119 protein-coding genes, 2 tRNA genes and 1 pseudogene are annotated in these 114,414 nt (G+C 41.5%); 66 read left to right on the forward strand and 56 right to left on the reverse strand.

Going from position 1 to position 114,414, the window contains the following annotated elements:
- Positions 1 to 114 precede the first annotated feature (114 nt).
- Both FJ354_03480 and FJ354_03485 read left to right on the forward strand, forming a co-directional pair.
- Complete coding sequence (locus FJ354_03480) at positions 115 to 969, forward strand: bifunctional 5,10-methylenetetrahydrofolate dehydrogenase/5,10-methenyltetrahydrofolate cyclohydrolase (protein ID MBM3905731.1); 855 nt, start codon at positions 115 to 117, stop codon at positions 967 to 969.
- Positions 956 to 1,516 carry a 5-formyltetrahydrofolate cyclo-ligase gene (locus FJ354_03485; GenBank protein MBM3905732.1) on the forward strand — a complete coding sequence of 187 codons (561 nt, stop codon included), beginning with the start codon at positions 956 to 958 and terminating at the stop codon, positions 1,514 to 1,516. Before FJ354_03480 ends, FJ354_03485 begins: the two co-directional genes overlap by 14 nt.
- Here the strand turns inward: FJ354_03485 and purD are convergent.
- Entirely contained in the window at positions 1,502 to 2,767 is a 1,266-nt protein-coding gene (purD, locus tag FJ354_03490) for a phosphoribosylamine--glycine ligase (protein MBM3905733.1), read from the reverse strand. The two genes, FJ354_03485 and purD, sit on opposite strands and share 15 nt — an antisense overlap.
- A gap of 89 nt (positions 2,768 to 2,856) precedes the next feature.
- Here purD and FJ354_03495 point away from each other — a divergent pair, with 89 nt between their 5' ends.
- The 5 genes from FJ354_03495 to FJ354_03515 are packed head-to-tail and all read left to right on the forward strand — an operon-like array spanning position 2,857 to position 8,685.
- Entirely contained in the window at positions 2,857 to 6,045 is a 3,189-nt protein-coding gene (locus tag FJ354_03495; protein MBM3905734.1) for an isoleucine--tRNA ligase, read from the forward strand.
- A gap of 57 nt (positions 6,046 to 6,102) precedes the next feature.
- Positions 6,103 to 6,432 (forward strand): hypothetical protein, encoded by a 330-nt coding sequence (locus FJ354_03500; protein MBM3905735.1) that lies wholly within the window; start codon positions 6,103 to 6,105, stop codon positions 6,430 to 6,432.
- A gap of 32 nt (positions 6,433 to 6,464) precedes the next feature.
- Positions 6,465 to 7,577 (forward strand): ATP-grasp domain-containing protein, encoded by a 1,113-nt coding sequence (locus FJ354_03505; protein ID MBM3905736.1) that lies wholly within the window; start codon positions 6,465 to 6,467, stop codon positions 7,575 to 7,577.
- Positions 7,570 to 8,490, forward strand: coding sequence for a succinate--CoA ligase subunit alpha (sucD, locus tag FJ354_03510; GenBank protein MBM3905737.1), 921 nt, complete (start codon positions 7,570 to 7,572; stop codon positions 8,488 to 8,490). The genes FJ354_03505 and sucD overlap by 8 nt, the downstream gene beginning before the upstream one ends.
- Before the next feature lie 27 nt (positions 8,491 to 8,517).
- Entirely contained in the window at positions 8,518 to 8,685 is a 168-nt protein-coding gene (locus FJ354_03515; protein ID MBM3905738.1) for a 50S ribosomal protein L40e, read from the forward strand.
- 84 nt (positions 8,686 to 8,769) lie between these two features.
- On the opposite strand, the gene FJ354_03520 is transcribed toward FJ354_03515, so the two are convergent.
- The 3 genes from FJ354_03520 to FJ354_03530 form a co-directional block, all read right to left on the reverse strand.
- Positions 8,770 to 9,711, reverse strand: a complete 942-nt coding sequence (locus tag FJ354_03520) for a TerC family protein (GenBank protein MBM3905739.1) — start codon at positions 9,709 to 9,711, stop codon at positions 8,770 to 8,772.
- Positions 9,712 to 10,288: 577 nt separating this feature from the next.
- On the reverse strand, positions 10,289 to 11,356 hold the full coding sequence (locus FJ354_03525; protein ID MBM3905740.1) for a zinc-binding dehydrogenase: 1,068 nt from the start codon (positions 11,354 to 11,356) through the stop codon (positions 10,289 to 10,291).
- Positions 11,357 to 11,696: 340 nt separating this feature from the next.
- Positions 11,697 to 11,792 (reverse strand) — tRNA-Val (locus FJ354_03530).
- A 72-nt stretch (positions 11,793 to 11,864) separates the two neighbouring features.
- Between FJ354_03530 and FJ354_03535 the strand changes: the two genes are divergently transcribed.
- Together FJ354_03535 and FJ354_03540 are read left to right on the forward strand one after the other, a co-directional pair.
- On the forward strand, positions 11,865 to 13,628 hold the full coding sequence (locus tag FJ354_03535; GenBank protein ID MBM3905741.1) for a M3 family oligoendopeptidase: 1,764 nt from the start codon (positions 11,865 to 11,867) through the stop codon (positions 13,626 to 13,628).
- Positions 13,629 to 13,804: 176 nt separating this feature from the next.
- Positions 13,805 to 14,950: a hypothetical protein gene (locus FJ354_03540; GenBank protein ID MBM3905742.1), complete on the forward strand. Its 1,146-nt coding sequence runs from the start codon at positions 13,805 to 13,807 to the stop codon at positions 14,948 to 14,950.
- Here the strand turns inward: FJ354_03540 and FJ354_03545 are convergent.
- Positions 14,943 to 15,494: an arginine decarboxylase, pyruvoyl-dependent gene (locus tag FJ354_03545; protein MBM3905743.1), complete on the reverse strand. Its 552-nt coding sequence runs from the start codon at positions 15,492 to 15,494 to the stop codon at positions 14,943 to 14,945. The genes FJ354_03540 and FJ354_03545 overlap by 8 nt on opposite strands.
- 165 nt (positions 15,495 to 15,659) lie before the next feature.
- Here FJ354_03545 and FJ354_03550 point away from each other — a divergent pair, with 165 nt between their 5' ends.
- Positions 15,660 to 16,205, forward strand: coding sequence for a hypothetical protein (locus tag FJ354_03550; protein ID MBM3905744.1), 546 nt, complete (start codon positions 15,660 to 15,662; stop codon positions 16,203 to 16,205).
- Here FJ354_03550 and FJ354_03555 read toward each other — a convergent pair.
- Complete coding sequence (locus tag FJ354_03555; GenBank protein MBM3905745.1) at positions 16,182 to 16,400, reverse strand: hypothetical protein; 219 nt, start codon at positions 16,398 to 16,400, stop codon at positions 16,182 to 16,184. The two genes, FJ354_03550 and FJ354_03555, sit on opposite strands and share 24 nt — an antisense overlap.
- An 84-nt stretch (positions 16,401 to 16,484) precedes the next feature.
- Here FJ354_03555 and FJ354_03560 point away from each other — a divergent pair.
- The 4 genes from FJ354_03560 (at position 16,485) to FJ354_03575 (ending at position 18,820) form a co-directional block, all read left to right on the forward strand.
- Positions 16,485 to 16,558: transfer RNA gene (locus FJ354_03560), tRNA-Thr, on the forward strand.
- Between the two features lie 118 nt (positions 16,559 to 16,676).
- The gene (locus FJ354_03565) at positions 16,677 to 18,242 is read left to right on the forward strand and encodes a DEAD/DEAH box helicase (GenBank protein MBM3905746.1); all 1,566 of its coding nucleotides are present in this window, start codon (positions 16,677 to 16,679) and stop codon (positions 18,240 to 18,242) included.
- 32 nt (positions 18,243 to 18,274) lie between these two features.
- Entirely contained in the window at positions 18,275 to 18,517 is a 243-nt protein-coding gene (locus tag FJ354_03570) for an Lrp/AsnC family transcriptional regulator (GenBank protein ID MBM3905747.1), read from the forward strand.
- Positions 18,518 to 18,532: 15 nt separating this feature from the next.
- Positions 18,533 to 18,820 carry a hypothetical protein gene (locus FJ354_03575; GenBank protein MBM3905748.1) on the forward strand — a complete coding sequence of 96 codons (288 nt, stop codon included), beginning with the start codon at positions 18,533 to 18,535 and terminating at the stop codon, positions 18,818 to 18,820.
- Between the two features lie 302 nt (positions 18,821 to 19,122).
- Here the strand turns inward: FJ354_03575 and FJ354_03580 are convergent, their stop codons facing one another.
- Positions 19,123 to 19,305, reverse strand: a complete 183-nt coding sequence (locus tag FJ354_03580; GenBank protein MBM3905749.1) for a hypothetical protein — start codon at positions 19,303 to 19,305, stop codon at positions 19,123 to 19,125.
- A 168-nt stretch (positions 19,306 to 19,473) separates the two neighbouring features.
- Positions 19,474 to 20,043 carry a hypothetical protein gene (locus tag FJ354_03585; protein ID MBM3905750.1) on the reverse strand — a complete coding sequence of 190 codons (570 nt, stop codon included), beginning with the start codon at positions 20,041 to 20,043 and terminating at the stop codon, positions 19,474 to 19,476.
- Between the two features lie 278 nt (positions 20,044 to 20,321).
- Between FJ354_03585 and FJ354_03590 the strand changes: the two genes are divergently transcribed.
- Entirely contained in the window at positions 20,322 to 20,813 is a 492-nt protein-coding gene (locus FJ354_03590) for a hypothetical protein (protein MBM3905751.1), read from the forward strand.
- On the opposite strand, the gene FJ354_03595 is transcribed toward FJ354_03590, so the two are convergent.
- Positions 20,810 to 21,262: a hypothetical protein gene (locus FJ354_03595; protein MBM3905752.1), complete on the reverse strand. Its 453-nt coding sequence runs from the start codon at positions 21,260 to 21,262 to the stop codon at positions 20,810 to 20,812. The genes FJ354_03590 and FJ354_03595 overlap by 4 nt on opposite strands.
- Positions 21,263 to 21,316: 54 nt before the next feature.
- On the opposite strand from FJ354_03595, the gene FJ354_03600 reads away from it, so the two are divergent.
- Together FJ354_03600 and FJ354_03605 are read left to right on the forward strand one after the other, a co-directional pair.
- Positions 21,317 to 21,592 (forward strand): hypothetical protein, encoded by a 276-nt coding sequence (locus tag FJ354_03600; protein ID MBM3905753.1) that lies wholly within the window; start codon positions 21,317 to 21,319, stop codon positions 21,590 to 21,592.
- 40 nt (positions 21,593 to 21,632) lie between these two features.
- Positions 21,633 to 21,950, forward strand: coding sequence for a hypothetical protein (locus FJ354_03605; GenBank protein ID MBM3905754.1), 318 nt, complete (start codon positions 21,633 to 21,635; stop codon positions 21,948 to 21,950).
- Here FJ354_03605 and FJ354_03610 read toward each other — a convergent pair.
- Together FJ354_03610 and FJ354_03615 are read right to left on the reverse strand one after the other, a co-directional pair.
- Positions 21,939 to 23,969, reverse strand: a complete 2,031-nt coding sequence (locus FJ354_03610) for a thioredoxin domain-containing protein (protein ID MBM3905755.1) — start codon at positions 23,967 to 23,969, stop codon at positions 21,939 to 21,941. The genes FJ354_03605 and FJ354_03610 overlap by 12 nt on opposite strands.
- Positions 23,970 to 24,004: 35 nt before the next feature.
- On the reverse strand, positions 24,005 to 24,217 hold the full coding sequence (locus FJ354_03615) for a hypothetical protein (protein ID MBM3905756.1): 213 nt from the start codon (positions 24,215 to 24,217) through the stop codon (positions 24,005 to 24,007).
- A gap of 86 nt (positions 24,218 to 24,303) precedes the next feature.
- Here FJ354_03615 and FJ354_03620 point away from each other — a divergent pair, with 86 nt between their 5' ends.
- Together FJ354_03620 and FJ354_03625 are read left to right on the forward strand one after the other, a co-directional pair.
- The gene (locus FJ354_03620; GenBank protein ID MBM3905757.1) at positions 24,304 to 25,326 is read left to right on the forward strand and encodes a zinc-binding dehydrogenase; all 1,023 of its coding nucleotides are present in this window, start codon (positions 24,304 to 24,306) and stop codon (positions 25,324 to 25,326) included.
- 204 nt (positions 25,327 to 25,530) lie between these two features.
- Positions 25,531 to 25,767 (forward strand): hypothetical protein, encoded by a 237-nt coding sequence (locus FJ354_03625; GenBank protein MBM3905758.1) that lies wholly within the window; start codon positions 25,531 to 25,533, stop codon positions 25,765 to 25,767.
- 114 nt (positions 25,768 to 25,881) lie between these two features.
- Here the strand turns inward: FJ354_03625 and FJ354_03630 are convergent, their stop codons facing one another.
- Positions 25,882 to 26,217, reverse strand: coding sequence for a hypothetical protein (locus FJ354_03630; protein MBM3905759.1), 336 nt, complete (start codon positions 26,215 to 26,217; stop codon positions 25,882 to 25,884).
- A gap of 229 nt (positions 26,218 to 26,446) precedes the next feature.
- Between FJ354_03630 and FJ354_03635 the strand changes: the two genes are divergently transcribed.
- Entirely contained in the window at positions 26,447 to 26,716 is a 270-nt protein-coding gene (locus FJ354_03635; GenBank protein MBM3905760.1) for a hypothetical protein, read from the forward strand.
- On the opposite strand, the gene FJ354_03640 is transcribed toward FJ354_03635, so the two are convergent.
- Positions 26,717 to 27,406: a hypothetical protein gene (locus FJ354_03640; protein ID MBM3905761.1), complete on the reverse strand. Its 690-nt coding sequence runs from the start codon at positions 27,404 to 27,406 to the stop codon at positions 26,717 to 26,719.
- Positions 27,407 to 27,887: 481 nt separating this feature from the next.
- Between FJ354_03640 and FJ354_03645 the strand changes: the two genes are divergently transcribed.
- Positions 27,888 to 28,100, forward strand: coding sequence for a hypothetical protein (locus FJ354_03645; protein MBM3905762.1), 213 nt, complete (start codon positions 27,888 to 27,890; stop codon positions 28,098 to 28,100).
- A gap of 206 nt (positions 28,101 to 28,306) precedes the next feature.
- Here FJ354_03645 and FJ354_03650 read toward each other — a convergent pair whose 3' ends face one another.
- The 6 genes from FJ354_03650 to FJ354_03675 all read right to left on the reverse strand — a co-directional run bounded on the left by FJ354_03650 (position 28,307) and on the right by FJ354_03675 (position 33,565).
- Positions 28,307 to 28,672, reverse strand: coding sequence for a hypothetical protein (locus FJ354_03650; GenBank protein ID MBM3905763.1), 366 nt, complete (start codon positions 28,670 to 28,672; stop codon positions 28,307 to 28,309).
- A 205-nt stretch (positions 28,673 to 28,877) separates the two neighbouring features.
- Positions 28,878 to 29,144 carry a hypothetical protein gene (locus FJ354_03655; protein ID MBM3905764.1) on the reverse strand — a complete coding sequence of 89 codons (267 nt, stop codon included), beginning with the start codon at positions 29,142 to 29,144 and terminating at the stop codon, positions 28,878 to 28,880.
- Between the two features lie 42 nt (positions 29,145 to 29,186).
- Positions 29,187 to 30,353 (reverse strand): glycosyltransferase family 2 protein, encoded by a 1,167-nt coding sequence (locus tag FJ354_03660; protein ID MBM3905765.1) that lies wholly within the window; start codon positions 30,351 to 30,353, stop codon positions 29,187 to 29,189.
- Positions 30,354 to 30,423: 70 nt separating this feature from the next.
- Positions 30,424 to 31,617, reverse strand: coding sequence for a tRNA pseudouridine(13) synthase TruD (gene truD / locus FJ354_03665; protein MBM3905766.1), 1,194 nt, complete (start codon positions 31,615 to 31,617; stop codon positions 30,424 to 30,426).
- Positions 31,614 to 33,170: a lyase gene (locus FJ354_03670; protein ID MBM3905767.1), complete on the reverse strand. Its 1,557-nt coding sequence runs from the start codon at positions 33,168 to 33,170 to the stop codon at positions 31,614 to 31,616. The genes truD and FJ354_03670 overlap by 4 nt, the downstream gene beginning before the upstream one ends.
- A gap of 41 nt (positions 33,171 to 33,211) precedes the next feature.
- Positions 33,212 to 33,565 (reverse strand): peptidyl-tRNA hydrolase, encoded by a 354-nt coding sequence (locus tag FJ354_03675; protein MBM3905768.1) that lies wholly within the window; start codon positions 33,563 to 33,565, stop codon positions 33,212 to 33,214.
- 81 nt (positions 33,566 to 33,646) lie between these two features.
- Here FJ354_03675 and FJ354_03680 point away from each other — a divergent pair, with 81 nt between their 5' ends.
- The 5 genes from FJ354_03680 to FJ354_03700 are packed head-to-tail and all read left to right on the forward strand — an operon-like array spanning position 33,647 to position 37,780.
- Complete coding sequence (locus FJ354_03680; GenBank protein MBM3905769.1) at positions 33,647 to 34,783, forward strand: NAD(P)/FAD-dependent oxidoreductase; 1,137 nt, start codon at positions 33,647 to 33,649, stop codon at positions 34,781 to 34,783.
- A gap of 50 nt (positions 34,784 to 34,833) precedes the next feature.
- Complete coding sequence (locus FJ354_03685) at positions 34,834 to 35,013, forward strand: DUF1610 domain-containing protein (GenBank protein ID MBM3905770.1); 180 nt, start codon at positions 34,834 to 34,836, stop codon at positions 35,011 to 35,013.
- A 3-nt stretch (positions 35,014 to 35,016) separates the two neighbouring features.
- Positions 35,017 to 35,298, forward strand: a complete 282-nt coding sequence (locus FJ354_03690) for an elongation factor 1-beta (GenBank protein MBM3905771.1) — start codon at positions 35,017 to 35,019, stop codon at positions 35,296 to 35,298.
- A 4-nt stretch (positions 35,299 to 35,302) separates the two neighbouring features.
- Positions 35,303 to 37,474, forward strand: coding sequence for a CDC48 family AAA ATPase (locus tag FJ354_03695; GenBank protein ID MBM3905772.1), 2,172 nt, complete (start codon positions 35,303 to 35,305; stop codon positions 37,472 to 37,474).
- A 3-nt stretch (positions 37,475 to 37,477) separates the two neighbouring features.
- Positions 37,478 to 37,780: a hypothetical protein gene (locus FJ354_03700; protein MBM3905773.1), complete on the forward strand. Its 303-nt coding sequence runs from the start codon at positions 37,478 to 37,480 to the stop codon at positions 37,778 to 37,780.
- On the opposite strand, the gene cyoE is transcribed toward FJ354_03700, so the two are convergent.
- On the reverse strand, positions 37,777 to 38,664 hold the full coding sequence (gene cyoE, locus FJ354_03705) for a protoheme IX farnesyltransferase (protein ID MBM3905774.1): 888 nt from the start codon (positions 38,662 to 38,664) through the stop codon (positions 37,777 to 37,779). The genes FJ354_03700 and cyoE overlap by 4 nt on opposite strands.
- Before the next feature lie 92 nt (positions 38,665 to 38,756).
- On the opposite strand from cyoE, the pseudogene FJ354_03710 reads away from it, so the two are divergent.
- Both FJ354_03710 and FJ354_03715 read left to right on the forward strand, forming a co-directional pair.
- A pseudogene (locus FJ354_03710) lies at positions 38,757 to 39,836 on the forward strand (copper-binding protein).
- A gap of 490 nt (positions 39,837 to 40,326) precedes the next feature.
- Positions 40,327 to 40,737 carry a M67 family metallopeptidase gene (locus tag FJ354_03715; GenBank protein ID MBM3905775.1) on the forward strand — a complete coding sequence of 137 codons (411 nt, stop codon included), beginning with the start codon at positions 40,327 to 40,329 and terminating at the stop codon, positions 40,735 to 40,737.
- Here the strand turns inward: FJ354_03715 and FJ354_03720 are convergent.
- Positions 40,728 to 41,108 carry a hypothetical protein gene (locus FJ354_03720; GenBank protein MBM3905776.1) on the reverse strand — a complete coding sequence of 127 codons (381 nt, stop codon included), beginning with the start codon at positions 41,106 to 41,108 and terminating at the stop codon, positions 40,728 to 40,730. The genes FJ354_03715 and FJ354_03720 overlap by 10 nt on opposite strands.
- 54 nt (positions 41,109 to 41,162) lie before the next feature.
- Between FJ354_03720 and FJ354_03725 the strand changes: the two genes are divergently transcribed.
- A complete protein-coding gene (locus FJ354_03725) occupies positions 41,163 to 41,420 on the forward strand; it encodes a DUF2024 family protein (protein ID MBM3905777.1) in 258 nt (85 codons plus the stop codon).
- A gap of 53 nt (positions 41,421 to 41,473) precedes the next feature.
- The gene (locus FJ354_03730; GenBank protein MBM3905778.1) at positions 41,474 to 41,656 is read left to right on the forward strand and encodes a hypothetical protein; all 183 of its coding nucleotides are present in this window, start codon (positions 41,474 to 41,476) and stop codon (positions 41,654 to 41,656) included.
- Between the two features lie 404 nt (positions 41,657 to 42,060).
- On the opposite strand, the gene FJ354_03735 is transcribed toward FJ354_03730, so the two are convergent.
- From FJ354_03735 to FJ354_03755, 5 genes are all read right to left on the reverse strand, one after another.
- The gene (locus FJ354_03735; protein MBM3905779.1) at positions 42,061 to 44,094 is read right to left on the reverse strand and encodes a sodium-translocating pyrophosphatase; all 2,034 of its coding nucleotides are present in this window, start codon (positions 44,092 to 44,094) and stop codon (positions 42,061 to 42,063) included.
- A 49-nt stretch (positions 44,095 to 44,143) separates the two neighbouring features.
- Positions 44,144 to 44,509, reverse strand: a complete 366-nt coding sequence (locus tag FJ354_03740) for a M48 family metallopeptidase (protein ID MBM3905780.1) — start codon at positions 44,507 to 44,509, stop codon at positions 44,144 to 44,146.
- A gap of 69 nt (positions 44,510 to 44,578) precedes the next feature.
- On the reverse strand, positions 44,579 to 45,118 hold the full coding sequence (locus FJ354_03745; GenBank protein MBM3905781.1) for an inorganic diphosphatase: 540 nt from the start codon (positions 45,116 to 45,118) through the stop codon (positions 44,579 to 44,581).
- Positions 45,119 to 45,218: 100 nt separating this feature from the next.
- Positions 45,219 to 45,704, reverse strand: a complete 486-nt coding sequence (locus FJ354_03750) for a DUF359 domain-containing protein (GenBank protein ID MBM3905782.1) — start codon at positions 45,702 to 45,704, stop codon at positions 45,219 to 45,221.
- Between the two features lie 5 nt (positions 45,705 to 45,709).
- On the reverse strand, positions 45,710 to 46,789 hold the full coding sequence (locus FJ354_03755; protein MBM3905783.1) for an Mrp/NBP35 family ATP-binding protein: 1,080 nt from the start codon (positions 46,787 to 46,789) through the stop codon (positions 45,710 to 45,712).
- A gap of 236 nt (positions 46,790 to 47,025) precedes the next feature.
- On the opposite strand from FJ354_03755, the gene FJ354_03760 reads away from it, so the two are divergent.
- The 3 genes from FJ354_03760 (at position 47,026) to nadC (ending at position 48,862) form a co-directional block, all read left to right on the forward strand.
- Positions 47,026 to 47,631, forward strand: coding sequence for a DNA-directed RNA polymerase (locus FJ354_03760; protein MBM3905784.1), 606 nt, complete (start codon positions 47,026 to 47,028; stop codon positions 47,629 to 47,631).
- Positions 47,631 to 47,819, forward strand: a complete 189-nt coding sequence (locus tag FJ354_03765; GenBank protein ID MBM3905785.1) for a transcription elongation factor Spt4 — start codon at positions 47,631 to 47,633, stop codon at positions 47,817 to 47,819. Before FJ354_03760 ends, FJ354_03765 begins: the two co-directional genes overlap by 1 nt.
- A gap of 227 nt (positions 47,820 to 48,046) precedes the next feature.
- The gene (nadC, locus tag FJ354_03770) at positions 48,047 to 48,862 is read left to right on the forward strand and encodes a carboxylating nicotinate-nucleotide diphosphorylase (GenBank protein ID MBM3905786.1); all 816 of its coding nucleotides are present in this window, start codon (positions 48,047 to 48,049) and stop codon (positions 48,860 to 48,862) included.
- Here nadC and nadA read toward each other — a convergent pair.
- Positions 48,859 to 49,794, reverse strand: coding sequence for a quinolinate synthase NadA (gene nadA / locus FJ354_03775; GenBank protein MBM3905787.1), 936 nt, complete (start codon positions 49,792 to 49,794; stop codon positions 48,859 to 48,861). The two genes, nadC and nadA, sit on opposite strands and share 4 nt — an antisense overlap.
- Before the next feature lie 93 nt (positions 49,795 to 49,887).
- Positions 49,888 to 50,706: an aspartate dehydrogenase gene (locus FJ354_03780; protein ID MBM3905788.1), complete on the reverse strand. Its 819-nt coding sequence runs from the start codon at positions 50,704 to 50,706 to the stop codon at positions 49,888 to 49,890.
- 246 nt (positions 50,707 to 50,952) lie between these two features.
- On the opposite strand from FJ354_03780, the gene FJ354_03785 reads away from it, so the two are divergent.
- Positions 50,953 to 51,792 (forward strand): DNA double-strand break repair nuclease NurA, encoded by an 840-nt coding sequence (locus tag FJ354_03785; protein MBM3905789.1) that lies wholly within the window; start codon positions 50,953 to 50,955, stop codon positions 51,790 to 51,792.
- On the opposite strand, the gene FJ354_03790 is transcribed toward FJ354_03785, so the two are convergent.
- Entirely contained in the window at positions 51,784 to 52,308 is a 525-nt protein-coding gene (locus FJ354_03790; GenBank protein ID MBM3905790.1) for an Lrp/AsnC family transcriptional regulator, read from the reverse strand. The two genes, FJ354_03785 and FJ354_03790, sit on opposite strands and share 9 nt — an antisense overlap.
- A gap of 257 nt (positions 52,309 to 52,565) precedes the next feature.
- Here FJ354_03790 and FJ354_03795 point away from each other — a divergent pair, with 257 nt between their 5' ends.
- On the forward strand, positions 52,566 to 53,603 hold the full coding sequence (locus tag FJ354_03795) for a V-type ATPase subunit (protein MBM3905791.1): 1,038 nt from the start codon (positions 52,566 to 52,568) through the stop codon (positions 53,601 to 53,603).
- On the opposite strand, the gene FJ354_03800 is transcribed toward FJ354_03795, so the two are convergent.
- Entirely contained in the window at positions 53,600 to 54,397 is a 798-nt protein-coding gene (locus FJ354_03800) for a hypothetical protein (protein MBM3905792.1), read from the reverse strand. The genes FJ354_03795 and FJ354_03800 overlap by 4 nt on opposite strands.
- A 233-nt stretch (positions 54,398 to 54,630) precedes the next feature.
- Here FJ354_03800 and FJ354_03805 point away from each other — a divergent pair, with 233 nt between their 5' ends.
- Genes FJ354_03805 through FJ354_03815 form a run of 3 tightly spaced genes read left to right on the forward strand, consistent with a single transcriptional unit; the run spans position 54,631 to position 59,364 of the window.
- Positions 54,631 to 56,157, forward strand: coding sequence for an ATP-binding protein (locus FJ354_03805; GenBank protein ID MBM3905793.1), 1,527 nt, complete (start codon positions 54,631 to 54,633; stop codon positions 56,155 to 56,157).
- Position 56,158: 1 nt separating this feature from the next.
- Positions 56,159 to 57,289, forward strand: coding sequence for an exonuclease SbcCD subunit D (locus tag FJ354_03810; protein MBM3905794.1), 1,131 nt, complete (start codon positions 56,159 to 56,161; stop codon positions 57,287 to 57,289).
- Entirely contained in the window at positions 57,286 to 59,364 is a 2,079-nt protein-coding gene (locus FJ354_03815) for an SMC family ATPase (protein MBM3905795.1), read from the forward strand. Before FJ354_03810 ends, FJ354_03815 begins: the two co-directional genes overlap by 4 nt.
- On the opposite strand, the gene FJ354_03820 is transcribed toward FJ354_03815, so the two are convergent.
- Positions 59,361 to 59,849: a HEAT repeat domain-containing protein gene (locus FJ354_03820; GenBank protein ID MBM3905796.1), complete on the reverse strand. Its 489-nt coding sequence runs from the start codon at positions 59,847 to 59,849 to the stop codon at positions 59,361 to 59,363. The genes FJ354_03815 and FJ354_03820 overlap by 4 nt on opposite strands.
- Before the next feature lie 82 nt (positions 59,850 to 59,931).
- Between FJ354_03820 and FJ354_03825 the strand changes: the two genes are divergently transcribed.
- On the forward strand, positions 59,932 to 60,594 hold the full coding sequence (locus FJ354_03825; GenBank protein ID MBM3905797.1) for a redoxin domain-containing protein: 663 nt from the start codon (positions 59,932 to 59,934) through the stop codon (positions 60,592 to 60,594).
- On the opposite strand, the gene FJ354_03830 is transcribed toward FJ354_03825, so the two are convergent.
- The 3 genes from FJ354_03830 to FJ354_03840 form a co-directional block, all read right to left on the reverse strand.
- Entirely contained in the window at positions 60,591 to 61,115 is a 525-nt protein-coding gene (locus FJ354_03830) for a hypothetical protein (protein MBM3905798.1), read from the reverse strand. The genes FJ354_03825 and FJ354_03830 overlap by 4 nt on opposite strands.
- 1 nt (position 61,116) lies before the next feature.
- Positions 61,117 to 61,569 (reverse strand): 50S ribosomal protein L15, encoded by a 453-nt coding sequence (locus FJ354_03835; protein MBM3905799.1) that lies wholly within the window; start codon positions 61,567 to 61,569, stop codon positions 61,117 to 61,119.
- Between the two features lie 547 nt (positions 61,570 to 62,116).
- Positions 62,117 to 63,643 (reverse strand): cryptochrome/photolyase family protein, encoded by a 1,527-nt coding sequence (locus FJ354_03840; protein ID MBM3905800.1) that lies wholly within the window; start codon positions 63,641 to 63,643, stop codon positions 62,117 to 62,119.
- A 188-nt stretch (positions 63,644 to 63,831) separates the two neighbouring features.
- On the opposite strand from FJ354_03840, the gene FJ354_03845 reads away from it, so the two are divergent.
- Positions 63,832 to 64,428 (forward strand): hypothetical protein, encoded by a 597-nt coding sequence (locus FJ354_03845; GenBank protein MBM3905801.1) that lies wholly within the window; start codon positions 63,832 to 63,834, stop codon positions 64,426 to 64,428.
- Here FJ354_03845 and FJ354_03850 read toward each other — a convergent pair.
- From FJ354_03850 to FJ354_03860, 3 genes are all read right to left on the reverse strand, one after another.
- Positions 64,425 to 65,282 carry a hypothetical protein gene (locus FJ354_03850; GenBank protein ID MBM3905802.1) on the reverse strand — a complete coding sequence of 286 codons (858 nt, stop codon included), beginning with the start codon at positions 65,280 to 65,282 and terminating at the stop codon, positions 64,425 to 64,427. The two genes, FJ354_03845 and FJ354_03850, sit on opposite strands and share 4 nt — an antisense overlap.
- A gap of 319 nt (positions 65,283 to 65,601) precedes the next feature.
- Positions 65,602 to 66,534 carry a 3-phosphoglycerate dehydrogenase gene (locus tag FJ354_03855; GenBank protein ID MBM3905803.1) on the reverse strand — a complete coding sequence of 311 codons (933 nt, stop codon included), beginning with the start codon at positions 66,532 to 66,534 and terminating at the stop codon, positions 65,602 to 65,604.
- Positions 66,535 to 66,602: 68 nt separating this feature from the next.
- Entirely contained in the window at positions 66,603 to 67,943 is a 1,341-nt protein-coding gene (locus FJ354_03860; GenBank protein MBM3905804.1) for a copper oxidase, read from the reverse strand.
- A gap of 156 nt (positions 67,944 to 68,099) precedes the next feature.
- On the opposite strand from FJ354_03860, the gene FJ354_03865 reads away from it, so the two are divergent.
- From FJ354_03865 to FJ354_03875, 3 genes are all read left to right on the forward strand, one after another.
- On the forward strand, positions 68,100 to 69,461 hold the full coding sequence (locus FJ354_03865; GenBank protein ID MBM3905805.1) for an aspartate ammonia-lyase: 1,362 nt from the start codon (positions 68,100 to 68,102) through the stop codon (positions 69,459 to 69,461).
- A gap of 1 nt (position 69,462) precedes the next feature.
- The gene (locus tag FJ354_03870; protein ID MBM3905806.1) at positions 69,463 to 70,731 is read left to right on the forward strand and encodes a tRNA (N(6)-L-threonylcarbamoyladenosine(37)-C(2))-methylthiotransferase; all 1,269 of its coding nucleotides are present in this window, start codon (positions 69,463 to 69,465) and stop codon (positions 70,729 to 70,731) included.
- A gap of 70 nt (positions 70,732 to 70,801) precedes the next feature.
- Complete coding sequence (locus FJ354_03875; protein MBM3905807.1) at positions 70,802 to 71,746, forward strand: cell division protein FtsZ; 945 nt, start codon at positions 70,802 to 70,804, stop codon at positions 71,744 to 71,746.
- A gap of 314 nt (positions 71,747 to 72,060) precedes the next feature.
- Here FJ354_03875 and FJ354_03880 read toward each other — a convergent pair whose 3' ends face one another.
- Genes FJ354_03880 through FJ354_03890 form a run of 3 tightly spaced genes read right to left on the reverse strand, consistent with a single transcriptional unit; the run spans position 72,061 to position 73,272 of the window.
- A complete protein-coding gene (locus FJ354_03880) occupies positions 72,061 to 72,498 on the reverse strand; it encodes a 50S ribosomal protein L31e (protein MBM3905808.1) in 438 nt (145 codons plus the stop codon).
- Position 72,499: 1 nt separating this feature from the next.
- Complete coding sequence (locus FJ354_03885; GenBank protein MBM3905809.1) at positions 72,500 to 72,658, reverse strand: 50S ribosomal protein L39e; 159 nt, start codon at positions 72,656 to 72,658, stop codon at positions 72,500 to 72,502.
- 56 nt (positions 72,659 to 72,714) lie between these two features.
- Positions 72,715 to 73,272: a CoA pyrophosphatase gene (locus FJ354_03890; protein ID MBM3905810.1), complete on the reverse strand. Its 558-nt coding sequence runs from the start codon at positions 73,270 to 73,272 to the stop codon at positions 72,715 to 72,717.
- Between the two features lie 67 nt (positions 73,273 to 73,339).
- Between FJ354_03890 and FJ354_03895 the strand changes: the two genes are divergently transcribed.
- From FJ354_03895 to FJ354_03910, 4 genes are all read left to right on the forward strand, one after another.
- Entirely contained in the window at positions 73,340 to 74,104 is a 765-nt protein-coding gene (locus tag FJ354_03895; protein ID MBM3905811.1) for a 5,10-methenyltetrahydrofolate synthetase, read from the forward strand.
- A 24-nt stretch (positions 74,105 to 74,128) separates the two neighbouring features.
- On the forward strand, positions 74,129 to 75,073 hold the full coding sequence (locus FJ354_03900) for a methionine synthase (GenBank protein ID MBM3905812.1): 945 nt from the start codon (positions 74,129 to 74,131) through the stop codon (positions 75,071 to 75,073).
- Positions 75,074 to 75,376: 303 nt separating this feature from the next.
- Positions 75,377 to 77,866: a methionine synthase gene (locus tag FJ354_03905; protein MBM3905813.1), complete on the forward strand. Its 2,490-nt coding sequence runs from the start codon at positions 75,377 to 75,379 to the stop codon at positions 77,864 to 77,866.
- Positions 77,867 to 78,234: 368 nt separating this feature from the next.
- Positions 78,235 to 79,329, forward strand: coding sequence for an MFS transporter (locus FJ354_03910; GenBank protein MBM3905814.1), 1,095 nt, complete (start codon positions 78,235 to 78,237; stop codon positions 79,327 to 79,329).
- A 293-nt stretch (positions 79,330 to 79,622) separates the two neighbouring features.
- Here FJ354_03910 and FJ354_03915 read toward each other — a convergent pair whose 3' ends face one another.
- The 3 genes from FJ354_03915 to FJ354_03925 are packed head-to-tail and all read right to left on the reverse strand — an operon-like array spanning position 79,623 to position 82,149.
- Positions 79,623 to 80,381: an ABC transporter permease gene (locus tag FJ354_03915; GenBank protein MBM3905815.1), complete on the reverse strand. Its 759-nt coding sequence runs from the start codon at positions 80,379 to 80,381 to the stop codon at positions 79,623 to 79,625.
- Positions 80,378 to 81,148, reverse strand: coding sequence for an ABC transporter ATP-binding protein (locus FJ354_03920; protein MBM3905816.1), 771 nt, complete (start codon positions 81,146 to 81,148; stop codon positions 80,378 to 80,380). The genes FJ354_03915 and FJ354_03920 overlap by 4 nt, the downstream gene beginning before the upstream one ends.
- The gene (locus tag FJ354_03925; GenBank protein MBM3905817.1) at positions 81,136 to 82,149 is read right to left on the reverse strand and encodes an ABC transporter substrate-binding protein; all 1,014 of its coding nucleotides are present in this window, start codon (positions 82,147 to 82,149) and stop codon (positions 81,136 to 81,138) included. Before FJ354_03925 ends, FJ354_03920 begins: the two co-directional genes overlap by 13 nt.
- A 167-nt stretch (positions 82,150 to 82,316) precedes the next feature.
- Between FJ354_03925 and FJ354_03930 the strand changes: the two genes are divergently transcribed.
- The 3 genes from FJ354_03930 to lysX (FJ354_03940) are packed head-to-tail and all read left to right on the forward strand — an operon-like array spanning position 82,317 to position 84,541.
- Positions 82,317 to 83,504, forward strand: a complete 1,188-nt coding sequence (locus FJ354_03930; protein MBM3905818.1) for an argininosuccinate synthase — start codon at positions 82,317 to 82,319, stop codon at positions 83,502 to 83,504.
- An 11-nt stretch (positions 83,505 to 83,515) separates the two neighbouring features.
- Entirely contained in the window at positions 83,516 to 83,683 is a 168-nt protein-coding gene (locus tag FJ354_03935; GenBank protein ID MBM3905819.1) for a lysine biosynthesis protein LysW, read from the forward strand.
- On the forward strand, positions 83,684 to 84,541 hold the full coding sequence (gene lysX, locus FJ354_03940) for a lysine biosynthesis protein LysX (protein MBM3905820.1): 858 nt from the start codon (positions 83,684 to 83,686) through the stop codon (positions 84,539 to 84,541).
- On the opposite strand, the gene FJ354_03945 is transcribed toward lysX (FJ354_03940), so the two are convergent.
- Positions 84,542 to 84,793: a hypothetical protein gene (locus FJ354_03945; protein MBM3905821.1), complete on the reverse strand. Its 252-nt coding sequence runs from the start codon at positions 84,791 to 84,793 to the stop codon at positions 84,542 to 84,544.
- A gap of 84 nt (positions 84,794 to 84,877) precedes the next feature.
- Here FJ354_03945 and FJ354_03950 point away from each other — a divergent pair, with 84 nt between their 5' ends.
- The 10 genes from FJ354_03950 to FJ354_03995 all read left to right on the forward strand — a co-directional run bounded on the left by FJ354_03950 (position 84,878) and on the right by FJ354_03995 (position 93,452).
- Positions 84,878 to 85,930 (forward strand): N-acetyl-gamma-glutamyl-phosphate reductase, encoded by a 1,053-nt coding sequence (locus tag FJ354_03950; GenBank protein MBM3905822.1) that lies wholly within the window; start codon positions 84,878 to 84,880, stop codon positions 85,928 to 85,930.
- Positions 85,931 to 85,933: 3 nt separating this feature from the next.
- Complete coding sequence (locus tag FJ354_03955) at positions 85,934 to 86,734, forward strand: [LysW]-aminoadipate/[LysW]-glutamate kinase (protein MBM3905823.1); 801 nt, start codon at positions 85,934 to 85,936, stop codon at positions 86,732 to 86,734.
- Positions 86,731 to 87,915, forward strand: a complete 1,185-nt coding sequence (locus FJ354_03960) for an aspartate aminotransferase family protein (GenBank protein ID MBM3905824.1) — start codon at positions 86,731 to 86,733, stop codon at positions 87,913 to 87,915. Before FJ354_03955 ends, FJ354_03960 begins: the two co-directional genes overlap by 4 nt.
- The gene (locus FJ354_03965; protein ID MBM3905825.1) at positions 87,902 to 88,321 is read left to right on the forward strand and encodes an Lrp/AsnC family transcriptional regulator; all 420 of its coding nucleotides are present in this window, start codon (positions 87,902 to 87,904) and stop codon (positions 88,319 to 88,321) included. The genes FJ354_03960 and FJ354_03965 overlap by 14 nt, the downstream gene beginning before the upstream one ends.
- Positions 88,322 to 88,437: 116 nt before the next feature.
- Positions 88,438 to 89,619, forward strand: coding sequence for a 2-isopropylmalate synthase (locus FJ354_03970; GenBank protein ID MBM3905826.1), 1,182 nt, complete (start codon positions 88,438 to 88,440; stop codon positions 89,617 to 89,619).
- A gap of 2 nt (positions 89,620 to 89,621) precedes the next feature.
- On the forward strand, positions 89,622 to 89,789 hold the full coding sequence (locus FJ354_03975; GenBank protein MBM3905827.1) for a lysine biosynthesis protein LysW: 168 nt from the start codon (positions 89,622 to 89,624) through the stop codon (positions 89,787 to 89,789).
- Positions 89,786 to 90,631, forward strand: coding sequence for a lysine biosynthesis protein LysX (lysX, locus tag FJ354_03980; GenBank protein ID MBM3905828.1), 846 nt, complete (start codon positions 89,786 to 89,788; stop codon positions 90,629 to 90,631). The genes FJ354_03975 and lysX (FJ354_03980) overlap by 4 nt, the downstream gene beginning before the upstream one ends.
- A gap of 4 nt (positions 90,632 to 90,635) precedes the next feature.
- Entirely contained in the window at positions 90,636 to 91,766 is a 1,131-nt protein-coding gene (locus tag FJ354_03985; GenBank protein ID MBM3905829.1) for a M20/M25/M40 family metallo-hydrolase, read from the forward strand.
- Positions 91,766 to 92,800 carry a diphthine synthase gene (gene dph5, locus FJ354_03990; GenBank protein MBM3905830.1) on the forward strand — a complete coding sequence of 345 codons (1,035 nt, stop codon included), beginning with the start codon at positions 91,766 to 91,768 and terminating at the stop codon, positions 92,798 to 92,800. Before FJ354_03985 ends, dph5 begins: the two co-directional genes overlap by 1 nt.
- A 37-nt stretch (positions 92,801 to 92,837) precedes the next feature.
- Complete coding sequence (locus FJ354_03995) at positions 92,838 to 93,452, forward strand: FAD synthase (GenBank protein ID MBM3905831.1); 615 nt, start codon at positions 92,838 to 92,840, stop codon at positions 93,450 to 93,452.
- Here the strand turns inward: FJ354_03995 and FJ354_04000 are convergent.
- The 8 genes from FJ354_04000 to FJ354_04035 form a co-directional block, all read right to left on the reverse strand.
- On the reverse strand, positions 93,449 to 94,126 hold the full coding sequence (locus tag FJ354_04000) for a CTP-dependent riboflavin kinase (protein MBM3905832.1): 678 nt from the start codon (positions 94,124 to 94,126) through the stop codon (positions 93,449 to 93,451). The two genes, FJ354_03995 and FJ354_04000, sit on opposite strands and share 4 nt — an antisense overlap.
- A 33-nt stretch (positions 94,127 to 94,159) precedes the next feature.
- Positions 94,160 to 95,308 (reverse strand): DNA primase, encoded by a 1,149-nt coding sequence (locus FJ354_04005; GenBank protein ID MBM3905833.1) that lies wholly within the window; start codon positions 95,306 to 95,308, stop codon positions 94,160 to 94,162.
- A 108-nt stretch (positions 95,309 to 95,416) separates the two neighbouring features.
- Complete coding sequence (gene erpA, locus FJ354_04010; GenBank protein ID MBM3905834.1) at positions 95,417 to 95,767, reverse strand: iron-sulfur cluster insertion protein ErpA; 351 nt, start codon at positions 95,765 to 95,767, stop codon at positions 95,417 to 95,419.
- 80 nt (positions 95,768 to 95,847) lie between these two features.
- The gene (locus tag FJ354_04015) at positions 95,848 to 96,609 is read right to left on the reverse strand and encodes an enoyl-CoA hydratase/isomerase family protein (protein ID MBM3905835.1); all 762 of its coding nucleotides are present in this window, start codon (positions 96,607 to 96,609) and stop codon (positions 95,848 to 95,850) included.
- 34 nt (positions 96,610 to 96,643) lie between these two features.
- On the reverse strand, positions 96,644 to 98,758 hold the full coding sequence (locus FJ354_04020) for an acyl-CoA synthetase (protein ID MBM3905836.1): 2,115 nt from the start codon (positions 98,756 to 98,758) through the stop codon (positions 96,644 to 96,646).
- A gap of 42 nt (positions 98,759 to 98,800) precedes the next feature.
- The gene (locus FJ354_04025) at positions 98,801 to 99,484 is read right to left on the reverse strand and encodes a GMP synthase (GenBank protein MBM3905837.1); all 684 of its coding nucleotides are present in this window, start codon (positions 99,482 to 99,484) and stop codon (positions 98,801 to 98,803) included.
- Positions 99,484 to 99,999, reverse strand: coding sequence for a hypothetical protein (locus FJ354_04030; protein ID MBM3905838.1), 516 nt, complete (start codon positions 99,997 to 99,999; stop codon positions 99,484 to 99,486). The genes FJ354_04025 and FJ354_04030 overlap by 1 nt, the downstream gene beginning before the upstream one ends.
- A gap of 55 nt (positions 100,000 to 100,054) precedes the next feature.
- Positions 100,055 to 101,326 carry a Glu/Leu/Phe/Val dehydrogenase gene (locus tag FJ354_04035; GenBank protein ID MBM3905839.1) on the reverse strand — a complete coding sequence of 424 codons (1,272 nt, stop codon included), beginning with the start codon at positions 101,324 to 101,326 and terminating at the stop codon, positions 100,055 to 100,057.
- A 934-nt stretch (positions 101,327 to 102,260) separates the two neighbouring features.
- Here FJ354_04035 and FJ354_04040 point away from each other — a divergent pair.
- The 5 genes from FJ354_04040 (at position 102,261) to FJ354_04060 (ending at position 106,145) form a co-directional block, all read left to right on the forward strand.
- A complete protein-coding gene (locus FJ354_04040; GenBank protein MBM3905840.1) occupies positions 102,261 to 102,989 on the forward strand; it encodes an archaeal proteasome endopeptidase complex subunit alpha in 729 nt (242 codons plus the stop codon).
- A 40-nt stretch (positions 102,990 to 103,029) separates the two neighbouring features.
- Positions 103,030 to 103,719 (forward strand): methyltransferase domain-containing protein, encoded by a 690-nt coding sequence (locus FJ354_04045; GenBank protein MBM3905841.1) that lies wholly within the window; start codon positions 103,030 to 103,032, stop codon positions 103,717 to 103,719.
- On the forward strand, positions 103,716 to 104,864 hold the full coding sequence (locus FJ354_04050; protein MBM3905842.1) for an MFS transporter: 1,149 nt from the start codon (positions 103,716 to 103,718) through the stop codon (positions 104,862 to 104,864). Before FJ354_04045 ends, FJ354_04050 begins: the two co-directional genes overlap by 4 nt.
- 172 nt (positions 104,865 to 105,036) lie before the next feature.
- Complete coding sequence (locus FJ354_04055) at positions 105,037 to 105,372, forward strand: twin-arginine translocase TatA/TatE family subunit (protein MBM3905843.1); 336 nt, start codon at positions 105,037 to 105,039, stop codon at positions 105,370 to 105,372.
- Positions 105,373 to 105,407: 35 nt separating this feature from the next.
- Positions 105,408 to 106,145 (forward strand): site-specific DNA-methyltransferase, encoded by a 738-nt coding sequence (locus tag FJ354_04060; GenBank protein MBM3905844.1) that lies wholly within the window; start codon positions 105,408 to 105,410, stop codon positions 106,143 to 106,145.
- A gap of 39 nt (positions 106,146 to 106,184) precedes the next feature.
- On the opposite strand, the gene FJ354_04065 is transcribed toward FJ354_04060, so the two are convergent.
- Positions 106,185 to 106,391, reverse strand: coding sequence for a hypothetical protein (locus FJ354_04065; protein ID MBM3905845.1), 207 nt, complete (start codon positions 106,389 to 106,391; stop codon positions 106,185 to 106,187).
- 172 nt (positions 106,392 to 106,563) lie between these two features.
- On the opposite strand from FJ354_04065, the gene FJ354_04070 reads away from it, so the two are divergent.
- Positions 106,564 to 109,074 (forward strand): DEAD/DEAH box helicase, encoded by a 2,511-nt coding sequence (locus FJ354_04070; GenBank protein MBM3905846.1) that lies wholly within the window; start codon positions 106,564 to 106,566, stop codon positions 109,072 to 109,074.
- A 302-nt stretch (positions 109,075 to 109,376) separates the two neighbouring features.
- Here the strand turns inward: FJ354_04070 and FJ354_04075 are convergent, their stop codons facing one another.
- The 3 genes from FJ354_04075 to FJ354_04085 all read right to left on the reverse strand — a co-directional run bounded on the left by FJ354_04075 (position 109,377) and on the right by FJ354_04085 (position 114,272).
- The gene (locus FJ354_04075; protein ID MBM3905847.1) at positions 109,377 to 111,104 is read right to left on the reverse strand and encodes a hypothetical protein; all 1,728 of its coding nucleotides are present in this window, start codon (positions 111,102 to 111,104) and stop codon (positions 109,377 to 109,379) included.
- 175 nt (positions 111,105 to 111,279) lie between these two features.
- Positions 111,280 to 113,544 carry a hypothetical protein gene (locus tag FJ354_04080; GenBank protein MBM3905848.1) on the reverse strand — a complete coding sequence of 755 codons (2,265 nt, stop codon included), beginning with the start codon at positions 113,542 to 113,544 and terminating at the stop codon, positions 111,280 to 111,282.
- A 47-nt stretch (positions 113,545 to 113,591) separates the two neighbouring features.
- Positions 113,592 to 114,272, reverse strand: a complete 681-nt coding sequence (locus tag FJ354_04085) for a hypothetical protein (protein ID MBM3905849.1) — start codon at positions 114,270 to 114,272, stop codon at positions 113,592 to 113,594.
- Positions 114,273 to 114,414 lie beyond the last annotated feature (142 nt).

Below are 114,414 nucleotides of genomic sequence, written 5' to 3' on the forward strand. Positions count from 1 at the left end.
ATAGAAATTTTGCGTGAGGAAGACGATATTACCTACCGATAGCCCGTCGCTTCAACATTTGTCTTTCTAGTCAATTTTGATAAGTTAAATTAGAATTATTCTAGATATGTTTTGTTGGTTGGCACAAAAATAGACGGACTGGTAGTTTCTGCTGCCGTCCGCGAACAGGTCAAAAAGGACGCGGAGGGCCTAAAATCAAAGGGAGTTGAGCCGTGTCTTGCCACTGTTCTTGTTGGCGACAATCCAGCATCTGCAACATATGTAAAAAATAAGCAAAAGGCATGTGCCGAAGTGGGAATTAAGACCAAGGACCACAAGCTGTCATCCACCATAACGCAGATGGATTTGAACTTGCTAGTCGATAAACTAAACGAAGACCCCGAGGTCCACGGCATACTGGTTCAGTTACCATTACCACCGCAGTGCAACGAATTTGAGACAACATCGAGGATTTTGCCTGCAAAGGACGTAGATGGGCTAACTCCACAAAACGTAGGGCTCCTTGCAATGAAAAAGGCCGCGCTAAAGGCATGTACACCGTCTGGCATAATGGAGCTATTCCAGTATTATTCAATACAATTAGAAGGAAAAAACACAGTAATCATTAATCGAAGTAATTTAGTTGGCAAACCCCTAATTCACTTGCTACTAGAAAAAAACGCCGTAGTCACAGTTGCACATTCAAAAACAAAAAACTTAGCAGATGTTTGTAAAAATGCAGACATTATCATAACAGGCGTTGGCGACAGGACAAAGTTCACACTAACGCCAGATATGATAAAGGATGGTGCAATAGTAATTGATGTCGCTACAACCAGGCTTGACGGCAAGCTAGTAGGCGATTGTGATTTTGAAAAAATAATCCAAAAAGCATCCTTTGCATCCCCTGTTCCAGGAGGAGTTGGTCCGATGACCATTGCGATGCTATTAAAAAACACGGTAACTGCGGCAAGCCATGGTAGAAACTAAAGAAAATCTCCGCAAGCAGTTCCTAGAAAAAAGGGACTGGCTCTCAGCAGATTTGATGGAAATTGCAAGTAGGCAAATAAGAAAAAATCTAGGTAAAATAGAGCAATACCGAAAGGCGCAAACCATTGCGTGCTATCATTCTACTGGAAGCGAGGTCAAAACGCACGAGATAATGCAGGAAATACTCAGTCACGGCAAGACACTTGCGCTTCCACGCGTAGAAGGAGGAGTTTTGATGTTCTGCGATGTTAAGAAATTTGAAGACTTGGAAAAAGGAGAATTTGGCATAATGGAACCAAAGCAATATTGTGGAATGGTCGACAGTTTTGATCTAATCATAGTCCCGGCAGTAGCAATGACAAAGACAGGTCAAAGGCTAGGATACGGAATGGGATTCTACGATAGATTCCTAGCAGGTAGAGAAACTCCAACCATAGCACTGGCGTACTCTAAATCAATTGCAAAAAACATCCCGCACGAAAATTCAGATGTCAAAATAGACATTATAGTAACAGAAGACGAAATTATTCTCTCAGAGAAATGCTAGTCCTTTTTTGCCAATATCTGTTCTGCAGTACTTGTTTTGCCACTGGATTTTCTGTATAGCCAAATATGCATTAGAAATTGCCGATTCCAGTGTTGTACCTAGTGCTGTTACTCCAAGAACTCGCCCACCATTCGTTAGAACTTGGTTGTCTTCTCGCTTTGTGCCGGCATGAAACACCATGGTATCATTGTTATTAACAGAGTCAAGGCCCAAAATTGGTTCATTTTTTGGATAAGAGTCAGGATACCCCTTTGATGCCAAGACAACGCAGATGGCAGTTTGGCTTTTCCAAGTAATTTGTGGGAGCAAAGCGAGATTACCGTTGTATGACGCGAGTAGGTATTCGTACAAATCAGAGCCCATTCGCATCATAATCGGCTGACATTCTGGGTCGCCCATTCGAGCATTATACTCCAAGACAAATGGCTCACCATCTTTGATCATTATTCCAGCATACAAAAATCCCTTGAATGGGATTCCTTCCTTTTTCATTGCATGGATTGTTTTTTCTATTACATTTTTTTGGATTTTTTTTGCCATCTCTTCTGTGATTACGCCGGTTGGCGAGTACGCGCCCATTCCACCTGTGTTTGGACCCTTATCATTATCAAAAATCCTCTTGTGGTCCTGGCTTGTAGCCATAGGAATTGTAGTCACACCATCAGATAATGCAATGTATGATGCCTCTATTCCGTCAATTCTTTTTTCTATCACTATACTTGCGCCAGCAGAGCCAAAGGTGTTTTTGACCAGCATTTCCTCTATTGCAGTAAATGCATCTTGTTTGGTATCACAGATAATCACCCCCTTGCCTGCGGCAAGGCCATCTGCTTTTATGACTACTGGATAATTCACAGATTCAACGTACTGTTTAGCCTCTTTTGCATCATCAAATATTCCAAATGGGGCAGTCTGGATGTCATTTCTTTGCATGAATTGCTTTGCCCAGATTTTGCTTGATTCAAGTCGTGCTGCTTCTTTTGTTGGGCCAAATATTCCAAGATTGTTTTCTGTGAATCTATCCACTATTCCCTTGGATAGTGGTGCTTCAGGGCCCACTACAGTAAAGCAGTCATTGTTTATTGCAAACTCGATTAGCTTATCAATTTCTTCTGGATTTATTGGAATATTATTTTGTGTTCCACCATTGCCAGGTGTAAAGAAAACCTTGGCTACTTGTTTTGATTGTGCAATCTTCCATCCTAGTGCGTGTTCTCTGCCGCCAGAGCCGACAACCAAAACATTTACCAACAAACTCAAGCTCGCATTCTCGTATATAATCGCAGTTTCTGGGTCAGACCTAGCTTGCTTTATAAAATCAGATCACAGTTTGTACGATGTTGCAACTAGACCGGGAATTAAATTCCAAAAAAATTGAAGAACAGATACGCCAACATTTGTCCAGTCTTGATTTGCAAAAAATGTTAGATGATGCAAAGTCTGGTCAAAATCTAGTATTCATTGAAGGTCCCCCTACAATGAATGGAATTCCTCATGCAGGACACCTTCGTGGAAGAATAATCAAGGATTTGTGGTATCGCTACAACACACTTTTGGGTTACAAAATAACATTCAACGCAGGCTGGGACACACAGGGACTACCAGTTGAATTGCAGGCGGAAAAAGAACTTGGAATCACCGGTGGAAAAACTGAGATCCTGAAATCATTTGGAATTGAAAAGCTTGTAGCAGAGTGCAAAAAGTTAGTCCACAAATATAACGAAAAATGGATTGAGGTGGATAATCTCCTAGGTATGTCGTTTAACCAAGAAAACGCATACTGGACATACAAAGATGAATTCATAGAGAGAGAATGGCAGATTCTAAAAAAGGCACACGAGATAGGCGTCCTAACGGAAGGACATAGAATTGTAGCATATTGTCCTAGCTGCCAAACTGCACTATCAAGCCAAGAGGTAAACCAGGGATATGAGATGGTCCAGGACCCATCACTCTATTACAAAGTCAAGCTGGAATCAGAAGATGCTTTTTTGATTGTCTGGACCACAATGCCATTTACTCTAGTCACTGACGCAATGGTTGGCCTCAACCCAGAGGAAAATTATCACTATGTCAAAGTAGAAGGCGAAACCTGGGTTGTTGGAGAAAAAAGACTAGAAGAATTTGCAAAGGAAGTCAAAATTGAAAATTATCAAATTATTAAGACTGTAAAGGGGGCAAGTTTTGAGGGTAAAAAATACATCCACCCATTATTAACAGAGATTCCAAAACTAGCCGAGCTTGCAAAAAATCCCAACTACCACATTGCAGTTTCTGAAGAGTTTGTCGATCCAATCACAGGAAGTGGGCTTGTGCATTTGGCACCTGCAAACGGAGAGGAGGATTACAATATTGCGCAAAAAAGAAAGATTCCTGTTTTCTCACCAATTGACGATGAGGTCAAGTTCACGTCAGACGCCGGAAAATATGCATCAATGTTTGTGCGTGATGCAGATAGGCAAATAACAGAAGACATCAAGGCAAAAGGCGCCCTAGTGAGAATAGGTAGAATAAAGCACAAGTATCCGCTTTGCTGGAGATCCCATCACCCAATTGTGTGGCTTGCAAGACGCGAGTTTTTCTACATGCTGGACAAGCTAGACAATAAAGCAATAGAGGCGGCAGAAAAGGTAGAATACTTTTTTGATCAGCCAAAGAACCGGTTCTTGGGAATAATAAAAGAAAAACACCCCTGGTGCATTTCTCGTGAGAGATTCTGGGGCTGTCCTCTACCAATATGGAACTGCAAGTGCGGCCATGTAGAGCGATTATTCTCAAGAAAAGAAATTTTGGATGTTGCAACTGATCTACCAGATGGTCCAAACTTTGAGCTTCATAGACCATGGATCGACAGAATTGGAATAAAGTGCAAAAAATGTGGTGCCCAGATGGAGCGAGAGAAATTCGTCCTAGACACCTGGCATAATAGTGGCTCTGCCCCATATTCGTCGCTCTCAGATTCTGAATATTCCAAGGGAATTCCAGCACCGTTTCTAACAGAGGGAATTGATCAGACAAGGGGTTGGGCATACACATTACTAGTTGAGAATGTCATTCTCAACAACAAGCCTACGCCGCCGTATTCTGCATTCTTGTTTCAGGGACACGTTCTAGACAAAAACGGAAACAAGATGAGTAAAAGTCTCGGAAATGTAATGGATGGAAAAGAACTATTAACAAAGTATCCAGTTGATTTGATCCGATTCTATTTCATCTGGAAGTCAAGCCCGATTGAGCCAATTAATTTCAGCACTGATGAGATGATGTCGCGGCCATACCAGATCCTAAACACTCTATACCACATTCATCTGTATTACAAGCAAAATAGCGAATACGACAAGTTCGACTATAACATCCACACAATATCGCAGGCAAGGCAAAGGAACCTACTTGGTTCACCAGACATTTGGATTTTATCAAAGCTTCAAAGACTCGTCAAATTAGTACAACAAAACAACGATTCCTGCAAGTTTCATGAATCTGCTCGGGCATTGGAAGACTTCATCATAAATTCGCTAAGCCAAGTCTATATTCCAATTACTAAAGCAGAATTATGGGATGAAGATAATTCCAAAACAGACAGACGTTTTGCAATTTATGCCATTTTACATAAGATTCTCAAAACACTTGATGTTCTGATTCACCCACTTTGCCCCTATACCAGTGAATACCTGCATCTTGCAGTGTTTGGCAAAGATAGCATTTTGTTGGAGAGCTGGCCTGTCCCAGAAACAGATCTAATCAACGACACAATAGAAGAGTCATTTGATTTGATGAAAGAGTCAGTGTCAGTATCATCAGCAGCTCGAATGAAGGCAAAGCTCAAGCGACGCTGGCCGCTAACTGATGCAGTAGTTTGTGTCACTCCAGGACAAAAGCAAAAACTGGAATCATTATCAGAATTATTATTATCACAGATGAATGTGGAATCATTCAAGGCAGTAGAGCTGCTAAACAGTGCAGGCCTAGAACTGATTAATGAGATGCAGTCCTTGAAGCTTCCAGTCAAACCACTAGTGGAAATGGACCGAAAGAAAATAGGCCCCAAGGCAAAGCAGCACATGGGCGCGTTACTCTCGGCATTTGCAGGAACAAAGCCAGAGGAAATCATATCAAATCTACTCAAATCAAAATCCCACACATTTGATATTGAGGCTGAAAAAATAACACTAGACCTAGAAGACTTCGTGATATCATTTGACGCCCAGGACGGCTATGCGTATTCGCAGCGTGACTCACTGATTGTATTCATATCTACTGCCAGAAACCGCGAAATGATGGCTCGCGGACTAGTAAAGGATCTGGCAAGAAGACTGCAGACATTGCGCAAAGAGCAAGGCTATAATCCAACAGATGTTTTGAGCTGCGCACATATCTTGGATCTGGATTCAGAATCTCTGGAAATGGCTAAAGAAAAATCAAAGGACTTGGCTTTTTTGGTTCGAGTAAAATCAGTGGATTTTGAATCAGCTCCGCAAACAAAAGACGATGACATTGATGGTCAAAAAATCCGAATCTGGATAGAGTAGTAAGCTAGCTTTTGGTAAATGTTTGGTCTTAAATAGCAAAATTACCAATATAGTGTAATGGTAAAGCAGATCAGTCTTGATGCGTGGCAGATACAGCACCTACAGGCACTGCTAAAAAAGGGAGCAACCATCGTCACAAAAACCGGCACGCCGATTATTTTGTACAGACAAACACTAGAAGAAGAGGAAGAGTCCTATGAGGAGATTGTTTGTTCGCTAACAGACAAGCACGTAGTAGAGCAAGTAGTGATTTCTGGTGGAGGAATTCCCCCGACATTTAGACAACAAATGATTTACGATCTGGACGAGTTTCCGCAAAGGCTGATTAGAAAAAGCAAGGACCTATTTTTGCAGACAATAGAACTCTTGGAAGAACAAATGAACTAACCGATTATAAAGAGCCCAAAAAAAATCCATCCATGCGACTCCTCGAATTCCAGGCAAAGGAGCTTTTTGGTCAATATGGAATTAAGACCCCAAAGGGAAGATATTCCAAAAACATTGACGAGGCAAGGGCGCATGCTACCGAGCTGGGTTATCCATTTGTCATAAAGTTCCAAGCCCCAGTAGGTGGTCGTGGAAAGGCAGGTGGAATCCAAGTAGTCAAAAATCAGGACGAGTTTGAGCTGAAATACCCACAAGTGGCAGGCATGACTATCAAAGGAGAGAAGGCACGTGCGATATTATTAGAAAAAATGGCAGAATATCAAAATGAGCTATACCTATCACTGTTTTTGAATCGCTCTAAGAGATGCTATACCATCATTGCGTCAGGCGAAGGTGGAGTTGAAATCGAATCAGTCAAAAACCAGACCATAAGAGAGGTCGGTCTAGGAGATGTCACACCACAGATAGCAGAAGAGGTGGCAAAGTCAATCGGGCTTTCAGGCAATTCCATTGCAGACTTTGTTGACATGCTACAGAGATTATCAAAATTAACAATAGAAAAAGAAGCAGAGCTTGCAGAGATAAATCCAGTTGCTCTGCTCAAGGATGGATCATTACTGGCACTAGACGGTAAGGTAATCACCGATGATAATTCTAATTTCCGCCACCCAGACATGGACAAGTACCAAGAAAAAACCGAACTAGAAGAGCGGGCTGAAAAATCTGGATTCACTCTGGTAGAGCTAGAGGGAAATATTGCAGTGGTTGGAAACGGTGCAGGACTTGTCATGTCAACACTTGACATGCTAATTGACAACGGCGGAAAAGCCGCTTGCTTTTTGGATGTAGGGGGCGGGGCAACAACAGAATCCGTATACGAAGCACTGACGCTCATTTCAAAGATGAAAAAGGTAAAAGCAATCTTAGTGAACCTTTATGGCGGAATTGTAAAGACAACAACTGTCGCGTCCGCATTCATCAAGGCATATGACGATAAGCTAATTGATCTTCCAGTTTATGCAAGACTGATGGGAGCAGAGTCTGAAAAATCTAAAGAAATGCTCAAGAATACTAAAACAAAAATGTTTGATTCAGTAGAAGAGGCAATCTCTGGCGTAGTTTTAGGAGTCTCAAAACATGGCTAACATTTATGAGATTTTGCGCGGAGCCAAGGACTCTTCTGAGAATTATCAGAGAATGCCAGTAATTGTACAAGGAATTACAGGCACGTTTGGCTCGCTGCACGCAAAAATGATGATGGAATATGGCACAAACATTGCGGCTGGCGTCACACCAGGTAAAGGTGGACAAAAATTCGAGGGTAAGGTACCAATTTACAACTCAGTCAAAGAGGCAGCGGATGCAACCGGCTCAAAAATATCAATCGTGTTTGTCCCAGCAAAATTCTTCCTTGGTGCGGCAAAAGAGGCTCTGGATGCTGGAATCAAGTTGCTTGTGGCAATACCAGAACACGTACCAATTAGGGATACAATGCAGGTCTTAGAGATGGCAAAGCAAAAAGATGCTATTGTAATCGGGCCAAACACGCCAGGAATCATGATCCCAGGATTAATCAAAATTGGCATAATGCCTGCAAGTCCGTTTAAGGAAGGAAACATCGCAGTATTATCAAAGAGTGGTACATTATTATACGAAATTTCAAATGCGTTGTCCCGTGCAGGTTATGGACAATCCATTACAATAGGAATTGGTGGAGACCCAGTAAATGGAACAAGACTAATTGACGCATTTGAGATGGTAAAGGACGACCCAGACCTGAACGGAATAGTAGTAGTAGGGGAGATAGGCGGAGATTCCGAAGAAATCCTGGCCCAGCACATCATCGATACTAATTTCAAAAAGCCAATTGTCGCATACATCGCAGGACGAAATGCCCCAAAGGAAAAAAGAATGGGTCACGCAGGGGCCATTGTGATGGGGACGTACGGATCTGCAGAGTCAAAGGTTTCAATGTTTAACAAGGCAAACATTCCAGTAGGGAAAAGGCCGAATGAGGTTGCCATGCTGTTGTCAGGTAAGTTAGGATCCAAAGACTAAAAAGGACACGCAGGGGACTTTTATCAAATGCCAATCACAGACCCAGAGAAGAAAAGAATCGCACAGGCTGCAAGACTACACATGAAAATATGCCTGAATTGTGGCGTCAGAAATTCCATGGCGGCATCCAGATGCAGAAAATGCCGTGGTCAGTTCCTAAGACTAAAGAATAGAACTCTGGGCGCAAAGAAATAGCTATTACTTTACTACTCGCGATATTTTGTCAAGAGTTTTTTGTCAAGTTCACTTGGAAGTGTTATTCTAGTATTACCAAGAAAGTTATTTCGTATGCTTTTTTGCACGAATAAACGAAAATAGTAATGCCAGACCCAGTATTCCCATGACTATACTGAGCGACACAAATGTAGGAATCTTTACAAATTCCGATACCAGCATTTTAATTCCAATGAACATCAAAATAGCAATAAGGCCTGGCTTGAGATAGTAGAATTTCTCCATCACACCTGCCAGCAAAAAGTATAAGCTACGCAGACCTAGTATTGCAAAGATGTTTGATGTGATTACAATGAACGGATCAGTCGTGATTGCAAGTATCGCTGGAATCGAGTCCAGTGCAAAAAGTAGGTCAGTGAATTCTATTATTACAAGTGCGACTAGGAGTGGTGTTGCATACTTTATTCCGTTTTTAATCAAAAAGAACTTGGGTTCTTGCATGTTTAGCTCAACTGGCATCATTTTACGCAGAGCCCGCACCGCGATGTTCTTTTCAATTTCGATTTTCTTTTCCTTTCTTTGAAGAAGCATTCTGATTGCGGTAATTATCAAAAATCCACCAAAGAGGTAGATCATCCAGTGAAATTCCTCCAAAAGATGCGCCCCTACCAAAATGAGTGGAACCCTCATCGCTATTGCACCAAGAATGCCCATTGAGAGAACTCTGTGCTGGAACTTGTGGGGAATGTTAAGAGAGGTAAATATCAACAAGAAAATAAACATGTTATCAACTGAAAGTGATTTTTCAAGCGCATAGCCAGTGATGAACTCGGCAAATTTTTGATCGCCCATATCAAAGTAAATTATGCCAGAAAATATTCCTGCAAGTGAAATCCAGACTATGGTCCAGCGCAGTGCACTTTTGAATGGCGGTACTTCCTTGTGGGTATCTTTTTTGCGGAGCTTGGAAAATACTCCTAGATCAATTGCAAGTGATATGCCAACGAAGATAGTAAATACTGTCCAGAGAATGTAAATATCACTCATGATATAATTCTGCCAATTTCATACTCGTAATATACGTTGGTGAATTTTATCGTGTTGATTTTCCTGATTAGATCGGTCAAAAAGATTGGTTTGTGCAAAACAATGTAATTCTAACTCTGTTTTTTTTCGTATTTTCAGGGATCTCAAACAACGATAATTATTTTTAAGTCGTATTAACAACTATGTGTGAGATTCATCAGAAGAGTTTATGGTTTTTTATTTAAAGCGCCTTCATTGATTTTTGGAAAAGCATAGATGTCTTAAAGTGAGTTTCTAGCTCGTCTTCTTTTTTGTCCATTACCATCTGCTTTCGTCCGCGTCTAAAGGAATCATCTTTGTCTCGCACGCACATGATATCAAAACATCCAATCAGTATAAGAATTTTAGAACCTAGGCGACGTCATTACAAAGGTAGTGGGTTTTTTTGTAAGTATGATTCCGATGTGTCGCCCTATGATGTTTTTGCAGTTGAGCAATAACGTCCTGTTCCACGTTGTTTAATGGTAGAAATGACTCAAAAATAGGACTTGAACCGTTTGCTGGAATGCTTAGTCCGAGTCAAGGATTGCAGTTTCCATCATGGCTTCATTATTATTTTGCCAAAGAGATTTCCCTTTAGCATTTTTGTGTGTGCCTCAGCTGCATTGTCTATTGTGTAAACAGAATCAATTACCGGCTTTATCTTCCCCTTTGATACCCAATATAGCGCATCTTCCAGCTCGGCCTTTGTAGCCAAAGTAGAGCCCAGAATGTTTGTGCCCTTGAAGAAAATATGCCTCAGATCAGTTAACACATCATAGCCGGTAGTGGCACCTGTTGTAACAAGTGTTGCACCATATTTTAGCAGTGTCAGCTCCTTGTTCCAATGCGAGCCACCAATGTGCTCAAAGATCACATCAATTCCAGGAATGCCATCCTTTGTTTTTGCAAATTCCTTGGATATTGTAAATACCTGTTTGTACCAGTCTTCTTTTCTGTGATCTACCGCATAGTCCGCACCCAATTGTAAGCATTTTTCCAACTTGTCACCAGACGCTGTTGCAATTACTGTACATCCATAGAGTTTTGCTATTTGAATTCCAAAGATTCCCATGCCCGAGCCACCTCCCATAACCAAGACTAGTTGTCCTGGTTTGATTTGTGCGCGCCCCACAAGCATGTGCCATGCAGTCATAAGTGTCATTGAGCAGGCAGCCGCGTCTTCATATGATACACCATCTGGTATTTTTACTGCGTTTACTTCGGGCAGGTATGTGACCTCACAGTATCCACCCCATAGCGGCCCTGTCTCAAATCCCCAGACCTTGCGTTTTTTACAGTCAAACTCTCTTCCTGAAGTGCAGTTTTTGCACAGTCGACAAGACATGTTTCCATGTGATACAATTCTGTCGCCAATCTTGATGCCAGTTACGTCATCACCTATTGCAATGACATCGCCTGCCGCATCAGATCCAGAGATGTGCGGTAGTGGAACTTTGAGTGGCGAACCCCTCATTCCCCAGATGTCATCATAGTTCAGAGCAGCTGCTCGCACTCGAAATACAACTTCGTTTGGTTTCGGGGTTGGCTCTGGAATGTCTTTGATCTGCAAAACAGAAGTAAAGTCATCATTTACACAATAATTGTCATAGACTAGTGCTCTCAATGAGATTTTGTTGTCTTGTTGTGTTTTTATGTATTGGTATATTTTCCAACAATTCCTAGATGAGAATTTTTTCTTTTAGCATGTTTACTATATCCTTGTCAATGTGCGGCTTTTCAAAAACATCCTCGACTCAGAGATTAACCAGTCTTTTTCTCACCAGATCAGTCAGAAATGCCTTGATGACTATGACTCGCTTGTCTTCGCTTATCTTTTTGAATTCCTCTAGTGAATAAAATCTGTCATGTTGCGGTGTTATAAGGTCCAAAAACACCACGCTGACGTGAGTTTTTTTATAATTCTAGGTTATCCTTCCTTACATCACGTAATAATACAAAAAGAGTGGACCGGATGGGATTTGAACCCACGACCTTTGCGGGATTGCAACAATCCTTACGCAGTGTGAGTGCGTCATCCTAACCAACTAGACTACCGGTCCAACTAGGGACAAATTTCTGCGCTATTTAGTCGTTAGAATAGTCATATAGAGGAAAAAATGTAGACCAATCTAATGTACAAACAGGGAACGTGGAAATTATCTGAATTAGCGCCAGACCACAAAAGCCCGGAATTTGCTAAACAGGTAACAAGGCTGGAATCCAAAGTCAAAAACTTTGGGAAGATAAAGCCAAAGCTTAGGCCTTCCATTTCATCAAAAGAGTTTTTCGGAATCATACACAATATAGAAGATCTGGCAGAGGACGCAAGCAGGTTGGGTGGCTATGCTTCATTGTTGTATTCATCGGACACCCAGTCAGATGAGGCGACCACACTGCTAACAAGAATGTCCAAGTTGGGTTCAAAAATCGAAAACGAAACACTGTTTTTTGACTTGTGGTGGAAGCGCAAAATTGATGAAAAAAACGCCAACAGGCTAATCAAGGATGCGGGAAACTTATCGCAATTCCTTAGACATAAGCGACTCTTGGCAAAATACGCCCTCTCAGAGCCAGAAGAAAAAATAATCAACACCCTTGATGTTACGGGCTCGACAGCACTTGTAAAATTATACGATAAGATAACAAACGCATTTGAGTATGTCATAACAATTAACGGTAAAAAGAAAAAACTTACCCGGGAGTTGCTAAGTGTTCTTGTACGTAGTAGCAATCCGAATTTGAGAAAAACCGCATACCAGACACTCTTAGGAAAATTTAATTCAAACAAGGGAGTGCTAGGCGAAATCTATCAGAACCTGGTCCTAAACTGGAAAGATGAGGGAATTGAAATTAGAAAATACACCTCCCCGATATCGATTAGAAACACTGGGAATGATGTTGATGACAAAACCGTCCAAGTGTTGCTTGAGGTCTGTAAGAAAAACTCTAGTGTATTTTACAAGTTTTTTGAATTCAAGGCGAAGTCATTAGGCCTCAAAAAGCTTAGAAGATACGATCTGTATGCTCCTAGTGCAAAAAAATTCAAAGAAAAAGACTATACCTACGACAAGGCAACAAGACTTGTCCTAGAGTCTCTGAATAAGTTCAGCCCCACATTATCACAGTATGCAAACAGAGTATTTGATCAAAACCACATTGATTCTCAGATCAGGCCGGGCAAGCGAGACGGTGCATTTTGTAGCACAGTATCGCCAAAGCTCACCCCATATGTTTTGGTAAACTATGCAGGAAAGTCAAAGGACGTATTCACACTGGCACACGAGCTTGGCCATGCAGTGCATAGTCAGGCAGCATCTAAGCAATCCATCCTAGTCTCAGAGGCCCCACTCCCATTGGCAGAAACGGCTTCGACATTTTCTGAGTTGCTCCTATATGATAACATTTCAGACCAAATGGCAGACACCGAAAAAGCCGCCATTTTATCAGAAAAAATAGATGACATTTATGCCACCGTGATGCGCCAGGCGTTCTTTACAATATTTGAGATCGAAGCACATAAGCAAATTGCCAACGGCACCACCATAGAAGAGCTATCCAAGGCATACCTAGGGAACCTGAAGGTTCAGTTTGCAAATTCTATAGAGATATCTGAGGATTTTGCGCTTGAGTGGTCCTGCATTCCGCACTTTTTCCACACACCTTTTTACTGCTATGCATATTCATTTGGAAATCTGCTGTCGCTGTCGCTGTTCCAAATGTATCAAAGGGAGGGAAGATCGTTTGAGAAGACATACCTTGAGATTCTATCTGCCGGAGGCTCAAAAAAGCCAGAAACTCTACTCAACGAATACGGAATCGATATTTCATCTGCCAAGTTCTGGCAGGATGGCTTTGATTACATCAATTCGCAGGTAAAAGAACTGGTTTTATTATAAGTGAAAATGGGGCTGACAGCCTTTACGCACTGGCTGCCAGTCCACGGAATTTTTTGTTCCCCGAACGGTTTGAATCGATGTCAAGATATGTTCTGAGCCATTTGGATTTAAACCTTTGATTCATTCATGTTGATTCTTACGCAAAGTTAATACTAAAAATTGATTCTGCCAACTTTGTGTACAGCATTTTTGCAATACTTAGCCTAGTTCTTATTCTAGGATTTACTACGAGTGTGTTTGCAGAAGAGCCAAGGCTTTCCACGTATCACGAAACTGCAACAATCCTTGTCGATCAGAAAATTTCAAACAACGTCACTGCCTCAGTGTCGCTACAGACTACATCCCTGCATGAATTTCAGATCCCGCCAGCACTAGACGAGAAGATACGAAATAACACAGACATCACCGCAGTGGTAATCACAAATGAGAAACAGTGCGTCCTTGGGGTTCAGGAAGACATTTGTGTAATGATAAACGTCAAGCGCCAAGAGGGTCAGGGAGGCATCCAGGCAGCACAGCAAAAGGCAAGGCAGGCAGGCGACGCAATAATAGGCGATATTAACGAATTTTTCGGCCTAAACACAGAATTCCACTCTGCATTCATTCATTTTGACGATAAAGCGAACCAAGCGCTAGAGACGCAAGGCCAAGTCTCTGGAACTGGAGTAGTATCTGCAGTTTATACAGCATCATTTCAGAACACAGACTTTATGTTCAATCGATTCTCCGGCGCATTGATTCCAAATCAGATTAGAAGTATGGGCGGATTTTATGAAATAGCACAGACACTAACCAAAGATGACTCTTCTAGGATGACATTTTCCATACTGCCAAGGGGGCCTATCTCTATTATGCAGCTCAAAGTCTCAGAGAGCTATCCGGGACTAGCTAAGAGTCTTACAACTGTTGAGCCACTAAAGTTCCTCAAGGTGAACGAAATCAATAAGTCAGACTATTACAAAGTTGGATTCTTTCCGTTAAACTCAATCGTGTATGTTGTAATACTCCCACAAGACGAATCTGCATATGCAGTTGTAGGAAGTATGATTGGTGCCACAGTCAAGAACAATCAGACTATTCCAGCAGATCTAGAGACGAGCGGGTGGTTCTTCAATTCCAATTCAGGCAAAAAAATAGAGGCAATGTACCTTTTTGGCAAGGAGTTTTCTGCAGATAGTACCGATTTGAAAATCACTTTCGGCAAAGAATCATCACCAATAACAGCAAATGTAGGACTACAGGAAATCGTAATCCTAGTTGGAATTGGTGCAGCAGCTGCAGGCGCAGTTGTGTATTATCTAAAAGGAATTAGGCCTAAATAACCAGAACAGCTGCAGAAAACACAGTAGTCCAGCGTCCTTTGGTGTCACCGACTGCAGTCTGCGTTATGTTCATTGATTTGTAAATTTCTCCAGAAATCTTCCACTGTTTTCTTTTCTCGTCCCATGACTTGTCCAATTCAAACTTGATTCCAAGAGACGAAGCAAGCATTTGAGCGGCAATGTCTTCTGCATAGTCTCCTGCCTGCTTTTCGTTTTGTCCATATGCCTCATATTCCGATAGATAGCCGTACCTGTTTGGGTCTTTTGGTTGAGCGATGCCGACGGATGCCGAGATTAATCGGTGTGGCTCGTTTGTTTGGTTTCTTGAATAAATGCAAAATAGAACTTGACCCGGATTGATAAGCTTGAGGCCTTCTGCACGCGAGACCATCTTTGCGCGAGGTGGGAAAATACTGGAAATCAGAACTATGTTTGTACCTGCGATTCCTGCGTCTCTCAGGGCAAATTCGAAGCTTGTCAGTCTATCTTCATGAACACCTCTGCCTTTTGTGAGGAATAATTTTTTTGCAACTAGATCAAGCATTTTGTTTTTGTAACAATACATGGAATTATTATACTTATTTCAGCTTGAGGTATGATTTTGTCTAGAATAATCTGTACAAAATGTGCGCCTTTTGCCAAATGCAGATACGCACATGTTATTATTCAGTTGAGTCCACATTGAATCGTGGATATCTTCGGCTTTTCTTTGGATTCTGTGCTGCAATCAGACGGGTTTGTAATTGGATATTATGTCTTTACAGTTGCAACATCGCTAGTACTAATCAAGGAGACAAAAAAGCGGTTGCGGGACCTAAAGGATGGAATTCGCTCTATTGTTTACGCTCCAATAGCATTTGGCATACTAATCGCATACTTGGTGACGCTATTCCCAATTGTAGAGAATATTCCCATTTTGAACTGGAGCTGGCTGGGTTATAATATCGCGTTTGGTCCTTTTGCCGACCAAGGAGTCTGGGGAATTGTACCGTTTATTCCTCTGCTTTTGTACATGTTCATCCACATAAACTACGTAGAAGAATTTTACTTTAGAAAATCAAAAAAAATGGTTCTGGTTTGGGCAGTAGCGCATGTTGCAATGGGGATCAAGCTTCACATGGCAATATTGCTAATCCCAATTGGGTTTTTGTTCAAGTATATCTATGACAAAAAAGGCCTCAATCACTCTTATGCAATGCACTTTACTACAAACATCCTAGTTGTAGTGGCGCTATTTCTTACGCTTATTCGATGACCTTTCCGGCTTTGGTCCCTGCATGAAATAACGATATCCGATAAATCCACCGATGCAGAGATTGATTACTCCAAACAACACCAAAATTAGAGGGATTGGTTTTATGAGAACCATTCCCGCGATGATTCCCCATGTTCCGGTTCCCAGAAACAAAATTGTCAGAACCTTGAGCTTCTTTAGCGGAATCCATTTCATTTGTTGAGTTTTTGATGTGACTCTATTAAAGAGTGACGGGCTGCACTAACATTTTAAAACGCTAGTTTTTGTTAGAAAATCGTTGCCAATATAGCTCAGCCTGGCAGAGCATCGGTTTTGTAAACCGAGGGTCGAGGGTCCAAATCCCTCTATTGGCTTTTTTCAACTTTATGTTCCAAGGATTTATTAGAGGACCAGAGATTCGGCAAACATTAGGCTATAATGACGGAAAATGAGCAATGAGCTTCTTTGTCTGTCATTGCTTAGGAAAATAAATTGACAAAATTTGAAGAATTAGGGATAAAACAATCCATCTTAGATGGATTAAAGGACATTGGATTTGATGAGGCGTTTCCGATCCAAGAGGCAACTATACCTGTTTTACTATCTGGTAGAGACGTCATAGGCCAAGCGCACACAGGAACTGGCAAGACTGCAGCATTTGGAATATCAATGCTAAGTGGAATTGATGCAAACAAGACAATCCAGGGCTTGGTATTAGCACCAACGAGAGAGCTAGCACTGCAAATAACAGATGAGATTAAAAAATTCGCAAAACACACAGGTATTCGTGTAGTTTCAATATACGGCGGGCAGGGAATGGGAGTACAGCTCCAGGCACTCAAACATGGAGTCGAGGTAATTGTTGCCACACCAGGCAGACTAATTGACCACCTAAAACAAGGCTCTATTGAGCTCAACGACCTCAAGTATGCTGTCCTAGACGAAGCAGACACTATGCTAGATATGGGCTTTATCGACGACATTCGATTTATCTTGGAAATGACCCCAGTCAACAAGGTAATGTCATTATTCTCCGCCACAATGCCTCCAGAGATCCTAAGACTGGCAGACGAATACCTAAACAACCCAAAACAGTTTCTCTTATCAGCAGACGACCTTTCAGGAGAGGGAATAGACCAATCATTTCTAGTTATCAAGGACAGAGAGAAAATGGATTATCTCGTACAATTTATCAAAGAAAACAAGCGCGGCCAATCAGTGGTATTTTGCTCAACTAAAAACAGAACTAGGGATGTTGCTCGCGCATTGCGCCAAGCAGGGTATAACGCAGTAGCAATTGAAGGTGACATGTCACAGCATAGACGTGAAATATCCATGTCACAGTTCAGACGAGGCCAGGCGGACATTTTGGTTGCAACCGACGTAGCCGCAAGAGGAATTGATGTTCCAGAGGTAGCTCTGGTAGTAAACTATGATGTGCCAAACCAAGAAATGGTCTATTTCCACCGAATCGGAAGAACCGCAAGAGCAGGTGCAAAAGGCAGAGCAATCACACTTGTATCGTATTCTTCAGTTGGCGATTTTAATCTAATAAAGCAACAAGTCAAGGCGCCAATGACTGATCTTAACGAAAAGATGGGAATAATTGTAGACATTCCAGACCCACTAAAAAGACAAGTCGGCCCGCGCAGAACATTTGGACGCGGAGGAGGAGGATTTGGTAGAGGTGGAGGAAGAAGATTTGGTGGAGGAAGAAGCTTTGGTGGAGGAAGAAGCTTTGGCCGAGGTGGAGGTTCTAGAGGAGGATTTGGTGGACGACGCGACCAAGATAGACGCGATTCTGGTAGAGAAGAGCGAAGAGATTCTGGTAGAGAAGAGCGAAGAGATTCCGGCTATAGAAGAGATGATGATAGACGCGATTCTGGATTTAGGGGTGGATTTAACAGGGGAAGACGAGATTATGATAGACGCGATTCTGGTAGAGAAGAGCGAAGAGATTCCGGCTATAGAAGAGAGGAAAAACGCGAATCTAGAATAGAGGGTGGTTTTAGAGGGCAACATGCTTCAAAGAGACCGGCTCATAGAAGACGCTGGTAATCTTTTTTAAACTCGAGTTATAGTGATATGCGATGGAAGTAGGTTTTGTTTTACTCAATTGCGACCTTGGTGCAGAAGAATACCTGCTAGACGAAATAAAGCAGATTCCAGAAGTAACGCAAGCATACCTGACATTTGGTGCATATGACATCATTATTGAGATCCATGCTAAATCACCAGAAGATTTTGACAAGACAGTATCCAACAAAATCCGAAGACTGTCGCGAGTCATGAGCACAATGACATTGAAGGTTCTTGCAAGTCAGACCAAATAATTCAGGTAATACAAATTGGAAAAAATTCAATATTCTGGAACAGTGTGGGCAATAAACCACAACAACCCAGAACCTTTAGTCACCCATTGCCTAAAAAAACTTCAGGAATATGGCATTAAAAAAGAAGACATCAGACTCACAGATGCCCCTGAAAACGTCCAAGTTGGCGAAATAGTAGTGGAAATGTGGCCGTACCACATAGATGTTGCGCGCGTGAGAACAATCCGAAACGAGTCATTCATTTCAGGATCCGTCATGCAGATTGAGCTAAGAGCTGACGAGCAGGGAAATTACATAGATTAAAAATAAAAAAAAGACTTAGCTGACTACAACTTTCCCCTTCATCCAAGGACGAATAATATCAAAGTATTCGTATGTTCCAGCTTTGTCAAATTTTTGTGAGAATTTGCCATTGGCTTCAATTATGCCTGAGTCAAAATTGCCATCAGGCCCACTCATGATGTTACCGCTGGTTATGGTATGTTTGCCAGAGTCCTTGTTTATCCAGGTAACTGTGCCTCCCTTTTTGACCGTGGTCTCAAATGATGAATAGCATTTGTTTCCTTTTGCACAACTTTCACTATCACTAGATCCTTTTTTGATTTCTACTGTAGCTGTCGAAGTTGGCTTTCCTGTAGACTTTTTAGTTTCTTTTGTGGTCTCTTTCTTGTCGGCTTTCTTGTCGGCTTTCTTGTCGGCTTTCTTGTCGGCTTTCTTGTCGGCTTTCTTGTCGGCTTTCTTGTCGGCTTTCTTGTCGGCTTTCTTGTCGGCTTTGCTTTCTTGGGCATCTGCGTGTTGCATCATTGGCACGGTTAGGACGGCACCAAGTAATGCAAAGATCGCCACACATGCAAAAATTATCTTTTTCATTATTTTGGGAACAATGCTATAACTAAATAAATTTGTTTAAGATTTCATCATGATAATAAAATAAGAAAAATCAGAATTTCTTCTGATTATTTGACGATGATTGTGCCTTTCATCCATGGATGGAGACTGCATATGTATGGGTATGAACCAGCAGTGTTGAATGCGGTAGAAGTAGATTCTCCGCCGTTCATTAAAGCAGTCATAAAAGAGCCATCAGATGCAGCTTGCATGTGGGGCATAACGTCTAAGTTTTTCCACAAGACTTTACCTCCGACTGCCACGGTTACAGTGTTTGGAATGAAACATTTTTCACCACATTTGGTATCTGCGCCTACTCCTTTTGGCATTTCTATTGTAACTTCTTTTACTGCTTGACCGGATGGTGCTGTTTTCATTGTAGCATCTTTCTTTGGCTTCATTTCGGCTTTCTTGTCTGCTTTCTTGTCTGCTTTCTTGTCTGCTTTCTTGTCTGCTTTCTTGTCTGCTTTCTTGTCTGCTTTCTTGTCTGCTTTCTTGTCTGCTTTCTTGTCGTCTTTCTTTACCTTCATTTCGGACTCTTTGTGACCTGACGCAAACGCAGAGTCAGTCATCGATATACTAACAACTGCTGCCAGTAACACAAATATCGCAAAACTTGCAAGTAACTTTGTATTCATTGTTGATTACGGTTCTCGACATTTGATATATTAAGATTATTCAGGATTTCAGCAAATATCTAATGTTCAAAACTTGTGTAAAGCTAAATTACTACAAACGTAATTCTTGCTGGATGTTTTGATAGTCATTGCCGAATGCAGTCACACTTAGGTTCTTGGTCCTGCTGAAGTCTGACAAAACCAGAGAGAAAGTCATTGTCTGATGTGCTGCCAGTCAACTCGGACAGATTAGTTTGACCAATAATTAATATCGTGCCTCAAAAACAATACTAAATAATTTGAAGATGAAGGCCATTCACATTGCTGGAATCACAGGAACAATAATTATCGCATTGGCAATATTGTTCGTATATTCAGCAGATCAGGCAAAAAATCGTGGCAAAGTATTTGGCGATAACCTTCAGACAATACAGGATGAGTTGAAAAAAACCCAAACGGAATTTTATTCAATGAAGGCAATGCTTGATGAAGGATCCGTAGAAAAGAAAGAATTTTTAGAATTTGGAGAAATCCATACTAGGAAAATGCAAGAAATACTCAAATCTTACGAGTTGATTACTCCGCCTGAATCATTTGTTAAATCAGTAAAACTCTTCAAAACATCGACTGAAAAACAGCTTGAAAGTGATCAATATCTCATAGAATGGATTGCAACCAACAACACTTCACATAAGATACGCTCAGACATATTGCTTCAGGAATCATTTGAAAATGAGATGGCAGGCCTTGTTTTGTTTAATGAGGTAAAAAATAAGGTAGGCCAAAACTAGAGTAAGCATTTTTGAGATAACAAATCTAATGTTGAAGATAACGCATCAAGTAGATTTTCTTTCTCAAGTGGCACGCCCTGTGAGAACTTTACTGGAAAACTCAAACTAAGCATATCGTTGTCTGTATGAGACATTTGAATAGAGTGCTGCATTTGTTTTTCGAGCAAAAATTCCTTCCACACGTCCAATCTTGCTTGGATGTCATCTATTTTGCTTGATAATTGCATTACATCCATTTCCTGGTTGTTATCAAAAATTCCAAACTTTACCATCGGCACAGTAACAAATCCGCCATGAATGGTGTCATGGTTTTTGTGCATTTTTTCTACAATTTCGTCGTACTTGTTTTCAGGCAGAATCTGCCCATAGTCAGGCCAAAAGTAGCCGGCAATTTTACGGTCCTTGTCCAAAATTCTAAAAAAATCTGAATCCAGATCTAACTTCCACATGTTATGCTGAGTTTGCTCTCAATGTTAATAAATCATCAAACCGGAAATTACAGAGTGGCGCTAACAAAATACACCCGTGATTTTCTTGATAGTCAGATTGATTATTACATAAGCGAAGCCGAGTCGTTTAGGCAAATTGTGCAAAATTATTCCCCAGAGTTAACATCAGTAGAGGATGCGACATTTGGAATGATTGTTGGATGTGTATATTCTGCATTTTTGAGGGCATATGAAAACGAAAAAAGAACAGTCGACCTAGACGATATGCAGGAATTCAACAAAATAATCAAAAACAAGGCAGCACTCATCAAAAAGGCAATACTGGGATAACCCAGAATGGATTAAATCCCGTTACAAAAACTTACCAGCATTGGCAGACATTACAAAATACCGCATCCACCAAATAGTCGATAATGGAGCAATAGTGCAGATTTCTCTTGCAGAAGACGTGCAAACCGAGCCAATCTCACAAAAACAGATGATCCTGGATTCCGTTGCAAAAAAGCTAGACCCGGAACTAAAAGAGCAAGTTCAACCATTACTAGAGGCTATTTTGGGTGCACAGCCGACAGTTAAGATAAAGACGTATGATCAGACCACCATATCCATTACGATGCCAAAGGTTCGCTATGAAAGACTTGGACGACCCCAAGTAGGCGAAGTACTTGAAATAACTCTAAGAAAGTAACTTTTCTATTTCAGATGTGGTTTTTAGTGGTAATGAGCAGCTAAAGTTTTTACAAACAAATACTGTCGTGTCATTTTCAAATTGTTTACCAGCAAAGTATTGATATTTTTCTAGGGCTTGCATCTGGACTTGGCTTTGTATTGTGACTAGAATTGATTCCGGTAGGAATCGTTTTGTTAGATCATCATAGATGGTTTTGTTTTGTGGGTTTAACAGTGTTATTTCAGTTGGGTTTTGCAGGTGTAGATGAATTGCATTTAGTAAATACCCAAACCCAAACGGGTTTTCTGCGGCCATTATTGCAAATGCCTCCATTGTTTTAGAAGATATCTCATGGAATTTTTTGTTCTGCGTCAGGTGGTATAGTTTCAGCAATGCATTTGCTGCAACAGAGTTGCCAGACGGCATCGACAAATCATAGTTGTTCTTTGGTCGTATGATAAGTGATTCGTGATTGTCGGCGGTAAAGTAAAAGCTAGAATTGGCCTCATCCCAGAAATGCTCAACTAGATATTTTGCAAGTTTTTCTGCCAGTGCCAAATATTTTTCATCAGGTTTTACCTCAAAGAGATCAACTAGTGCATTGACAAGATATGCATAATCCTCAAGATATGCAGATAGTTTTGCCTTGCCGTTTTTGTATGTTCTAAGAACTGAGTCGCCTGCTAGAAGGTTTTTCTCGATGAATGTAATACAGTTTTCTGCCGCCTTCAGGTATGTTGGATTGTCAGTTACTCTGTAGCCCTTGGCAAATGCAGATATCATCAATGCGTTCCAGGACGTTATTATTTTGTCATCAAGACTTGGTCGGATGCGCTTTGAGCGTGCTTCTAGGAGTTTTCTTGAGGACTCGGCCAGTATTGTCCTTACTGTATCCTCGGTGATTCCAGTATGGAATGCGACTGCAGATGCGGCAATTGAATTATTCAATATAGTGTGGCCCTCAAAGTTGCCCCCATCTGTAACATCATAATACAGACAAAACACGTCGGCGTCTTTTCCCAAGATTTGGTTGATCTCTTTTTTGCTCCAGACATAGAATTTGCCTTCTTCACCCTCAGAGTCGGCATCCAATGCGGAGTAGAACCCACCTTCTGGCGAGGTCATCTCGCGCAAGACAAATCCCAGAGTTTTGTCAATTATGTCCAAATAGAATGAATTCTTGCTTAGCTGGTATGCCTCGGCATACACAATTGGCAATAATGCGTTATCATATAGCATCTTTTCAAAGTGTGGAACAAGCCAGCGTGCATCAGTTGAGTAGCGGTGAAACCCCCCACCAATCTGATCAAAGATTCCGCCCTTAGCCATCTTGTTCAGTGTCTTGAATACAAATTCCGAGAACTTTGATATATTGGAGATTTTTGCATATCGCAGTAAAAACGAAAGATTTGCGGCGTTCGGAAATTTTGGCGCCTGACCAAACCCACCATATGCGTTATCAGCAATCTGAAAAAGATTCATTGCTGCCTCATCAAGAATTGCTTTTTCTAGTGTTGCAGGAGTTGTTACCATTTCTGCTCCCCGAAGGTTTTGCATAAAATTCTCTGATGCCTTTTTTACGTCATTTGGTTTTTCCTTCCAGGCTTGTGCCAGTTGAAGCAATAAGCTTCCAAAGCCAGGCCTACCATAATTATCTAAAATTGGAAAGTATGTCCCAACATAGAAGGGTTTTTGGTCAGGTGTCAAAAACACGCTTAGCGGCCAGCCTCCTTGTCCTGTTGCCATCTGGCAGACCTTTTGGTAAATGTCGTCCAGATCAGGCCGCTCCTCCCTATCTACTTTGATGGATATAAAATTCTCATTCATTGTTTTGGCAATCTCTTCGTTTTCAAATGACTCGTGCTCCATTACGTGACACCAGTGGCACGAGCTATATCCAACTGAGAGAAAAATCGGCTTGTTTTCATTTACTGCCTTTTCTAGTGCCTCTTTGCCCCACGGGTACCAGTTTACCGGATTGTGTGCATGCTGTAAAAGATATGGGCTGGTCTCATGTGCTAATTTATTTTCTACCAATAAATTTGCCTGATTCGTTTTAGTATTTGTATTTTTTATTTAAACCAGGTCTTTTCTTCAATGTCATATACGCGAGCATTGATTTGCGCCAACAACTTCATCTTGGATTTTTGTGCCTTATTGTTTTGAGAATAATCCTTTTTCTCCACCAAGATGATCAATTCCTTCAGGTCCTCCAAAGATAGTGTCTTAAGTCCCCTCTTTGAGACAACTTCCAATAGTTCTATTCGCCTTTTGTCATCTGGCATAAATTCAGCCACATACTACTATCCAATTACCAGAGTTTAATTTTTTGTCTAAAGTAAGAAATAGCTCGGCATTATCGTAATTAATAATGCGCGCAATGATACTAGAAAGGCTTGGGCCGATTGAGGGTAAGCCATTACAACTGCGGGACATTGAAACTCATAAGATAAAAAAGAACAACGAGATACTAGTCAAAATAGAGGCTTGCGGAGTTTGTAGATCACAGCTCCACGGAATAGAGGGAGACTGGCAAAAGTATGGGATTCCTCCTACATTACCAACCATTCCCGGGCATGAAATTGTTGGAACTATAACCCAGATAGGACCCAGTGTAAAAACCCTCAAAGCTGGACAAAGAATAGGAATATCACCACTTCACGGCTCCTGCATGCATTGTGATTACTGCAAAACTGGAAAAGAGCACCTCTGTGAACATGCAGAGATCACGGGCGAGACAATGCTTGGCGGGTATGCTGAGTACATCACAGTAACAGAAGACTTTGCAACGCCGATTCCAGATTCTATGAAATCCGAATATGCTGCGCCTCTTTTTTGCGCCGGAATTACCGCATACAAGGCAGTCAAGGCATCCGAGCCTGCAAGACAAAAAACAGTCGGTATTTTTGGTGTCGGCGGTGTCGGCCATCTAACAGTAGAGTTTGCAAAATTGGAAGGAATGCGCGTGATAGGAGTTGCTCGAAACAAGACTCATCTAGATTTGGCAAAAAAAGTCGGAGCCGATAACGTAATCCAGTTTACAGAGCAAAGTGAGTTTCTCTCTACACTAAAAAAAGAGGAAGGACTACTCGATTCGGCAATTGTCTTTGCGCCATCAGAAAAAGTAGTGGACTTGGCAATCAATTCTGTCAAAAAGGGTGGAACCATAGTCCTTGGAGTACTGGCAAATATTCCAAACTTTGATGTATTTACAGAAAAAACTCTGCGTGGAACTATGATTGGCTCTAGATCAGACATGGCAGATGTGGTAAGGTTGGCAAAACAAAACGACCTGAGAGTAATCTTCAAGTCATTTCCGCTGGAGCAGGCAAATTGCGTACTAGAGGATCTCAAATATTCCAGAATAGAGGCTCGTGCAGTTCTTACGCCTTAAATAAACCAAAACCAAAATTGTTTTCGTGAACTGTAAGCGTTGCCACCACGTCAGGCAGGCCCATGAAGAATCAAAAAACGATTCATTCCTAAAGCTCGGCAAGTGTGCCATACCGGGATGTCCTTGCAGACAATTTGTAGAATCCATTGAAAAGCTAGATGAAGAGCTCATGTGATTCATATTGAAATTATCAGAGTGAATACTATGGGAAACCACCAGTCACCAAATGATATTAAAAAAGAGCTGGATGTCATGCTATCAAAGCTAAATGCATTGGAGATTGTCGCTCATGACGAATTCCAAAAGGGCACAGTCAAGGTTTTGCGCAGACTGGTTGAAGGTCAGATTCATTCGATTAACGAGTTTGATCACCTAAAAAAAGCACTAGACCTACTGACATTACAGATATTTGAAATCAAAAAGAAAACAGACTTACTTTAATATAGTATCAGACAAGCCACATTCCTTGCATTTCATCAAAATACTAGACCCGAGATCTTGGGTTTTTTCCATTATTCCGCCACAGCAAGGACAGTTCATAGTATAATGATATTATTATTCGATATTAGTATCATTTGAATTGCACGGTGGAATATATTTTTCTGCGATTTTATGTACAATTCTTTGTCTTTGGTTTTGCTCAGAGCCCCACATCGGGTAAATGCACAGATGCAGGTTTTGTTCCGATGCATGTGAGAGCCAACACTTGAACTTGTCATGTTTGGTGAAGAATCCCGCATCGTCTGTTTTGCCAGACTCTCCCACATGGATAATCTGAAATGCTTCTTTGCTTTTTGACAAAATGATATACAAGACTTCTTCCATTGGCGGTCCCCACTCTGATAGTCGAATTGGTCCCAAAAACTCGTAGTTTAGGATCTGAATTGCCATTGTTTTGGATTGAACTAGGCCTGTTTTGTGCCTTTTGTGAAAAAGCTGAAGGATGATTCTGGACAAGCACCCACGAAGAGGTGCCGCAAGAACTTCAGGAATTATAGTATAATGATACCAATCCATAAGGATCTGTGTGTTCAATCCGATGCACAACTGATCAGGTAGGATCAAAAATGTGCAAAAAAACTAAAAAGGGATAAATCATCCTCAGAATTAAGGCAGTACGATGGAAAGCAAAGAAAAAAATCCACACAATTATCGAACGGTAGGCTATTCCATGATTTTGGTTGCCGCATCCCTAGTAGTTATTGCCTTGCTGTATCTAGCAATTGGAGACGATGTGTTATACGCTGACAGAATAAGCAAGGAAAGACAATACCAATACAAGCAATTCCTTGAGGAAATGAATCTAAAGAATGAAGAGGAAAAAGCCTTAGAGGAAGTTAATCTCTCGCCTAGTCTTGACGAGTCAATGGACGTATCAAATAATCCCTAGTTACCTATACCCATTAGCAAAGTCTTCCCACATGTTCATTTTTGATGTGAGCTTGTTCATTTTGTATAGAGCCCCACCAATTATTCCCGCATGGTAAAAAGTGTACAGGTATACTTGGGATGACGAAGGCTCTGTATGCGATAGGCTCAATGCAACCATAGAGAAAAATATGAATGTGCCAAAAAACGTCGATATGCTGTTAACTATTCCTTGTAGTCCTATGATTCTCTTTGTGGCAACTGCCATCAGCGAAATGCTGGTGACAATGAGAAATGTAAGGCCACCATTGTGCGAGCTAAATTGGGTAACCCAATCTGCTAGGCCCATCTCAAGTATCGGCTTTTCAGGCAGGTGAATTCCGCCGTTTAATGCGAAGCTTACCGAGCTGAAGAGTCCTCCTATAATAAAGAAGAAAAGTAGGATCTTGATTATTCCTCGCTTGATTGGGCTGCGCGTTTCCGCAGGACTAATTGCTCGTTCGGTCAGCTTTAGTCCAAACAAAAACCCGACAAAGATTGTTGGAAAATATGCTAGTTCTATTAGGTACGGAGTGCTTTGTGTGAGCTCTCGAATCTGCGGCGCAAAGACCAAGAATAGCAAAATTGCAATAGATGCAGCCGAGGCAAAGATAATGATATTAACAAATGAAAAGCGTCGCTCACCTTCTGCATCTGCGCTCCAATTGAACATTTTTGAACCTTGATGAAACCAGATTAAAGAAAATGACGGAAAATCATTTGGTCTTGTTATCAACTTTAGTGTATTAAAAAAGAGGGCTAGGCGTATTTTGCAGGTTTTTGTCTTTTTGTTTATTTGTTCAATCGTGCTGCTTGCGGATTTTGTTCATTCTTTAAGTAGTGAATAAGATCGTCTTGCTCAGGCTTGTTTTTCTCAGGGTCGACATACTTTTTCAGTGAAGGGTCGGATGTGTAGTAACATGTGCCGAAACTTGGATTTGTGGTCTTTTTCCAAACTATTGGTTTTTTCTTCCACTGGATTTCGCTGCATCTGGATAAAGGTTAGCTTCAAAAAAAAGTAAGCCTGTTGTAAATACAACTGCAATAATTACTACATACTTGATGCTTTTTGTGAGATACTGAATACAAATAAAACTATTTTATGATTATCAGGCTTGCAAGCATTTAACAGAGACAACATCCGCCAATACTTGATGAAAAAGATCGCCATGATAATTGGTGCGATAATGATTTGCTTTGGTGTGTTGTTCCAATACCAAGGCAGAGGAGTCGTTGGGCCGGAATCCTCGTTTATGTACTATAACAAGGACTGGATCTACTACGGAAGCGCAATTGTGTTATCTGGAGTTGCGGTCTGTGGAGTTGGTGTGTTCTTGTATGTGCGAGCTAGATTACGGGCAAGGTAATAGTGCTTAATTTTTTTGGATTTGTTTATTTTTGAGGAAATTATTTCTGTTATTTCTTAGATATACTTGTGTCTAGATTTGCGACAATGTTGTATTCGCCATATGTTATCATTGTTGTTTTTACCTGAGCAAATGTGATGATTTTCTCCAGAATGGAATGCTCTTGTCCCATAATGCAGCTAACTATTACACATATGCAGTCTGGGTCATTTTATCTCCAGTATAGATAATGTGTTTGTCTGAAGATCAAAGACGCGGTTCAGATGGTTGTTCGTTTCTGTGATGTAGAGTTTTCCAACGTATAATTCCACATCACTAGGCTCGTACAGTCCCAAAATATTGCATGGTGGATTATCTGGAAGGCAGACGATGTCTTTTTGTGTCTTGCCAATAAGCGTGTAAACTTGACTTGTTTTCAGATCAATTACTAGAATTACGGAATTGTACGTGTCTGCAATAAATATTGCCTCAGATGTTGCGCACAGTCTCAGAGGATGCTGAAATAGCGCATAGTCAGCAGTACCATCTTCGTGGCCAAACTCGAATAATCCATAGCCAACCAAAGATTGCACGGCGTTTGTAGCAAGGTCGATTTTTCTTTATGCGGATGTTTCGCTGTCTGCAAAATTCAGTGCGTTTCCAGAAATGAACAGACCACTTGGTTGTGCCAGTTGCGCAATCTTTGCCGAGTTGTCTATGATGTTTTACTACCCTGTACCTTTGATACGGAAAAGCCAGACATTATTTGTAAAAATATAAATCAAAAATTAAAATCATCTAGTGTCCGCCGCCACCGGTGCATTGTGGTGGTGGGTTCGGGCAGCCGCAGATTTTGGAGTTGCCAAGCTTCCAGTTATTAAAAGACCAGTATTGTCCCGATTCGTGCTTTTTACTAAGTTCATCGCATGACATTTTTTCCACTATTTCGTGTTCTTCTATTTCCAGTGGTTTGATGACGATCTCTTTGTGAATTACGACATAGCCTCCAAAGGCTCCGCCTAGTACCAGAAATACTATAGCTACAATGAAGATTGGATCCATCATCGATTTGGCGTTAACTAGTATAGGTATTTTATCTTTCTGAAATTAAGACCAGATTTTTTCTTTGAATGTCAGTTTTTTGTTCAATACAAAATTAGATAGTGCGCTTGTTGCAACCGCCAGAACAAGTGCTATTGGATAGTCCATTTTGTTGTGATCAACTAGCAAATACACGATTGCAAGCTGTGCTAGTGCACCAAGCGAGCTTAGGCCTATGAATTTAGCATATTGGATAGATGTCTGCCTTAGCTCGAAGTTGCTGTCCCCAAAGGTCCATATTTTGTTGAGAATAAAGTTACTAGACATTGACACTGCAATACCAATTATCGTTGCGTGCAAATACCACAGATCCGAAACCACGTCAGTAAAGAGCGACGAGACAACATAGTTTATGGCAAGGCCGATTGCGCCGATAGAGTAGAATCTACCTGCCTTTGAGAAAAACATGACAGAATTGCGTCTTTCTTCCTTGTTTGCCTCCTTGCCGTATCGATATAGCTTCCAGACTGCCTTAAAATAATCAAATATTGTTTTAGAGTCAAGCTTGCTTTTTCCTAATTCCCGGTTTGTAAATGTGTAGGGGATTTCCAAGACGTTTGCGTTTTTTGCCTTTACTAGGATTTCAAGCAGCATCTTGTAGCCTATTGCGTCAAAGCTTAAGCCCTGAATCACTGGTTTTTTGAATGCGAAAAAGCCAGACATTGGATCTTTGGTGTTTACTCCAAGGCCGCGTTTTGCGATAAATGTCGCAAGTTTGGATAGTAATTTTCTTTTTCTGGTCCAACCGACAATGGCGCCGCCATTTACGTAACGCGATGCGACGACAATATCATATTTTGGGTGTTTTAGTGCATCAATCATTTTTGGCAAGAGGTTTGCAGGGTGCGACAAATCGCTGTCCATGACAACTATGGTATTACCAGTAGCAAGTTGCACGCCTTTGAGTATTGCAGATGCTAGTCCGTCCTTTGTCTTTCTATGTATTACCTCGATGGTGTTATTTGCAAACTTTTTGACGCTTTGCATGTATTCCTCGACCAGCTTACCTGTCCCATCCGGGGAATTGTCGTCAACTACTATTGTTTGTGTCCGAGTGTTCTTTGGCAAATTATCCTGAATTGATTTTAGAATTTTGAGAATGTTTTGTGATTCATTATATGTTGGGATGATAATAGATACCTGAGTACCACTAGGGATCTCGTTGTATTTCATGATTGATTCTTGCCCAAGTTTTAGAGTATTAAATGATTATTAAAATCAGTTAACGGATGAGCTAAATTCTTTAAAAACCAGCATCAAGTGGGCACTGCGGCTTGATTATTTCGCGCATTATCATTGTGGCAAACGATCCGCGCTGAAGTGTAAAGCTTACCGTATCAGACTTTATTGTAAATTCATCACATTGTATGGCGGCGCTTCTAAATCCGCCCTCGTTGGATGATTCCTGCATTTCCTTTAGATAGAAATCAGACGGCTTGACTTGTTCTTGCTCCAGTATTTTGGAAATGTGATAGTCGAATCTGGTCTTTTTGAAATAGGAAAAGCCAACCATCGGAATTGCTAGTTTTTGTGAGTCGTCCATTTGGTATTTGCCAAGCTTGGCGTTTTTGTCAAAGCAGACATCACCTTGTTGCGGCACAAAGAGTTCCTCGCCATAATTGTACGCACTAGTTAGTGTGAGATTGAACAGGTATGACTGGTAAGCCTCAACATACAGCCTACGAATCCCAATTGGTAATTCGTGGAGTGCCTTTTGAGGGTCGCCATGCTCTACCATTTGCAGTAGGACAATTTTTTCCAAATCCATTTGTGGAGGAATTACATCCAGTACTTTGGAATAGTTATCCGGATCTGTCATTTCCTGCCGTAGCTCGGTATTTTCCTGCGAATCATATTGTGAAGTAAAAGACAATAACAGGCTTACTGCATCTGAAAATCTTTTTTGGATTATTGCCTTGCCAATCAGGTGTGTTACTGGCCGCTTGGAGCCAAATCTTTGGTATCCGTAGAAATTCAGAATTTTGTTAGATTCTGCAAAACTAGATAGTAATTGGTCTGCACCATCTATACGTATGACAAAGTTATTCCCAGTCATGTCTTTTGCAGAGAGTGGTTTTTTTGCAAATCCAATTCTTTCCAGTATGATCTTGCCGTCGGAATAATTTGCAATCGCTTTTCCCATTGCCATAGAGCATACATATTGCATAGTTACGGCATGAGCATCTTTGAGCCCCAGTGCCTTAAGCCTTGCACCGGTTTTTTTGAAAACCAGATCAAGTGCATGATTCGTGTCGATACCAGATTTTTTCAGTCGGTATACGGCATAACCTTCATCACAAAGTGATGCAAGAGTCTTTTTGCCTAGAACCTCCGATACTAAAAAATCTTCAAGCCGGGTGCGGATCTTTCCACCACAGCCTACAAATTTTGTGGTGTACAGTCCTATTCCAATATCAGAGTCTATTTTTGGAATCACTGCGTTATTGTTACTGTGATAAATTCAGACACGGTTACATCCGCAGTTCTTGCAGAGACTAGGACCTTGTAGGTGCCAGGAAGAGCAGACGGGCTAGTCACAATGGATACTGGGACTGACTGCGATTCAGAGATTGTTGAAATTGGGATTTTTACTCTAATGTCGGAGAACTCGGATGTTGCCTTTGATAGGATTTCCGTGTTTTGGTTTGTAGATATCATCACGTCAGCTAATGCAGTCTGTCCCCTTTGAATCGTTACTTGCTTGCTTGATGCAGAAACGGTTGCCGATAGTGGTTCTGCAAGGTCTACTTTGCCAATTTTGTTTTCAACCCACTGGGTAAACCAAATTTGGTCTCCAGCAACGTCAAATCCAAAGACCTGCGCAATTCCACAGTCAGATTTATCACCACAGTCGGCCCAGTTCGGGTTTCTTGATGGGACGTGATATTCCACCAGATATTCTTGCTCAATGTCAAATACAGCCAGTGCGTTTGATGCCTGCTCATTAAAGTATAATTTGTCGCCTTCAATTTGCGCCCAATATGGTTGGCTGACAGGAGTCTTGATCACGCCTGTTGCATTGCCATATGTTGCAAGCGGTGCAATTGGAGTAGTGTATCTAGTATAGGATTCAGCCGATTCTGTAAACTTGTAAAAGTTGCTGCTGGCAGTATCTGCAAGCCAGACATTTCCGTGCTTGTCCACTGCAAGTCCGTTTGGAGCACCAATTGATTGAGGTAGGTTGAATGTCTCTGAAAAGTCCAGCACTGTTACATTTTTACCAGTGCCTGATGCGACATGGTCTGCAAATGAGTTATAGTTGAATTTTATGAGTGCGCCGCCTTGTCTGAGCATCCAGTTTGTGTACCAGAGGTTTCCATCAGAATCCATATCGAATCCGCCAACAAAAGAGCCAGGAATCGGAGTTGGGATGTTTGTGTATTTTTTGTCTTTTGATGTTTGTGTGCTATCATAGAGGCTGATTTTACCTTCATAAAAGTCGTTTACAATAACTTGGTTACCAAGTACCTTGAGGTGTTGCGGTAGCGAGTCTTCCTGTGTTGGAAAGCCCACACGAGCATATTTTTCTTCAGTTGTTGAAAATTTCCAGATAGAGTCAAACGAGTCATCAGTATACCAAACATCGCCAAACGAATAATCAATTCCCCACATCATAGAGCGCGCACCCTCTGGCCAGTCCGGGTTTGGATACTCCACAAAGTATTCAGTGTTTGGATCAAATTTTGCTATTTTGCCGGTATTTGTTTGAGCAAAGTACACATTTCCAGAATCATCCGTTGTGATTGCTAGCGGTTGGGTGCAGTCAGTCGGAATTTTATATTCAGTCACATATTGATTTGACTTTGCATTACTGGTGCCACAAAACTTTGGTCTATCTAAATCCGGAAAGTTGTCTGCCGGCGTTCCTGTGATGGTGGTCTTTGTAAGTGGGTTTTGCTGGTTTGGGCTGGAATTTAGTGCAAGTGCAAGTGTTGATGTTAGTAGGATTACTCCAAAGAATATTGCTACTGCTAATCCCTTTTTCTTCACAAGTCACGTTTTTGTTTACCGCATTATATCTATTCTGGGCATCAGAGTAACTTGAGCTCTTTTGTTATCTTGTCAATATGATCTTCTGGGGCAGGACCTATTGAAAGGCATGTAAATGTTCCAGGTGCGATTTGTGTGTGTCCAGCATCAGTGACTTCAGACCATGGAAGACCCATCTCTATTGCATCTCGTTTTATTGATTCAAGTTCGGACTCGGAATTTACCTTGAGTACTATTTTTGCCTGGCCTTGCCACCACTTGGAAAACCAATCAGGGTGAGACTTGCGAACATTTTCCGCTCCAAGTACACATGCATGTCCCACTTGAGCTGCAATCTTGCCTTTTCCCATTCCAAGGTCTGTCCGCACTATTATGACTTGTTTTAGACTCAACAACTACTTTTCATGCATCACATTGAAAAACTTTGCAAATATTGCCGAAATGAATTAAAGGAAATCATTCCAAAAGACAGCAAATTGTCATATGATGTTGTAATTGCAGGTGCAAGCGTTGCAGGGCTTTTTTGTGCACGAGAGATAGCAAAGGCAGGACATTCTGTACTAGTACTAGAAGAAGACTTTGAGGTCGGCTCGCCTGAGCATTGCGGTGGACTGGTGTCGGCATCGGGTTTGCAGGATCTAGGAATAATACCGTCCACCAAAACTCTGGACTATCCAATTCAAAAGGCTCGACTGACATCTCCTGGAGGAAAAACGCTAGACATTGATGCGAAAAAGCAGAATGTCATTGTGATCAACAGACGTGAGCTTGACAAGCAGATTGCCCATCAAGCGCAAAAAAATGGAGCAGAGATCGAAGTAAAGACATCACTCAAGGAATTCAGGCAAGGCCAGGCAGTAACGAGTGCTGGAACATTTGATTGTAAAATTTTGGTGGATGCAAGAGGAATCACATCCATAATTCAGAGGGACCGAACAGGTACCCTGCAATCTGCGCAATACGAAATATACGCAGATTGGATTCAAAAAGGCCTAGTCGAAGTGAATTTCGACTCGCTGAAATATCCCGGATTCTTTTCTTGGGTAATACCTGCAGCGGACGGAATGGGAAAGGTTGGAGTCGCAGGAAAAGGCATCAATGCCATTTCTGCAATAGAAAAATTCCTAGAGCAAAAGGGAAAACATTCTACTATCCGAAAGGTCTTTGCGCCTATTTGGATTAACGGTCCACTTGGTGATTTTCTAGAGTCAAACAAAGTTATTGTCGGAGATGCTGCAGGTCAGGCAAAGCCGACTACTGCGGGTGGGATTTATTCTTGTGGAGTAGGCGGAATCTTGGCAGGTAGAGCAATCTCAAACTATTTGATATCGAATAACAAAGACGATCTCAAGTCATACCAAAAACTCTGGACTGAAAAATTCGGAAAGGAATTTGAAAAACAACTCTTTGCAAGAAAAATGCTAGAGCGACTGGACAATTCCACTATAGATAAGATATTTTCCACAATAACTCCAGAAATGATATCAGATATCTCAAGCAATGACGATTTTGATTTTCATACGTCGGCAATAATCAAAATGCTAGGACTTCGAGGATCGCTCAAAATTGCGCAGACTATTTTTGGCGGCGAAATACGCAAGCTGCTCAACTAGACAAAAAAACACTTGGGAAGCTATAAATGGAATATTAAAAAAGACAGCACATGTCAACATCACTGACTCTTCCAGTCTGCAGCTGTTGCAACAAACACATCATGCCAAACGACAACTGTGTAAAATTTATGTGCCCAGAATGTGGCTCAGTCTTGGTATGGAGATGTCAGAGTTGCAGAGAGGCAGCAAGAACATACACATGCCCTACTTGTAAGTTTTCAGGACCATAAGAAATGGCACGAATACTTTTGATAACCAAGATCCTCCCAGAAGGCACTGAAGTCAATCTGGACGATCTGGCAAGAAATATCTCGGCAAAACTCGAGGGTGGTATCACTATGGGAAAATACACTAAAGAGCCTCTTGCTTTTGGCCTATTCTTTCTAAAGGCAGAGTTTGATTTAGATGATAAGGAAGGACAGATGGACATGTTAGAGAACACCATCAGATCGGTCGCAGGAGTAAGCGAATTTGAGGTACTCAACATGAGTCGTAAATCAGTAGATGTGAAGTGATCCAGTGGCCAAAAAAGATGAACCTCTGCAAATGCGAGTAGGTGAGGCAAAGCAGAGAGATGTTGGGAAGAAAAGAGCTCGAATTGGTCCAGATGCGTTTGACTTTCTTAAAGTAAATCCAGGAGATATCATAGAGATTACCGGTAAAAAGGCAAGCTGTGCAGTTGCATGGCCAACGGATGAAGACGACAAGTTCCCAGATGTTGTTCGCGTCGACGGTCAGACAAGAAAGAACATTAGCAGTGCACTAAACGATATAGTAAAAATCAAAAAGGCATCAGCAAAAATAGCAAAGTCAATTGTACTAACACCTGTATCAGACGTTGTAACAGTGGATAAGGAGTTTACCGACTTTGTAAAGAACAGGCTCAAGGGACTACCGTTCTGTCAAGGGGACGAAATCTCTGTCATGATTTTGGGCAACCCGATGGATTTCAAGATAAGCAAGATTTCCCCAAGGGGAATTGTAACAATAGACAAGAGTACCGACTTTGTAATATCTGCAGACAAGGCAATCGACAAAAAAGTCCGAGTCACATACGACGAAGTAGGCGGACTAAAAAATGAAATCAAAATAATGCGAGAGATTGCAGAGCTGCCTCTACGACATCCTGAAATCTTTGACAGACTAGGAATAGAGCCGCACAGTGGCATACTCTTGTACGGTCCACCCGGATGTGGTAAGACACTCATTGCCAAAGTTTTGGCATCAGAGTCAGAGGCAAACATGTTTTCAATTAATGGGCCAGAAATAATGAACAAGTATTATGGTGAAACGGAAGCAAAGCTTCGTGACATTTTCAAGGAAGCAAAGGACAACTCTCCAAGCATAATATTCATTGATGAAATCGACGCCATTGCCCCAAAAAGAGAAGAGGCATACGGAGACGTCGAAAAAAGAGTAGTGGCACAACTTCTTGCACTAATGGACGGCCTCACAGATAGGGGAAACGTCATTGTTCTTGGCGCAACAAACAGACCAGACAGTGTGGATCCGGCACTGCGAAGGCCTGGAAGATTTGACAGGGAAATAGAGGTCTCGGTTCCAAACGTGGATGGAAGACTAGAGATTTTGCAAATCCACACACGAGGAATGCCGATTGCCGAAGACGTTGAGTTAAGAAGACTAGCAGCTGAATTGCACGGCTACACCGGAGCAGACATCAAGTCGTTGTGTAGAGAGGCGGCGCTCAAGGCAATTAGGAGATTTTTACCAGAAATCGATCTAGAGACGGAAAAAGTATCTGCGGAGATATTGCAATCAATGGAAATAACACTAGCTGACTTTTACGACGCAATACATGAAGTTGTTCCCACCGCGATGAGAGAATTCTATGTAGAGCGACCAAAGGTATTTTGGAAAAACGTCGGAGGCCTAGACGAAGTCAAAAAGTCGCTCCAGGAAAACATCATAGTTGCACTAAAAGAGCCGCAAAAATTCTACAGCATGGGAATCAAGCCTCCACGAGGAATTTTACTGTACGGTCCACCCGGATGTGGTAAGACACTTCTTGCGCGCGCAGTTGCAACAGAGAGTGGAAGCAACATGATCCTAGTCAGGGGGCCAGAAATTCTATCAAAGTGGATTGGTGAATCGGAAAAAGCAATAAGAGAGATTTTCAGAAAGGCAAAGACATCCGCGCCATGCACTATAATATTTGATGAAATGGACTCGCTTGCAAGAATAAAGTCAGGCGAAGAGGCAGGAATAGGCCAAACAATACTGAGTCAGCTCCTCACAGAAATGGAGGAAAGTGGGCCATCGCGCGTAATAGTGATTGGAATTACCAATCGACCTGATTTACTAGACAGTTCACTGCTCAGACCGGGAAGATTAGAGCCAGTACTATATGTCCAGCAGTCAGACGAAAAGGGAAGGCTTGAGATAATCAAAATTCTAACAGAAAAGATGCCACTGTCTGAGAACGTAAACCTAGAAGAGATCTCAGTTTCTACCCAAAATTATACTGGTGCTGATTTGTCGGCTTTGTGCAGAGAGGCCGGGGTTCACGCAATGCAGAACAATTCCGCCAAAATAGACAGTACAGACTTTGCTGCCGCCCTCAAGAAGATTCGACCATCAATCACAAAGGAAGTCGACCAGTGGTATTTAGCAATAAGGGAAACTATTTCTAATGTCGTACCAAAGTCAAGAGATAGAGCATTTTACGGATAAACCATGGCAGATTTTCCAATAAAAAATATCGTGTTTGAAAAGATCAAGGATGTCACGTCAATAACAGATACAGATTTGGTAAAAACACTGACTAAGGCAGGCCACACACTGGCAGAAGACAAGTTAAACAAAATTTTGTTAGACTTGGAGATAATGGGCCTAATCCGTGTGTCATGGCTCACAAAGGACACACGACGAGTTGAGGTCGTAGTACAAGAAGTCGAAGAAGATGAATACGAAGAGCAAAACAAGGAAATGATGGAAAAAGACTATGAAGCATCTTTTCCCGGTGTTGAGGATTCCTAGATCCTAAAGTGAAACGCAGCATCCAGAGCCACTGCTACAAATATTATTGTCAGATATGGTGCCGTGACTTTGTACGCCTTCCATGCAAAATCCGATGTTGGATTTTTTGTGAGCTTGTAGTGGTACACGAGCATCAGACTACCACTCGCTGCGGCAATTGCCACATAGACTAGCCCTAGGCCAAATGCATACAATGCCAGTGAGTATGGCAGTAGTATTGCAGTATTTGCCAGAATATACTTTGATGTTTTTTGCATTCCAATTAGAACAGGTAGCATTGGTACCCGCGCCTCTGCATAATCATCTCGTATTTTCATGGCAAGGCACCAAAAGTGAGATGGCGTCCACACAAAGACCAAAAAGCCTACCAAGAATCCAAGCAGGTCAATTCCCATAGGCGGGACAAATCCGGTTGCCGCAGTCCAGCCAGCCATAGAAGCAGCACTTCCTGCAAAGCCACCAATTACGATGTTGGACGAGTTTTTTCTCTTAAGCCAGGCTGTGTAGATTATCACATAAAAAAATATGCCAAGACCTATGAAAAATGTCGAGACCCAGTTTAGTGTAAAATATGCATAAACAACAGACGCTACGCTGACTGCGAGTCCATATGCTAAAACAGTTGGCGCCTTTATTTTTCCAGCCGGGATTGGCCTAGAGTTGGTTCGCTTCATAAGGGGATCGATGTCACGATCGTAGTAATGATTCAGTGCGCTAGAACCTGCAGATGCCAGACCACCTGCAATTATGATGTGGAGTAAACCCATTGGATCAAGTTCTGGGCCGATTAGTTTTGATGCGGCATACATTGACGTTACCGCCGTGATAACTAGTAAGACCACAATTCTTGGCTTTGATACTTCGAGTAGTTCTTTTGCTACCAAACTACTCAAAAACGCCCAACTAGGCATTTAATTTCTTCGACGAGTTTCCGCTACAAAAGGAATAAGTACCTCACTTTAGGCATCAAGCTCAAATGAGTAATTGGGACCTCATGATGCCAGGAATGGGTCTGACTGCCATAGGCATAGCCGGAGTTACCCTTTCTTATGCTGGAATAGCGCACACATTCATTGATGGAATGCATGCTCTAACTGGCCTTACCATGTTTATAGGATTGATATTTTTGGCTGCCGGAATTTTGGACGGCGGTATTTCAACTAGCAATAGAGCCAAGGCAACGACTTTGGTTATTTTGGCAATTTCGCTTTCGTTTGGTGCTACCGCACTAATTTTTAACTCCATAACAAGCATCCCAACATTCATCGGAGTCATGCTAATTGTCACAGTTCCGGCAATAGTGATGGCATATGTATCAATGAAGATGCCGCAATACGCAAAGCCTGTAGGGCTCATATTCGTTATTGCCACAGGAGCTGCAATTTCAGCCTATGTTGGATTTGGATTATACGGACCGTCGCAATATTTGGTTGCACCCATAGAGGAAGTAGAAGAGGAAAAAATGGCTGCACCTACTGTACCAATAACTTCAATTTCAATACTCAAGGGCTCTGCAGTCCAGGGAGCACCGGACTATGATCCAGATATGGCCATAGTGCCTGCTGGAAATAATATCGAGTGGACAAACTACGACGAACTACCACACGCAGTCACTAGCTCAGCTGATGCTGGCGCTACGTTTGACTCTGGAATTATTAATGCAGGGGCAAAATATCTACTTGACACATCCAAGTTGCAGCCAGGAACATACGAGTACCTTTGTATCATACACCCGTGGATGGTAGCATCATTTGTTTACGGAGAAGCAACTCCGGTAGTACCTACAGTAGAAATTTCAATTCTCAAGGACTCGTCCATACAAGGAAACCCAGACTATGATCCAGATACAATACAAGTAACCAAGGGAGACACAATAGTTTGGACAAACTATGACTCTATGATGCACGGAGTCTTACATGTTGGAGACGCTCCTAAATTTGATTCATCGATATTCAATGCAGGTGAGACATTCAAGCTAGACACATCAACTCTTGAGCTTGGCAATTATGACTATTTCTGCATAATTCATCCTTGGATGAAGGCATCATTCGACTTGGTAGAATCGTCAGGAGGGCGACTAGCAGAAGGTGCAATTGCAACCGTTCCAAACTCCGCGCCGCTAGAAACGCCAGTAGAAGATGCATCTGTTGAGATTCCTGTCGAAGTTCCCTCAGAACCAGCGACCGAAACCCCAACGGAACCAGAGATCCCAGTAGAAGAGTCATCTGTTGAGGAAACACTTTCAGAAATATTAAGTGTACCAGCTGAGCTGGTACTAGTAGATATGGCAGTAGGCACTGCATCAAACACTGAATGTGATGATGAGTGTTTTGTTCCAAGTACAGCATATGTTACAGTTGGAGGAATGGTAACTTGGAAAAACGCTGACACTGTAGTACACACTGCAACAGAAGTGGAGTCCAAGTTTGACTCTAGCTTAGTCATGTCAGGCGCAGAATATTCCTACACATTTGAAGAGGCAGGTACATTTGACTATTATTGCATAGTCCACCCATGGATGAAGGGTATAGTAGTCGTAGGTTAGCTTGCAAAAAACAATAATCCTAAACCAATTCCAAAAACAAATTCTAATAGATCACGCAAAAAAAGGCGCACCTGCCGAATCGTGTGCACTCCTTTTTGGCAAAGAAGAATCCAACATATCCACAGTAAGAGAGATTTTTCTAACAAAAAATACAGATAATTCGTCCATAAATTTCACCATATCAAATGAGGAACTGTTGCGCGGATATCAGGAGGCGGAAACAAAAGGACTAGATGTTATAGGAATCTTTCACTCACACCCGCACTCAGAAGCAAAACCATCCTCTACTGACAAAAAATTCATGATGCTAAACCCAGTCGTGTGGGTAATATTCTCAAACGCGCATAACCAGCTAAATGCGTTTGTGCTAGAATCGGAAATAAGTCAAGTTTTGATAAAAATTCAAGCATGAAAGACTAACTTTTTGTCAGATGTCTTTTTGATCACAGATACGTTTGGGTGGAGTATTTTGCCAATCACGTTAACTGAAGAGTACGGCTTGATCACAGAATCACTAAGTGGCGTGTTGCCATAGAAAAGACAAATTGCATTCCCCGGAGGCCAAAATGCCACATCAAACAAATCCACCACATCGTGGGCATTTTCTGGTCCAACAGAAAACGGTGCAGGATCCGTGTAGAGCTCTTTGCCCCAGACATTTGCCTTTATGGTAAGTGGGAGGCTTTTCAGAAATGCAGCTACAGTTTTGGGAGTCAAAGCATCATCTAATTCTAGTGTAATATTCTCAGAGTCTGGAATCCCAACTATTACCGTATGCTTCAATGACATCTTACCATCTTTGAATTAAATATCCCTTTTTTACATAAACAAAACATGATGGAAATACACGTCTACGACACATACGTAGAAGCAAAGGACGGCCACACCATGCACTTTGATGTCATAACATCGGAAAAAGATCATGGAAAGGCAATCCAATATGCAAAACAATGGCTCAAAACCATCGGTGAAGTCGAGGCCAAAGTGACAACAGAAGAATGTCAGTTTTGCCACTCACAGGGTGCGCCAAAGCCAGTAGAAGACGAAATCAAGGCGAAAGGATTCTTCATCCAAAAGATGGAAGGCTGTCCATAGCCCTTTTTTTAATTTTTAATTACATTTTAATTCCAAATTCAAGTCCCTATAACATGTCTAAAGAAGCAAAATATCACAAATTGACAGTTGAAGGCGACAGGAAAACACAGTGGATTTGTGGCTGCTTTGAGACGGTAGATAGTTTTTTTTGGTTCTGCCCTAAGCACAAAAACACTCTAAGCAAGGCAATCGAGGCTCAAATTGACGAGCTTGACATGACCGGAGTGGTAGAATGATTGACTTTTGTACTATCTTTTTTGCCGACAGTATCTTTAGTTATTCTTCTATTATTACAGGCAAGAAAGAAGAATTGTTACAACCAGTCTGGTATCAACTATGCTAGTCCATATCTTGCCAGAATCTCAAAGTTTTGCGCAAAGAAATCTATTTTTCAGGTATTATTGGAGATAAAAAACCACAAAAAAATCCGCTACTCACAGATATTAGAGTCGTAAAGGAAATCTCTCCGTCAATACTGCATGAGGTACTAAATCACTCCAAAGAGAAGGACTAGTAAAACGTGCAAAGTGCAGGAAGGTTCCGCCATATACGATAGAACACAGTATTACAAAAAGCGAATAGAACTAATCGTTGCAATCTATGCCCTGGTAAAGTGGGTGATGAAAAACAGAGAATATTTCTAGAGAACCAAGATTGCCACAAATGCACCAACAAAGACGATTGCAACCGTATTTAGCAATTTTATCACCGTGTTTAGTGCAGGTCCTGCTGTGTCTTTGTATGGGTCACCGATGATATCTCCAACCACTGCAACTTTGTGATCTTCGCTTCCTTTGCGCCCCTGCATTTCGACAAGCTTTTTGGCATTGTCCCATGCTCCACCAGTGTTTGCTAGGTGATACGCCAAAAAGATTCCAGTCACTACTGCGCCCATCAACAGTCCTGCGACTGCAGGTGGACCTAGGATAATTCCAAGAACAATCGGTGCGGCAATTGCAATTGAAGCTGACTTCCATAGTTCTCGTAGCGAGGCAACAGTGGCAATGTCCACACATTTTGCATAGTCGGGCTTGGACTTGCCTGTAAGAATCTCTGGGTCTGCCTTGAACTGGCGCCTAACCTCGTCGACCATTTTGGATGCTGCACGAGACACTCCACCAATCAGCTGACCTGTTATGATAAACGGAATCAGTCCCCCTACCAGCAAGCCGATTACGACCCCTGGATTTGATAGACCATAATCAAATGCATGTTCAAATACCTTTTCTGCTTCATATTGGAATGCCTGAATCATTGCAAGCGCTGCAAGACCTGCGCTGGCAATTGCAAATCCTTTGGTCACTGCCTTTGTTGTATTTCCAACTGCATCAATTTGATCTGTTACCTTGCGGTTTTCTTCACCCATCCCAGTCATCTCCACAATGCCGCCAGCATTGTCTGCAATTGGGCCAAATGCATCAATTGACAACACAATTCCTGCAAGGCTTAGCATTGCCATTGCAGTAAGCGATGTGCCAAAGATCCCATACAACATCGCCTGCGATGGATCTGGTGCGGCAGATGCTGCAACTGAAAATGAAATTACTATAGCCACTACCAGCGCAATCATGAACGGTCCAGTGGACTGCATTCCTTTGATTATGCCCATCAGTGTCAACGATGCATAGCCCCACTTGGCGGCATCTGTAATGTCCCTGACTGGCTTGTACTTGTAGTTGGTATAATGGTCGGTGATTCTCTGTATTACTGGAACCAGAATTACACCCACCACTGTGCATCCAAACAGTGCGTATGAGAGATTGTCATTTCCTAGGAACATTGTGGTAAAGACAAAGTTTAGGCCTATTGCGATTGCGGCTGAGACGTAAAACGAGACGTTTAGCGGCTTCATCACGTCTGTTTTTGTTTTTGAGCCAATTGTTACAGTGCCTATTATAGATGCAATAATTCCTGCGGCCCCAACCATGATTGGATAGGTCATAATTTTTGGAAGACCGATTAGTGCTCCAATTAGGATTGAAGCTAAAATTGTTACAATGTATGATTCGTAAACGTCAGAGCCCATTCCGGCAGCATCACCTACGTTATCGCCTACGTTGTCTGCAATTGTTGCCGGATTTCTTGGGTCGTCTTCTGGGATGTTTGCCTCTACTTTTCCTACCAGATCGGCACCCATGTCGGCTGCCTTGGTAAAGATTCCGCCGCCAATTCTAATAAACAACGCAATAAGACTAGCGCCGATACCAACACCAGCAATTGTGATTGGGTCTGGAAATACCATAAAGAGAATCGCTAGTGCCAATAATGCCATTGCCGGAACTGCAAGACCTACTGTTGCGCCACCCCTGAATGCCAAGGCAAATGTTTTGCCAAGTCCACTTCCTGTTGCGTTTGCCGCCCTGACTGCGGCCTTGACTGTAATTTTAAGCGAGATTATTCCTGCAACTGCAGAAAGTGCTGCACCTACTGCAAATGCGATTCCGTTTGAATAACCAATGAAATAGCCAATTACAATAGAAAGACCGATTGCTATTGGCAAGATGATTTTGAGCTCTCGTCTCAGAAAGGCGGCTGCTCCTACTTTGACTGCATCGGATATGTCAGTCATTTCTTTTGTGCCAGGATTTTGTCTAGTTACCCAGACAGCAAAGCCGGCGGCTACTGTAAAAGATGCAATTGACGCAATAATAGGAATTAAAAATTCTAGCGACAGTTCCATGATATAACTGCCTGCCTAAAAATACGGCATATAAACCATAAAACTAGAACTTTCTCTTTTTGTATGGCGGAAAGGTTTTGCCCTTGAGGACTTGGCGAACAAGCTTGTTGAATCTTTTTCCATGTGCCAGATATGGAAATCTCTGATGCACAAGCTCGTGGGCTATGGTATCGTCTAGTGTTTTTTCATCTGGGATCTTTTTGACGTTGATGAAAATGAGATTGTGTTGCATGTAGGATACTCCATAATACTTGTATGCAGTAGTTCGCCTCCCCATCGTCATTTCCTTTGGCATTTCTAGGACTTCTTTAGACGTCATTAGCACCTTGGGTTCTTGAATTGATAGTCTGTTAGAAAAAACCCCAGTCTTTTCCAAAATACCAAGCCGTAGATCGTCGTCTAGATACATCCATTCTTTGTTTTAGAATCAAACTAAATCATACATTGTCAATTCTTGTGCAAAAATTGGTTCAAGATCTTAATACTTGGACAGGATTTTTTTGTAGTTTTTTACCGCCTCGATTATTACTGTCTTGGCAGTGTTTGCAGAATCCCAGCCCAGTACCTCGACTTTTTTTCCTTCCAAGTCCTTGTACACTTGGAAAAAGTGAGCCATTTCTTTTAGGTGATGTTCCTCTATATGGATGACATCCTTCGTGTTCAGATATCTTGGGTCTGTAGTTGACACACAAATTATCTTGTCATCGGATTGGCCTTGATCCTTTAGTTTGAGCAGTCCGATTGGCCTGCACTCGATTAGTATTCCGGGAAATGTTGGATTTGTCACAAGCACCAATGCATCTAGCGGGTCGCCATCATCAGATAATGTCTGCGGGATTATACCATAATCGCCCGGATAATGAAACGGCGAGAACAGAACTCGGTCTAGCTTTATCATATTATGTTTTTTGTCATATTCGTACTTGTTTTGCGAGCCCTTTGGAATTTCTACTACCACGTTAATTATCTCTGGAATGTCGATTCCGGTCTCAATGTCGTGCCAGAAATTCTTTGTCATTAATCATCATCAGAACAGGAATAATCTATACTTTGAGATTAAAGGGTCAGAGTTTGTAGTGTGTAATCATTGATCATACAGCCACCGTCTCATCATACCCCTAGATCATACGATCCAGTAGATTTTTTGTTTTATTTCTAATTTCTTGTGTTATTTGCACTATTACTAGGCCTTCGTTTGGCTGGCCGTACATTACGACCGAGTTTTGCGGGGCATAAATGCAAACTGGAATTACAAGTAGGTCTTCTTCGCCATTTACCAGAATTTGGATTGGTGGTTTTGAGGAAAACGCTTGCCTAATAAGATCAATGCTTTGCTGCGTTATCTGAGCTGCCGGATTGTCACAGTATAGTTTTGTGGAGTTGCTTTGCGGAGGAATTCTCTTTCCCCTTTTTTCATATCCGTCTACTATCTGTAATGATGTCGTAAATCCATGTGCCAGAATTTTTTCAGTTGTCGCATCACCTACAGTTATGATATAGGAACTTTTTGGAATATGTTTTGCAATGTTTTCTTTAGTGGTGTCCTTGAGCAAAATTCCAAGTGGTTCCTTTAGTTCGTCGCGAAGAAAATCAGGTAATCTCAATGATATTATGCGGTTGCGCCTTGCATTTCTTCTTTTAGCTTTGCTGCCAAAATACTACACTGGGCTGCGACATTTTTTGCAGATGTACGAATTGCTTCAGCAGAGGGAGACGTCGGATGTGATAGAATTACCGGCTTGCCCTTATCTGAACCTTCCATTATTCCGGAGTTGAGCGGAATTTCTCCAATGAATGGAATGTTGAATTTTTCGCTGATTCGTCTTGCTCCTCCTTCACCAAAGATATAGTGTCTGTCGCTGCATTTTTGACAAATAAAATAACTCATATTTTCAATTACGCCCAAGATTGGAACGTTTAGTTTGTTGAACATGCCAATTGCTTTTGTTGCAACATTTGATGCAACGTCTTGTGGTGTGGTAACCACGAGTATGCCAGTTATTGGAATTGTCTGTGCAAGTGTAAGCGGTATGTCGCCAGTGCCAGGCGGCAAATCCACAATTAGATAATCAAGATTTGACCAGTTTGTGTCAACGAGAAACTGCTTTAGTATTCCAGATATAATTGGACCACGATAAATTGCGGCCTGATGCTCTTGCTCTGCAAAGAATCCAAAAGATACAACCTTGATTCCATTCATCTCTGCAGGTTGAAGTTTGTTGTTGTCTACTTCCATGAACGCCTTTTGCATTCCAAGCATCAGAGGAATGCTAGGACCATAGATATCTGCATCAAGCAATCCGACTTTGGCGCCAGACTGTGCAAGTGCCAATGCCAAGTTCAGCGATACTGTAGATTTTCCGACACCACCCTTGCCGCTAGCGACACCGATAATATTTTTGACAGAAGCCATTGCTTCGTCTGCATCTAAAGCACGTCCTTCCATGACTTTGGCAGTTACCTTGATGTCGGAGTTTTTGATTCCATCCAGTTCTCCCACTGCACGGCGAACGTCCTGCTCAATTTGGTCATTGAATGGACATGCCGGAGTAGTTAGTTCTAGTGTAAATTTGAGATTTCCCTCGTTAAGCTCCAAATCCTTTATCATTCCCATGGACACAATGTCTTTTTTGAGGTCAGGATCAATTACGGTAGCAAGTTTTGTGAGAACCTGGTCAATGCCAACCATGCACAAAAAATTTTAAATACATTATTTAAAGATAGGTCGAATTTCAAAACAGCGAAATAATATAGAAGATAATTACAACTTCTTAGGGATTCCTAATTATAAATTATTTTTTGCCTAATCAAAAACCAATCAATACAAAATTCATGCAAAATTTGACACCGGCACACCAAGATTCACAAAAATTATTGCAAAGTTACCCAAAGATTCATAAATTCTACGCATGGAGTTTCGCACAGTTGTTTTCTATATCGACCTTAGAGGATGTTGTTAGGATCCCGCCAAGCATGTTTGGTGCATCACTAAGAAAGGCAGCAGTTGCTATTCTCAAGGAAAAATATGAGTCCATGATCAACGCAGAGCTTGGATATATCATCATGATTTTAGAGGCTAAAGTAGACGAAATGGGGAAAATGATTGCAGGTGACGGCGGAACATACCATCGAGTCGAATTTGAGGCATTGACATTTACTCCAAAACTACAGGAAATTGTTCTGGGAGAGATCGTAGACATTACAGACTTTGGCGCATTTGTCAGAATTGGTCCAACAGATGCACTCTTACACCTATCACAAGTGATGGATGATTATTTACAATCGGATGTTAAGTCAGGCATGATTATTGCAAAGCAAAGCAACCGCACACTAAAGGTTGGTTCATTACTTCGCGCAAGAATCACTGCAGTATCATTAGGCAAAGCAGCAACGATGGGTAAAATTGGAATTACATGTAGACAACCGTTCTTGGGAGCAGAAGATTGGATTGCAGAAGAGATAAAGAAATCTGGTAAAGATGGCGCAGCAACAGAAAAGAAAGAAAAGAAGCCAGTAGAAGTGAAAAAGTAATGGTCAAAGAGATGGCTTGCAGAAAATGCAAGTGTGTTTTTGTTGGAAAAGTTTGCCCAGTTTGCAAATCATCTGATCTGACACCAGACTGGACAGGCGTAGTACTAGTTGGCGACCCGGAAAACTCATACATTGCCAAGACTTTGGGAATCACCCAGAAAGGTAAGTACGCAATAAAAATCGCCTAAGAAATATTTTGTTTGATTAAAACATGCACATACTCTTAGTGAAACAGTAAAAATGGCAAATTGTGTTATCTTATAGTCACTTTTTTTATGAAGAAATTCTCAAATCAGAAGACACACATGATCTGGTAGAAAAAATCTGAATGGATTGTATGAGCAAGCACGAAGAAGCAATTCTAACTAATCGACATAGAAAAAGCTCTATTTAGGCGCAAAACCACACGATGTGATTGAACACCAAAGAGCTTGCCAGATTTTTGGCAGAAGACATCAACCGTGGCGATGTTACTAGTATAATTTTATCAAACAAAAAAATCACTGCCACAATAATTGCGAGACAAGATGGAATAATCGCTGGCGCAAAGTACGCCAAGGAAATCTTCGCGATGAAAAAATGTAGGGTACAGATAATGCGAAATGACGGTCAGACAATAAAGGCAGACCAAGTTGTGCTCCAAATTACTGGTCCTGCAAGATCAATTCTTAGCTGCGAGCGAACCGCACTGAATCTATTATCCAGAATGAGTGGTATTGCGACTGCCACAAACCAGCTTGTAAGGCAAGTAAAAAAGATCAGCAAAAAAACAGACATCTATTCCACAAGAAAGACTGCGCCTGGGTTGCGCTTTTTTGACAAAGAAGCAGTAGAAATCGGAGGTGGGAAAAAGCACCGAGTAACCCTGTCAGACATGATAATGATCAAAGACAATCACATTGCAGTAGAAGGCTCTATTGTAGAGCTAATCAGGCTAGCAAAGAAAAGAGCGAAGATCTTTGAAGTCGAGGTGGACACATTTTCTGATGCAATACTTGCTGCAACACTTGGTGTTCCAATAATAATGCTAGATAATTTCTCCCCAGATTTAGTAAAAAAGACAATAAAGCAACTAGAGAGAATGCAACTACGAAAGAACATTCGTCTTGAGGCTTCAGGCGGAATCAATATACAAAACATCAGGGAATTTGCAAAGACTGGAATAGACATGATTTCAGTTGGCAGTATTACAAATTCTGCCAAAGCAATCGATTTTAGTCTAGAAGTTTAGCTAATAGCAAGCATTCGTTCAATAGCCAATCTTGCCTTGTCTGCAGTAGATTTTGGAACTCGTACTTCGTATTTTTCTTCAAGTAATGCAGAATACACCTTGTCCAGTGTGATCATTTTCATGTACTGGCATACTGCTCCCCTTGATGCAGGAATGAAATTCTTGCCCGGATTTTGTTGCTGCATTCTGTATAGGATGCCGGTTTCTGTTGCAACTACAAAGTTCTGCCCAGCAGATTGTTTTGCATAGTTCATCATGCCTTCAGTTGACATTATCTGGACTTGACGGGCTTTGTAGTCACCTACTGCAACATCATACATTATTTGAGATGTGCAACTGCATTCTGGATGAACCAACAATTCCGAGTTTGCATGTGAATCTAGAAGTTTGTGTATGTCGTCTGAGCGTATTCCTGCATGGACGTGGCATTCGCCTGCCCAGATGTACATATTTTTTCTTCCAGTCATCTTTGCCACATACGAGCCCAAGAACATGTCTGGCAAAAACAAAACATCCTGGTTTTCAGGAATTGCTTTGACTACATTTACTGCATTTGATGATGTACAACAATAATCCAGCTCGGACTTTACTTCGGCAGAAGTGTTGACATATCCCACTGTAATTGCTCCTGGGTGTTGCTTTTTCCAGTCCCTTAGCTGGTCAACGGTTATCGAGTCTGCCAGTGAGCAGCCCGCAGCCAAATCCGGAATTAGTACCTTTTTGTCAGGGCAAATAATTGCAGCAGTCTCTGCCATAAAGTGAACACCGCAAAATAGAATGGTCTTATGCGGAGTCTTTGCCGCCTGTCTTGATAATCCTAGTGAATCACCTACAAAGTCTGCCACATCTTGAACTTCAGGTAACTGATAATTGTGAGCAAGTATGACTACATCTTTTTCTGTTTTGAGTTGAGCTATTTTGTCTTGTAGCATCCGATCATAGCAATATCGGAATTATTGATTTAAAGACTGGGATAATAGTGCGATTTTACAGATTTGGCCAAGATTACGGTAATTTTTGCCAGATTATGTTCCTATTTTGATATCATCGGTGCATATAGTACGTAGGCATTCAATGGCGGACAAAATTGCAAGCCTACTAGTCTTGGGGTTTGTCGGATCTGGGATATTTTCAACGTGGATGGTAATTTTGCCGAATTTGCCACGCGCCTCTATTTGATGTGTGTTTTTGTCAGTCTCAGGATCTGCTATTATTTTGACTGAGGTCTTTGTGCTTCCTAGACTTGCAAGACTAAGCAAAGCCGCAACGTTGATGTTTGCAGGAAATAGGGTCACTGCCTCCTTTGCAGGACCTTCAAAGATCATAGTCTTTTGTTTTATAGAACATACATCCATTTTTTTTGCCTCAAAGAATTTGGCGCCGGTTAGTGCCTTTGGGTTTTTTGTTGTCACTAGTGTGAGGGAGTCTAGCTCGTCTTTGACGGATTTTATTGCGTCAAGACCAGCAATTGCGCCAGATGGAAGATAGATTTTTTTCTTAAATTCCTTGCACGCATCAAATAAGATATCAAATACAGACTCGTCAAGCAGTGCTCCTACGCTCATTATCATCAAGTCCTTTCTGTTTTGCAAGATACTAAGTGCGTGATTTTTTACAGCGTCTTGTGACGCTGCTTCAACTACCATATCCACATTATTTGATGATAATAGGTGTGGATTTACAACAATGATTGGTTTTTTTGCTAGCTTAGCAGCAAGCGCCTCCGCTTTGGCATTATCAAAATCATAAATGTGAGTTAGTTCCGCAGGGATTTTGCCAGTATCTATTGCGAGTGCCATTTGTGTGCCAATAGCACCGCACCCCAAAAGCCCTATTTTCTTCAACACAGAACCGATCATGAAGCTAGTAAATGAATTAATGCATATTACCAAACAAATCAAAGTAGGAAGAATTAACTAGCCATGATATAGAAGCACATCCATGGCAAAAAGAAAAACCGGCAAGCACCAAAGATATGCAGATCAGAAAGCTGCTCGACGATGGCGTAAAAAGTAAATCAGCTTTGAGCTAGTCGCGTGTTAACGGTTCATTCATCCCAAGGGTTTTATTTTCTGCAATGAATGTAACCTATGCTTAACACGGTTTACAAAGAGGCAATTAAAAACCGCGAAAAGATACTCTCCGTTCTAAAGGGGCCCAAATTTGATCAAATAGTAGAGCGTGCAAGGCAAAACTGGGTAGAATACAAGCCAAAAAAGCAGGATGCCGTGTTATGTGGAATTGATTCTAGCTTTAACAGTACAAAATTTCAGGGAATGGAATTGTGGGTTGTGACCGCAGTTGCCATACAATCTGACGGTACAGTAGTAGACGATCTACACAGGCAGGGCTTGGGCAGGGTTGGCCTTGATATTTCAAGAATGGCAACCGAGATGGAAGTAGACATTTGCAAAAAGGCAGTCGAAGTATCAGATATTGTGATGATGGACGGCTCCCTATACTCGCAATTCATGACAAGGCAGGCAGGCCTGACTCCAGAAATTGTTCGAGTCATGACACACAAAGACAATGTCATTTTTATTGCAAAAACATCAAACACAAACGTCCAGTTCAAGGAACTGGGATCACTGGCAGGGGACATTTTCTATTATAATCATGCAACCAAAACGCCAGGATTTAGCAAGATTTTTGTTGACTCTGAATTTGGACGCGATAAGCAAATCTCTTCAATTTATGCAAGACTGTCAGACTCTACACCGCTAATCAAAATTGAATTTTTTGGCGGCAACCACTCTGAAGATGAGATAAAATCAATCCTAGACAGACTTTACAAGACAAGTGTCGGTGGATACCCCTACGCACTAAAGCTCGCACACAATAACTGCAAAATTAGCAGCGCAGATTTGGCAAAGCTTGTCAGTTTGTATGGGATATCAAATGAGATAGGGTCACGCGAAGTTTTAGAATGATCTCGGTTTGTGATTAATCACATTTAGTGTAGTTGTTCCTTTAATTCCAGCTAGCTTGCGAATCTTTTTTGTCACAATATCTGAGATTTCATTGTATGTCGGAGCCACAACATTGCAAATAATCTGCGATGAAAAGAGGACGTCGCCATCGATCACCTCTGTAATTTTGCTCAGGTTTTGCAAGGTGTCGACTTCTTTTCCCTTTTCGCAGTCAAGTAAAATGTATGCATAAGACATATAGGTATCCAAAACATCCTTGCCATCAATTTTTTTGACAATGGTGTTTTTGCCGTCTGCCATCAGAGTGTATGTTGCCCTAATTCTTGGAAGCTTGCGAATCTTTTTTGTTATAATATCTTTTAACAAATCTTCGGAGCTTACCTCCAGTTTGGTCAGAATGTCGTAGGTGCCAAACACTCCGGTTGCCATCTTGACAGAGTCAATTGATCTCAGGGAAGATAGAACATAGTCTTCAGAACCACTTTCGCATGTTATTAGGACGTATGCTTTTGCCAACCTAATCTATTAGGCCAAACTAGACAAAAAGTATTTTGTAAGTCACCTTTTTCAGTTTTTTACGTCAAATGTATAATTCAACAAAATGCAACTAGAAGTTTACTATTTGGCATATGTCGATTTACTTATATGGTAAATTTTACAATAAAATCCTATAATTATTCAAATATCATGAAATATAGATAAAATAATTATAATCTCTAATGTTTTTTTTACATTTTAATAAAAAACATTAATGAGTAAATCGCTTTTCGTGCATGGTTATACAGTCACTACAAGTCTATGCTAGCGTAAAATCATATGCCCTAAAGGGCAATCTTTTAACAAAAAAAGATCTACAAACATTATCAGAATCTAGGAACCTGGACGAGTTGGTAACCCGACTAAAGAATACGACATATAATGATTCCATATCAAAGGTAACAAAGCCATTTTCTGCGCAAAAAATAGAGCTTGCTCTACGAGACAGGCAAGCGGAGCTGCACCAAATTATGATGCAGGTATGTGGTGGATCTAATGTAATGTTTGCATATTACCTGAAATTTATTTTGCGAAATCTGAAAATTATTTTAAAAGGAAAAATTCTTGGCCGACCGCAAAACGAAATAGAGGCATCTCTGAGTCTGTATCCAGAAGGACTCATAAAAGAGCGTGACATTGTTCTCAAGGCTCTGGTTGCAAAAGACATCGAGGAGGCAGTTAGTGTTCTAAAGGCAATTGGGATTGGCGAAGAGGTAGAAAAGGCATATTCGCTGTATATTGAGAAAAAGCAAATACAGGTACTGGACTTGTATTTTGACAAGTCATTTTATGAGAACCTCAGTAAGACCGTCATGAGTTCAGGCGAATTCACATTACATTCTGTTTGTGGAATTGAGATTGACTTTTACAACATGATGAGTATTTTGCGGGGTAAATTCTGGAATCTGGATCAAAATCAACTACAGGATATAATTGTCTCAAACGTATCAAGTGAGGTAAAGGAATTACTTGCGCGGATGATTAGTGCAGATTCCATCAAAAATGCTTTAAATGAGCTTCTTAGGACTCGCTACAAGGATCTAGTTCCGCCAGATGAGGATGATGTGATTGTAAAGTTTGAGCGCTCATTTGAGCGCAGAATCTACGACACCATGAATGCCCAATTTGTCCGTATTTTTGGCTTTTCTACAGTAGTTGCAATAGTGAGACTCTTAGACTATGAAATAAGAAACCTCTCATCAATTACATTCGGTGTAGAACAAAATATTCCAAGTCAAACTGTGATGGACAGATTAATTGTAAAGGAAACTTAGCTTTGTCTTGCTATGTGATACTTGAGTTTCTCTACGGTAGACTTGATGTTGGCGCTCAATCTTTGATATGCCTCCAACGTTTGTCGATCTAGCAATATGTCTTTTTGTACCTTCCACTCTGAAGTAATCATTATCTTTGCATGTGATTCCTTTTTCGGCTTGTACTTGTACCAGTATGAGTCGTCCTTTACAATTTGCGAGATTTCATAGTTGACCTTGGCCTTTGGTTTGTATACAGATACTGTTATGGTGTGATCTTTGAGTAATGCATGCATCATGAGCTCACGCAGTTTTTTGTCTTCGTTAAGTACCGCAATTACATCGTCAGCAATCAAACCCGGAGGAAGTGTTGTGAGCTTGCCATATCCACTCCAAATAAAGTCCTCTACCTTGGAGTGAAATCTTCCTTTGAGTATTTTGGTCAGAGTTCCAAAGTTCAGCGGTCCAAGATCATACTCGGATGGAAAGGATAGAAAAAGTCGTAGCTTCCACATAGTTCCTTCTGCAATTCCCATTCCATAGAATCCTCCAGGGGCAAACCCACTTTTTGACACAGTTTTTCTCTTGAGTACGTCAATGTAATCGAAATCTCCGGTTACCTTGATTACTCCTCTGCTTGCTACTCCAGGATTTGGGCCGTCAAGGGATGAACGTGGATAATCATACTCAAAATCCATCATCCCATCTGGGATAAGCTGGCAATCTAGACCAAGTGAGTCTAGGTGCTTGTATAGTTTTTTTGCTAACTTTTCTTCGACAGTTGTTGCAACGATGGTGTCTGGATAGTGTAGCACTGGTAGTGTATGTATTCAATATTTTTAAGATTATCTATTTAAAATGAAAAGAATCTTAAAAATTACATGATCGATTATCGAAATTCAGACTAAATTAGGTATAAATGTGTAATTTTTACATCATGTTTAATTGCGCACATATGCTAAACAAAGGTCAGCTTAGAATCAATCTTGGAATTTATTTATCACGCCGGGTTAGTTTTTTGCATGAGATTTTTTGATGGGGTTGCACCATGACGTTAGGAGTAGTAATTGGTGAATCAAAACCAACAGCAGTCACTGCGCAGACATCGCGTCCATTGTCAGTTGGAGAATATGTAATAATTGATTCGCAAGATGGTAAACTGCTTGGCCTAGTTGAAAGATCATTTGTGACTAGCGCGGCACTGACTGATATTCATAATTTTGATGAGGCAATAGAAAGTAAGGAAATCGCAGATATTAATTCACGTGATAAGAGTTTCACTGCAAAGATTGGAATCTTGGGATACTTGGCACAATTGCAAAAAAGTGTCGTAGTGTTACCCGCAATTCCGCCAATTCCCGGAACTGGAATTTTATCTGCAACCAAGGATGATCTAGGGAATATTTTTGCACCGCAGAAAGACGAGTGGGTCAGAGTCGGTACGCTACTTAGAAATTCACAAATTGAAGCTAAAATAAACTTGAACAAAATTGTGTCTCGTCACTTAGGAATTTTGGCAATGACTGGAATGGGAAAAAGTAACTTGGTCTCATTGCTAGCAAAGCAAATTTCCACAGTAAACGGGACTCTGATAATTTTTGACTATCACAATGACTATGCAGACCTACACATACCTGGAATCAATGTAATTGACGCAAAAATAAATCCAAGACTATTGGATGCAATCACATTATCGGATGTTTTAGAAATTAGAGAAAATGCAGACATTCAACAAAGAATTTTGAGGTTAGCATTTAGTCCAGATGTCAAAGAATCTAAGAATTTTTGGGACGCATTAGACCACAATGTGGAGATGATTGGTGCAAATCCAGAACGAAAGGATGACAGGCACTCTGCAGATAGGGTACGAGACAAAATAGACGATGCCAGACATAGGTTCTCTGACGTTTTGGATCCAGACATCATGGATCCTCTCGGCCTCATAAAAGAAGGTAAGATAAACGTGCTAAACATCTCGGAGCTATCAGAAAAGCAGGCAAATGTTGCACTAGCGTACTATTTCCAAGAATTACTCACGGATAGAAAATCAGCATTGTTGGCAAAAAGCGCAAAGGCTAAGTCATCGCACAGGTACCGATTCGAGTCGCCAGTCTTTGTAATAATTGAGGAAGCGCATGTTTTCATTCCAAAGGGGGAGGAAACCCATACAAAATACTGGGCTGCCAAGATTGCCCGAGAGGGACGCAAGTTCGGCCTCGGACTATGCATAGTGTCACAAAGGCCAAGAAACATTGATCCAAATGTGCTATCACAGATGGGCTCACTTGCAGTAATGAAAATAGTCCAAGAAGACGACCAGCGCCAGATAACAGCTGCAGCTGAATCCATTTCTCATGATTTGATTAATCAGTTAACATCGCTAAATGTAGGTGATGCAGTGTTTGTAGGTCAATGGGTGAACCTTCCTGCCATAGTGCACATTGAGGAGGTAAAAAACAAGCCAGTAGGGTCTGATAAAAATGCCATTTCGGAATGGAAGTCTACGAAAAAATTCGAGAAGATTGCAAACGAATCCACGCAAAAATTAATACAAAAAGATCTATTGCTTGACTAGTATGATCTTTTCCCATATTTCAGATACGCATTTGGGTCTAACTCAGTACGGATTACAAGAGCGAGAGGATGATGTCTATTCTGCGTTTAACGAGTCAGTTGATGTCTCCATTAAGGACCATGTGGATTTTGTGATATTTGCAGGAGACATTTTCCATGTACCAAACCCGACCGGCACTGCAATACTGCAGATGGCAAACGCGCTCAGGCGCCTCAAGCAAAACAACATTGATTCGTTTTTTGTGCTAGGTGAGCACGACATTTCTCGGATTCGCTCTGCGCCAATTCCGTACGTGTACCATAATTTGGAATTCTCAAAATATGTAGGCAATGGCAAGCCATTTGTATACAAGGACGTTCTGATTGCGGGTTTTGATAAGATCAGACGAGGGGAAATGCCCCAGTTTTTGGATCGATTTTCGGAGATTGATAGAATTGCATCGCAGCATACAGGCCATAAAATTCTGATAATGCACCAGGGAATTGCTGAGGTAAACCAGTTTGCAGGCGAGCTTACATCAACAGATCTGCCAAAAAATTTCACATATTATGCTATGGGTCATCTACATGATAAGTTCCTAAAGCAATTCCCACATCTTTTAGGACCAATCGCATACCCAGGTTCAATAGAAATGACAACAAGCGAGGGAATCAAGGAAACGCAGAAAGGATTCTATATTGTCGACATTTCCACAAGCGAGGCAAAACCAAACTGGATAAAACTCGATACGCGTCCACAGTTATCAGAAAAAGTTGAATTTGAAAAACTATCACAGTCAGTAAGCAGTATTTTAGACAAAATTTCAACTCTTTCAAAAAAACCCATCGTGGAACTAAAAATCCACGGAAAAGAAATCGAGTCAGAGATAATCCAGACTCAGATTGCAAGACTAGCACCACATACCTTACACTATACCTGGAAAATACTACAGGCGGAGGGCTCCAATGGTACAATACTATTAGAGAGACCATCAAGTATTGACGATGAATTATTCAGACTGGCATCAAACTACTTGGGATCAAATGAAAAGGCGATATTCGCTATACAGGAACTGCTACCATTACTATCATCAAACAAGGTAAAGGAAGCAGAGCAGGCAATCCTAGAGGACTATGAGAGGTTCAAGAAATGATAAAAACCATAGAACTAGGCAATTTTATCTCGCATTCGGAGACAAAGCTGGACTTTGATGACGGCGTGACTGTTTTTGTAGGGGACAATGGTGCTGGAAAATCAAGCATAATTGACGCCATAACATTCGCATTGTTTGGAGAGCACACACGCAAGTCAAACAAGAGCCTAATCAGGCGTGGAAATACGCAGGCATATGCCAAAGTCAGATTTAGCTCAAAGAGTAGGACATTTGAGGCCACACGCAAAATAGACTCGAAGGGCACACTTGCCGCCCAGTTTGTCGAAATCCAGGGAGACCAGGAGATATTGCGCTCTGCTGGTGAGCGCAGGCAGTTTGGCGAATCCACTACACATGAAATAGAATCCACATTAGGACTAGATTTTCAAAAACTAAAGGTCGCATCAATTGTCCAGCAGGGCGAACTGAGCTCCATAATCAAGGCAAAGCCAAAGGAGTTCAAGGAATTGCTCAATGCAATAATTGGGATCGACAAGCTTGACTTGGCATCAGAGAACCTCAAAATGGTGCAAAAATCATTTCGCCAGACAATTTACAGAAAATTTGGCTACGACGACACCCACATTCCGCTATTAGAAAAAGAAATTGAGGAAAAAAACCTAGAGATAAAAAATTGCGAGCCTCAAATGTTTGAATTACAGCAAAAAAAGGAAGCCAAGGCCAAAGAACTTGAAATGCTGCAAAGCAAAATTAGTCTTGATTCTGCCAAAGAATTGACACTTAAGCAAATCGAGGAGCGAAAATCAGAATTTACAAAATACGTCAAAGATGCCATAATATCAATCCAAAAAATCATCATAGAAAAGGAGAGAAAGATTCGCGACTGCCAAGGCTGCTTTGAGATATCCGGTGAAAAAGACGAACTGGAGGTAAGACTCGAGTCAATAAAGTCCCAGATCGAGGATTCAAGAAGAAAGAGCACCGAACTAGAAACGAAAAAAGCAGTCCTAATAGAATATGCAGAACTTGCAAAAAAGCTTCAGCTCCAAGATGGAAAATGTCCAGTCTGCGACTCTCATGTGAACAGACTCAAGCCAATCTTTCAAGTAGAACATATCAAAGAAGAACAAGAAAGCATCAAATTACAAATCCAGTTACTAGAATCAAAAAAATCAAGCCTAGCTCAGGAAGAAAGGGAAACAATAGAGCACAGTAAAAAGGCAACAGCGGCAAAAGCAACACTTGACGCTCATTCTATACAGAGTTCAGAGCAGATCAACATTCTGGTCCAGGAAGTAGAGGCACAAAAGGCGCAAATCCAGAAAATTCCACTCGTCATGACCACATCTGGCTTGCTGGAAGCATCAGAGATTGATTCTCACGCAAAAATATTATATGAAAAAATCGTAAAGATGCAACAAGAAATAGAAGGATTTGATCAGGCCGAATTTACCAAGCTAAAATCAAAAACAGAATCGGCCAAAAAAGAACTCAGCGGACTAGACCAGGAATACGGCGCAGTAACACAAAAAATAACACACGCAGCAGCACGAATAGGTCAAATCAAGTCAGTTATGTTAGAGCTGACACATGTGAAAAAATATATCGCGCAGCTGGATGAAATCCATGATAACATCTACAACCGGGACGGCCCAATTGCCATAAGCCTTCGATCATGGGCACTATCAACAATATCCGCAAAGGCATCAGAATACCTAGAGATGCTAAACACAAAGATCCACAGAATGACACTTGTGGAAAAAATTAGGGACATTTCCATTACGTGTTATTCCAAAAATACCATAATTGACATTGATTCGCTTTCTGGCGGAGAGCAGGTAAGTGTTGCACTGTCTCTTCGACTTGGTATGGCGCACTTGCTAGGATCATCTAATCTGAACTTTGTCATATTGGATGAGCCGACAACACATCTTGATAGTGAGCGACGTAGGTCCTTGGTGAGGGTTTTGTCCCAGCTGACTGACGTTGCAAACACAAACCCAATCCAGTTTATTATAATAACACACGATGCCGAAATCTTTGAAGACTCTTCAGTTGAGAAAATTTATCGATTCGAGTCCAGTGAGAACGGCACACAGGTAGCCTTGCTCTAGCCGCCGGTCAGTTTTGCAAACTTTTCGTTCTTGGAAAGCTTTTCCATAAATTGTAGGTTAGATAGTGCGACTATTGCAGATTCAACAACAGGCGGGCTTGGATCAGATAATGCCCTGGTCAATGTTGGAATTGCGTCTTTAGCGCCCACAACTCCGAGTGCAATTGCTGCCTCGTGTCTGACAAACATGCTTGGGTCATTTGACGTGGCATCCTCAAGATGAGGAATTGAGCTTCTATAACCCATTTGCCCAAGAGAAAATGCGGCCTCGTGTCTGACCAGCTCGTTTTCATCGTTTTTTAGAACCTTGGCAATGTATGGGATCTTGTCCTCGCCGCCAAAGTCAACTAGGATGCATGTAGCCCTAGTCCTGATCACATAATCGTCATTGTCCAGCAGTTTTACAAAATAGTCGACGTCCTTTTTTTCATATCTGTCTTCCATTTCTGCAAAGAGTGCCAGTCGTTTTTCTGGGATTATGTCCATGTAATTTGCGGATTTGCTGGCTGTTATATTATTGTTGTATGATACAGTTAGATTTTATAATAAAACCAAGAATCAAAAACAGATGTCAGCCCAAATAGGCCAAAAGGCGCCAAACTTTGAGGTCTCAAAGTGGATTCAAGGAATGCCGACAAACTTTGATCAGGAAAAAGACCATATTGTCCTAGTTGAGGTATTTCAGGTAAACTGTCCTGGATGCTTTTTGTATGGAATTCCAGAGGCTATCAACATTTACAACAAGTACAAGGACCAAGGCGTGCGGATCTTGGGAATTGCGACTGCGTTTGAGGATTTTGATAAAAATACTGTAGAAAATTTGGAGTTATTAGCAAAGACGGGTGAAACAGTGGGTGAGACGAAAAAAGCACTCGCAATGTACGGTAAAAGCTCTGACGGTAAAATCCCCTACAAGATTCCGTTTCCGCTTGCAATGGACAACCTAGTCAAGACAACAGGCAAGCCCTCACCGCAAATAGTAATGGAGTTTATCAAGTCACAGCTGCCCGACTTTGATGCGCAACCAGAAGAATATAGAAAGCAGATAATTGCGCGAGCAGAACAATACATGATGTCAAAGGAATACTCCGCAGGAACATTTGACAAGTTTCAGCTGCGTGGCACGCCGTCTACCATCCTAGTTGACAGAAAGGGAATACTGCGCGATGTTTCGTTTGGCCAATCAGGACACATAGAGTCCATGATTGACCAATTATTACACGAAGGTTAGGCCTTCTTTCTCTTGAGGTAAACTGCCGCAGTTGTTGCGGCACCACCTGCAATCACAATTCCCACTGCTGCTAGGATTATCATGGTATTGTCAGGTTTTTCCTCCAAGATTTCAATTGTTTCTATAACTTCTTCTTGTTGTTCGACAAAGTCGCTTTGTATCTCTAGTATGTGTGCACCTTTTCCCACAAACTCTAGTGTTACAAATGAAATCCTTTCATTTTGCAAGACTTTTGGTATAATTTGGGCATCATCTAAGATGAATTTCAGCTCGCCCTTTGTTATCTCGTTTGGAATTTGCAGTTCGACGAGATTATTCTCAAGGCTACTGTTGATTGTAAATATGAGCGTGTCATCCTCAAATGAAACATTTCTTACATCAAAGTTTGCGACGGTCTCTATGGCATACGGTTTGGAGTTTACCATAACAGAAAATGTTGTCTTGAGGCCTGTCTTGTCAGAGATTGCGGCAAATGCCGGCAACACTACAACTAGTAACAATAATGCAAAGAGAATTTTCAATTTATGCAGGAATGACTCTTTTTCGTAGTTCTTTGTCCTTGACAATTCTTGGATGTGCCTTGTCTGCTAGGATAATTTCAAACCAATAATGGAATCCATCCTTGTACAAAAAGTATGAACCAAGCAATTTTAGGTTCTTGTATTTTTCTGTGGTTCTCTGCTCCGCCACACCCTGCATGTTAATGTCTGCCTTGATTCTAGTGACGCCAAGGTGCTTTTGTCTTCTTCCTGCTACTGGTCTTTGTCGCCTCATACCACCGGTACCGACGCGAGTGCGAATAACTACGATTCCTTGCTTTGCCTTGTAGCCGAGTCGCCTTGCTTTTGCAATTCTGCTTGGCTTGTCAATTCTGAGGAATGCTGGCTGTTTTCTCCACTCTATAGCTGTCTTTCTTATCTCTGGTGAGTTTTCTTGCCAGTGTTTTAACCAGACGCGATCTTGTGCGGTAAGCATTAACGCGATTATTTTTTCCCCCTTAATATGCGTAAGCTGGAAAATGAGCACAAAATGTCTGCGAGTGTCAGAATTTGCCTAGGCTAGTTTCACCCGCAGGAACTAATAGTTCAGTACTATTCCAAATCACATCGTCATAAGTATGTCGTAGTTTGGACTTTTCAAAGACCAGTATGACATATGGCATAGTTTCTAACGTACTGCATGCCAGAAAACACATCAAAAGACTACCAAGGAGGAAGAGGATTCAAAGAACCACTATAACCAAACTTTAGTGTAAAGGACGATTGGGTTCACATCACAGAGATTGGTTCCAAGCTGGAAATAGTGGAACCCCCTGCTGGAACATCAAGGTAGATCAGATTTGGCAAAGACCTAATTTTTCTACAAAAGGGGAATTTTTCAGGACAAATCAGAGTGATTAAGTGAATTCTTTTGCACAGACAATATCATTGTCAAATATGTAGTAGATATCGTAGTGTATGAGCTAAAAACTCAAATCGACCTGATGCAAAAAGAATTGGAAAGTATACTTTCGGATACTAGATCATTTCAAGTTTTTTAAAAATTTCGCTGAATCCTTTTTTATTGATATTATTTTGGAATCATCCATTTTGCCAATTGTATTATACATGACAAAGTTTCGGGGATTTTTTTGTAGCTTTTCCTTGTTGGATATTAGAAAATTCCAATACAGATAGTTAAACGGGCAGGCATTTTTGCCTGATTTTTCTTTAATATCATATTTGCAATTATCGCAGTAATTTGACATTTTCTGGATGTAATTGCCCGATGAAACGTATGGTTTTGAGGCAATGAGTCCGCCGTCTGCATATATTGCCAGGCCATACACGTTTGGTAGCTCAACCCATTCAAAGGCATCAGAATATACTGAGAGAAACCACTCTGCTACCTGCTTTGGCTCTAGTCCTGCTAGTAGAGAGAAATTACCGATTATCATTAATCTCTGGATGTGATGAGCATATGATTCCTGCAGGGTTTGCTGAATACAGTTTTTCATACAATTCAGATCCGTATTGCCAGTCCAGAAAAATTCTGGCAGGTCTTTCTTATTGTTAAAAAAATTTCTAGTTGCATACTCAGGCATAAAAGTCCAGTAAATTCCGCGCACAAATTCGCGCCAGCCCAGAATCTGCCTGATAAATCCCTCTGCAGAATTTAGCGGCACTAATCCCTGCCTGTATTTTTTTTGTACGGTATTGATGATTTTTTTGGGATCTAAAAATCCGACATTCAGATACAGCGAAATGACACTATGAAATAAAAATCCGTTGTCCGTTATCATTGCATCTTCATAGTCACCAAATTTAGCAAGCTTGAATTTGAGAAAATCATCAAAAGCCTGCTCTGCCTGCTTTTGCGTTACTGCAAACCAGAATGGTTCTATTTTTCCAGGATTTTTGGAAAATTTTTCTCTGACCAGATCAATTACCTGATTTGTAATTTCATCAGGTGTAAATTTTGGAGGAAGATTAATCTCTGGATTTTTTTTAATGGGTTTACGGTTTTCTGAATCATAGTTCCATTTTCCACCTTCTGGCTTGCCGTCAGAATCTAGCAGAATAGAGTGTTTTTTTCGCATCAACTGATAAAAATTCTCCATTCGATGGGTTTTGGAAGACTCGGACCATTTTTTGAATTCAGCCAGAGTACAAAAAAACCTCGTATCCTCACGCAGTTCCAGTTCCAATCCTGATATTTTCGATAATGATTTTATCTCTTCTAGTAAGCGGTATTCCCCAGGTTTTGTGACAATTACTTTGTCAAATTTCGATTTCTTAAAAATCCGGATTATTTCGCCACTGATGCTTTGTTTGTTTTCTTTGTCGTCCAGTTTGGAGTAGTTGACATGATAGCCAGAATTTTGCAACTGGGCTGCAAAGTGCCTCATTGCACTGAAAATGAAAATGATTTTTTTTGGGTGATGTGGTACGTAAGATGCTTCTGATACTGCCTCTATCATTATGATGGTGTCTGTCTTTTTATCAAAATTATCCAGTGACGAGATTGCCGTGCTTAGCTGGTCCCCTAGAATCAGAACGAGATTTGCCAATCAAATTTTCATTGATTTGATAATAATAAAAAGAATTGGTGAGGTCAGATAGAGATAATTCGTACAGAACTTGCAAGGTTTTGAATCACGGACGACAGTGTAAAGATTCCTATTTCAGTAAATCGCTAGAAGAGTAAATCAAGAATAACTTCAGTAACATTTTTTTCTGGTCTGGCCTGAGCGGGTGCATGAAGGTTAAGCTCGCAGTGTTGTTGTTGATTGTATTGTCGGTTCCGCTTGCATCTGCACAGTCCGTTTTTGTTCAGACAGGCAAGGCCATATACAATTACGGGGATTACCTCTCTGTTACAATATCAGTGTCAAGTGTTACCGGCAAGAACGCCATTTTGCATATTATTGACTCTGAAGGAAAAAAGAGTAGCGACATCCCAGTACGAATAACAGATCAAAAAACCACAATTACAACTCCTGCCCCATTTAATTCAGAACTGTTTCGAGAAGGAAGATACAAAATTCAGGTAGAATATGACGGAATAACGACATCGGTTCCGTTTCAGCTAGTCGACATAGGAACCATCATGATGCCTTTAGGTAGCAACATCATAGTTCCCCAGTGGATAGATGGGTCAATTAGCGATTCGATGCTCATGAAGTTTTTGGTTGAAAAAGAGACAGTCAAACTTCCTGTGGGCCAAAAACTAGAGGAAAAAACAGACATTCCCGACTGGTACAAGGCAAACGGTAAGTGGTGGTATGAGAGAAAGATAACAGATTCAGATTTTGTCAGAGGATTGCAGTACCTAGTAAATCAGAAGATAATCTAATTTTTGCGTCTGCCCGCTCTGCCTATTGCCCAAAGAATCATCATCACTACAAACGCAATGATAAATGCCGCAAATATTCCAACTATGAGATCTTTGCCCATGTTTGTGGAGGATGATGTCGGCGTAGATGTATCCAAGACACATTGTCCATCTTTGAGTATTGTCCCAGGTCCGCATGTCTCATCTAGTACGCATTGGCCTTCCTTGAGCACGGTTCCTGGGCCACATTGCTGGGATTCTCGGACCTCTGATGTTTCTCGTGTCTCTTCTACTGGGGTAGTCTCTTGTGGCTCAGGTGTTGCTTCTAGAATACATGTGTTTGTCTGTTGATCAAGTACTGTTCCTGGTCCGCATAGAGTGATCGACTCTTCTGTCGGCTCTGGTGCGGTTGGGGTTTCTTCAGTGGTTTCTGGCATCTCTTGCGGCATTTCCTCCGGAGCTGCAGGTTCGCCTGTTCCAAAGTTGGTTGTTCCAATAGATATGATATCAACAGAATTGGTTCCAACGGGAACTGTAATTGTTAGTGTCCGGGAAGAGTCAGTTTTTTGCTCATCAAAAACTGCTTCATCTGTGTCGGTCAGTATCAAAAAATCATCGTCCGTGCCGTCTGTTCTGGAATCAAAAAATGCTCTATCCAATGTAATCACAAGAGTGCCATCGACTTCTGTTGTTGTGACCAAAACAGACAGAGTCGGAGTGTTAGTGTCTACCTCTAGTCCATCGACAGTCAATCCTGTTGCCTCATATGTAATTTCATGTGTGTTACCATTTACCTCAATTGAGGCAGTCGACGCAAATGCACCGGGTAATACCATAATTATAGACAATAGTGCGAAGGCAAGAAGCAATTTCATTGGGTTTTTTCCCCCAAATTCTGTATTAATTGTTTATTTCCTAGTTTAGATGTATTCAGGCTCAAATCAATATTGAATTTGAAGAATTTTTGATAAATTATGGGATGATTTTATTGTGATTGTTTGGTCAAAAATAGCACTTTAGCTAGCCTCAAATCATGATTTTACGGCAATTCCTAGGTTGGCTATATCCCGACTCGGGCAGTGTTTGGCATATACGGGCTGATAATTTTTAGGAACAATTGCTGATTCACGTTTCAGATAGGAGGTATTGTTACTGCACAAATGTTTCAATTTTGGTATTTTTCTTGGTCCTAGTTTAGATTACGCCACGCAAAATCTGGATTACCTTTTCCGCAATCACAGTCGCTGCCAGGGATTGTGCCTCTTTTGTCTGCGCTCCAATGTGTGGTGTTGCTATGAAATTAGGTAGGTTGATTAGCTTGTTGCCAATTGCTGGCTCTTTTTCAAACACATCGAGTGCTGCACCACCAAGATTACCAGCCTTTAGTGCTTCATATAGCGCTATTTCATCTACGGTACCTCCACGGGAAGTATTGATTATCCTTGCAGTTTTTTTCATTGATGCCATTCGTTGTGCATTGATTAGATTTTTTGTACTATCTAGTAATGGTACGTGTAATGAGACATAGTCTGCACTTTGGAGTAGTGTGTCCAAGTCCGCCTTCATCAATCCAACTTCTTTTGCAAACTCGGGATCAATAGGTACTACATCAAAACCAATAATATTCATGTTAAGTGCTCTTGCCATCCTTGCCAGCCTTTTTCCAATATTTCCCAGACCTACAATACCAAGGTATTTTCCGGCTAGTTCCGTTCCCATGAGCTCTTTTTTTATCCAGTTATTATTGCGCATCTCCCTGTCTGCTCGTGGAATGTCGCGAGCCATTGCAAGCATTAGGCCAATTACCAATTCCGCTACTGCGTTCATTGCGCCTTCTACGGCATTTATGACTCGGATGTTTTTTGCCTTGGCTGCGTCGGTGTCTATGTTATCTAGTCCAACGCCGACTCGTGCGAGAATCTTGCATTTTGTTGCTTTTTCTACAAGATCTTTGGTGATGGTAGTTCTACTACGCACTATAACAATTTCATAGTCGCCGATTTTTTTTGCCAGCTCTTCTGGTGTTATTTGCGGCTCATATGTTACAGCTAGTCCATTTTTTTGCAAAGTGTTGTTTAGAACTGCATCGACCTGATCACATACCAAAACTTTTTCTGAAAAACTCATGTAGTGTTGCCTCGAGATGCACGAAATATAATCATTTACAAGAAAAAATAAAAATAAGAAATAGGCTTTTACAGTCCTAATTCAGACTTGATTTCGTCAGCACGTTCATCTGTGTACAATCCGTGTAAGTTCTGCTTTGGATGTTCAATTGTGTGCTTTCCACTTGGTGGAATTGCATCGCTTGGATTACCAAGCAAGTATGCATAGGATGCTACTGGAGGATCTACTGCCAGTTTTTCATTCAAGCCAAATGGATCACCGACAACAAATATTGTTGCTGCACCTGTGAAAATTGCTGCATAATCGTGATTCACTGCAGCGTATACTCCTGGTTCGTCAAAGACGAGGTCCAAGATTGCGCCTTGTGAGCCACCGATCATCCAAGTTTCTGTGCCCCTTGCTTGCACAACATTGCCTTGTGTTACACGGTCGATTATTTCACCCACTACGTGCCAGTAAACTGGTTCATTGCCTTGATTCTCAATGAATATCCTTGTTTTTTGGCCTGCTTCAACGAACAATGCTTGTGATTGGTATTGTTTCAGGTCTGGAGAGTTCCATGGTTGAACCACGAAGATGTTTTTGTTTTTATCATCCAAGATGAGTTCGTTGTGGCCTTCGTTTGGAACGTATCCAAATGACATACCGTTAACAACTGTGTAGGTTGTCTCGTGTTTGAACATTTTTCCTGAATCATATCTACCTTCATCGTCCAGGTAAAGCTGATTGTATTGGAGTTGGAATTCAAGTGCATCTCCGGAATGTCTTTGTCTTTCAATTACGACGTTTCCGTCTTCATTGACCATAGTCTTTTCGACAATCAGTGGTTTGTAGCCCTTGATTGGATCGACGATTGTCATTCCGTACATGCCAGACAATACATGTTGATCCATTGCTGCAACGTCAACACCAGAACAGTGATACTTGAAGGTACCAGGTACTTGTGCTACAAAGCAGTATGATTTTGATTCACCTGGCAATATTTTGCCAAATGAGCCAGCTGTCATTTGTGATGCATGCATGTCGTTTCCGTGTGGAACTAGTTCATCTTCTGGTATAGTTAGCGTCATCATTACGACGTCGCCTTGAGTGACTCTAAGGGTTGGTCCTGGGACCTGTCCACTGAAAGTCATGGCTTGGTAAGTCTTTCCGCCCATAATTGGGAGTTCAACACTTTTTGCGTAAAGATCTAAGCTAACCACATTTCTACCCTCTTCGACGTTGTCGCAACTAACTGCGGCAAATGCCTGTGGCATAACAAGCTTCAAGCCACCCATGTCATGGATTTTTTGAGTCATGCTGTCGTTGGAGGAAGCTGCCAGTGTAGAACCAGCAATGTTTGATTGTGTGTATGTGCTTCCGAATAAGGTTGCTGCCAATACCGCTACTGCTGTAACGGAAAATAGCATACTGTGACGCTTATTCATGGGTTTGATAGTTGTACCACCATATATAATAATTTGTTGAATTTTCATTGATCCCAATAATAGTGCTAATTAATGTAGGATTTGGCGATCCGAGCCTTTTTCGCTGGGAATTTATTTTAGTTAATTTTGAGTGTATCGTTGGAGTATAGGACTGATAGAGATTCCATGGGTGAAGTAAAAATCCCAAAGGATGCATACTATGGCGCATTTACCGGCCGTGCTATTGCTCAGTATCATGTTACTGGTAAAAAGTCTCACCAACACTTGATTTCGGCCTACACAATGATCAAGCGTTCTTGTGCAGTTGCCAACATAAAATGTGGTGTATTGGATAAAAAATCTGGTAATGCTATAATATCTGCATGCGATAAAATCCTGTCTGGCAAGTTCCAAGATCAATTTGTAATTGAGGAGATCAATTCTGGTGCTGGAACTGCATTCAACATGAACTCCAATGAAGTGATATGTAATGTGGCGCTGGAAATTTTGGGGAAGAAAAAAGGCCAAAACGAGTTCCTCCACCCAAATGATCACGTGAACATGTCCCAGTCCAGCAACGACACATTCCCTACTGCAATGCATGTTGCCATTTTGCTGAATCTCAAAGAGACCATTCCAGCAATCGATGTTTTGATAAAATCACTAAACAAAAAGGCAAAGGAGTTTTCAGGCTACAAAAAGATAGGAAGGACCCACCTAATGGATGCCCTGCCGGTAACGCTTGGCAGTGAATTTGCAGCATATGCCACATCAATTAACAAAGCAAAAAACGCCATCACTCTAGCAATCAAGGAACTGGAGTTGGTCGGGTTAGGAGGCACAGCAGTTGGTAATGGTGCAAACACTCCAAAGGGATTCAGAAAACTATCAATTGCAGAGCTTGCCAGAATTTCCGGCTTAAAGCTAAGGCCAGAGCCTGACATGCAGCACTCATTACAATCAAAATTTGCGGTAGCAAACGTATCATCTGCAATTAGAAACTTGGCATTGGAGCTAAACAAAATTGCAAATGATATTCGGCTAATGGCATCCGGTCCAATTGCGGGACTATCCGAGCTTGGTATACCCGCAGTTCACGCGGGTTCGTCCATCATGCCAGGAAAGGTCAACCCATCATTGGCAGAATGCCTCAACATGGTTTGCTTTGGCATAATAGGAAATGACACAGTAGTTGCAAATGCTGCACAGGGTGGACAATTCGAGTTGAATGTGATGTTGCCCGGAATGCTAAAGGCCGTATTAGATAGTACAGACATGCTCAAGAATTTTCTGCCAATATTTTCAATGAATCTAATAGATGGCCTGACTGCAAACGCAGAACGATTGAAACAGAATATAGAGAAAAGCCCGGTGATCGTAACACTTCTCGCACCAAAGATTGGCTACCAAAAGTCTGCCGATCTGTTCAAGGAATCGCTAAAGACTGGAAAAACCATTCGGGAATTGGTAGTGGAACAGAAACTATTAACCGAAAAAGAGATCAGCGCATTATTCAAGTAGCATGGCAAAAATCTGGGTCGAGTCCTATGGTTGCTCTGCTAGCTTTGCAGACGCCGAGATGATTTCAGGACTCATTGTCAATGGCGGTCATACTTTGGCCGAGAGTTCCCGTGATGCTGACTTGAACTTGATTGTGACGTGCTCTGTCAAAGACGCCACTGCAAACAAGATGGTTAACAGAATAAAGAGATTAAAGTCAAAACCTCTAGTTGTTGCGGGATGCCTGCCAAAGGCAGAGCCAAAATCTGTACAACGGTTTTCTCCAAACGCTAGCCTGATGGGACCTAATTCCATTGGAAAAACTTTGCAAATAATCGACAGTACACTATCAGGTAGAAAGAAAATAGAGTTGGAGGATTCCGATGTTACCAAGACAGGCCTGCCAAAAGTCCGGCTCAATCCTATTGTGGGAATAGTAGAGATTGCTTCAGGTTGCATGAGTGACTGCACGTTTTGTCAGACCAAGCTTGCACGAGGTGATCTTCAATCATATCGCCTCGGCGACATAATACGCCAAGTAACTTTTGAAGTACAAGACGGATGCAAAGAAGTCTGGCTCACGTCAACTGATAATGGTTGTTATGGGTTGGATATTGGGACCAGTCTACCAGAGTTGGTAAACCAAGTATCAGAAATTCCACATGACTTTATGATCAGAGTCGGCATGATGAACCCAATGTATATGCCAAAAATAAAACATGACTTGGTAAAATCTTTTGAAAGCGACAAAGTCTTCAAGTTCCTGCACGTTCCCGTGCAATCTGGAAGCAACAAAATACTGCAAGAGATGAAGCGTGGTCACACTGCGGAAACATTCCGAGATGTGGTAAAGCGATTCCGGGAAAGATTCCCAAGAGTTACAATATCTACTGATGTCATAGTCGGATTTCCTGGAGAAACCGAGGAGGACTTTTCCGACACTGTATCGCTAATCAAAGAGACACGGCCCGATGTCGTAAATCTATCCAAGTATAGCCAGAGGCCTGGAACCGTAGCGGCAGAACTAGTCCAGATTCCAGTAGCTGAGGTCAAAAACAGAAGCAAAAAACTATTTGATGTAATAAGCAAGATTGCACTCCAGAACAACCAAGAATGGGTTGGTTGGACTGGTGTTGTACTATTTGATGAGCAGACAGACGACATGGTTCGAGGAAGGAACTTTGCCTACAAGTCGGTCTTTGTAGAGGAGTCAGTCAAAGTGGGCGATTCAGTCCAAGTCACGATAAACCGTGCAACCAATCATGGACTCTACGGCGTGATCGCTAGCTAAAAGTTTTAGATCGGACTTTGGATCAAAATTAAGTAAGAAGGTTTTTTATCGAATTTTGCAAGAGTCTCACATGGACTTTGTACAGCCCGTCCTTTTGGTCGGAATAGGTGGCGCAGGCTCAAAGATGGCAAACGATGCGGCCTCCTTGATTGGAGCAGACGTCTTTGCAATCAGCCATGACAGCAATGATCTGAGCTCCCATCATGACATCAAAATTCACGCAGAATCCTATGTCAACCCATCCGCATATCTCATTAGGGCAGAGGCTCAAAAGTCAATGTACAGGATTCGCGACAAGTTTGCAAACTATAACACTATTGTGATTTTTGCAAACCTAGCAGGCAAGTCAGGCTGTGCTGTGTCTCCACTGGTTGCAACAATAGCCAAAGAGGAGAAAAAGCGAGTCTTGTCATTTGGAATAATGCCATTTAGATTTGAAAAAGAGAAATTGTTTTTGTCTGGTGTATCACTCAAGAGACTACGTGCTAGTTCTGATTCTACCATAGTAGTTGATAATGACGCATTGTTGGAAGCAAATCCTGACCTTACAGTATCAAAATGCTATGACATAACAAACCACGCAGTAATGTATGTCGTAAATGCATTGGCGTCATCTAGCATCTCTGATGATCTGAACATTTTATCTACAAGTAAAAATGAAAAAGACGTCGAAGCATCACTGCGCGAATCAGTGCAAATGCTCTACGAGGACGCCCCCCCAAGCTCTGTCAAAAAGACAATGCTGTACGTGTTTGGCTCTGATAATGTTTCTATTGGAAAAATAAATGCCGCAGTAAACACCATAACTGGAATATTCAATGAGGGCAATACTGACGTATCACTTGCAACAACGCAAGGAGACAAGTCCCAAGTAGTAATGGTTAGCTCTGTCGAGGGTGCAATGAAATTTGATTCCTATGATCCACTGGGAATGATTTCAAAGGAGAACACTCTAGATTGGGATGTTCCGGAATCATCAATCAAAACTGGAATTGAACTATACCAATTAGATTAAGAGTTTCTGTGTTCGATAATAATTTAGAACTTGTTTAACAAATAAAAATCACATAAAACAGAAATTTCTTCAAAATTAAAAACTGGTCAGGTTTTTTTGTATTTCGCACAACAGCATGCTCTAGCGCAAAAACTTGAACATTTTATGCGATTCTTTACCTTGCCTTGGAGCAGAAGACACAAAAACAATTCTGAATTTGCCATTGTGTCTTTGACATCGACAGGTAATGACTCTAGGTAATCATCACAGTGCGGTAATTTGGACATGGTTCATAACAAGATTGATTTGATGTAAGATGGAGTTATTCTAAAAAATTATTTAGATTTCTTTGCTGACTTTTTTGCTTTCTTTTTGGATGGCTTTTTTGGTTCTGCCTTTTCTTTTTTTATCGGTTTTTCTTCTGTCTTCTTTTCCTCTTTTGCGGGCTTTTCCTCAGTCGTTTCTTCTTTGGCTTCTACCTTTGGTTCCTCCTTCTTTGCCTTTGGTTTTTCCTCTTCCTCGTATGGTGAGACCATTACATAACCGTCGTCGGTCTTTGCCATCTTTACTCGGATCTTTCTTGGCGGGCTGCGAATTCCTCTCTCCCAGATTGCATGGGACAAATCCTGGTCGATTTTGATCTGGCTTGTCTTCATATGATGTTCAGTAAACTCGCGAATCATATTGATTGCGCGCTTAGCTCTCTGGTTATTTGGTGAAAGCCAGACCTTGCCCAGATTAATTGTATATACTCGCTCTGCTTCTTGGGACAAATTATCCTACCTCCACGTCAGTTGATCTCCAAGCTCTGCGCTTTGGATTGGAGCGGACCTGTCTTTTGGTCTTAAGAATAATCCACGCTGGCACTGCAGAATTTTGCTTCGTTTTCTTTTGTAGTCTGATCTTGCGTCCAGAATGCTTTCTTGTCGCCATGAAAATTGAGGCATTTTATCCTATTTTTAAATGAATCTGAGTTTTTGCGTGTAATTTTACAGAATTTGGTTAGAGTGGAAAATGTCTGCGATTTGTTTTAGCATTCTAGCGGATGCGCCCCAAATCAGCTTGTTATCGTATGTGAGCTTGTACGCCTCAAAGACGGACCTGTGGCCTGGGTCGTCATCATCATGTAGTGTTTGCAATAACGGTATGATTGGAAAGTGAAGTATCTCATCGACTTCGGAGTTTGGGTGTAGTTGTGTTATTTGATCCAGTATTGCAACAAATGGTATAATTGTAAATCCTGAATTTCTTGTCTGCACTGGATTGAGCTGCCCTATGACGTTTTGCCTTGGCACGGCTAGGCCTATTTCTTCTATTGTTTCCCGAATTGCAGTTTCCAGTAGGTTTTCATCATTTGTGTCGATTTTTCCACCAGGAAATGCAATCTCGCCTGCATGCTGTTGCATGCTAAGTGGTTTTTGAGTCATGATTATTTTGTGGTCTTCTCCATATATCACAATCATAACTGCTGCATGTTTTGTGGTGTGATCATCTAGATGTGGAATAATATTGGAGCTGAGAATTCGGCGCAGTGTATCTCCGTTCATGATGTATTAGTGATTGTTCATTGATTTATTCCTTCAAAGGTTATTAATCAAGAAAATTAGATAATTTTTGAAATTGACCATTCGATACGAGATAAATCCACCTAGAGTTATTCAGGATGGAGCACTCTCCCACAAACAAGTCCGTGGATTGCTTGGAAAGGTCGAAAAAAGAATTATTTCTGCTTCCAAATATTGTAATGGAATACACCTCACTGACTCGGTACTAGGTGTTCCAAGAATTTCTCCAATTACTGCGGGTGCCATAATTCGAAATAATGGTGTAAGGCTTGACATTACTGCCAGTCTGCGTGTCCGGGATCGAAATATTACCGCACTGACCCAATCGGTGTACGATGCAGTACTACTTGGATTGGATGGCTTGCTGATACTAAAGGGCGACGAGCCACCTGCCGGACCAAAAGACTCGAAGCTGATACCTAGCCAGGTTGTAAAACATTTTACAAAACAAGGATTTGGTAAGAATTTGGACTTTTTTTTATCCATATCTGCACATCCCGACTTTGAGAAGATTCAGAAAAAAATCGACGCCGAGCCCACGGGATTTGTCACGCAGGTAATACAGGATCCTACTCAGGTTCATCGAATTGTGGACGAGCTAAAGCCGCAGGGATTCAAAATCATTCCATGTGTGATGATCCCGTCTGTGAAAAACGCCAACTCTGCAAAGATGGTAGGAATCGATTTTGCGCAATATGAAGAAATTGTGCTTGATTTCATCAAGGAGATTCACAAGTCTGCGCGCGACATCCTAATTACATCACCCAATGATTCCAAGGCTGCACTGAAGGTTTTAACGCAGATTAAAGCTTAAAAAGAGAATAACCAGAAATTCTGCATGGCGCAAAAACTTCCATTCTTGGATGCAATGAAAAATGACATTTTATTATTTGATGGTGCAATGGCGACTGAAATTCAGAAATTTGACCCAAAGTCAGAAGACTTTCCGGATGGTAAAGACGGATTCAATGACGGGTTAGTACTGACAAGACCTGAATGGATTAAAAAAATTCATCGGAGTTATCTGGAGGCTGGCGCCGACTGTATCGAGACAAACTCGTTTGGCTCTAACAAGCTAAAGCTCGAAGAATACGGATTTGGAGACAAGACAATAGAGATGAACAAAAAAATTGCCGAGCTTGCATGCAGTGTAGCGTCTGAATTTACTGACAAGCCTCGATATGTCATAGGTAGTATGGGACCCACCGGATTTTTGCCCAGCTCCAACGATCCAGACTTGGGCCAAATTCCGCTAGACAGAATCAGGGAGGCATATGAATTACAGGCGGAAGGCATGATTTTGGGCGGAGTGGATGCGCTACTAATAGAGACAAGCCAGGATATTTTAGAAACAAAGCTTGCAATCGAAGGTTCACATGAGGCAATGGCAAAAACCAAAAAGGTTCCATTAATTGCGAATGTCACGCTGGATCAGTACGGAAAGATGCTATTGGGTACAAACGTCCAGGCCGCATATACTACGGTATCGGACATGGGAATTGACGTGTTTGGCCTCAACTGTTCTACTGGGCCAATAGAGATGACGTCCAGCGTCCAGTGGTTGAATGAGCAAAACGACCTGAATTTGCTTGTGGTGCCAAATGCAGGTATGCCGGAAAACGAGGGAGGCCATGCAGTGTATAAGATGACACCGGAGAAAATGTCGGATGTACTAGGTGATTTTTTGTCAAAATACAAAAAGGTAAGAATAATCGGCGGTTGCTGTGGGACAAATCCTGCGCACATTGCCGCATTGCGCAAAATAATTGATGAGCGAAAATAATACCGTGTGAATTATCAAAAATGGAATTGCGCAATAAAGGGTTGGTGCTGTTCATTAATACCATCTAATGGAGTAAAGCGTCTCTTTTCCACATTTGGTAGATGAGATTTTCGTACTAAAAGCGTGAATCTCATATTCTGATATAGACATTATTTATAAGAAATATGGAAAAACATTTCAGATTATAAAAAATCACGAAATTACCATACGAGGCTCACATTATTGTCCAATATACCCTAACTATACGGTAAATAATAGAAAAACTGTCATATATTTACAAAGGACACAAATTTTTGAAATAAAATGAAAATCCCACGGGTAAGCTCATCACTAAAGGCAGTAGAACTACGACAAGAGCCTGCGCCAATGATAATTGGCGAGAGACTAAACACTCAGGGCTCCAAAAAGGCAAAGCAGCTTGTACTGTCTGATGACTTTGACGGACTAATCGACTTGGCACGAATCCAGGTGGAGGATGGTGCGCACTGTCTGGATGTATGCGTTGCGACAACGGAGCGTTCTGATGAGCTAGAGTTTATGAAAAAACTTGTAAAAAGACTATCGCTGGAAATCGATGCTCCGCTTGTGATAGATTCCACTGATCCTAGTGTGATAGAGTCATCGATTAGTCAGATTCCCGGCAAGCCTATGATAAACTCAATTAACCTGGAAGGTGATGGTTCCAGATTTCACAAGCTTGCGCCAATTATGGCAAAATATTGTCTGCCGGCAATTGCTTTGTGCATTGGTCCAAAGGGAATGGCAAAGACCCCGCAGGAAAAGCTAGAAACTGCGGAACTGTTGTACGAAACTGGAAAAAAATACGGCCTGCGAGAGGAACAGTTTGTATTTGATGTGCTAACATTTACACTTGCCACTGGGGAGACAGAATTTTTGGACGCTGGAAAAAACACGCTGGAGGGAATCAAGGTGGTCAAGAAAAGATTTCCAAACGCGTTTACTACTTTGGGCTTGAGCAACATTTCGTTTGGTCTTGCGCCTTCTGCACGCAAGATACTCAATTCCGTGTTTTTGTATCATGCAGTTAAGGTAGGCCTTGACTCGGCCATTGTTAACGCCAAGGAGATAGTCCCATATCCGGAAATTGACGCAAAAGAGCGCAAGCTGGTGGAGGACTTGATATTCAATACGCACCCTAATGCCCTAGCAGATGTGATTGCCCACTTTGAAAAGGCCGGCAAGCAGGTGACAAGTTCCAAAAAGATTGAGGTTGATCCAAGTTGGCCTGCAGGAAGGCGAGCCAATTTCAGAATTGTGAACCGATTAAAGGATGGAATTGAAAATGATGTCGTATCTGCAATAGCGGAAAAAATTACTCAGAAAATCACCATATCAGAAAAAGATGGAAGAAAAATTATTGATGCACCAAAAGAAACAACGCACGATGCAGCCATATCCACGCTAAATGATGATCTATTACCTGCAATGAAAGATGTGGGTGACAAGTTTGGCGCGGGAGAATTGATTCTGCCGTTTGTTCTCAAGTCTGCGGAATGCATGAAGGCAGCGGTAGTAGAATTGGAAAAATATCTGCTAAAAGAAGAAGGAACGAGCAAGGGTAAGCTGGTGCTAGGTACTGTATATGGCGATGTGCACGATATTGGAAAGAACCTAGTCAAAACAATCTTTGAAAACAATGGCTATACGGTGTATGATTTGGGCAAGCAGGTACCGCTGCAGAAATTTGTGGAAAAAATCAATGAAGTTAAGCCAGATGCAGTTGGTCTTTCTGCATTATTGGTATCTACATCAAAGCAGATGCAGTACTTTGTGGAATTTGTGCGAGAAAACAAGCTTTCAATTCCAGTATTATGTGGCGGTGCTGCAATCAACTCTAATTACATTAACAGAATTGCAAAGGAAGGTGCAATATACCCGCATGGTGTGTTTTACTGCAAGACGATGTTTGATGGCCTAAAGACTATGGACAGACTGGTATCACCTGAAAAATCAAAATTCATCTCTGAATGGAAGGAGAAAATCCAAAACTGGAAGGAAACCAAAGTGGAAAAAGCACATGGCGAGATGCCACGTTCCGATGTAAAGCCGATGACTCCGCCAGTGGCACCAGTATTGAATCAGCCAACAAGACTAGAGCCAAAGGACTTTGACATGAATAAGATTTGGGAAAAGCTTTCAAAAAAATCGCTATTTGTGCTGTCTTGGGGTCTGCGCGGTAGAGGGATGGAAAATGCCGATGTGGAAGGCGAGAAGTTGCTAGCAGAATGGAAGAAAAGAGTGCTGGATGAAAAACTCTTTGAACCTCGTGCTGTGTATGGATATTTTGCGTGTCATGGAAAAGACAAGCTCCTAGTTGATGGCCCAGATGGAACTGTAGAGTTTGACTTTCCAAGGTCCACTCAAAGCAAGCACCTGTGTTTGACTGATTACTTTGGTCAGAATGACGTAGTTGCATTCCAGTCAGTGACTGTTGGAAACAAAGTGCAGGAAATTATTGACAAGTGGAATAAGGAAGACCGCTACACCGATGCATACTATTTGCATGGTTTGGCAGTGGAAACAGCAGAGGCAATGGCTGAGCTAATAAACGATAGAATCCGAGATGAGTTGAAAATCAGTGGAAGTCGTGGCCTGCGATATTCATGGGGTTATCCAAGCTGCCCAGATGTATCACAGCACCACTTGGTGTGGAAGCTAATTGATCCTTCAAAATCAGGCATGATGCTAACAGAGGCAGGCCAAATCATTCCAGAACAGTCCACTGCGGCAATTGTTGTTCACCATACAGATGCAGAATATTTTGTACTGTAAGCAGTTCAGTTTACATCATAATTACCTGCCTTTTTATTAGACAATACAAGAATTTTGATTCAGTTCGTCAACAGTTTGTGGATGAGGGAATACTGACACTTGTAGATTCTGAAAATCCAGCAGATTTGAGAGAATACAAATCGAATCTTTGAGTTTCGTCTAATGAATTGAATGGACATGACGGAACGGTCTACAGAATGGTGTATAATGAAAACATCATCCATTTTTGTGTGTCTGCGATCATAAATCAGTATTTGGAAAAGATTAGAATTTCAGCTGGGTTCTAGCGCAGTCATGAATTAAATTGAAGAGTCATCACTTTGAATTAAATTAATCAGATTTGTGATCTGTTTTAAATTAGAGAATTCATGAAACAACTAAACAACCTACTACGAGGCGCTACATTTTTCCAGCACGCCGGCGTATCCATAGTCTATGTTTTCATGCCGATTTTGGCGCAATCACTTACGACCAACATATTCGAAGTCGGATTAACAATATCATCATTTTTCTTGGCGCAGATTTTGTCCAGCCTGTATTTTGGAAGAATTTCTGATGCAAAAGGAGCGAGGTTGATCTTTATTCGAATTGGCTTTGTCAGTTGTGCCATAATGTTTGGGCTTCACTATATCGCGGATAACTCCTTTTACCTCCTTTTGGTAAGATTGGGTGCCGGTGTTGCAAGTGGTATGATGGTATCCGCATTGCTTGCCTATACCTATGAATCCGGAAAGGACAAGTCCAAGGTCGCATCTGTGATTTCATTTCATGCACTAGGTTGGATGGTAGGAATTGTGGCAGCCGGCATTGTAAACAATGAAAAGACAATATTTTTGATTAGTGCAGCCTTGTTCTTGGCAGGCCTTGCATTTTCTGCTAAAATGCCAAACTATACCATGGCAAAAGAAGTCGAGTCTGGCGCTACAAAAAAGATAATCGTTCGCAACAAGTATCTTTTCCTGTCGTTGTTGCTGCGCCATATTGGTGCAACATCCGTCTGGACAATTTTGCCCCTGGTGCTGACTCAGACATTTGGCGCTAAATTATACGAAGTATCAATTGTATATGTTGCAAATACTGTCACTGCATTTGTTTTGATGAATCTTATGGGAACTAAAATCCACACCAAAAATATCACCAAATTCAAGATTGGTGTTGGTCTGACTGTGCTAGTCTTTGCTGGAATGGCAGTGATGAGTGATTGGTGGATGGCAATTCCCTGCATGGCTCTTGTTGGTGTTACCTGGGCGTTTTTGTACATTGGTGGAAGCATTCACCTAATGGAGAATAATCCAAAGTCAACATCAAGTGGAGTGTTGAATTCCACAATATCGATTGCAAACGTGATCGGCCCAGTCATTGCCGGTTCAATAGCATTTTGGTATAACCATGTTGCGGTGATGTATTTTGCAGTCGGGATTTGTATTGTTGCGTTTTTGGTGTCATTGAAGATTAAAAAATAATAGGAAAAGGAAGTACACAAAAAAATAGCAAGAAATTCTTTCAATCCTTAAATCAAATCAACTGGAAATATCGAGGGTATTAAGCAACGAGATAATAATGAAAGCGGATAATCAATTTTTAATTCACATAAATAGGAAAATTCTGGAAAGACATACGAAAAAAGGAAAGTCAAAGTAAATATCGAGACTACTAGAAATGTTGTTCTTGTAATACCAATGATAAACAGTTTGGAAATTAGGAAATGAAAATAAAATCTAAGAGTAATTTTGGTATCAGTAACAGATCATAGATTTTATCGCAGACCCCATCTTGCCATGACCTTATCCTCCAGTCTCTTGAAGATTAGACCATCAATCACAATACCAATTATCATAATTACAATCATCATTCCAATTACCTGAGATACATCAGACAGCTGACGACCGACATTTAGCAAAAATCCAAGGCCCAAAAACGAAAACAACAATTCCGCTCCAACAACACCTCGCCAGCCAAACGCCCAGCCTTGCTTGAATCCAGTAATCAGATACGGAAATGCAGCTGGAATCAATACCTTGGTTATGAGTTGCTCGCCCTTGGCACCCATGTTCTGTGCAGCTGCAATAAAATCAGGATTAATGCTCTTAACACCAGTGTACATGTTTATAGTAACTGCAAACAATGCACCAGCGACCGTGACGAAAATAATTCCAGCATCAGTCAACCCAAACCAGATTATGGCCAGTGGTGCCCAAGCGACAGAGGGAATCGACTGCAATCCCAATACAATTGATCCAATTGTCTCATTGACGGTATTTACCCGCGCCATGAATATTCCAAGCATTATTCCACCAGCTACTGCAATCGCAAAGCCAGCTGCAAGCCTCCAAAGGCTGGTTCCAATTCCAATCCATAGTGTACCATCAGCTGCACCATATCCCAAGTCTTCTGCCACCTCATATGGGGATGGGAAAACACTTTCTGACCAGACATTTGCCATGTCCAGTGCCTGCCATACCAGTACAATTCCAACATAGAATCCAATTTTCTTGCTTAGCGACTTTGCTCTCATTGAGAATCCTCCGTTGCTTTTACCTCTGGACGCAACAATGCAGAAATCTCCTTTTGATATGGGATCAGGGTTTCGTCTTCTACTAGTCTTGGTCTTTTGTGATCAATTGGAACTGTTTTCTTGACAGTGGAAGGACGATGAGTAAAAACCACAACTTTGTTTCCAAGAACGGTCGATTCTGAAATACTGTGCGTGACAAATATTATGGTCTTTTTTGTTTTCTGCCAGATCATTTGCATTTCAACTAGCAGCAAGTCTCTGGTCTGTGCATCTAGTGCTGCAAACGGCTCATCCATGAGTAAAATTTCCGGATCCATTACTAATGCCCTAGCTATTGCTACCCTTTGCCTCATTCCAGTAGACAGCTGATACGTATACGAATTGGCAAATTTTGATAGCTGCATCATGTCCAAGTATCGGTCAGAAATCTGGTGTCGCTCTGATTCCGGAATTCCAGCTATCTTTAATCCAAATTCGACATTGTCGCGAACTTTGAGCCATGGGAATAGTGCTCCTTCCTGAAACACCATTATTCTGTCAGGTCCCGTCTTTGTGATTGGTCTATTATCCAACATAATTTGTCCTTCGTCTGGCTTTTGTAGGCCAGCCGCAATTCTCAGAAATGTAGACTTGCCACATCCAGATGGGCCAACCAAGCACACAAAGTCGCCATCTTCCACTGTGAGGTTGATTCCTCCCAATGCTTTGAGTGGCTTTCCGTCATGCTCAAAGTACTTGACAATATTCTTTGCTTCTAGCTTTGCCATGAAATAACCTCCATTTTATTCGCATAAATGTTATCTAGGTTGTATCCATCTCTTCCCAGATATCCCAGAGAATAGGCACGCTCTGCAAAAATTTCGATTGCGTCAACATCGACTTCCGAAGTGTATACAATATTGGAAAAGGAATTGTGAACAATATTTTCTTTGAGTGTTTTTCCAGTGTGTGATTTATAGAATTTAATGTATGTAGATTCTGTTTGTTCCGGGTTTTGGTTTATCCAGTCTATTGCCTGCTGATGCGCCACAAGCCACTTCTGTATTATTTCGGGGTTTTTTTCGATATAGTCAGCCCTGCCAATCAATACCACTGACGGAAATCTTTTTTCAGGCCACATTTCCTCTTCTTGAAAGAGCCGCTTTCCTCCAAAGTTTTCAACTAGCATTGTAGCTGTTGGCTCTGGAACCCATGCCGCATCGATTTCTCCTTTGGCAAATATGGTGTTGATTTCTGCATTTGCAATGTTGTAGATAATGACGTTTCCTCCCTTTTCAGCTGGCTTGAGTCCATTTTCGGCCAGATAATTTCTCAGTGAGACGTCTTGCGTGTTTCCAACAAATGGAGCCGCTATTTTTTTGCCAGCAAGATCAGATGGTACGGATATAGTAGAATCCTTTTGCACTACAAAGCTTGCCCCGTTGTTTGCAGCACCAGAAATAATCTTGATTCCATCTCCTCCGGATTTTACATATCCATTGACAAATGGGGCCGGTCCGACATATGCTATGTCTATTGAATTTGCAAATAATGCCTCTATTGCCTCTGGGCCGGAATCAACAATTTTGGTCTTGATTTTGGTGTCACCAAGTTGATCGCTATAGTATCCATTTTCCATCCCAACGATTGGAACTGCATGGGAGATGTTTGCAAAAAAGGCGACTCTGACCTCGTTTTTGTCCGGATCATTGGCAGTAGCTACGCTCAAAATCGCAAAAATTGCAACTATTGCTGCAACTGCTACACCAGCCAAAGGCAGAATTTTCATAAAACAGCGTTATGAAACTTTGGTTAAATAGTGATCGGATTTTAGCTGCAGCTATAGCTAATTTTTTGGCTTGATTATTTTTTCTAAATTTTTAGAATCAGAAATTTTTCAAATCAATCCAGATCAACAAAAAGGATAAATGCAAATCAGTTAACGAAAAAGCTCTAATGAAACAAAAGGCAGTGCTTGCTTTTTCTGGGGGACTGGATACTTCGGTTGTTATCAAATATCTACAAGAGAAACACCGAATGGATGTCATCACTGTTACGGTAGATGTAGGTGAGGGAAGCGACCAGAAAAAAATCGCCGCCAAGGCAAAAAACCTCGGAGTATTACGACATTACAATATTGATGCAAAGCAAGAGTTTGTTTCAGATTTCATTCACCCATCGATTAAGGCAAATGCCCTATACCAGAAAAAATACTGTCTAGCTACTTCGCTGGCACGACCATTAATTGCACAAAAGGTCTTAGAGATAGCAAAAAAGGAAAAAGTAGATGCGTTAGCACACGGATGTACAGGCAAAGGAAACGACCAAGTTCGATTTGATGTAACATTTGGCTCCGGTTCCAATTTGCCAATCATTGCTCCAATCAGAGACCTAAACCTAGACCGAACCACCGAGTTAGAATTTGCAAACAAACACGGAATTCCAATTGACTCGGTATCAAAGAAATTCTCTATTGATCAAAATCTTTGGGGTCGAGCAATCGAAGGTGGAAACCTAGAAGACCCATATGTAGAGCCGCCAGAGGATGCATTCATCTGGGTAAAGACAAAGAATCTACCAGACAAGGCAAAATACCTAGAGATAACATTCGAACAGGGAATCCCAGTCGCAGTTGACAAAAAAAGATTATCGCCAATCAAATTAATCGAATACGTAAACCAGGTTGCAGGCTCGTGCGGTGTTGGTATAGTTGATCACATAGAAGACCGCGTAGTCGGAATAAAATCACGCGAAGTCTACGAGACCCCAGCTGCACTGTGCCTAATTGAAGCACATTCTGACCTGGAAAAAATGGTACATACAAAGCACCAAAACAAGTTCAAGAGTCTAGTCGACCAAGAGTGGACATGGCTTGCATATTCTGGATTGTGGCAAGACCCATTGAAGCGAGACTTAGACAAATTCATCAACCAGTCCCAAAAGGTAGTGACTGGCACAGTTAAACTCAAGCTATACAAGGGAAGCTTCCGAGTGGTTGGAAGAAAATCCAAGTACTCTTTGTATAGTCATGACATTGCAACCTACGGAAAGGGATCTGCCTTTGATCAAAGAAAGGCAACTGGATTTGTAGAGCTGTGGGGACTGCAAACAACAGAAGCTAATAAATTATCAAACAAGGGGTGAGAAGGATCGTAATGAATTGTTTAGAATGTGACGCAGAAATCAATATCCCAGATGACGCAGCAGTAGGCGAAATAGTAACTTGCTCAGAATGTGGCGCAGACTTTGAAATCGCAACAAAAAGCGGATCAACTGTGACGCTAAAGCCAGCAGAAAGCGTAGGCGAAGACTGGGGAGAATAGTTGTCCAGAGTCGGTATCATCTTTGACAGAATAAGGCTGGAAGAGAAGATGCTCCAAGATGCATCAAGTACACTTGGGCATGATACAATAATGCTGGATGCAAAAATTACGCATCTAAGCACAGAAACCAGAAGATCTGATGTTGACTTTGGCGACGTAGTCCTAGAAAGATGTGTAAGCTATTTTCGAGGCTTACACTTTACCTCTTGTTTAGAATTTTTAGATGTCCCGGTGTTCAATTCCCACAAAGTAGCCGATAACTGTGGAAACAAAATGGTCACATCACTATTGCTAAAAAAAGCAGGCGTTCCAACACCCAAGACATACTTTGCATTTTCATCCGAGGAGGCAATGAATCTCATAAATAAAGTAGGCTATCCAATTGTAATAAAGCCAGTAATTGGGAGCTGGGGCAGAGGCGTCATGCCATTGCGTGACAAAGACACAACAGAGGCCATAATAGAAATGCGCGACATTGAGGACGGCTCGCATGACAGAATATACTATTTGCAGGAAATGATTGACAGGCCCCCACGCGATATCCGCGCAATAACAGTAGGCGACCATGTAGTAGCTGCAATGTATCGCAAATCACAAGGTGATTTTAAGACAAACATTGCATTAGGTGGAGACCCAGAGATGTGCGAGATTACACCAGAGGTTGAAGATATTTGCCTCAAGGCATCCAAGGCAGTAGGCGGTGGAATACTAGGAATTGACTTGATGGAGGATAAAACTCGAGGATTAGTATGTCATGAAGTGAATAACACTGTGGAATTCAAGGGCCTAGCCAAAGTGGCAAAGAAAAACATCCCGCAAGAAATGGTAAAATTTGCAATAAGTCAAATCAGAAAATAATTAGCCAGATTTTGAAGCATATTTTCGTCTGTACTTGAGATAACGATAGTGCTCTTTTTGGTATTGTAAATAATCATTATGATTTTTGTGGTGATTCCTAGAAATTCTCTCGATTACGGATTTTTTGTTTTTAGCATACCATTTCCTATATGATTCTTTTAGCTTTTCTTTAAACGCCGGGTCTTTTTTGTACCTGCTTCGATTATAGTCAGCTTTTCGTTTTTTGATTAAATCGCGATCAGATTTTGGCAACAAAAATTGAACTATATGAAATTAAATAAATTTTTTTCTGATGCAGAATACAATAAATTATACCATATTGAGTGTAGGAACATGTTGCGAGTAGGTGTAGTCGGAGCATCAGGTTATGTCGGAGGAGAAATGCTACGATTACTAGTCACACATCCCAAAGTAGAGATCACACAAGTTACATCACGTCAGTATGTCGGCGAATATCTACATCGAGTTCAGCCAGCACTCAAGGGATTCACCGAGATGACATTTTCAGAGCTAGACTATGATAGAATGTCAGACAAGTGCGACCTTGTATTTACTGCAGTTCCACATGGCACAGCAACAGAAATTGTAAAAGCTCTATACGACAGAGGTCTCAAGGTCGTGGATTTGTCAGCAGATTATCGTTTACACAATAAAGAAGCATATGTCAAGTGGTACGGTTGGGAACACCCACACCCAGAATATCTGACAAAGTCAGTCTTTGGCGTTCCAGAATTGCACCGAGAAAACATCAAAAACGCTCAGCTGGTCTCATGTCCAGGCTGTATGGCAGTAACATCAATGTTGGCCATAGCACCACTTGTCAAAAACAACATTATTGACACAGAGCACATTGTCGTTGACTCTAAAATCGGCTCTTCAGGTGCAGGGGCAGGCAGTGTTGCAGGTACACACCACGCAATGCGTTCAGGTGTTATTCGACCATACAAGCCAGCAAAGCACCGACATACAGGTGAAATAGAACAAGAGTTATCAGAGATATCTGGAAAGCCAATCAAAGTATCAATGAGCCCACATGCTGTAGATATTGTCCGAGGGATATTATGTACAAACCATACATTCCTCACAAAGGAGGTCAATGAAATTGATCTCTGGAAGATGTACCGTGAAATGTACAAAAACGAGAGATTCATCAGACTAATTCGAGACAAGAAAGGCCTCTACAAGTTCCCAGATCCAAAGTTTGTGGTAGGCTCTAATTTCTGCGACATTGGGTTTGATATCGACGAAGATAACCACCGACTAGTCGCATTATCTGCATCAGACAACCTAATGAAGGGTGCAGCAGGCTCCGCTATACAAAACATGAACATCATGGCAGGCTTTGATGAAATGGACGGACTAAGATATTCGCCACTAACCCCAGTTTAAGAAATGATTACAATCAAAATCGGCGGAAGCGTCGTAGAAAATCTTCATCCAAGTACAATATCTGATATCAAAAAGGTTGCAGATCAGGAAGGCGTCATCCTAGTCCATGGTGGAGGAAAAGAGGTAACTAGAACATGTGAGTTGCTCGGAAAAGAGCCAAAGTTTGTAGTATCTCCTGGCGGAATCAAATCAAGATACACCGACAAGGAAACTGCAGAAATATTCACCATGGTTATGTCTGGTAAAATCAACAAATCCATTGTACAGATGCTACAAAAGCACGGAATCAACGCTATAGGACTGTCAGGAATCGATGGCCGGATCTTTGTCGCAGAACGAAAGGAAAAGCTGGTAATCGTAAACGACAAGGGTAGAAAGCAAATCATCGATGGCGGCTACACCGGTAAGGTAACCAAGGTAAATGCTGACCTTCTCAAGTTATTATTAGAAAAGGGCTATACACCGGTAATTTCCCCAATAGCAGTAAGCAAGGAATTTGATATGCTAAATATCGACGGAGACCGCGCAGCTGCAAACGTTGCTGCCGCCATACAAAGCGATAAGATTCTCTTTATCACAAATGTCGACGGTTTGCTAATGAACGATAAGCTTGTAGAAAAGATGACAAATGCAGAGGCAAAAGAGATTCGACCAAAGGTAGGCTTTGGGATGGAGAAAAAAATCCTAGCAGCCACAGAAGCATTGGATATGGGTGTAAAAGAGGCATTAATTGGCAATGGCCAACGAGAAAACCCAGTATCTTCTGCAATATCCCACACAAAATGCACGGTGATCACAAAATGACTGAAGATGATTATCTTGGTAACATGTATCAGCGTTTCCCAATAACTATAGAGCGCGGCGAAGGTGCAAAACTATACGACATCAATGGTAAAGAATACATTGATTGTATGGGAGGATACGGCGTCGCATTGGTAGGCCACAGAAACCCTCGAGTAGTGGCTGCACTCAAGGCACAGTTAGACAAAGTAATTACGGTTCACACGTCATTATACAACAAGACTAGAGAAGAATTCCTTGACAATCTAATGAGAGTTGCTCCAAAGGGACTAACACAGGTGCACATGGGCAATAGTGGCACAGAGGCAGTAGAAGCTGCAATAAAATTTGCAAGAAAGTTCACAGGCAAATCAGGAATGGTTGCAATGAACGGATCATACCACGGAAAGTCACTTGGATCACTGTCTATAACATTTAATCCAAAATACAGAAAATCATTCATGCCATTGGTAGAAAAAGTGGCATTCGCACCATTTGGTGATATAGAAACTCTACGAACCAAGATTGACGCTGATACTGCATTTGTGATAATGGAGCCAATCCAGGGAGAAAGTGGAATCAATGTGGCACCAGACGGATTCCTCCAAGATGTTCGAAAGTTGTGCGATGAGTCCGGAATCCTGCTAATCTTTGACGAAATACAAGCTGGCCTAGGGAGAACTGGCAAGATGTGGGCGTCTGACCACTGGAATACTATCCCAGACATCATTTGCTTGGCAAAAGGTATTGCAGGCGGCGTACCAATGAGCGCGACACTCACTCGACCAGACATACTGGCAGCAATGAGTAAGGGTGAGCATTCCTCCACATTTGGCGGAAATCCATTATCATGTGCGGCAGGTATTGCAACAATCCAAGCATTAACCCAAGACGGACTAGTCGACAATGCAGCAAAGATGGGAAAAATATTCATGTTAGGCCTAGAAAAGCTAAAGGCAAAACACCCAATCATTCGAGATGTTCGTGGCAAAGGCATGATGATTGGAGTAGAGATGAAGTTCGAAGTAAAAGACATACTATTAGATGGCATACAGGAAGGTGTCTTGCTGTTATATTCAGGCAGAAACATACTCCGATTCCTACCACCTCTAGTAATGAGCGAGGTAGAAATAACAAAAGTATTAGAAGTATTAGATAGATTATTTACCAAGGAATCAGAGAGAAGAAAGAATGTACAAGGATAAAGTAGACGACGAAATTCTAAAAATCCTAAAGGATGATTCTAGGGAATCATTTGTTGATATTGGTAAAAAACTCAAGCTATCAGAATCTGCCGTGAGAAGAAGAGTCAAAAATCTCACCGACAATCAGATAATCAAAAAATTCACAATAGAAATTGGCGAGAAAAATTCTACCAAGGCAATTGTACTCATATCAGTGGAATCATCAATGGACACATCAAAAGTTTCTGCAAGACTCACCAAATTAGACGGGGTTAAGACAGTATACGAAATCACAGGACAGTACGACATTGCAGTAATAATTTCATCTCCAAACATCACAGAGATTAATCTGGCAATTGATTCACTACGCAAAGTGCCTGGTGTATCCGACACGAACACCGTAATAATACTGCGCGAAGTAACGTAAAGCGAAATTCGAGTCAGTTTTTTCGCTTCTAGCCGAAATTCACCTTTTTTACTCTGATTTATGCCGTTTTTAGTACGAATTGTTTATAACTAGTATTACGGCTTGCTATCTCTGCAATGAGTGACCCAAACTATTACGCACACCTGCACAACGAGTATGACAAAAAGCCTCGAAGAATCCACGTATTGGACAGTACGCTTCGAGAGGGCGAACAGCACCCAGGTGTGACATTTACCAACAAGCAGAGAATCCAAATTGCATGGATGCTTGATTATTTTGGCGTAGACCAAATTGAGATTTCACCAGTAGTATCTGAAGATCATTTTGAGGCGACAAAGACAATCATCAAGCAAGGCCTGAAGGCAGATATTGTAGCGCATGTTCGCGCACTAAAGGAAGACGTAGACGTTGCACTAAAATGTGACCCAAAATGGACTGCAACCTATCTTGGAATATCAGATATTCACATGAAGGATAAGCTAAGAATTACAAGAGAAGAGGCATTGCGCAGAGCGGTAGAGACAGTAGAATATGCAAAATCACATGGCCTAAAAATGAGATTCACTGTAGAGGACGGTTCCCGTGCAGACCCGGAATTTCTGCTTAAAGTATGCAAGGCAATCGAGGAGGCCGGCGTTGACAGAATTAGTCTGCCAGATACTGTAGGAATAATGAGACCAAAAGGTATGTTCAACTTTGTAAAAATGGTAAAAGAAAAAATTAAAGTCCCGCTAGATGTGCACTGCCACAATGATATTGGCCTAGCCGTTGCAAACGCATTTGCAGGAATTGATGCAGGGGCAGACCAAATTCACACCACAATAGACGGAATTGGCGAGAGAACAGGCATACCGTCTTTGGCAGAAGTTGCAGTTGCAATGACATATCTCTATAGATCCCCAAATGATTTCAGACTAGACATGCTGACTGACCTATCAAGACTAATCGAAGAATACACAGGCATTCCACCATACGACTCCAAACCAATTGTGGGCCCAACAGCATACAAGCACAAGGCAGGAACCCACCTGGCGGCCATTCTAAGAAATCCGGCAGCTTACGAACCAATTCCGCCGCGAATCGTAGGCAACAGGCGAAGAATCGTCTTTGGGGAGCTAGCCGGCAAAAGTGGTTCTGCATATCTCATGTCAATACTTGGCCTGCCAAAGGACGACAACCAGGCAAAGGCAGTAGCTGCAGGTCTTAAAAACCTCAGAATGGGCGACCTGTTGGAAATCCCACTTGATAACAAACTTGAAAGAAAGATAATTAATGACGTAAAGGACAGTAAGGATTAACCATGGCAAAATGTGTTGAATGTGATTCGGATATTTCAATTCCAAGTGATGCCGTAGAAGGCGAACTGGTAACTTGCTCAGATTGTGGGGCAAGCTTTGAATTAACCAAGGCCTCAGGCGGATTTGGGCTTAAGCCAGCTCAAAGCGTCGGAGAGGACTGGGGCCAGTGAGCCACCCGATAACGATTCTCTACGATACTGTTCGACCAGAAGAAAAAGCCCTCACCGAGGCTGCCCAAAAACTAGATATTAAAATCGAAATGGTAGACTGTAAGAATCTCGTGCTAGATGTCGATAAAAAATCCCAATACAACACAGTACTTCAAAGATGCGTCAGCTATTACAGAAATCTGCACGCAACAGCGGCACTAGAAGGAATGGGCGCTAATGTCATTAACAATTTGTACTGCGGAGTTTATGCAGGCAATAAATTATTCACACATACTTTGCTAAGAAACGCTGGAATTGAAACGCCATATGTGAGTGTGGCATTTTCCAAGGATTCTGCATTAGACGCACTGGACAGAGTTGGTTATCCAAAGGTTATCAAGCCAACCGTAGGAAGCTGGGGCAGAATGGTCCAGAGGCTCAACAACCGAGAGGCGGCCGAAGGAATCATAGAAGAGCGGGAAAAAATGTACCCAATTTACCAGATTCATTATCTAGAAGAATTTGTTCAAAGGCCACCACGAGACATTAGAGCCATAGTGATTGGAGACGAGGTGGTAGGCGCCATATATCGCAATTCCACGACAGAAAACTGGAAGACAAACACCCACCTTGGAGGCACTGCAGAAGTATGCGAGATAACCCCAGAACTAGAAGAAGTCTGTATCAAGGCAAAGGAATGCGTCAAGGGTCAAATAGTGGGAATTGACCTAATGGAGAGCAAAGAGCGTGGCATAGTTATTCATGAGATAAACAATACTACTGAATACAGAAATGTTGCCCGGGTCACCGGCGTCAACATTGCCGCAAAGATTTTAGAATACGCAGTAAAATCAGGAAATTAAAAAGATGGACTCGTCATTTACAATAACCCCAAGGTTCTCTATTAAAATGCTAGAGAAGGCACTGCGTCTGTACACGCCGTCATTAGCAGAAAAGCCAATGGCAGAATTTCTGGCAGACAAGTGTGACGACTTGGGATTTGACAACATCAAAATCGATGAAGTGGGAAACCTAATTGCGACAATTGGCTCCGGCTCACCACGAGTCTTGCTTTGTGGCCATATGGATACAGTGCCGGGTAAAGTAAAGGTCCGAAAGGAAGGTGATTTTCTATACGGTAGGGGAGCATCCGATGCGAAGGCTCCACTTATGGCAATGCTCCTGGCAGCATCAACAGTCCACAAAAATAACGGTACCATAATTTTTGTTGGGGCAGTAGACGAGGAAGGAAACGCAACAGGAATCAAAAACCTGGCAAAGCAAAAGCTCGACATCGACTATGCAGTCTTTGGTGAGCCATCAGGGATAACAAATGTCACAATAGCTTACAAGGGAAGAATCGCAATCAATCTTAAAATCAATGTGGGTGACTCGGCACACGCATCTGCCCCATGGCTTGCAAGAAACGCAATCGAAGAATCCTTGAAGTTCACCGCAGAGCTCAAAAAAGCACTGGAGGAAAACCAGGAAGGCCAATCAAAGGGAATGATGCTGACTGCAACCATCACTGAAATCAAGGGAGGGGATAGCCACAACGTCACCCCAAAGGAATGCCATACCATAATGGACATTAGGATCCCAGTAACGCTCAACTGCAAGGTAGTGGGAGAAAAAATAGCAACCAAGGTCGCAGAGCTATCATCAAAGCAACAAGTAGAAGCACTATACTCTGTAATAGACGAAACAGAGCCGTTTGAGGCGCCAATGAACTCGCCCCTAGTTCGAGCATTCACGCTAGGAGTGATGGATGTGGAGCGCAAGAGGCCGTCATTGATCAGAAAAACAGGGACAGGGGACATGAACATCATTGGCACATTGTGGAATATTCCTGTTGTTACATATGGTCCAGGAGACCCGCACGCATCTCACACAATTGATGAGCGAGTATCCATGAACGAATACCTCCGTGGCATTGAAGTAATCAGAAACACTCTGCATCACCTAAAACGACTCCACGACACAAAGATAGAAAAATAATGCTAGTCTTTGTTGGCCTAGGAATTGGTGGCTCGCAAGCATTATCTGAAAAGGCAAGAAAAATAATCTCAGAGTCAGACGTTGTGTATTTTGAGCAGTTTACAAGCCCCATGCCAGAAAATCAGATAGGGTTTCTCCAAGAAATAACAAGGGGGCAATTCAAGCTGGCGCCAAGGTGGCTGGTCGAGGACGGAAGGGAAATCCTAGAGGCAGCAAAGAACGGTAAGGTTTCGTTATTGTCCTATGGCGACCCGTACATTGCCACAACGCATATCGAGTTGCGTGTGCGAGCAATCCAAGAAGGCATCATAACTGACACAATCCACGCATCATCAGCTATAACATCATTGGTTGGAGAATGCGGCCTCCACTTTTACAAGGTGGGAAAGACAGTGACCATAATGAGTGGGATTCCATCTTCTACTGCGTATTATACGATATTTGAGAATTTGAAATTGGGAAACCACACCATAGTATTATTAGAATGGAGTCAAAACAGGAATTTCTTTTTGGATCCCAAAGACGCCATATCAAGTCTATTGGATCAGGAAAAAGAGCAAAACCGTAAAGTTTTCTCTGCTGATACATATGGAATTATCGCATCAAGGATAGGTCAGGACGACCAAAAAATCATTGCTGCAAGATTCTCTGATTTGGCAAAGCATGACTTTGGCGCGCCACCGCACACAATAATAATTCCCGGAATAATGCACTTTACAGAATCGGACGCACTAAAGGTGCTCGGACATTGTTTTACCATTCCAGAAGACAATACTCCAAAAATAGAAAAGATTTCTGCACAAATGATGAAAAAATACATACCGATGGTCCGGCGAGCGCTGGACCAAATCGCACCATACTACAAGGATTCAAAGGAATTTGCAGGAGTTCTAGAGAATGCAGACTTGTACATCAAGGACGCAGAGAGATTCTACTCCCAGGGCCAGGACGAGCTTGCAATATTGTCTATAGGATATGCAGACGGACTTGTGGATGCACTGCGAATAGCCAAGGGAATAGAGCCAGAACTATAGAACAAATTAAAAACCACAACAGAGTAGAGCTAATGCTTTGGACGTAATAGACAGAGGAATCTTATCATCGCTTTATGTCTGCTCACTAACAGGACAAAACCCAATAGAGCATACAATTAGGCGTACAAATCTTTCAGAATCCTATATCCAAGAAAGAATTACAGTATTGAAAAAAAATCTAATGATATCAGAAAACAACGCCCTAACAGAGTTTGGTAGAAGCGCCCTGCATGTTGTTTTAGCTGGTGGAGTCTTTGATATTATTCATCCAGGCCACATTTACACGCTAAATGCGGCAAAGGCACTTGGTGATGTGCTAGTAGTAGTAATTGCTACAGGAAATACCGCAGTAAAAATGAAAAAAAGAAGACCGCTCCACGCTGAAGAACAGAGACAGGAGCTCATTGGTTCGCTCTCAATGGTGGGACTCTGTCTAATAGGTAGTGAAGGCGACATTTTCAAGACAGTGTCCCGAGTAAAGCCGGACATTATCGCGCTTGGATACGACCAGGTACACCAAGAAAAATTCATTACAGATGGCTGCAAGAGTCTTGGCCTAAATATTCGGGTGGCAAGGCTCCAGTCCCCAATTCCGGAATACTCCAGCTCCAAGATAGAAAAAGAGTACGGTGAGGCGCTGCACGGAATCTAGACTTTGATTCTAATGGAGAGGCTTGCGTCGTCTTTGAGTCCCAATTTTTTGCGAATCTCTGCCTTTGATATTATTTCTATTGTGGATAGATCATGATGAGTTCTCTCTAATAGTATGAGCTGCGCGTCGACTTTACCGTTAATTTTGCACGCAAAACACCGGACCCACCCGTATGTTCTTTTTCCATCAGAGAATCCGTCTATTTTGACTCCTTCTAGGTTTGCAAGCTGGCGCAGTGATTCAATCTGCTCTTTTTTGTCCAGCTTGACATTAAGTGTACCAGGAAAAGGAACATAGCCAATTTTGTGCAAAAATTGTTTTGTGTATCCCTTGAGCGACATGTAGTATTTTCCCTCTCCCATTCCCGCAACCAGTACACCGTCAACATCGATTGTGGACGGCGTCGACTCTAGGTTGTTTTTTAGAATCCCATAGATTTCAGAGATTTGTTCATACCCCCTTTGCGTCAGTTTTACAGAGACCTTTCTACCTGCAGTAATTCTAGATATGAATCCGCCCTGTTCTAGCTCCAATAGATGCTTTGATGCTGCCTGTTGGGATTTTCCGATTTGCTTTCCCAAAGTACTGGTAGTGATAGCGACATAGTTATTTTTTGCACCCTTAGATAACAATTCAGTAAGTGTGATCAGGTGCTGGATTTTTAGCTCTGTCATTGTATAACAAAAAAGAAAAAAGAGTTAAAGAGTTTATGCGACACCAAGTTCGGTAAATGTCTTGAGCGAAATTCCGTCCTTGTTAGTCAGGTTGGCAACTCTGTGTCCTATTACACACTCGATACCTGCCTGCTTTGCTCCATCTACCAATCTTTGTGTCACAATTCCGTCAAGTATCAGGTATTTGATGCCGGTTTGAACTGAAAGTTTAGAGACAAGTTCCGATATTGGAACCCTAAAGACTTCGTTTTTGCTTGAGTCAAGGCCAATTGCTTCTAGTGTTTCGTTGATTTGCGAAAATGTCTTTCCTGCAATCTCTGCCATTGGCTTGTCGTTAGGGTCACTCAGTGTTGGTTTTGCCTTTGGATTATTCATTTCCTCAATTGTTGGCTTTAGTATGTCAGCTATTTGCTGCGGAGTGAGCTCTTCGACTTCGACTCCCTCGGGTGCTCGGTGTACCACATCAATATCGACTACACTTTTGAGCTCTTTGAGTATGAATCCGCCTGCTCTGTCTCCATCTAGGAATGCAACGATTTTGTCCTTTTGGTCGCACAATTCACGAATTGATTCGTCGATTCGTGCGCCATCTATTGCTAATGAGTTGTCGATTCCTGCCCTGAGCAGATTGATTACGTCTGCTCTTCCCTCAACTAGGATAATCCAAGGAGACTCAAAGACGCCCTGTCCACATGGAAGCTTACCCCTGCCGTATGTTGTGAGCTTTCCAGATGTCGAGGTTCCCTCGTGAATGTCCTTGAGCATTGTTTCGCCTTCTGAAATGGTCTTTGTAGCCCATTGCTGCTTGATCTCTTTTGCGCGTTTGATAATGTCGTCCTTTTTTGTGGCACGTACATCCTCGATTGCGGTTAGCTTGAACTTGCAGTCGAATGGACCTACCTTGTCTATGCTTTCAATTGCCGCAGCTATTAGCGATGCGGTATCAACGTCAGTCGACATTGGTATTAGTGCATCACCTTTAGTGGTGTTTGTAGTGCTTGTCGCAGTTACTTCTATTCTTCCGACTTTTGATAGCCGTTGGAGCTCATTTAGGTTCATCTCTGGGCCTAGCAGACCTTCGGTCTGGCCAAAGATTGCGCCTATGATGTCTGCTCTTTCAACGAGTCCATCAACTTCAAAGGATAGCTTAACGTGATATTTGACAATTCCTGTTGGTGGCATATGAAAATATTCCTCCTAAAGATCAATAGCCTTGTTCTTCAGTTCACAGATATAAGTGCTTACGATGATAAACGCATAAAAAATTACAAAAATGAGAAAATGAAGGGGTTATTCGGTGCTAAAAGAGTGTCCGCAAGAGCAGGATTTTGTAACATTTGGATTGTTGATCTTAAATCCGGATCCCATCAGAGACTCGATGTAGTCGATGTTTGCGCCCTTGAGGTGTTCTTGTGAATAGCTGTCAACTAGTAGTTTGACTCCTTGCTCTTCGATGACAGTGTCATCTTCTTCCGGCTTTGCCTCAAAGCCCATTCCATAGGAAAGGCCCGAGCATCCGCCACCTTGAACATATACTCTCAGGTATTCTGGCTTGTCTGCTTCTTCTTTCATAAACTCGGCAATTTTCTCCGCTGCTTTTGGAGTGATTGTTACGAGTCTTTGTGTTTGTTCGGTTGCCATGAACTCACAAGTCGTTCCAAATTATAATAAGCTTTTCACCCCTAGTAGAATAGTAATAATAAAGAAAAGTTAGGTATAGCTTACTTTTTGGACTTGTTTACAAACGCAGTCATGCGTTGTTCTCTGTCTGGATCGGTAAAGCAGTTTCTCCACGCCAATAGTTCTATTCCTAGACCCGTATCGAGATCTGCATTTCGACCCTTGTTGATTGCTATTTTGGACATTTTTACTCCGGAAACGGAATTTGACGCAATTTGGTTTGCCATCTTTAGTGTCTCTTCCATCAATGATGCTAAAGGTACCACCTGGTTGACTAGGCCGATTTGCAATGCCTCATCGGCTTTAATCATCTTTCCAGTATAGACAAGCTCCTTTGCCTTTGCAATCCCTACAATTCTCATCAGTCTCTGGGTTCCTCCCCATCCGGGTGGAATTCCTATTGTTACCTCTGGTTGGCCCATCCGAGCAGTATCTGCTGCAATTCTAATATCGCAAGACATTGCAACCTCGCATCCTCCTCCCAGTGCAAATCCATTGACTGCAGCAATTGTCGGCTTGGACACCAGCTCAATTGTATTGGTGACTAGTTGTCCAAGTTTTGCATATTCTACTGATTCGTCTGCAGAAATCTTTGACATGTATTCAATGTCTGCTCCTGCCGAGAATGCCTTTTCGCCTTCTCCTGTGAGGATTATGACTTTGACGTCATTGTCAGTGTCTAGTTGTGTGAATACAGAGACGAGTTCGTGTGCAACATCTGTGTTCATTGCATTAAGCTTGTCTGGCCTGTTGATCTTGACTGTAGCAATTCCGTTTGATTTTGAAGTCGTAACTAAAGCCATGATCCTAGGAAAAATTCACACTTGAAATAAACCTTTAGAGGTGCTTGCCCCATTGAGCAAGTGCAGAGGCAGCTGCTGTCCAGTCTCGAAGGTCGTCATAAACCGGCACCCCCTCTTTTTCGATTAGTGCAGAGATTTTCTTTGTGTACGGACCACCGTTTCCGCCTACAAGCAGTGGTTTTTTCTGTTGCTTTGAGAAATTAGCCAAGTGTTGTATTATGGTCTCCTCCAGTGGGTCGTCTTGGAATACAAACCAAGGCATCACGATATCGACGTTTGGTTCTTCATAGAATTTTTCTATGGTGTATCTATAATCTTCTGCGTTTGCGCCTCCTGTGACATCTGCGGGGTTGCCCTTGCCGATGACATATGTCGGTGGGAAATGTGCCTTCATCTCTTCTAGTATTTTTGGAGAGATTGTTGCAAGCTGTATCCCCAGTCTTTCAAACTGGTCGATTCCTCCAATCATAGGACCTGCACCGTTGCTACACATTGCGACCCGGTTTCCTTTGGCAGCTGGTTGCCATGCTAGTGCCTTTGTTACTGCCACTAGTTCCTGGTAGCTATCAACTGAGATGATTCCTGCTTGCTTGAATGCTCCCATGATAATAGCGTTAGAGCCTCCAAGTGATCCGGTGTGAGAGGCTGCTTGTTTTGCGCCTGCCTCGGTTCTTCCGCTCTTCCAAATTACGACTGGTTTTTTCTTTTCAGCCATTACTCGTTTGGCAGTCTCGATGAACTTGCGTCCATCTCCAAAACCTTCTACATATAGTGCAATTACTTTGGTTTGTGGGTCTGATGCCAGATACCAGATCATGTCTGCTTCATCTACATCGGAGCGATTTCCATAGCTGACCATTTTGGATAGACCAAACGAGTCAGCAGACTCTAGGAAACTAATCCCCATTGTACCAGATTGTGATAGCAATGCGACATTTCCAAGTTTCGCTCTGACCATTCTTTCTTGGCCTTGAAATGCGCAGTCAAGTCTATTTGCTGCATTGAACATTCCGATGCAGTTTGGACCGATAATTCGGATTTTGTGCTTTTCTGATAATTCTTTAACTTGAGCTTCGTATGCTGCACGTTCTCCTCCAAGCTCCTTTCCTCCACCAGATACGATAACCACGTTGTGTATTCCTTTCTTTGCGCATTGCTCCAATACTGGTGGTGTGACTGACAAATCAACACAAACCACTACAAGGTCTACGTTTCCTGGGATCGCCTCAATTGAGGGATAGCATTTTACCCCAAGAATTTCTTCTGACTTTGGGTTGATTGGATATACTAATCCATTGTAGTCGTGTTTTGCAAGAGAGTCCAAGACAGAGTTTCCGACCTTTCCCGGTGTCGCAGATGCACCTACTAGTGCAACTGATGCAGGAGTAAAGAACTTCTCCATGAATTGTGCGTTTGGTGTTGCTTTTGATATTGCACTAGGGTTTACCTCTTTTGCAAGGATTATTTTTGCATCTACGACAAAGTAGGATTTTGGATATACCACTATTGGGTTGAAATCAATGCTGTTGACATGTGATGCGTTATCTACGCCGATTTTGCCTATCTGGACTAGTGCCTTTGCAAGCATGTTCAGATCAATTGGTGCGCTTCCTCTGAAACCCTTGAATAATTTTGAAGACTTTAGTTCCTCAATCATGGACTTTGCATCTGACATGGTGATTGGTAGCATTCTCCATGCTACATCTTTGAAGACCTCAGTCATCACACCACCAAGGCCTGCCATTATCACAGGGCCGAATTGAGGATCGACCTGTAGTCCGACGATCATTTCGACTCCTTTTGGAACCATTTTCTCCAAGAGGACTCCTTTGATCTCGGCTTTCTTGTCGTATTTTTTCACATTCTTAATAATAGAATCAAATGTTTTTTTGACTTCTTTTGCATTTGCAACTCCAACTTTGACTCCACCTGCATCAGTCTTGTGAAGAATTTGTGGGGAAACAATTTTCATTACTAGTGGGAATCCGATTTTTTTGGATGCCTTGACTGCTTCTGTTGCAGTCTTTGCTAGTGCATATGGCGGGACTTTAACGCCGTATGCTTTTAGAATTGATTTAGAGACATCCTCGGTGATAACCTTGTGGTCTGTCTTCATTGTTTCATCGAAAATTTTCTGAGTTGATTTCATAACGTGATCGGACACACCCCAGTTCTGTATATTAAATTTGTGTCAAAGTTTGAATTCTGACTTGAAGTTTTTGTAAAATATTTTCATGTTTTTTTGGATTATGCCGATATTGTCGTCAATTTCCGATCGGATCTTTTTTGGATCCAGATACGGTACATTCAGATTTTCTTGTGTGTTATCAAGCCAAGATTTTATCGTATCCGAGTCTACCTCAAAATGAAATTGCACTCCAACCGCCGTCCCATACTGGAATGCTTGGTTATACAATTCCGAATAAGCGAGTCTTTTCGCCCCAGATGGAATATCAAATGTGTCACCATGCCAATGAAATACCGAAAACGGGTCGGACAGGCCTGAAAACAGGCTCGATTTTGCGGCCTTGTCTTGTATTACATCATGGTAAAATCCAATCTCTTTTTTTGGTCCCGGATATACTTCAGCTCCAAATGATTTTGCGATGAGCTGCGAGCCAAGGCAGACCCCAAGTATAGGGATGTTATTTTGCACTGCTTTTTGTATTAACGATAGCTCGTCCCTGAGATACTGTAGATCATCGTTTGCACTCTCTGGTGCACCCAAGACCAAGACCATCGCATGATCCAGTTCTGGAATCTTTTGCCTTTTTGCAGAAACTATCTGTAGATTATATCCATCAGACTCTAGCAGTTCCCCTATTTTACCTGGGCCTTCCAGGCCAGTATTTTTTATGACCAGTATATCAGACATTATTTTTCGCAGCTTGTCGGCTTGTTTATCATATCAATGAATTCCACGCCGAGATATTCCTGTGTTACAATATGCGGAACCATCCAAAGTATTGTGGATTCCAGCTGTGTGGTAACTTTAATTTTATCTGTGTTGATTCGAGTCACATCAGTTCCTCCTGTTTCAGTGTCCAAAAATGAAAAGAATATGCTTGCCATTCTGTCGTTCTCTGAGACAAATTTGCCAACCACAATTCCGTCGCTGTTTGGCCCAAGGCCTCCCCTGCCGGTGCTAAATGTGCCAAGATCATTTCCGTCATAGAATATCGTAAAGGAATATTTGGAAAACGATGATGGCAAACCAGATGGATTGCACACATTTACAGTCTTGTCATTCATAACAGAGAGGAAGTCAAACTTGCCAGGCCATGAAAACTCCAAGCCATGTGCAGAAATTGCATTAACCGAAGAATATCCAAGAGAGCCTGTAATCACAACAATTGACGCAATTACTATTATGGTGTGCTTGTTTGCCATGAAACTAGCATCGAATTGGACATAATTTTAGCATATATGATAAAAATAGAAAAGTTTATGGCCATAGGCCTTTAGCTTTGAATGCTTCAACAACTCTGTCAACTGCCAGAACCATCGCTGCGCGTCGCATGTCGATTTTATGCTTTTTGGACAGTGCAAGTGTGTCGCGGAATCCACGTGTGATGTGGCTTTCCATCTTTGATGCTACCTCGTCAAACGACCAATAGTAGCCCATGTTGTTTTGGACCCACTCCAAGTATGATATGCAAACACCGCCAGAGTTTGCCAATATGTCTGGAATGACAACTATCTTTTTCTGGTAGATGATTGGGTCTGCTTCGGGCATTGTTGGACCGTTTGCAGCTTCGCCAATGATTTTGCATTGGAGTTTTCTTGCAATCGATGCGTTGATTTGGTTTTCCAATGCTGCTGGAATCAAAATGTCGCATTTTGTGGTTAGTAGTTGTTCAGTAGTGATTTTCTTGCTTCCTTGATAGCCGACTACGGAGCCAGTCTTGTTTTTGAACTCGAGGACTTTTTTTGGGTCTAATCCGTTTGGATTAATTATTGAACCCTTGGTATCACTTACTGCGATTATTTTTGCACCCATTTTTTGTAGGTACTCTGCAGTAAATGTTCCCGCGTTACCGAATCCCTGAATGACAACCTTTGCCCCCTTTAGTTTAAGGCCGATTGTCTTTGCAGCTTCGCGGACACAGTATGCGCATCCAAGACCAGTCGCAACGTTTCTTGCAAGCGAGCCACCCAATGGAATTGGTTTGCCGGTGATAACTCCTGGTTGATATTCATTGCCAGAAACCTTACCGTAAACATCCATAATTTGGGCCATTTCCTTGCCTGTCGTATACACGTCTGGTGCTGGAACGTCCTTTTGCGGTCCTATAATCTCAGAGATTGCATATGCATATCTTCTGGTTAATCTTTCAAGTTCACCCTCAGATAGTTTTTCTTTTTTCGGATTGACGAAGATTCCTCCTTTTCCACCGCCCAAAGGTACGTCTACTACTGCACACTTCCAAGTCATCCAAGACGATAATGCCTTGACTTCTTTTTCCATGTACTCGATGCCACCTTCAGGATCAAAGTATCTGATTCCTCCCTTGTATGGACCGCGGTCGTTGTTGTGTTGGCTTCTAAATCCAATGAATGTTCGGATTTTTCCGTTATCCATTTTCACTGGAAGTTTTACTCGCAAAACCTTGTTTGGTTCTGCCAAATAGTCTCTGACGCCTTTGTCAACTTTGAGAATTGCGCAAGCATCATCAAGTTGTTTTAGTGCATTCTTGAATGGATCTGCCTGAACCAATTTGATCGAGATCTCTCGATCCAAATTCTATTTAAGTCTGTTGAGAATTGTTTACCGTAAAATATTTGATCGCATCATCACATAGTGATGAGTCAGATAACTTGGCAGTCCGGACAAACACAAGACATCAACCCAGAGACCTACAAAAAAGCGGAAATGGAGTCAAGACGTCGATCTGGTTTACGTTTTCAGATGGATTGGTCTTTGTTCTGACCGCAAAAAATACCGGTAAGGCACCGCTAGTCAAAAACACCCTGTTGGTGAAATAGTTCCTGCGGGATGTGCGGCGAACCAGACGGATACTGCATTGATGGACGGTATGGTTTACAACAAAATTGAAGGCGCAAAACGCAGTAAAATTAGGCCACAAAAAGTATGGTTTCAAAGCAAAGCTTGTAGGTGTTTATCAAAAAAGAAGACCAAATAGTAATTGCAATTCAGATATAGACTATTTTGCAGTACATTTGGTGCGCCAGTTTTGCATAACATCATCTGGCGCCAAAATATTCGCTTCCAAATAATTACATAAATGATGTGTTGCTCTGTATTTTTTTCCAAGCTTTGTGACTAGATTTTTTTTGGACATACATTGAGGTGATGTGAAATTGCCTTGTAATCCGGGCCCATTTACTGTGCAAGATGGTTTGGATTCATCTGATATCCGATAACGACATAATTATTGAGGTCTGGTAAATACGCCCCCTGTGCCTGTAAAGACAAAAGGGAGCATTCGTTTTACGTCGCGATCTGGCATTCATGCAGATCCTGATTTGCGGGCAACCATTTCTTTGATCTGATCCACCTGCTCCAGGCTCAGGTACGATCAGGACTGGTTTTGCTTGAAGAATGTTTCCAAATCTCTTCCAATTTGCCTTGGACTAGGCTGAATTCATCAACTAACGCTTAAATTGACAAAAAATTTAGTTTTTGTATTATGATGCCAGCACGCGGATATGACATGACGCCTACAATGTATTCACCGGATGGAAGAATATACCAAGTAGAATATGCAATTGAGACAGTAAAGCGCGGAACGCTGGCAGTAGGTGTCAAAAGCAAGGACGGAGTAGTAATGGCGGTTGAAGAGATCCCAAGAAAACTCCAGGTTTCCGGTATTACACAAAAAATATTCCAAGTAGATGATCATATTGGAATTGCAGCAGCTGGCTACATCCCAGACGCCCGAGTCCAAGTTGATGATGCAAGAACATTTTCCCAAAGCCACAAGCTAATCTATGATGAGGAAGTCGAAGTGGAAACAGTGGCAAAGCACCTAGCAGACAGATGCCATCAATATACCCAGTATTCAGGTGTGAGGCCATTTGGCGTAGCGCTAATCATTTCTGGTGTGGACCAGAGCGGAAATAGAATCTACGTTACTGACCCTTCAGGAACATTTGTCTCATATGCAGCAGTCGCAATTGGTGCAGGAGCCGACGATGTAAACGCATTCTTGGAGAAAAACTATACCGATGAGATGTCTCTAGAGGACGCATCCGCCTTAGCAATTGCCGCAATTGAACTACGAGCAGAGGCAAAGGAGGAAAAAAGTATCAGAATGTCTCGAGTCACCAAGCAGAACAGAGTCCTAGAAATGGTAAGCGACGCAGATGTTGAAAAATACTCGACTACTGCCAAGAGTAAATACCCAAAGCCAAACTAGTCTAGTTACTACAAATTATGTCTTATTCGTATCCAAGCCAATGGGCCTAGGAAGCTATTGGGGAGAAGTAATCGAAGTATTACGCCAGATAATTCCAATTTATGACAAAGTAAACTCGTACATTTCGCTTGGCAAAGACAAAGAACATCGAATCCGTGGAATCACAAACAGAGTCATCCCAGGAAATAGTATCTTGGATGCGGGTTCTGGGTTTGGCAACATGTCCAAGACTGCAGAAAAGATCTGCAATGGTAACATCACAATTACGCTTTATGATCCTCTTGTGCCGATGTTACATAATACCGGCACGTATTTTACAAAATCGCCTGACATGTCATGTGGTGTTTTTGAGCATATTCCGTTCAAGGAAGACCAATTCGATGCAGTATTGTGCGGATATTCTCTGCGTGATGCAATAAATCTAAGAATTGCAATTTCTGAAATCCACCGAGTTTTGAAAAAAGGTGGACGATTTGTTATTGTGGATTTGGGAAAGCCAGATGATATTGTCGCACGAGCAGGTGTCTCATTTTATCTTAGAATAATATTACCAATAATCGCATTTGCGGTTGGTGGAAGACTAGGACTCAAGTTTGGTACCTTATATGGTACATACAAGCTCTGGCCGCAAAATAAAAAGCTGGAAGGATTATTACTAGAGAAATTCTCGCGAGTAGAATTTGACACTGATCTAATGGGTGGCGCAATAATGGTTGCAGCATACAAATGAATAGAATTATTATTTTACTCAACATTACTGGTCTTTTGATTGGAGTATCTTATGGTATTCACAATCCAATTGTTCCAATTTTTGCAAAAAACGAAATTGGTGCATCATACGCAGAACTTGGGTTAATCGGCCTTGCAAACTTTGTTCCATACATGCTCATTCCAGTTTTTGTTGGAATGTTGCTTCATAGGTTCAACAGTGGTGTGCTGTTATGCGTTGGAGTTACAATAAACAGTGCATCCGTGTTTTTACTTTCTTTAGCAAAGACAGTACCTGAGGTGATGATCTTGCGCGCAGTAACTGGTGTTGCACATGCATTTTTTTGGCCCCCTGCAGAGGCAATCATTTCTGGTACAAGTGATGCCAAAACTCGAGTCAAAAAGATTGCAAGATTTACGGGGTTTTTCGTCGCTGGATTTATGATTGGGCCGCTAATTGGCACGTTTCTTCTGGAAGGACTTGACGTATCGTACAGAGTATTATTTGAGATTGCAACGTTTGTGATGGCATCTGCGATTATCTTTTCTATCCAGCTGACAAAAAATCACACACAAAGTGAGAACACCACGTTTTCGCTTTCTGCAATAAAGCAGGTAGTAAAATTCCCAGTGGTAATTATGATTTTGATTTATTGTGCATCTTCGTTTGGGGTGATTTTGACGATTTACCCTGCATTTCTAAACGACAGGACCATGTCGGCAACGGAAATTGAGATTCTGTATTTTGTATTTGGTGCATCACGTGTAGTTACACTAGCATTAACGGACAAACTTGCGCGCCACACCAGTACCACCCTGGTTGCATCAACTGGTACAATAGCTGCTGGCCTTGCAATATCGTTTGTGTCGCATTCGATACTAGAGTTTTCCTTGGCAATGCTATTGTTGGGCTTTGGGTTCTCCATCATCTTTCCACTGACACTAGAGATAATTCTAAGAAAGACATCAAAGGAAAGCCAGGGAATTATAATTGGCGCATACGAGACTACATTTGGAATAGGCTGGTCCATTGGTCCAATTGCTGCTGGCTTGATCTCAGAGTTTTCTGGAAACGCCATGCCGTACTTGGTGTTTTTTGTATTGGGTCTAGGCATAACAGCAGTCTCTGCTGCAAAAAAGAAATCCCTAGAGCCACAGACTGCCTAGAATTGCAGATATTTCGAGATTTTTCTATGTTTTTAAAAAGCACTCCTTTAGAATCCGTATCGAATCTCAGGGCGTAGTTGGATCTTTAATTTGATTGTGTAGAATTGTTGGTGACTGCTAATCAGAACTAGACTTTCGCTAGGCTTATTTTTGCAGACGACTAAATCAAGCCATGCTGGAGTATTCGCTAAACATTGCAGGCAGTGAATGGATAATTATCATTTTTGTAGGACTGTTTGCTCTCTTGGGGACAAAAAAGCTCCCAGAGGTTACGAAAAAACTTGGACGTGCGATGGGCGAATATAACAAGACGAAAAACGACATCCAAAACCAGCTAGCAGGCATTACAAATACAACGCCAAACATTACTGCACCAGTACAAAACGAGCGACAGAAAATGGAATTTATTGCAAAATCACTTGGAATCGACTTTGCAGGCAAAACAGATGAAGAGTTGCAAAAAATCATCTCATCTAAGATGTCTGGTCCAAACACAAAGGATAATTAGATTTGGCCAAGCTAGCACTGAATCAGATCTACAACATGAATTGTATTGAAGGGATGCAGCTTTTGTCCCAAAACAAAATTGATCTAATCGTTACAGATCCACCATTTGCAATTGACTTTAGAGCAACAAAGCAAAACTACAATCGAACCGCATCACGAGTGATGCAGGGGTATAATGAGATCAAGCAAAAGGACTATTACGATTTTACCGTAAAATGGATGAAGCAAGCGCATAGAATTCTCAAAGATTCTGGAAGTATGTACGTTTTTTCTGGGTGGAACAACCTCAAAGACATTTTAAATGCACTAGACGATGTTGGATTTATCACAATTAATCACATAATTTGGAAATACCAGTTTGGCGTAGTGACCAAAACAAAGTTTGTCACATCGCATTATCATTGTGTGTATGTGAGCAAAAACAACAAAAAGCGAAGATTCTATCCATTTGTGAGATTTGGCAAGGCCGAAAAGACCGAGCAAGGTCGCTCTCTGCACTATATGGACAAAGAAGACGTCTGGGATATCAAACGTGAATATTGGACAGGGGACCAGAAAACACCTACAAAGCTTCCTGCAGAACTGGTAAAAAAAATCCTAGAATACTCTAGCAAGGAAGGCGATGTTGTCTTTGATCCTTTCCTGGGATCAGGCCAAGTGGCGATGATTGCAAAGCAGCTAAAACGAAATTATCTCGGATTTGAGATTGTTAAAAAATATCACGCCTTTGCAAATAAGCGACTAGAAAAGAATCTGTATCGGCTCAAGGCATAAAAAGTGCGGAATTTGGGTTTTATCCCTATTCCAATTTGTCTATCTGTATTCCATTTTGTCCTTTACGCGCTTTACTTCAACCATCTCGTCTCGGAGATGGCTTGCCAGCAGGCGTTCAGATTCTTTTTTGTGCTTCCAATAAGCATTTAGAACTTGTTGTCTGCTTTTTGCGCGCTTGAGGGCCGCATGGTACTTTCTGTGAACTTCTGCTACTCCTCTCAGGTAGCTTCCAGAACTACTTCCCATGCCATTGTGAAGTGATACCAAATAGATAAACTTGGCCAAGTGCGCGTTGTTACCAACTTTGCTGATCTTAGAATGGCCATTTTTTGTAAGGCACGCATGCGATCAGTAAGTAGGGAGGGTTACAATACCATACCCAAACCATAAATCCATACTACCCCTAATGGGGCGTGAGTTGAGGTATTCCTGTCCCAAATGTGAGTTTGGCATTTCCATTCAAAAAACATTTAACAAAAAATTCATGATTGCGTGTTCCAAGTGCGGACTACAAGACATTGTCGATTATGCAAAAAACATCGACGAAGTATACTTGGAGTTTTTGGCCAGATTCGATCAGGGTCAGACACCGGACAAAAAGGAGATGCACTCTCAGCTAAAAGAGGAAGGAATTATTCGCGATAAAAATGAAATAGAATCTATGATAGGCAGCAACACACCTGACTCCATAACTAGAGATGTTTTATTTTCAAACAAGGACTATATTTCATATTACAAGACAATCAAGGAACCCGATCCGGAATTTGGCCTACCAGTAGATGAAATGGGTTTGTCTGATGAAATAATACAATACCTATATGAAAAAAACATTACAAAATTCTACAAGTTCCAAGAAGATGCAATACTGGAAATAATCTCTGGTGCAAATGTAATAATCACTGCACCTACTGCGTCTGGCAAAACAGAGGCATTTGCAATACCAGTAATACACAAGATATCTAAAGACGCAAAATTGGGCATAATTTCCGCCGTATTTGTCTATCCTACAAAGGCATTATCACGTGACCAGCTGCCAAAAATACAGGAAATTGCAAAAATGGTAGGCCTATCTGCAGCAATCTTTGATGGAGATACAAAACAAAAAGACAGACTGGAAATTTTAGACAATCCACCAAATATCATTGTGACAAACTTTGACGTCGTGCATTATCATTTGATGTACAGAACAAAGTTTGCATCCCTATTGACGAGATTACAATTTCTCGTAGTGGATGAAGCACATGTGTATTCGGGGATTTTTGGCTCTAATGTGCATTATATCATAAAAAGATTGAAGCGAGTCTGCAAAAAGATCCAGTTTGTAGCAGCTTCTGCCACTTTGGATAATGCTAAAGAATTTTGCGAGAATCTCTTTTGCGAAAAAATGCATCTAGTCTCAGGATCTGGTAAAAAAGGAGAAACTGACTTTGTAATTGTATTTCCTTCACTACGAACACAGCGAGCGCTGACAATTGACTTGCTTGAAAAACTCGTAACAAAGAAACACAAAACCATGGTATTTTCAAATTCGCATTTAAATTCCGAGCTTGTCGCAATGCAGGCAAAAAAGAAAAAAATCGACATTCGAGTCCATCGTGCAGGCTTGATGGTAAACTATAGAAATTTTGTTGAAAAGTCATTCAAAGAAGACAAGATAATGTCAATATCGTGCACCCCAACACTGGAACTTGGAATTGATGTTGGAAATGTGGATGGGGTCATTTCAACTACCATTCCAGTAAACAGACTGATGCAGAGAATTGGTCGTGCTGCAAGAAAAGGACAGCGAGGATTTGCGTTTCTGGCATTGGGTAATGACCCAATATCGCAATACTACAAGAACCACCCAGACAACTATTTTGAGGATGTAGAAAAAACCTACATTGACCCCAAAAACCCGTTTGTCGAGGAATTTCACGTCCTTGCGATGGCGTGCGACAAACCCATTGTCAAGCACGAGTTATCAGAGCATTTCGAGGCAATCCAAAAACACGTTGACTCTGGCAATCTGATTTTGCAGGAAAACCGCTATGTGCCAAACTATGATTCCATCAAAGAAATGCTGGAAGAGTATTCCATTAGGGGAATAGGCAAGTCCATTGACATTTTCTATAATGACAAAAAGCTAGGCGAAAGAGTCTTGCCAATGGCACTAGAAGAGCTGCACGAATCTGCCATCTATTTTCTTGCTGGAACCAGGTATAAGGTGAAGGAATTTGATTACCCTCAAAAGCAATACGCCAAGCTCGCTGCAATACCGCGCGACTATCCATATTATACCAAGGCACTAACTGAAGAATGGCCTACAATAGAGACTGTTTATGAGAAAAGGCGTGCATTTGGAATAGAGGTGTATTTTTGCAAACTGCATATACAAAAACAGGTTTACGGCTATGTCAATATTGAATTAGGCCAGGAGGTAACCCAAGGTCAAAAGGTACTACTGGATAAACCGCTAGAATATGATTTTGTGACAAAGGGAATCGTAATTCATGCACCAACACCAAGCTCAGAAATGGAATCATCTGAGAATCCAGAATATGTAGAGGCAAGCGGATATCATGCAACAGAGCACATCATAATAGAAGGAAGCAATATGGTCACAGGAGGAGTGTCGCAGGACTTAGGTGGAATCTCACTCGGCACATCAGGTTTGATCTTCATTTATGATGGAGCAATTGGTGGAAATGGTGCAAGCAAGGCATTATACGACAGACTCGAAAAGGCATTTGAGCGAAGCCTCACCATCGTAAAAGAATGTCCATGCAATAACGAGGCTGGATGCCCTCGATGTACTTTTTCATACAGGTGTGGAAACAATAATGAGTTTTTGCATAAAAAGGCATCATGTGAAATTTTACAGAAAATAAACGACGGTGAAATTACAGAAATAATAGAGCCCATCGAAGGCGAAAAGCCTCTGGTTTGAGCCTATTTTGAATACTTTTTAGAGTCTAGCTTTTTCTTTGCCTAGCGCAATCTGTTTTTTTAGAGTCTAGCTTTTTTGATTTGTAATCGTCGTCGTATTTTTTTAGAAACTTTTTTCGCATTTCGTCTGCATGTGCTTTTGCTTTGCTGGTGTTCTTTTTGTCATCATTTGCCATGTTTTTGATCTTTGTGTTAGATTGGACAAAAACAAAATTGCTAGAATACTAGTAATTAGCAAAACAGACATTAGAATAGAAAATACAATTAGTACTTTTGGGATTCAGATATGAAAATGAGATGGGACTAAAATGGGTAACGTAGAATGTGTCCGGTTTTCTTATTTAGTTTTGACAGTACAATAACTGCAGAGAACGTTAATACCATTACCAATATCAAGCCTAATGGGAATTCAGGGGTCACTACTATTGGAAATTCTATAGATTCGCCGCTTTGATCGATATTTTGTATTGCAAGTGTTACTGGTCCTTTATGCTGCTCAAAAAATATCACATCCTCAAAGCTGCCACCTGCCTGTGCAATTCCTGAATTTTCATAGATTTGCTGGCCGTTCTGGATTAGAACAAAGTCATATTCCGCATCGGAGACGGGCCGCATATTTCTATCATAAATGGTAAAGATGAATTCTGCATCCCCCGGTTGAAGGGTTTCTGGAATCCAAGTCAGATCAATAATGTACTTGCCCTGTGCACCGTCAGGTGTGGCACTTGGAATTCTAATTGGGAATGTTCCTTTTTCTTCCTGTTGCCTTACCACGACCACATAATCAACAGATGATAATTTTTCTCCATTGATGCTCTCTATTGATATTATGGCAGGCCCAAGGTTTTCCTTTGTGAATGTATAATCATGAAAATTGGTCTTTTCTTGTGCGCCAATTAGTCCTGTTATTGGCTTTCTGTAGAGTTCTTTTCCGTGCTGTTTTACTACAAAGTCAAATTTTGCGTCCTCTTGGATTTTGGGCGCAAAATACCTAGTAATGTCTATGTAAAATCGCGTTTTTTGCTCAGGAATTATTGGCGTAGGCTCCCAGGATAATCCTACCTGAAAGACGGCGTTCTGAGTATATGCAGAGAGTGGAAACTTGTCTTCTGCGCTAGGCGATATGACAAACTCCATAATTGACTTGTCGTGTACTGAATCAACAATTGAGAGCAGTTCCTTTTGGTTTAGTACCAAGTGCACTATTCTGCTGTCTGTAGTGTAATCATCAATTGTTATTGCATATTCAGGAACTGGAATCCCATTGACTAGACCATCATATTTTGTGACAAGCATCTCTGGAAATGTTTTCGGTACGTGAATTTCTTGGTGCACCACATTTGTTTGCGCAATATTTTGCTGACTCCAGTCATACGGCATTGAAAATGATATGGTTCTAAATTTTTCATCAAATTCAAAGCCATTTATTGTATCATAATATGACATTATGCCAAAGGAATAGTCCTTGTTTTGGTAAGATATTGGATAATCAGTTTTTTCTGCGAGGCTAATTGATGCGTCAAATGTGACTGGCGGATCCAGTTTGTTTGAGTCTGCATTAATAGTTAGAACCTGAATATGAAATTTGTATAGTCCGCCTGAGAGAAAGATTGGCCCCTCTACTTTAAGAGGAAACAGAACAGTATTTTTCATCCAACCTAGTTCGCCGAAATTACTTCCCTGTATCTTTACTTGGTTAGTATTTTTTGGTTCAACCTTGATGGATAAATTGCTAGCGTCGTCGTGGAATCGCTCACTGAGTAATTGCTTTCCATCCTTGCTAATTTCCACAAGATACGTCACATGTGGTATTACTGCCTGAGTGTCGGTTTCGTATAGTTTTAGCAAAATTTCGTATTCGCCTGTTTTTTTGTCAAATGTTGGCGGATTTACAAAAAGTGAAAGTGTTGCATTTTTGCCATCGATGACTACCGGAGGCAATGTTTCTCCTCCCACACCGTGCCCAAACGATGGTTGTGCGTAAAATAGTACAGAAATTATGCCAAAAACAAGCAATATTGGTAATTTCACAGTCTGCCTTTGGTAAATCCATCTAATAAACGAAGAATCTGCTTTTGAGAAGCAAATTTGGTAGATCTACCAATTTTCTTAATTATTCGTAATAGATAATTTATGCAGTGTATCGGTGAGAAACCACACTTGTCGAAAATCTCTTTGTATTCATTTGGTTTCTCACCAGTTTTTTCTAGAATTGAAATCTTTTTGATAATACAATAGGAATTATTGCCAAGATTAGTACTAGTGGCGCCAAAAATCCAAACTCTGGCACAACTGCAGTACCCACTACGGTAAGCGATGATGCACCCTCTGGCAGATTCATTTGCAGCGTGTAATTATCTGATGTGGATGATATTATTTGATAATCAATTTGTTCTTGTGGTGATGCTGTGACCAAGATTATGAAATTATCTCCAACTGCATCAACTAGGCTTCTTGGGATTTGGATGGTTGCCATTCCTCCAGATATTTCTGATAAGAGAAACGTAACTGATTTTGATGTTTCGTCTACAGAAATACCGGAGATTGCACCAGCCATCTCATATTTGATTTGGAATTGCGCGTCATTGTATGATACGGTTTTTGTTCCCCCATCAAATTTGGTGGAATATTCTACGGGATTGGTCGTCACATGTGAATCATGTTCCAAGTGCTCAGATGATTCAGAGGCATCGGCATACCACGGTACCAATTTTCCTCGGATTCCATCAATTTTGACGGTTTGCGCTAGGGTATATTTTGCATCATCTACGGATACTCTAAAGTAAGTCTCGTTTGGATCCAGTGGAAACTCAAATACATACTTGTTAAGATCACCGTGACTTTGCTTGTTGAACAGCTCAAATGGATTCATTTTGGCAAGCTTTGCAGTAAATAGTCCAGTTTTTCGTGCGTGGACTTGGACTTCGATATCGTCCAAACTACCCGCAGTCCCAATTATGATTTGAGCAGTTCCTGTTTCCAGTGAGTATTGTATTTCATAGATTGTCAGCTGCTTTGTTATTTGCAGTATGGCATGCTCGTATGGATGTTCACTTGGTTCATGCTTTACAATGGAGGCATGTGAGTGACCAGAATGACTACCATGTGATGCAGAATTATGAGTACTTGAATGGGAAGTACTACCACCATGAGTATGAACTTCGGTGTTTCCAGTTCCGACCAAATATGAAGAAAAGTGATCAACGGTTTTTGCATATGTGCAGGTAAGAGCACCTGTAGAGGAAGCGGACAGATTAGAACCGACCACACTCCAGCGGTCTCCTTGTTGAAGATACAGTGTTACGCCAGTTGGGCAATCAGAACCTACTTTTTCAAGTGTGAATCTGATGGTCGGATCCTCAGAATACACACTGGTGTCAGAAAAATCAATATCACCACTTGTTTGAAGATTCAAGTACATTTTGGCAAATCCCGAAGGAATCGATGGTGAACCGGATGGAATCGCACTAGATACTTTAACGCTAATTCCAATATTGCTTCCTTGCGTGTTCATTGGTAGCTCAATTGACTCTAGCATTGGATGAGCACCGCCCTGAGACACTGTGTCTGCTCTGATCATAATGTTGGAACCAGGTACTATTGTATCCATTACAGGGGTGACGATGAAGTTTCCCCCATTATTAGCAACTGGTGCAACATACACTGGAGGGATGAACGTAGTACTGGTGCCAGATGAAGTATCAGTTGGCGGCGAATATGTAGGAATTCCAAGTGTGCTAATTAGTGTGGACGGAGTCACAGAATTTGAAAACGTCTGAGTGAAAACAATATGGTCAGGCGGAGTTGCCGTCAATTTTTGAGAGATTGCAACTATCTTGGCTGGAGGCAGGTCATTTTTGCTAGATATTGCAATGCCATTTATTTTGGCACCACCTGTGTTTTTGAGTTTGTCAAATAGTGTATCGCTGATTAGTGGAGGTTCTATTATAGTAGACGCAGTAGTGGTAAAGTTGACAAAAGTCTGAGTCACATAGCTGAATCCGTTTGTTCCTGTGATTTCATCTGATGCCACAGGATATGCCGCAGTTCCAAAACCAGAAGTGCCTCTGATCTGCATTATACTGTACGTGCCATTGTTTACTCCCACTAGTTCTATTATCCCAGACATTGGGTCGGAGTCTAGCTGATCATTGTCCGAAACTACGAAATTAAACCAGGTGGAAAGATCCAGATAATCAGTTGCATTAGTTGTGTGGGAATATGGATTTGGTGTTACGATAAATGTGGCATTGCCGGCAAGAAAAGGATTATCCTCGGTCTGGAAATTAAAAATCGTCAAGACTTGAGTGCTTGTGTTATTGACACATCCAGAACAGTTTTTGGCAGTAGTTAGTCCATGTACCTCATTTAGCGCAGGTGCTAAACAGACAAGAGCTAGTAAAACTCCCAATGCTAGAAATCTAATGTCAGTTTTTGGTGAGTTAGATCTTGTACTTTTATCGCATGACAATTGTTGTACAAATAACCTAACCAAAAAAAATGAAAAAAGAGCCATTTTTAGTGGCCGCTGTGTGAAGCAGTGTCGGTAGTGACGCTTGCTTGAGGGTTTGACAGATTTACTTCAGGGAAGTTCACTGCATTATACGGCGCAGGCATTGATCCTGTTGGGCCGTATTGGTTTGGTGGATTTATGTCACCTATTACTCTGAGTAACGTAAATGATGCAGTGTTTCCAGTTCTAAACACCACATTGGTCTGTCCTTGATTTAACAAGCCAATGTCCGTTACTCTTGGTGCACCAGGGTTACCTACTCCAGCAAGGTCTATTGCTGGAATGTGTGAATGATACACACAGGTTCCTGTAACTCCTCGAATTCCACCAGAACTTGCGTGTGGAATAAGGTTTAGCTGTGCCTGAGCCACCCAGGTCCTGTCAAGAAGCTCGTCGATGTGTCCAGCAACTGGAGTAACCAAGGGTTTCTTTGTTGTAGGATCGCATGGTATTCTGACTAGTAAATGTCCACTCACATAGTTGGGGCTAAAGTCTGCAATTGCAAGATAGTCACCAGGTCTCATTACTTGTCCTGCCAGCATCACATTTGCAACAGTGGGTAATCCTCCACCTATTGCTCCTGTTTCAAAACCATGACTGGCAGTCGCATAATGGTAAGTAAAACTACCTAATGCTACGGCAGTAGCCACTACTGCAATTATCAGTTTGGTGTCAAATGTCTTCATTTTAGTTTTTGACTTGAGATTTTGTTTATATGATTTCTAGTAGAATCTCCAAACAAGTTTTTCGATTCTACCAATTTTGTTTAATATGTATAAATTTTTTAAAAATCAAAATATGACAACGCAAAAAAACATCAAACATCTA

Source organism: Nitrososphaerota archaeon (assembly GCA_016872055.1).
Classification (GTDB): domain Archaea; phylum Thermoproteota; class Nitrososphaeria; order Nitrososphaerales; family Nitrosopumilaceae; genus Nitrosotenuis.

Bases quoted from the DNA above. Each gene is read 5' to 3' on its own strand.
- FJ354_03485 (MBM3905732.1), top strand. From the start codon at position 956: ATGGTAGAAACTAAAGAAAATCTCCGCAAGCAGTTCCTAGAAAAAAGG.
- FJ354_03500 (MBM3905735.1), top strand. From the start codon at position 6,103: ATGGTAAAGCAGATCAGTCTTGATGCGTGGCAGATACAGCACCTACAG.
- FJ354_03505 (MBM3905736.1), top strand. From the start codon at position 6,465: ATGCGACTCCTCGAATTCCAGGCAAAGGAGCTTTTTGGTCAATATGGA.
- sucD (MBM3905737.1), top strand. From the start codon at position 7,570: ATGGCTAACATTTATGAGATTTTGCGCGGAGCCAAGGACTCTTCTGAG.
- FJ354_03515 (MBM3905738.1), top strand. From the start codon at position 8,518: ATGCCAATCACAGACCCAGAGAAGAAAAGAATCGCACAGGCTGCAAGA.
- FJ354_03520 (MBM3905739.1), bottom strand. From the start codon at position 9,711: ATGAGTGATATTTACATTCTCTGGACAGTATTTACTATCTTCGTTGGC.
- FJ354_03535 (MBM3905741.1), top strand. From the start codon at position 11,865: ATGTACAAACAGGGAACGTGGAAATTATCTGAATTAGCGCCAGACCAC.
- FJ354_03545 (MBM3905743.1), bottom strand. From the start codon at position 15,494: ATGCTTGATCTAGTTGCAAAAAAATTATTCCTCACAAAAGGCAGAGGT.
- FJ354_03555 (MBM3905745.1), bottom strand. From the start codon at position 16,400: ATGAAATGGATTCCGCTAAAGAAGCTCAAGGTTCTGACAATTTTGTTT.
- FJ354_03570 (MBM3905747.1), top strand. From the start codon at position 18,275: ATGGAAGTAGGTTTTGTTTTACTCAATTGCGACCTTGGTGCAGAAGAA.
- FJ354_03580 (MBM3905749.1), bottom strand. From the start codon at position 19,305: ATGCCCAAGAAAGCAAAGCCGACAAGAAAGCCGACAAGAAAGCCGACA.
- FJ354_03585 (MBM3905750.1), bottom strand. From the start codon at position 20,043: ATGAATACAAAGTTACTTGCAAGTTTTGCGATATTTGTGTTACTGGCA.
- FJ354_03595 (MBM3905752.1), bottom strand. From the start codon at position 21,262: ATGTGGAAGTTAGATCTGGATTCAGATTTTTTTAGAATTTTGGACAAG.
- FJ354_03615 (MBM3905756.1), bottom strand. From the start codon at position 24,217: ATGCCAGATGACAAAAGGCGAATAGAACTATTGGAAGTTGTCTCAAAG.
- FJ354_03620 (MBM3905757.1), top strand. From the start codon at position 24,304: ATGCGCGCAATGATACTAGAAAGGCTTGGGCCGATTGAGGGTAAGCCA.
- FJ354_03625 (MBM3905758.1), top strand. From the start codon at position 25,531: ATGGGAAACCACCAGTCACCAAATGATATTAAAAAAGAGCTGGATGTC.
- FJ354_03630 (MBM3905759.1), bottom strand. From the start codon at position 26,217: ATGGCAATTCAGATCCTAAACTACGAGTTTTTGGGACCAATTCGACTA.
- FJ354_03635 (MBM3905760.1), top strand. From the start codon at position 26,447: ATGGAAAGCAAAGAAAAAAATCCACACAATTATCGAACGGTAGGCTAT.
- FJ354_03640 (MBM3905761.1), bottom strand. From the start codon at position 27,406: ATGTTCAATTGGAGCGCAGATGCAGAAGGTGAGCGACGCTTTTCATTT.
- FJ354_03645 (MBM3905762.1), top strand. From the start codon at position 27,888: ATGAAAAAGATCGCCATGATAATTGGTGCGATAATGATTTGCTTTGGT.
- FJ354_03655 (MBM3905764.1), bottom strand. From the start codon at position 29,144: ATGATGGATCCAATCTTCATTGTAGCTATAGTATTTCTGGTACTAGGC.
- FJ354_03660 (MBM3905765.1), bottom strand. From the start codon at position 30,353: ATGAAATACAACGAGATCCCTAGTGGTACTCAGGTATCTATTATCATC.
- FJ354_03685 (MBM3905770.1), top strand. From the start codon at position 34,834: ATGTCAACATCACTGACTCTTCCAGTCTGCAGCTGTTGCAACAAACAC.
- FJ354_03690 (MBM3905771.1), top strand. From the start codon at position 35,017: ATGGCACGAATACTTTTGATAACCAAGATCCTCCCAGAAGGCACTGAA.
- FJ354_03700 (MBM3905773.1), top strand. From the start codon at position 37,478: ATGGCAGATTTTCCAATAAAAAATATCGTGTTTGAAAAGATCAAGGAT.
- FJ354_03725 (MBM3905777.1), top strand. From the start codon at position 41,163: ATGGAAATACACGTCTACGACACATACGTAGAAGCAAAGGACGGCCAC.
- FJ354_03730 (MBM3905778.1), top strand. From the start codon at position 41,474: ATGTCTAAAGAAGCAAAATATCACAAATTGACAGTTGAAGGCGACAGG.
- FJ354_03740 (MBM3905780.1), bottom strand. From the start codon at position 44,509: ATGTATCTAGACGACGATCTACGGCTTGGTATTTTGGAAAAGACTGGG.
- FJ354_03745 (MBM3905781.1), bottom strand. From the start codon at position 45,118: ATGACAAAGAATTTCTGGCACGACATTGAGACCGGAATCGACATTCCA.
- FJ354_03755 (MBM3905783.1), bottom strand. From the start codon at position 46,789: ATGGTTGGCATTGACCAGGTTCTCACAAAACTTGCTACCGTAATTGAT.
- FJ354_03765 (MBM3905785.1), top strand. From the start codon at position 47,631: ATGGTCAAAGAGATGGCTTGCAGAAAATGCAAGTGTGTTTTTGTTGGA.
- nadA (MBM3905787.1), bottom strand. From the start codon at position 49,794: ATGCTACAAGACAAAATAGCTCAACTCAAAACAGAAAAAGATGTAGTC.
- FJ354_03785 (MBM3905789.1), top strand. From the start codon at position 50,953: ATGCTTAACACGGTTTACAAAGAGGCAATTAAAAACCGCGAAAAGATA.
- FJ354_03795 (MBM3905791.1), top strand. From the start codon at position 52,566: ATGGTTATACAGTCACTACAAGTCTATGCTAGCGTAAAATCATATGCC.
- FJ354_03805 (MBM3905793.1), top strand. From the start codon at position 54,631: ATGACGTTAGGAGTAGTAATTGGTGAATCAAAACCAACAGCAGTCACT.
- FJ354_03810 (MBM3905794.1), top strand. From the start codon at position 56,159: ATGATCTTTTCCCATATTTCAGATACGCATTTGGGTCTAACTCAGTAC.
- FJ354_03815 (MBM3905795.1), top strand. From the start codon at position 57,286: ATGATAAAAACCATAGAACTAGGCAATTTTATCTCGCATTCGGAGACA.
- FJ354_03820 (MBM3905796.1), bottom strand. From the start codon at position 59,849: ATGGACATAATCCCAGAAAAACGACTGGCACTCTTTGCAGAAATGGAA.
- FJ354_03825 (MBM3905797.1), top strand. From the start codon at position 59,932: ATGTCAGCCCAAATAGGCCAAAAGGCGCCAAACTTTGAGGTCTCAAAG.
- FJ354_03835 (MBM3905799.1), bottom strand. From the start codon at position 61,569: ATGCTTACCGCACAAGATCGCGTCTGGTTAAAACACTGGCAAGAAAAC.
- FJ354_03845 (MBM3905801.1), top strand. From the start codon at position 63,832: ATGAAGGTTAAGCTCGCAGTGTTGTTGTTGATTGTATTGTCGGTTCCG.
- FJ354_03850 (MBM3905802.1), bottom strand. From the start codon at position 65,282: ATGAAATTGCTTCTTGCCTTCGCACTATTGTCTATAATTATGGTATTA.
- FJ354_03855 (MBM3905803.1), bottom strand. From the start codon at position 66,534: ATGAGTTTTTCAGAAAAAGTTTTGGTATGTGATCAGGTCGATGCAGTT.
- FJ354_03860 (MBM3905804.1), bottom strand. From the start codon at position 67,943: ATGCTATTTTCCGTTACAGCAGTAGCGGTATTGGCAGCAACCTTATTC.
- FJ354_03870 (MBM3905806.1), top strand. From the start codon at position 69,463: ATGGCAAAAATCTGGGTCGAGTCCTATGGTTGCTCTGCTAGCTTTGCA.
- FJ354_03875 (MBM3905807.1), top strand. From the start codon at position 70,802: ATGGACTTTGTACAGCCCGTCCTTTTGGTCGGAATAGGTGGCGCAGGC.
- FJ354_03885 (MBM3905809.1), bottom strand. From the start codon at position 72,658: ATGGCGACAAGAAAGCATTCTGGACGCAAGATCAGACTACAAAAGAAA.
- FJ354_03890 (MBM3905810.1), bottom strand. From the start codon at position 73,272: ATGAACGGAGATACACTGCGCCGAATTCTCAGCTCCAATATTATTCCA.
- FJ354_03900 (MBM3905812.1), top strand. From the start codon at position 74,129: ATGGCGCAAAAACTTCCATTCTTGGATGCAATGAAAAATGACATTTTA.
- FJ354_03905 (MBM3905813.1), top strand. From the start codon at position 75,377: ATGAAAATCCCACGGGTAAGCTCATCACTAAAGGCAGTAGAACTACGA.
- FJ354_03910 (MBM3905814.1), top strand. From the start codon at position 78,235: ATGAAACAACTAAACAACCTACTACGAGGCGCTACATTTTTCCAGCAC.
- FJ354_03915 (MBM3905815.1), bottom strand. From the start codon at position 80,381: ATGAGAGCAAAGTCGCTAAGCAAGAAAATTGGATTCTATGTTGGAATT.
- FJ354_03920 (MBM3905816.1), bottom strand. From the start codon at position 81,148: ATGGCAAAGCTAGAAGCAAAGAATATTGTCAAGTACTTTGAGCATGAC.
- FJ354_03925 (MBM3905817.1), bottom strand. From the start codon at position 82,149: ATGAAAATTCTGCCTTTGGCTGGTGTAGCAGTTGCAGCAATAGTTGCA.
- FJ354_03930 (MBM3905818.1), top strand. From the start codon at position 82,317: ATGAAACAAAAGGCAGTGCTTGCTTTTTCTGGGGGACTGGATACTTCG.
- FJ354_03935 (MBM3905819.1), top strand. From the start codon at position 83,516: ATGAATTGTTTAGAATGTGACGCAGAAATCAATATCCCAGATGACGCA.
- FJ354_03955 (MBM3905823.1), top strand. From the start codon at position 85,934: ATGATTACAATCAAAATCGGCGGAAGCGTCGTAGAAAATCTTCATCCA.
- FJ354_03960 (MBM3905824.1), top strand. From the start codon at position 86,731: ATGACTGAAGATGATTATCTTGGTAACATGTATCAGCGTTTCCCAATA.
- FJ354_03965 (MBM3905825.1), top strand. From the start codon at position 87,902: ATGTACAAGGATAAAGTAGACGACGAAATTCTAAAAATCCTAAAGGAT.
- FJ354_03970 (MBM3905826.1), top strand. From the start codon at position 88,438: ATGAGTGACCCAAACTATTACGCACACCTGCACAACGAGTATGACAAA.
- FJ354_03975 (MBM3905827.1), top strand. From the start codon at position 89,622: ATGGCAAAATGTGTTGAATGTGATTCGGATATTTCAATTCCAAGTGAT.
- FJ354_03985 (MBM3905829.1), top strand. From the start codon at position 90,636: ATGGACTCGTCATTTACAATAACCCCAAGGTTCTCTATTAAAATGCTA.
- dph5 (MBM3905830.1), top strand. From the start codon at position 91,766: ATGCTAGTCTTTGTTGGCCTAGGAATTGGTGGCTCGCAAGCATTATCT.
- FJ354_04000 (MBM3905832.1), bottom strand. From the start codon at position 94,126: ATGACAGAGCTAAAAATCCAGCACCTGATCACACTTACTGAATTGTTA.
- FJ354_04005 (MBM3905833.1), bottom strand. From the start codon at position 95,308: ATGCCACCAACAGGAATTGTCAAATATCACGTTAAGCTATCCTTTGAA.
- erpA (MBM3905834.1), bottom strand. From the start codon at position 95,767: ATGGCAACCGAACAAACACAAAGACTCGTAACAATCACTCCAAAAGCA.
- FJ354_04015 (MBM3905835.1), bottom strand. From the start codon at position 96,609: ATGGCTTTAGTTACGACTTCAAAATCAAACGGAATTGCTACAGTCAAG.
- FJ354_04020 (MBM3905836.1), bottom strand. From the start codon at position 98,758: ATGAAATCAACTCAGAAAATTTTCGATGAAACAATGAAGACAGACCAC.
- FJ354_04025 (MBM3905837.1), bottom strand. From the start codon at position 99,484: ATGTCTGATATACTGGTCATAAAAAATACTGGCCTGGAAGGCCCAGGT.
- FJ354_04030 (MBM3905838.1), bottom strand. From the start codon at position 99,999: ATGGCAAACAAGCACACCATAATAGTAATTGCGTCAATTGTTGTGATT.
- FJ354_04040 (MBM3905840.1), top strand. From the start codon at position 102,261: ATGATGCCAGCACGCGGATATGACATGACGCCTACAATGTATTCACCG.
- FJ354_04045 (MBM3905841.1), top strand. From the start codon at position 103,030: ATGGGCCTAGGAAGCTATTGGGGAGAAGTAATCGAAGTATTACGCCAG.
- FJ354_04050 (MBM3905842.1), top strand. From the start codon at position 103,716: ATGAATAGAATTATTATTTTACTCAACATTACTGGTCTTTTGATTGGA.
- FJ354_04055 (MBM3905843.1), top strand. From the start codon at position 105,037: ATGCTGGAGTATTCGCTAAACATTGCAGGCAGTGAATGGATAATTATC.
- FJ354_04060 (MBM3905844.1), top strand. From the start codon at position 105,408: ATGAATTGTATTGAAGGGATGCAGCTTTTGTCCCAAAACAAAATTGAT.
- FJ354_04065 (MBM3905845.1), bottom strand. From the start codon at position 106,391: ATGGGAAGTAGTTCTGGAAGCTACCTGAGAGGAGTAGCAGAAGTTCAC.
- FJ354_04085 (MBM3905849.1), bottom strand. From the start codon at position 114,272: ATGAAGACATTTGACACCAAACTGATAATTGCAGTAGTGGCTACTGCC.